This is a genomic window from Acidobacteriota bacterium, assembly GCA_026393755.1.
Taxonomy (GTDB): Bacteria; Acidobacteriota; Vicinamibacteria; order Vicinamibacterales; family JAKQTR01; genus JBAXOX01.
The window spans coordinates 288358-403700 of record JAPKZO010000028.1 but is presented as its reverse complement, the minus strand read 5'-3'; the positions used below and the strand labels follow the sequence as shown (position 1 = coordinate 403700).

Here is a 115343-nt window from a genome sequence, read left to right as displayed (position 1 = left end):
CATCGCGATTGCACCGGGCGCCTGGTCGTCGTCCATAACGGCATCATCGAGAACTACCTCGAACTCAAGCGCGAACTGCAGGCGCAGGGGCATCGCTTCGTCACCGAGACGGACACCGAGGTCGTGGCGCACCTGGTGGAACGGGAGATGTTGCCGGGAGGCACGCTGGAAGAGGCCGTCCGCCGCGCGCTGCAACACCTGCGCGGCATGTACGCGCTGGTGCTGCTCTCGGCCGACGATCCGGACAAGCTGGTCGCCGCCCGCAATGGCCCGCCGCTGGTGGTGGGCGTCGGTGCAGGCGAGTGCTTCATCGCGTCGGACATCCCGGCGATTCTCAACCACACGCGCGACGTCGTCTTCCTCGGCGACGGAGAAATGGCTGTCGCCACGCGCGCGGGGGTCACGTTCTCGGCGTTCGACGGCACGCCGCTCGTCCGCCCGACACAGCGCGTGCTCTGGGATCCCATCCAGGCGGAAAAGGCCGGCTACAAGCACTTCATGCTCAAGGAGATTTTCGAGCAGCCGACAGCCGCGCGCGACACGATGCTCGGACGGGTGTCGCTCGACTCGGGCCGCGTGTTCCTGAGCGAGATCCACCTCTCGGACCCGCAGTTGGCAAGCGTCCGCAAGGTCGTGCTCCTGGCGTGCGGCACATCGTGGCACGCCGCGCTTGTCGGCAAGTTCCTGATAGAAGAGCTCGCTCAACTGCCCGTCGACGTGGACTATGGGTCAGAGTATCGCTACCGCAGCCCGATCGTCGACGATCAGACGCTCGCTGTCGTGATTACGCAGTCGGGCGAGACGGCCGATACGCTGGCCGCGCTGCGCGAGGCGAAACGGAAGGGCGCGCGCAGCCTCGCAATCTGCAACGTCAGCGGGAGCATGGCCACCCGGGAATCGGATGGCACGATCTACACGCATGCGGGCCCTGAAATCGGCGTCGCGTCGACCAAGGCCTTTACCGCTCAACTGGTGGCGCTCCACCTGCTCGCGCTGAACCTGGCCCAGGCGCGCGGCTCCATCGGGCCCGACCAGGCGCGCCAGCACATCGAAGCGCTGCTGCGCCTTCCCACCCTGATTGAGCAGGCGCTGAAGGCCTCGGCGGCGGTTGAGGCGATTGCCAGACGATTCCAGCACAGCCACGACTTCCTCTACCTCGGCCGCGGGATCCACTATCCCATCGCACTCGAAGGCGCGTTGAAGCTGAAGGAGATCTCGTACATTCACGCCGAAGGCTACCCTGCCGGCGAGATGAAGCACGGCCCGATTGCCCTCATTGACGAAGACCTCCCCGTCGTCGCGCTTGCGCCCCGGGATCACGTCTTCGAAAAGATGCTGGGCAACATCCAGGAAGTGAAAGCCCGCGGGGGATCGATTATCGCGATCACCAACGACAGCGACGCTGGGCTGGCGGAAGTGCTTGACCCGAAAACCGACTCGGTAATCGTGCTGCCGACGACGCATACGTTGTTGTCACCGGTGTTGTTTGTGCTCCCGCTGCAATTGCTCGCCTACCACATGGCCGTGCGACGCGGCGCTGATGTTGACCAGCCGAGAAACCTGGCGAAGAGTGTGACTGTAGAGTGATGGATTTTCTGAATGCTCTCAATCCTGAACAACGCGAAGCGGTGCTCTATACGGATGGACCGCTGCTGATTCTGGCGGGCGCGGGTTCGGGCAAGACGCGCGTGATCGCGTACCGCGTGGCGTACCTTGTCGGCAGCGGCCTGGCCGAGGCCCACGAGGTGCTGGCGGTTACCTTCACCAACAAGGCCGCCGAAGAAATGCGGCAGCGCGTTGAGCTCCTCCTTGGCAGCGCCTACCGCGGCCTCTGGGTCTCGACGTTTCACGCGCTCTGCGCCCGCCTCCTTCGGCGCGAGGCCCCACACATCGGCCTCTCGCGCGACTTTGTGATCTACGACACCGTCGACCAGATGTCCGCCGTCAAGCGGGTGTTGAAGACGCTTCAGATCGACGAAGGCGTGATCCAGCCCCGCGCTGCGCTCTCGGCGATCAGCCGCGCGAAAAACGGCATGCAGTCCCCCTCCGCCATGGCGGCCGCAGGATCGGGCTATCGCGAAGAGCAGCTCGCGCGGGTCTACCTCGAGTACACGAAGGACCTCGACGCCAGCGGGGCCCTGGATTTCGACGATCTGCTCGTGCGCACAGTGGAGCTGTTCGAGAAGGCCGAGGCGGTGCGGCAGCATTACGCCCAACGCTTCCGTTTCGTGATGGTCGACGAATACCAGGACACCAACCGGCCTCAGTACCTGTTGATGCGGCGCTTTGCGGAGATCCACCGCAATCTGACGGTGGTGGGCGATCCCGATCAGTCGATCTACGCGTGGCGCGGCGCCGATATCCGCAACCTCCTCGATTTCGAGCACGATTTCCCGGAGGCGAAAGTCGTTCGCCTCGAACGCAACTACCGGTCCACCCAGGTGATTCTCGACGCGGCGTCAGCCGTCATCTCGAACAACCGCCATCGCAAGGAGAAGAGTCTCTGGACCGATCTGAAGGGCGGGGACCTCGTGGTCTACGCCCGCTGCGGTGACGAAGTCGAGGAGGCGGATTTCGTCGCGAAGACGGCGCGAGACACCCGCAGCGAGAACATCGATACGATGGTGGCGGTGCTGTACCGCACCAATGCGCAATCGCGCGTCGTGGAAGACGCTCTGCGCCGCGAGAACCTCGCCTACCGGATCATCGGCAGCGTCCGGTTCTACGAACGCAAAGAGGTGAAGGACGCGCTCGCCTACCTGAAACTCCTGCTGAATCCGCACGACGCGGTCAGCCTCAGACGTGTCATCAACGTGCCCGCGCGAGGCGTCGGCAAGGGCGTGATGGACAGCCTTGAGGCCGTCGCCAGAGACAGCGCGCGCGATGAACACCCCAGCCTCTGGACGGCCCTTGTCGGCGGACTCGACCAACGGCGCTTTTCAAACCGGGCGGCTGGGTCGCTTTCCGCGTTTCGAGACCTGATCGTCTCGCTCACCGACATGGCCAGCCGAGAGACGGTGTCCGTCACGATTGCCAAAGTGCTCGACCAGTCGGGATATCTGCAGGATCTGAAGGATGAACGGAGCGAGGAAGCGCAGGGACGGATCGAGAATCTCGCCGAACTGGTGTCGGCCGCGCGCGAATACGAGGCGCGCGAAGCCGAGCCGTCGCTCTCGGGCTTCGTGGATCGCCTCTCGCTGCTGTCGGAGGCCGACGAAAGCCAGGGCGCCGAAAACGCGCGCATTCTCCTTATGACGATGCACGCCGCGAAGGGGCTCGAGTTCGCGACCGTCATCATCACCGGCCTCGAGGAGGGGTTGTTCCCGCACTCGCGCGTCTCAGGCAGCGACGACGACCTCGAGGAGGAGCGCCGGCTGTGCTACGTCGCCATGACGCGCGCCGAGCGGCGCCTGTTCCTCACCAGCGCCAGCAGGCGCCGCGTGTTCGGCGAGTACCGGGCGACCGAACCTTCCCGCTTCATCGACGAAGTGCCGGCGGAGCTGGTGCAGCGCTACGACTTTGTGGGCTATGCGGGCTACAGCGCAGGCGCCCGCGGCAGCGGGTTTGGAAGCCGCGGCGGGTTTGGAAGCCGCGGCGGATTCCGTTCCAGCGATCGCGACGGCGGAGATCGCGGTGGCGGGTACGGCGGCCGCCGCCAACGCGAGCCCGAACCAACCTACGCGCCCGAGGACGAGGATCAGTCGCGATCGGCGTCGGGATTCCGCCTGGGACAACGCGTCAGGCATCCGCAGTTTGGCGTGGGCACCGTGACCGGCGTCGAAGACCACGTCGATGATGTAAAAGTCACGGTTCGCTTCGCGACGGTGGGATCAAAGCGCCTGCTGGCGAGCTTCGCGAAGCTGGAACGCGCTTAGAAAGCTGTAGGGGCACGGCATGCCGTGCCCCTACGGGATTGTCCTAGTTACCAATAGCAGGATTGTCCAAGCCGCCGATGGCGGGATTGTCCAATCTACCGTCTACTTCTTCCGCCTACTTCCCCGCTTCCTTCCGCCCGGTGATCACCCACTGGCCGACCTTGTCTTTCCCGTTGACGTTCTTCAGCGTCGCGCGCTGCATCGTGAAGACGTAGGTCTTCGTCACGGTCTCGCCTGTCGGGACCTTGACGCGGCCCTCAATGGTGACTTCCTTGGTCGTGATCTCGCCGTCGTACGCCGTTACGTCAACGGGGTTCCGCGAATCGGTGAGGCTGATCTCGACGAACGGCCGATTCTCGTTCCCCTGCTTTCGAACGGCCGACACCTTCTGCGACATCGCCTTCGCGTCGTCGCGCCACTTCGTCCAGGCTTTCTGAACCTCAAGGTCCTTGCCGCCCAGTTTCTGGTTCTTGGCCTCGGCCTTGAGCACCCGCTCGATCGCGGTGGTATTGGAGTCCTGGAACGCGTTCTTGCCCTTGGTAAACTCGGCCTCCGCCGCCACGGCCTTGCGAATCTCCTCGGCGCCCTCTCTCAGCGTCAGCGGCGCGGTCTGGGGCGGCCCCACCAACGTGATGCTGAACGACAGCATCTGGCCATCGACGGTCGGGCTGAACGCGACGGTTGCGATGTTGGAAAGCGTGAGGTTGTCGGCGATTCTGGACGACATGAAGTACTTGTTGAAGAGCGTCTGCTCGTCAACGCTTCCGCTGCACGCCGTCATCATTACGACAATGAACATCAGGACGGGGAAATTGAGGACCCGGAACGTGTTGGGCCGAGACATACTTGCCTCCTCTACTCCGCTAGTGGGTTGTCGTCTTCCTGTTCCGCCAGTCGCGCTACAGACACGACCCGGTCTTCAGACTCGATTTCGATCAGCCTGACGCCTTGCGTCGCCCGGCCAATCGCGCGAATACCACTGGTGGGCATCCGCAACACTTTGCCTTGCTGCGTGATGAGCATCAGCTCGTCTTCGCCCCGGACGTACGCAATCCCGACCACCCGGCCATTCCGGTCGGTGGTTTGGATCGAGATGATACCCACTCCGCCCCTCGATTGCACGCGGTATTCGTCGAGGGCCGTCCGTTTGCCATATCCGTTCTCGCACACGGTCATCACCGTGCCGGCGCCGTCTGCCAGAACCACCTTGATCGCGACGGCGTCATCGCCCTCCCGGAGGCTGATTCCGCGCACCCCGTAGGCGGTCCGGCCCATCGGCCGGACGTCGGTTTCGGGGAACCGGATGGCCATCCCGGCGCGCGTCCCGATGAAGATTTCACCGGTTCCGTCGGTCATTTGCACCGCAATCACGGCATCTTCGGCTTCGACCCCCATGGCAATGATGCCGCCGGCCCGCGGGTTCGAGAACGCCGACAGCGGGGTTTTCTTGACGCTGCCCCTGCGGGTGCCCATGAAGACAAACTTGTCCTCGTCCCAGGTCCTGACGGCCAGCAGCGCGGCAATCCGCTCCCCCTCGGCCATCGAGACCAGGTTCGGCAGCGCCTTGCCCTTGCCGTCCGGCCCGACATCGGGAATCTCGTAGACCCGCAGCCAGTACGCCCGGCCCCGGTCCGAAAAAATCATGATGTAGGCATGCGTCGAGGCGATGAAGAGGTGGTCGACGAAGTCCTCTTCGCGGAACCGCATTCCGATGCGGCCCTTGCCGCCCCGCCGCTGATTCCGGTAGCTGGTGATGGCGGTCCGCTTGATGTAGCCGGTGTTGGTGACCGTGATGGCCATGTCTTCTTCGGCAATCAGGTCTTCGACCCGGAACTCCCCCGTCTCGTCGCTGATCTGGGTGCGCCGGGCATCGCCGAACTTCGCCTGGATCGCGCGCAGCTCGCCGACGATGATGTTCATCAGCAGCGTCTCGCTGGCGAGAATCGCGCGCAGCCGCTCAATGGTCATCAGCACGGCGACCAGTTCGTCCTCGATCTTCTGGCGCTCCAGGCCGGTCAGGCGCTGGAGTTGCATGTCGAGAATGGCCTGCGCCTGGATCTGACTCAGCCCGAACGTCGACATCAGCCCCGCGCGCGCCTCGGCCGGTGCGCGCGAGTTGCGGATGAGCGTAATCACCGCGTCGAGGTGATCGAGCGCAATCTTGAGGCCTTCGAGGATGTGCGCGCGTCCTTCGGCCTTCCGAAGCTCGAACTCAATCCGCCGCCGCACGACCTCGCGCCTGAAGTCGATGAACAGGTCGAGCATTTCGACCAGGGGCAGCACGCGCGGGCGGCCGCCCACGATCGCGAGCGTGATGATCCCGAACGTCGACTGCAGCGCGGTATGCTTGTAGAGATTGTTCAGGACCACGTCGGCCATTTCGCCGCGCTTGAGTTCGATGACGATGCGCATGCCGTCACGATCGGACTCGTCGCGAAGATCCGAAATGCCTTCGAGGGCCTTGTCCCGCACCAGGTCGGCGATCTTCTCGATCAGCCTGGCCTTGTTCACCTGATACGGAATCTCCGAGACGACAATCGACTGCCGGTCGCCCTTCTTCGAGACTTCGATTTCCGTCTTGGCGCGGATGGTGATCGATCCGCGGCCGGTGCGGAACGCCAGTTCGATGCCCGCCCGCCCGACAATCTGGCCGCCGGTCGGGAAATCCGGCCCCAGCACGATGCGCCGGAGGCCGGCGTGCTTTTCGGCCGTCGTCGCCTCCCGATGCTCAATCAGCCAGACCACGCCGTCGACGATCTCGCGCAGGTTGTGCGGCGGGATGTTGGTGGCCATGCCGACCGCGATGCCCGACGACCCGTTGATGAGCAGGTTCGGAATGGGCGACGGCAGCACGGTGGGCTCGGTGGTCGTCTCGTCGTAGTTCGGGACGAAGTCGACGGTCTCCTTGTCGAGGTCGACCATCATCTCGTCGGCCAGCGCCTTGAGCCGCGCCTCCGTGTAGCGCATGGCCGCAGGCGGATCGCCGTCGACCGAGCCGAAGTTGCCCTGCCCGTCCACCAGCGGGTACCGCATATTGAAGCCCTGCGCCATCCGCACGATGGTGTCGTAGATGGCCGCGTCGCCATGGGGATGGAAGTTGCCCATGACTTCGCCGACGATCTTGGCGCACTTGCGGTAGGTGCGATTGGCCCCCAGCCCCATCAGGCGCATGCCGTACAGCGCGCGGCGGTGCGAGGGTTTCAGCCCGTCCCGGACGTCAGGCAGCGCGCGCCCGATGATCACGCTCATGGCGTAATCCAGGTACGAGCGCTTCATCTCGTCTTCGATCGCGACGGGGATTCGTGCGGCGGAGTCCATCAGATATCCAGGTTCTTCACGTCCAGCGCGTTGTCCTCGATGAACTTCCGGCGCGGCTCGACCTGATCGCCCATCAGCGTGGTGAACATCAGGTCCGCCTCCGTGTGATCCTCGGCGCGCACTTGCAGCAGTGTCCGCTTCTCAGGATCCATCGTTGTCGCCCAGAGCTGTTCCGGGTTCATCTCGCCAAGGCCCTTGTAGCGGTTGATGGCCACGCCGCGCTTGCCGGCCGCGAAGAAATGCTCGACCAGTTCGTCAAGGCTCGCCACGAACACGTCGGGGGGCTTTGCCTTCGCCCTCGCCTCGGGCTTCTGACCGGGCACGGCATGCCGTGCCCCTACGCCGGCAGTGTCGCCCTGTGGCTCTTGCTCGTCGCCCGCCCCTTCGTGCTTCTTACTTCTTGTTTCTTCCCCAGCGTCGGCGTCGGCGAAGGCGATGTCGGGGTCGGCCTCCGCCTCGGGCTCTGCGCCCAGGGAGATGACGGTGGCCGGCCACTTGAGATCCTTGATGTCGCGATACGTGGCGCAGAGCGATCGGAACTCGCTCGACATCACGAATTCCGCGCCCACCGCCATGCTTCGGGTGTAGGGTCCCGTCCGATCGTCAATCTCGATGCGGTACCGGTTGTGCTCCAGGTCGTGCCGGACGTGAACGACACGCTGGTCCGAGGCCAGTTGCCCGGCAAGATCGTCGACGGGCGCACGCTCGGCAAAGAACGCGCGATCCATCGCCGCCCGATCCAGCAGCACCTTCAACACGCCACGCGAAAAGCCGCGGCGCTCGGCCGCGAGCGTCTGCGCGCGGAACGCGATCAGGCGCTGGAGAAGTCTTTCCAACTCGGTGCCCGCCACGCCTGGGCCGTCTGAGCCAAACCGGACGGACCGGTTCTCCACAGCGCGGCGCACGAGAAAGTTGTCGAGCTCGCGCTCGTCCTTGATGTAGCTCTCGGCCTTGCCCCGCTTGACCCGGAAGAGCGGCGGCTGCGCAATGAAGATGTAGCCGCGGGCAATCATCTCCGGGAACTGCCGGTAGAAGAACGTCAGCAGCAGCGTGCGGATGTGGGATCCGTCCACGTCCGCGTCGGTCATGATGATGATGCGCTGGTACCGCAGTTTCTCGATGTCGAAATCCTCTTCGCCGATGCCGCAGCCGAGCGCCGCGATGAGGGTCCGGATTTCTTCGCTGCCCAGCATCTTGTCGAAGCGGGCTTTCTCGACGTTGAGGATCTTGCCCTTGAGCGGCAGAATCGCCTGGAAGCGGCGATCGCGGCCCTGCTTGGCCGATCCGCCGGCCGACTCTCCCTCGACCAGGTACAGTTCGCTCAGCGCCGGGTCCCGCTCCTGACAGTCGGCCAGCTTCCCCGGCAGCGCGCTGTTGTCGAGCGCGCCCTTGCGGCGCACCAGGTCCCGCGCCTTGCGGGCCGCGTCCCTGGCCCTGGCGGCATCAACCGCCTTGGTAATGATCCGCCGCGCAACCGCCGGGTTCTCGTCGAGGAACGCGCCGAGCAGATCGTTGACGATGGCCTCGACGATGCCCTTGACCTCGGTGTTGCCGAGCTTGGTCTTGGTCTGGCCTTCGAACTGCGGGTGCGGAATCTTCACGCTGATGACGGCGGTGAGCCCTTCGCGGATGTCGTCGCCGCTGATGCCCTCGCCGGCGTCCTTCGCAAGGTTGTTCTTCGCCGCGTAAAAGTTGATCGTCCGCGTGAGCGCCGCCCGGAATCCCGACAGGTGCGTGCCGCCCTCGTGCGTGTTGATGTTGTTGGCGAAGGAGTACAGCGTCTCCGAATAGGCGTCGTTCCACTGCAGCGCGATTTCGGCGATGATGCCGTCCTTGTCGCCGCGCATGTAGATCGGGGTCTCGTTGATCGCCACCTTGTTCGTGTTGAGGTGCGTGACGAACGAGACAATGCCGCCGTCGTACTTGAAGTCGTGCTGCTTGCCTTCGCGCTCGTCGGCGAGCGTGATGCGGACGCCGGGATTGAGAAACGCCAGCTCCCGCAGCCGCTGTGCCAGGGTGTCGAAGCTGAACTCGAGCGTCTCGAACACCTCGGAATCCGGCTTGAAGTGCACCTTCGTCCCGCGCCGGCGCGTTGTGCCCGCGGGCGCCAGATCGCTCGCAGGCTTTCCGCGCTCGTAGCGCTGCTGGTAGATCTGCTCGTTGCGCCAGATTTCCAGGTCGAGCGTTTCCGATAGCGCGTTGACCACCGACACGCCGACGCCGTGCAACCCGCCCGACACTTTGTAGCTGTCGTTGTCGAACTTTCCGCCCGCGTGCAGCACGGTCATCACGACTTCGGCGGCCGACTTGCCGCTTTCGTGCATGTCGACGGGGATGCCGCGGCCGTTGTCGATGACGGTAACCGAGTTGTCGTCGTGGACGGTGACGTTGACTTCGTCGCAGAACCCGGCGAGCGCTTCGTCGATGGCGTTGTCGACGACCTCGTACACCAGGTGGTGCAGGCCGGTCGGGCCCGTCGACCCGATGTACATCGCGGGGCGCTTGCGGACCGCGTCCAGGCCCTCGAGCACCTTGATCTTGTCGGCGGAGTAATCGTCAGCGTCCGCGCCTGCGGGACCGCTCAGGCCGCCCTCGTGCGACACCGTTGGCATCGCCTCGTCGCCCAGCCCTGAGCTTGGCGGCTGCGAGGCGACCGCTGATGTCGAAGGACCGCCCGCTGGAATGCCCGTCACCGCCGGAGTCGTCCCGGGAGTGGAACCCGGTTGCTGAACCTGCTCGTCGTGCGCCATCAAATCCTCATGGGCATCACGACATAGGTGTAGTCGTAGTCGGTCGTACCGACCGGGCGCATCACGGTCTGGCTGACTTCGTCCCGGAACTCAATCGCGATGACGTCGGTCTGCACAGCGTTGAGGAAGTCGATCACGTACTGCGCGTTGAAGGAAATCTGCATCGCCGGCCCGCCGTACTCGACGGCAAGCTGCTCGCGGGCTTCGCCCAGCTCGGGGCTGTGCGAGGCCACTTCCACGCGGCCCGATTCCAGCGAGAACTTGACCGCGCGCGAGCGCTCGTTCGACAACAGCGCGACCCGGCGAATCGCCGACGCGATCCGATCGCGTTCGAACTCGATGCGCTTGTCGTTGTTCTTCGGGATGACGCGCTCGTAGGCGGGAAACTGGCCGTCAATCATCCGCGACACCAGCAGGCGGCCGTCTACTTCAAAGAAAATGTGATTCTCGCTCTTGGCAAACGAGATGTCACCCTCCCCTTCCGACAGCAGCCGCCCCAGCTCGAGCAGGGTCTTCTTGGGAAGGATGGTCCGCGATTCCTCGGTCTTGGTGGCGTCCCCGTTGCGCGGCGCACTGACCAGCGCGAGGCGATGACCATCAGTGGCCACCAGCAGCATCCCGTCCGCGCGCAGCACGAACAGCGCGCCGTTCAGGAAGTACCGCGTGTCTTCTCCGGTGATGGCGAACTGCGTCTTCGCAACCATCTCGCGCAGCGGCACGCGGCCAACCATCGTGCTTTCGCCGGCGGCAATCTCCGGGAGCGTTGGAAAATCCTCGCGCGGAAGCGTCTGCATCTTCGATTCGTAGCGATCGGCCGCCACCTTGACGGCGCCGGTCTTGTCCTCTTCGATGCGGATGTCGGTCTCCGGCAGCTCTTTGACAATCTCGTAGAACTTCTTGGCCGGAAGCGTGAGGGATCCCGCCTTCGAAACCGAGGCGGGGCATTTCGATCGAAGCCCGACCTCGAGATCGGTGGCCGCCAGGCGCAGTTGGTCACCCTTGGCCTCCAACAACACGTTGGCCAGAATGGGGATGGTGTTCTTGCGCTCGACGATGCCCTGGAACAGTTGAAGTTCTTTCAGCAGGTCGGTCTTCCGGACAACGAGTTCCATGATGTCCAGTCCTTGGGGGAGCAGGTCAGTTCCGCCGGGTCTTTTCCCAATTCAAAAGAGAAGATTAAGAGAACAAGAGATTATACTGAAAAGAAAGCGTGTTGAAAAGCACAGAAATGGGCGCTAAATGATTGTCAAACAAGAACTTGGACGATACGATTCCTGTTGACTTTCGGTGTGGATCTCAAGCAGCGCAACCGTACCCTGTTGATGGTTTCGCCGGTCCACAGTTGCTCCACACGCCCACACAGGGGCTGGCTGTGGAAAAGCCCCGCAACGCCGTCCAACATCACCGCATCCCCTCGATCAGCTTGTTGATAACACTGTTGAAATCCCGGTCCTTCTGCCGGAGCGTTTCGATCTTGCGGATCGAATGGATCACCGTCGAATGGTGCTTTCCACCGAAGCCGCGGCCAATCTCCGGCAGCGACGCGGTCGTCAGCGCCTTGCAGAGATACATCGCGACCTGCCGCGGAAGCGCGATGGATTTCGAGTTGTTGCGCGATCGCAGATCCACCACCTTGAGCTGGTAGCGGTCGGCGACGGCCTTCTGGATCATGTCAATCGTCACCGCGCGGTCGTCGTGCCCGATGACGTTCTTCAAAACCTCCTGCGCCAGGCCGATCGTGATCTCGCGGCCCGACAGCGAGGCGAACGCCAGCAACCGGATCAGCGAGCCCTCGAGTTCACGGATATTCGACTTGATCTTTTCGGCAATGTAGAGGGCGACATTGTCGGGCAATGGGACGCTTTCGGCGTCTGCCTTCTTCTTGAGAATGGCGATCTTTGTCTCGAGATCGGGCGACTGGATGTCGGCAATCAGCCCCCACTCGAACCGTGAACGCAGGCGTTCTTCAAGCGACGCAATCTCGTTGGGCGGACAGTCGCTGCTGAGCACAATCTGCTTCTGCGAATCATAGAGCGAGTTGAACGTGTGGAAGAACTCGTTCTGCGTGCCTTCGCGGCCCGCCAGGAACTGGATGTCGTCGACCAGCAGCACGTCGACCGACCGATAGCGCTCGCGGAAGTTCAGCACACCATCGTTCTTCACGGCATTAATCATCTCGTTCATGAAGCGCTCGGTCGAGATGTACGTCAGCTTGTAGAGCGGGTTGTGCTTGAGCACGTAGTGCCCAATTGCGTGCATCAGGTGCGTCTTGCCGAGACCCACGCCCCCGTAAATGTAGAGCGGGTTATACGATCGCCCCGGCGCCTCCGCGACGGCACGGCAGGCGGCGTCGGCAAACTGATTCGATGGACCAACCACAAACGTGTCGAACAAGTACCGGGGGTTGAGGCCGACCGACGGGCTGCCTTCATAGGCGATGCCGCTGTAGCCGGACGAAACCTCCTCTTCTTCTTCGGGCGCGATGGGCGGGGCCGCTTCCGCCAGCAGCGACGAATCGGCGCGCAACTCCGTCGTAAACGAGATCGCCAGCATGGGCCGGTCGATCTCCCCTAGCGCTTCGTTGATCAGTCCCGAGTAGTGCTTCGTCAGCCAGTCGCGGAACAGCGGGTTTGGAACCCGGATCGTGACGGCATCGCCGACCAGGGACACGAAGGTCGTGGGCTTGAACCAGGTATAGAAGCTATGCCGGTTGATCTTCGTCTCGATGCGGGCGAGGATGTCGTCCCAGACGTTGTGGCTTTCCATTTCTCGGCCTTCTCGCGACTTTCGCCCCCGGGGAATCCTTCAGGAGTGGGTATTAACCGCCCAAGACCCCAAAAAACACGCGAAAACTCGGGCCGCACCAGCCTTTCGCCTTTCGGGTTTTCCACATGTTTTTCCACATCTGTTGAAAACTCCTCCGAGCGAGGCTCTGAAATGTACCACAGGCGGCCGCTTGAGACGACGGTTTTCGGGGTCAATTACTCCCGGAGTAATTGCCGGGGGGCTAATTAGGCCCGGAGTGATTAACCAGCTGCCGCGGCGCTTCGCGCCGCGTCCCCGAGGTTGACGCTGGGGCCAAGGCTCGATAGTATAAATGGTTCTGTCTTAGTGCTTCGACTCGCGACGACAATTGCGTAGGGTCGAGAGGCAATTACGCCCAGACGCTCGCTCAGCACTAAGTCCTGAGGGAATCAGTTCCCGGACTTATGAATCGAAGGACTTAGCGAATACAAGGTGCCAGCATGAAGCGCACGTTTCAACCCAACATTCGTCGTCGTAAACGCACACACGGCTTTCTCGTCCGGATGGCCACCAAAGACGGCCAGCAGGTGCTGAAGCGTCGTCGAGCCAAGGGACGCAAGAAGCTCACCGTTTCGTCCGAATAGAGCAGGAAACTGGCCCGCCGTGACGTCCGAGCCGTCCCGTGGACATCGCGCCGCGCCGCCCGCCCCGACCGGTCTTCCTCGGGCCGAGCGGGTGCGCCGCAGGCCGGAGTTTCTGGCCAACTACGAACGCGGGAGCCGCAGTTCGAGCCGTCTGATGACGGTCTTTGTGCTGGCCAACGGTGGCCCGGCGGCCCGACTGGGAATCGCCGCCACGCGGAAGCTGGGCAACGCGGTCCAGCGCAACCGCGCCAAGCGCCTCGTGCGAGAGGCCTTCAGGCGCCACAAGCCCCTCGCCGGGCTCGACGTCATCGTCATTCCCAAGCGGGAGATGCTCGTGGCTGATTACCGGGCCGTCGAGGCCGATTACTGCGCCATCCTGTTGCGACGCCGGCTTAAGATCCGTGAAGCGTAGCGTACCAGTCCGCATCGTTCTCGGCGTGATAAGGTCGTACAAACGGCTTGTTTCGCCGCTATTTACGGGTTCGTGTCGATATCTCCCCTCCTGCAGCGACTACATGGCAGAGGCCGTCGAGCGCCACGGTGCGATCGTTGGAATCTGCCTCGGCCTAGGCCGGCTGGGAAGGTGTCATCCTTTTGGCGGCTCCGGCCTTGATCCGGTACCCGAGGGGCTTCGCTGTACGCGCAGCCATTCGCAGCGAGAAGCCTGATCGGACTTATGGAAAAGCGCGTCATCGTTGCTGTCGTCCTGTCCTTCCTGGTGCTCTACGGCTACCAGACCATGTTCATGCCGAAGCCTCCGGCCCGGGTTGCGCAGTCCCAGGCGGCCTCCGGCCCGGGCACCTCCAGCACGCCGGCCGGTGGAAGCGGAAGAGGCCAGGCGGCGCCAGCGCAACCCACTGGCGTCGCCACTGCGCCATCGACGCCGGCCGGTCCGACCGCCGCTCAGGCGGCGTCCTCGACCAACGTCGACGTCGTTGTTGGCGACACCACCGCGCGCGATGTTCTCGTCGACACCGACACGATTCTTGCGGTCTTCACCAACCAGGGCGCGACGCTCAAGAGTTGGAGCCTGAAGCGCTATACAGACAAGGCCGGCAAGGCCGTTGATCTGGTGCCTCAATCTGTTCCGCGCAACGTTCGGCCGTTCTCAATCGACACCGGAAACGCGGCTGTTGACGATCGTCTGAACAGCGCGCTGTTCCGTGTTGATGGCGGCGGACCGACCACCGATCCGAAGACCGGCCACGTGCTTCTCGCGTTCGAGTATCAGGACGCGAGCGGTCTTCGCGCCCGCAAGACGTTTGCGATCAACCCCAAGCACTACACCGTCGAGGCCAGCGTTGCCCTGGCGTCCGGCGCCGACATCGCCAACCTTGCGTTCAAGATGGGCTTCGGATTGAGCAACCTCGGCGCGAGCGCAACGGGCCAGTACTCGAGGAAGCCGGCAGGAATTCTGTTCCGGGCTGGCAGCATCGAGCGTCACGACGCGAAGGCGATCGTCACGCAGCCTGCGTATGAAGGCGACGTGCGCTGGGGCGGCGTCGACGATCACTACTTCATGTCGGCGGCGCTGTTTGCCGGACCCGGCGCCCGCCTGGTGTACGAAGCGACGTCGGTGCCGAACGCCGATGGAAAGACGACAAGCGACTATGTCGCGTACACCGCCAAGCCGCCTGCGGGCGCGAACGCCACCCTCAGATTCTTCATCGGGCCGAAGCAGTTTGATCTGCTGCAGAGCATCGATCAGCAACTGGTCAAGGCGGTCGATTTCGGATGGTTTGCATTCATCGCCACGCCGCTGCTGGGCATGCTCAACGGGATCAACGGCTACCTGCACAACTACGGGTGGTCGATCATCGCGCTCACGTTCCTCATCAACCTGGTCATCTTCCCGTTGCGCCACAAGAGCGTGGTGTCGATGCGCAAGATGCAGGGCCTGCAGCCCGAGATCAAGGCCATTCAGGATCGCTACGGCAAGCTGAAGGCAACCGATCCCGAAAAGCAGAAGATGAACACGGAGCTGATGGAGCTCTACAAATCGCGCGGCGTGAATCCGGCCAGCGGCTGCCTGCCCATGCTGCTGACGATGCCCATCCTGTTTGCGTTTTACAACCTGCTGTCGCAGGCCATCGAGCTGCGCGGGGCGCCGTTTGCGCTCTGGATCACGGATCTCTCGCTGCAGGATCCACTGTTCGTGACGCCGGTCCTGATGGGCATCACGATGGTGGTCCAGCAGAAGATGACGCCGTCGACCGCGGACCCGGTGCAGCAGAAGATGTTCATGTTCATGCCGATCGTGTTCACCTTCATGTTCCTGTGGGCGCCGAGCGGCCTGGTGATCTACTGGTTCTTCAGCAACCTGCTCGCGATTCTGCAGCAGGTCATCACGAACCGGATCATTGGCCCTCCGGCGGTGCACATGATGCGGCCGGCGGCGGAGCGGCAGCTCAAGAAGGTTGGCGCAGGAAGAACAAACGGGGCGTCGTAACCATGTCTGATCCAAACACACGCATCGTTGAATTTGTGACCGCCGTGACGACGGCGATGGGATTGTCGCTCGCCGTGACGATCGAAGAAACGGCGGACGGTCCCCGGGTCAATCTGGAAGGTGACGGCAGCGACCTGTTGTTGCGGCGGCGCGGCGAAGCATTGAACGCGCTGCAACACATTGCGTCGAGCATTTTCCGCGACGACCTTCCGGAGGGGCAACGGCTGGCGGTTGACTGCCAGGGCTTCCAGCGGGACAAGGACGCCGAGTTGCGCAAGATGGCGATGTTCCTCGCCGAAAAGGCCGCGTTGAACGGCGAGCCGCAGGAAATGGGCCCGCTCAACCCGTACGAGCGCCGCATCGTGCACATGGCGATCGCCGAAACGCCAAACGCGACGTCCGAATCGATCGGCGATGCCTTCATGAAGACCGTCATCATCTCCGGCCGGCGGTAGGCCCGCCTGGGCGTAGGGGCGTGATTCATCGCGCCCGAGGCAGGAGAATCGTCATTCCGGCTTATGCCGGAATCCAGAGAGGTGCGGATCTTCTGCGTCAGCCTGTCAGTGTAGGATCGCGTTCCATACCGTGTTCTCCCCCACCGACACCATCGTCGCCATTGCGACGCCGAGCGGGCGCGGCGGCATCGGTGTCGTGCGCATCAGTGGAGCGCGGGCGGCAGATGTCGCCCGCGCCATTCTCACGACGCCGCACGAGCTCACGCCCCGCTACGCCACGCACACATTTGTCCGGCCGGGCCAGGTGCCGCCCACAGCAGTAGAAGGCGCGGGTGATGATGCGCGGCAGCGGCCCGAGAAGTGCGCGCGCTTGGACGCGGTGGTGCCGGAGAGGGCCGAGGCGCGTGACTTCCGCGCCGGACCGTCATTGTCTGGCGTGATGCCTTGTTCCGGAACGGCGCGGACCATCGACGAAGTTGTGGTCACGCTGTTTCCAGCGCCGCATTCGTACACGACAGAGGACGTCGTCGAAATCAGCGCGCACGGGAGCCCGGCCGTGTTGCGCGAGATTGTGCGCGCCGCGATCGGCGCGGGCGCGCGGCTGGCCGAACCCGGCGAATTCACGTTCCGCGCATACCTGGGGGGCCGCATCGACCTGGTGCAGGCCGAGGCGGTGGGCGATCTTGTGGATGCCGTGACGCCGCTGCAGGCGCGCGTGGCGTTCGACCAACTCGAAGGCACACTGACGCGATCGATCGCGGTGATGGACGCGGCGTTGTTCGACCTGGTCGCCAAGCTCGAAGCCTCGATTGATTTCCCAGACGAGGGTTACCACTTCGTTGCCCCGGCCACCGTGGCGGCGACGCTCAGAAAGGTTCGTGGCGGAATCGATCGATTGCTTGCCGGGGCGCGCACCGGCCGCGTAATCCGGGAGGGCCGCCAGATCGCGATCGTCGGCAAGCCCAACGTGGGAAAGTCGAGCCTCTTCAACTGGCTCCTTGGGGCGGAACGCGCGATCGTGACGGATGTTCCGGGGACGACCAGAGACCTGCTGCGGGAAACGATCGACTTCAACGGCGTGCGACTGAGCCTGGTGGACACGGCGGGAAGCCGTGACGTTCAGGATGAAATCGAGCGCGAGGGAGTGGCGCGAGCGCACAGGGCCCACGACGTCGCGGATCTGGTGTGTGTGGTGCTGGACGCCTCGCGGCCACTGGACGTCGATGACGAGGGGGTTCTCGCGCGAACAGCGAGGGTGCCGCGAGTGATCGTTGTCAACAAGATCGACCTCCCGCGTGCGTGGATCCTCGCAGCACTTCGCATCGAGGCGCTTGAGATCTCGCTCAAGACAGGCGCCGGACTCTCGGCGCTGCACGACGCCATCCAACAGGGCCTGGAGTTTACGGAGCCCCGCGTCGAAGAGCCCATGGTCACCAATCTCCGCCACGAATCGCTTCTTCACGACGCGCGCGAGTCCATCGCCCGCGCACTCGCCGGCCTTGATGACACGGTGTGCGCGCTGGCGGGGCTTGACCAAGTTGCGCCGCACCTCAACGAAGAACTGGTGCTTGCGGATCTTGCGGCAGCGAGACGCGCGTTTGACGAAGTCGTTGGGAAGCGGACGAGCGAAGATGTTCTGCGCGCGATCTTCGAGCGATTCTGTGTTGGCAAGTAGGCGGGCCCCCGGGGCGCCGTAGCCGTAGGCGAAGGCGGCCGTGCCCCTCCCGGCAAGGTGAACTCAGTAATGCCGTTGACTGTTGATGTGGCGGTGATCGGCGCCGGGCATGCGGGGATTGAGGCCGCGTGGGCCGCCGCACAAATGGGATGTTCGGTGGCGATCTGCACGATGTCGCGCGACACCATCGCGCGCATGTCATGCAATCCCGCGATTGGCGGCACGGCGAAGGGGCATCTGGTTCGTGAGGTTGACGCGCTCGGCGGGCTGATGGGACGGGCGATCGATGCGACAGGCATTCAGTTCAAGCTGCTCAATCGAAGCCGGGGTGCGGCGGCGTGGTCGCCGCGAGCCCTGGCGGACAAGGCCGCGTATGCGGCGTGGATGAGGGAGGCGCTTGAGGCGCACCCGAACATCTCCTGGGTCATCGGCATGGTCGAGGGAATCTCTGTCGAAGACGGCACTATTAGGTGTATTAACCTAAAACACGGCGTGTCGGTGCATTGCCGCGCGGCGATCGTCACGCCGGGGACGTTCTTGAATGGCCTGATTCATATAGGCCCCGAGCGAACAGTCTCCGGGCGAGCCGGAGAACCCGCGGCAACCGCCCTTGCTGAATCCCTCCGCGGGCTTGGCTTTCGGATGGGCCGGCTCAAGACCGGCACGCCCCCGCGTCTCGACCGGCGAAGCATCGATTTCGAGACGGGTGTCTCCAGCGGAGCGTTCCACGTGGAACATGGCGACGCCAGCCCGGTCCCGCTGTCCTTCATGACCGGCCAGATCGAGCAAACCCAAGTTCTCTGCCACAAGGTGTTCACAAACGAAGAAGTGCACAATCTTGTTCGAGAACACGTGGGGGAGTCCCCTCTCTACAACGGCCAGATTTCAGGCGTGGGGCCGCGCTACTGCCCATCACTGGAAGACAAGGTTCTTAAGTTCCCGCTTCGAGAACGCCACCAAGTCATCCTTGAGCCCGAAGGATTGGACGTCGACGAAATCTATCTCAGCGGGTTTTCAATGAGCCTGCCGCGCGACATCCAGCGGCGGATAGTCAACGCGATGCCTGGCCTGGAGGACGCCAGGGTGATTCGGCCGGCCTACGCCGTCGAGTATGACTTTGTCCAGCCGACAGAGCTCCGGCCCACGCTTGAAACAAAACGGGTGAGCGGCTTGTATCTGGCCGGCCAGATCAACGGAACATCCGGGTACGAAGAAGCCGCGGGGCAGGGGATTGTGGCCGGAATCAACGCAGCGCTCAAAGTGCGGCGATGCCCGGCCTTCACGCTTCGTCGGGATGAGGCCTACATCGGCATCATGATCGACGACCTGGTGACAAAGGGGTGCCTTGAACCCTACCGGATGTTCACGTCACGTGCCGAATACCGGTTGTTGCTTAGAGCCGACAACGCGGACCTGAGACTGACGCCTCACGGCCGGAGGATCGGCCTTGTTCCCGATGACCGCTGGGACAGGTTTGAAGGCCGCCGGATCAGGCTCGATCGAAACCTGACATCGATTTCGGCATCGACAGTCCGCCGCGAAGACGGCTCGCGCGTGGCAGCGCCACTGCGCCTCCGCCAGCCAGGCGTTTCACTGGAGTCGCTCTGGATGGACGGCGCGGTCGTTCTAGAAATCGACCCGGCGAGCCCGCACCACGACCTCGCGACAGCAGAAACGACGGTGAAATATGATGGCTATCTGAAGCGAGAGGCCGAAGCCGTCGATAAGAGTAAAGAAGAAGAAGGCCGCGCTATCCCAGCCGGGTTCCCGTATGAGAAAATACCAGGGTTGTCGCGGGAAGTTGTTCACCGACTCACCGAAATTGAGCCGCAGACGGTTGGGCAGGCCGCGCGTATTCCCGGCATCACGCCTGCAGCGATTGCCCTGGTGGTCGTCTTTCTGAAACGGCGGGCTCATGACGTCTCGAGAATTCTCGGATCGGCTGGCGAAACGCGCGCGTCGATCGGGCGTCACAATTAGCCCGCCGCTTGCCGAGGCGCTGACCGCTTATTACCGGCTGCTTGAGTTCTGGAATCAAAAGATCAACCTGACGGCCTTCTCGTTGGTCGATGCGCCAGACGAGGCCATCGATCGGCTCCTCATCGAACCGCTGATTGCCGCACGCGTCTTTCAGGGTCCGCACAGCCACGGACAACTCCATGCGCAACTCGGTCCGCATCCCCGCGTGCTCGATATCGGTTCCGGCGGCGGCTCCCCCGCCATCCCGTTGAAGCTTGCCGTTCCGGCGATGCATCTGTTGATGGTTGAATCGAAGACCCGGAAATCAGCCTTCCTCCGGGAAGCGATTCGTCACCTCGAACTCCGCGATACGACGGTCGAAACTGCGCGGGCAGAGGATCTGTTGACACGACCCGAACTGCACGAAGCTCAGGACGTGATTACCGTGAGGGCAGTGCGGATCGAGCAGAAGCTGCTCGCCAAACTCCAGGCGTTCCTTCGGCTCGGGGGACGCATCATGCTCTTTCGGAGCAACGTCGCGACCGAGGCGCCCCCGCTTGTCGTCCCGCCTCTCGCCTACGAAGCCACGTTCCACCTCGTTGAATCTCTTCGCAGTCGACTTGTCGTCCTGCGGAAGGTCCTGTAGAAACGATTGTTCCACGTGGAACATCCCGGCTGTTCTCCGACGAGCCAGGCTTCATTGGCCCCGGATAGTGTGGTATTCTCAACCCGGAAGAGAATCGCTCCGGGAGTAATTGTCTTGTTTTTCTGGTAAATGGTCTAATGGGAAGAATCCTCGCCGTCGCCAACCAGAAAGGCGGCGTCGGCAAGACCACAACGGCCATCAATCTCGGCGCGTCCCTCGCCCTCGCCGATCAGCGTGTCCTCCTTGTCGACGCCGACCCCCAGTGCAACCTCACCAGCGGCGTCGGTCTCAAGGGCCAGCGCTCAGCCGCCGGCAATATCTACGACGCCATGCTGGCCGACGCGGTGGACAGTCCCGCATCCTTCGTCCTGCCCACCAGCATCCCCGGCCTCTTCGCTATTCCCGCAGATCGCAACCTCGCAGGCGCCGAAATCGAACTTGTGCCGATGCTCGCTCGCGAATCCCGGCTCCGCCGAATCGTTCACCCGCTTCGTCACCAGTACGATTACATCCTGATCGACTGCCCGCCCTCGCTCGGCCTGTTGACCCTCAACGCCCTCGTCGCCTGCGACGCCGTGCTGATTCCCCTGCACTGCGAGTACTTCGCGCTCGAGGGTCTGGCCGATCTGGTCACCACGCTCAAACGCGTCCGGGCCGCACTCAACCCCGCCCTCGACATCGATGGTGTGGTCTTGACGATGTACGACGACCGGACGAATTTGGGACAGCAGGTTTCGCGCGACATACGCGAGTTCTTCAAGGAGAAGGTGTTCCACACGGTCATTCCACGCAACATCCGGCTCGGCGAAGCGCCCAGCCACGGGATGCCCGTGATTCTGTACGACGTCAAGTCGCGCGGGGCGGAGGCGTACGTCTCGCTTGCGCGGGAAATGCTGGCCCGCGGCGGACGCGCGCCGCACGCCATTGCAGCCACATAAAGCCACTCAGGAGGAGGAACCGGATTCAAGACCCGTTCTCGCGGCCACCACGCACGCCGCCCACGCAGGTTCTGAAACAGGAGGAGGAACCGGATTCAAGACCCGTTCTCGCGGCCACCACGCACGCCGCCCACGCAGGTCTTGAATCCGTCCCCAGTAAACATGGTAGAGAAACGACCCGCACTCGGCAGGGGACTCGGCGCACTGATCGGCGAGCCGCTTTCGTCGGCGGTGCCGGCCGCCGGCGCGCCGTTCGAAGTTGAGATCGATCAACTCTCGCCAAACCGGTACCAGCCGCGATCGCGCGCGGAAGAATCCGGCCTCGACGAACTGGCGCGATCCATCAAGGCCAGCGGCGTCATCCAGCCCGTCGTCGTGCGACGCGTGGAGGGCGCCTACCAGATCATCGCCGGCGAACGCCGGTGGCGCGCAGCACAACTGGCCGGCCTGACGACCATCCCGGTCGTCGTGCGCGACGTGCCCGACAACCACGATCGAAAGCTGCTCGAGTGGGCTCTCGTCGAGAATCTCCAGCGCGAAAACCTCAATCCCATTGAAGAAGCGCACGCGTATCGACGCTTGGCCGATGAGTTCCAGCTCACACAGGAAGGCATTGCGGCGGCCGTCGGCAAGGACCGATCTTCGGTGGCCAACTGCCTGCGCCTGCTCAAACTCCCGGCCGAGGTGCAGGAAGATGTGTCCGCCGGGCGGCTGAGCATGGGCCACGCGCGCGCCGTGCTCGCACTCGAGACAGAGTTGGCGCAGCGCACCCTCGCCCGCGATATCATCGCCCGCGGGTTGTCGGTGCGCGAGACCGAGCAGGTGGTCACGCGAACACTGACCGCGCCCGGCGGCAACGCGAAGACAGGAGCGACACCGCGCGCCGTCGATGTCCACACGCGAGCCGCGCAGGACAAGATGCGCATGACGCTCGGCACACGCGTGGATATCATTCGTCGGGGAAGAGGCGGCGCGATCCGGATCGCGTTCAAGAACGAGGACGAATTGCAGCGCCTGTATGAGGCGCTGACCAGGCGAGGATGATGATGGCAAAACGTCTGACCGAGATGGTGTCCTGCTCGGGTTGAGCGGGCAAACTCGCCGCTGGCGAGATCGCTCAGGTCCTGAGCGACATTCCCGCGCAGCACGATGACCGCATCCTGATCGACTTCCGGACTGCGGACGACGCCGGTGTGTACAAGTGGGGGAGCGGCCCGGCACTCGTGCAGACCGTGGACTTCTTCACACCGATCGTCGACGACCCCTACGCGTACGGCCAGATCGCCGCCGCCAACGCACTGAGCGATGTCTACGCGATGGGAGGGCACCCGCTGACCGCGCTCGCGATCGCCGGATTCCCGAAGAAGGACTTCGACAGCGCGATCATCCGCGCGATCTTCCTGGGCGGTTTCGACAAGCTCCGCGAGGCGGGCGTGGCGCTGCTTGGCGGGCACACGGTGCAGGATAACGAGATCAAGTTCGGCTACGCCGTCACCGGCGAGATTGATCCTGAGCGCGTGCTGTCGAACGCCGGCGCGAGACCCGGCGACGCGTTGTTCCTCACAAAGGCCATCGGCACCGGCGTCATCGGCACCGCGATCAAGGCGGGCCGCGCGGCCGAATCCGTCGTGTCGGCGGCGACCCGATCGATGGTGCAGCTCAATCGCGATGCCGCGGAGACGCTTCGCGCGCTGCCCGCGGGTTACGCCCACGCATGCACCGACATCACGGGCTTCGGCTTGATTGGGCACGCGAGCGAAGTGGCGGCCGCAAGCCATGTCACGATTCGCCTCAATGTGAACGCCGTGCCGCTTCTGGGCGGATCGCTGGCGATGGCCGCCGACAACCAGTCCGGCGGGATGCGCACCAACGTTGAGCATTTCGAGGCGCGCCTGCGGGTCGCCGGCGGGCTGGATCCGAATCGTGTCCTGTTGTTGTTCGATCCGCAGACTTCGGGCGGACTGCTGATTGCCGTCGCGCCCGAGCACGCCGCGCAGGTCGACAAGGCGCTCACCCGTGCGGGCGTCGTCGGGATGCGAATCGGGGACGTCCTACCGGAAGGGGACTGCCTGATCGAGGTCGTCTGATCGAGGCTGTCCGAGCCCGAGACGCGCTCAGGTGGCAAGCCCATCTCAATTCAGTACTATTGGCCATCCAGGCATGATATCTTTTCAGGTAGGCAAGTGATATCATCTCGCAAGATGCGATCGTCTGAATCGAAAACGGTGTCGGGGCGTTTCCTGCTGCGATTGCAGGCGCGGGTCCACGCGCGCCTCCAGAACGCGGCCCGAAACCGTGGCCTCTCGCTGAACGAGTATTGCTCCCGCCGATTGGGTGTTCCGGGACCCGCGTTGTTGATCGAAGACGGAGCAGGGGCCGCAGTCGATCGGTCGCTGGCGCTATTTTCAGAGCGGCTGGTCGGCGTCCTCGTCTTTGGCTCGTTCGCGCGAGGCGACGCGGCCGCCACATCGGACGTCGATCTCCTCGTCGTCGTCGACCGCTCGATTCCGCTCGCGCGAGCCCTGTACCGGGAATGGGATATTGATCCGCCCGCATGGGGGAGTCGGAGCATCGACCCGCATTTCGTACAGCTTCCTGCCGACGTCCGGGCCATGCCGGGAGCCTGGTGCGAAGCCGCCATCGACGGCGTCGTGCTATTTGAGCGTGATGGCGTGCTGACGCGCCACCTGGCCGCGGTGAGAGGCGACATCGCGACCGGCCGCCTGGTGCGGCGCTCCGTACATGGTCAGCCCTACTGGACGGTGGCCGCCTGATGCGAAACCGGGATCTCGCGACCGACCACGTGCGCCGGGCGGAAGCCAGACTGCGGGCGCTTGACGTGTTGTTCGACGCCGAGAGTTGGGCCGACGTTGTCCGCGAGTCGCAGGAGGTCGTAGAACTCGCGCTCAAGGGATTACTGCGGGCGGCGGGCGTTGAGCCGCCTCGCATCCACGACGTCGCCGACGTACTCGAGGCCGAACGCGACCGCATTCCAGAAGCGCTCCGATCGGACATTCCGCTGCTGGCCGCCGCGTCGCGCACGCTGAGGCGCGATCGGGAACTGGCTTTCTACGGAGCCGAGGATCTCACGCCATCGGATTTCTATCGCAAGTCTGATGCGACCGACGCTCGAGACTCCGCCCGCCTGGTGGTGAAGCTCGTGCGCCCGCACGTGCCGACCAACCTGTAACTGCTCCGGGTTCAGGCACCCCAGCCGCCGGCGGGGCAACGCCAAGTCACGCGTGCCGCGGACTCAGCCGTGCGGCTGAGCGCCAGACGTTCGAGCGCCGCAATGGAATCTCGCCGATTCTAACCACGCTATCCGACCCTGACCACTGGACCAGTCGTCCCGATCCCGTATACTATTCAGGTTTTGGCGTAAGACACACGTGTGCAGCCAATGGAGACGAAGGCGTGCTTCCCGACCTCTCTGTCCTCTGGGTGATCGCGGCCATTCTGCTGCTGGCGGTTGTGCTCAACCGCTGGCTGTTCAAGCCCGTTCTGCGCGTCATTGCCGAGCGCGAAACGGCTGTCCAGTCTGCGATGCAGATGGCAGAAGACGCAACCGCGAAAGCCAGGGCGGCAGGCGCCGAATTTGACGCGAAGTTGGGCGCGGCGCGGGCCGAGCTTTACAAGCAGCTGGACGAGCGCCGCAAGGCGGGCGACGCCTACCGCACCGAGTTGATGGCGAAGACGCGCGGCGAGGTCGACATGACGCTGGCCGATGCGCGAACCGAGCTCGACGCGCAGGTGGCTCAGGCCACGACGAAACTCGAACGGGACGCGGACCAGCTGGGACGCGAAATCGCAGATAAGGTGCTTGGGCGCACGAAGTAGGACCGTCTCCAGTACCGGGTTCGGATTTCCGGCCCGCTGCAGGGATAAGAACCACATGCACGAGCGGGCGCGAGACATCAGGATTATCGCCGTCTTCTTCGCAGCCTTTCTGATTGCGTTGGCCGGTGCGGCCGTCACCGAAGCCCAGCCCGCGCCTGCGACCACCCGCCAGACCGCAGAGCCGCTCGCCCAGGCGACGGCACCAGCCGAGCACGCGACGCAAGCACCAGCGACCGCAGCCGGCGCCCACGAGGCCGCCGCGTCCGAGGAGGCGGCAGCCGAACACGGCAGCCCGATCCTCGGCATGATCGCCAGGCTCTTCAATTTCGCGCTGCTGGCCGGTCTGCTGTTCTACGTGCTTCGCTCGCCGCTGGCGGTCTATCTGGCGAACCGCTCCACACAAATCCGCGAGCGCCTCGTCAAAGCCAGGGACCTGCGCGCCGGAGCCGCCCTCGAGCAGGCGGCCATCTCGCAGAAGATGCAATCACTGCCCGCCGAACTCGAGGCGCTCCGCAAAGCGGGCGCCGAGGAAGTGGCGGCTGAGGAAGCGCGTATCCGGCAAGCCGCCGAAACCGAGCGCGAACGACTGCTCGAGATGACGCGACGCGACGTCAGCGTGCAGCTCAAGCTCGCCGAGCGCGCGCTCATGAAGCGGGCCGGGGATCTCGCGGTGGAGGTCGCGTCAGAACGCGTCAAGGCGACCATCACCGAAACCGATCAACTCCGCCTCGTGGATCGATACCTTGTGCAGGTCGGGAAGTAGGAAATGACAGCACGAACAAGCGCGACACGATACGCCCGGGCACTGCTCGACGTGGCCCTTGCCGAAGCCGATCCGCAGGCGGTCGAACAGCAATTGGCCGGCGTCGTCGATTTGTTCCGCGGTCACGCCGACCTGTGGAAGGTGATGACCAATCCAGCCGTGCCGGTCACGCGGAAACAGGGCATCGTATCGGCGATGCTGCCGAAGCTCGAGCTGAGTCCCGTGCTCGACAAGTTGCTGAAGATGATGACGGGCCGCGATCGCATCGGGCTGTTGCCGGATCTGCTCGAGGCGTACCGCAGCCGGCTGATGGATCATCAGAAAGTGGTTCAAGCGCAGGTCACGTCGGCCGTGCCGTTGACGCCAGATCGCGTTCAGAAGCTGGAAGCCAGCCTCGGCGCGCTCACGGGCCGCAAGGTGCTGATGAAGACGGCGACCGATCCCGGGATGATGGGCGGCATCATCACGCGCATCGGCAGCACGGTGTACGACGGAAGCGTGCGGAGACAGTTGGAGAAGATGCGGGAGCGAATCGGGCAGTCCGCGTAGGGGCACGATTCATCGCGCCCGCACGGGACGGCACGACAGGAATTGCGTAGGGGCACGACATGTCGTGCCCGGACAGCAGCCAGCAGATACGACCATATGAACATCAAAGCCGAAGAGATCACCAAAGTCATCCGCGACCAGATTGGCAGCCAGTCCATCGACGTCGACATTTCCGAAGTCGGCAGCGTCGTTGTCGTGGGCGACGGGATTGCGCGCGTCCACGGCGTCGAGAACACGATGGCCGGCGAGATGCTCGAGTTCCCGCATGGCGTGTTCGGGATCGCACTCAACCTCGAAGAGGACAGCGTCGGCACCGTGCTGCTCGGCGAGTACCACACCATCAAGGAAGGCGACCCAGTCAAGCGGACCGGCCGCATCATTTCCGTGCCGGTGGGCGAGGAACTGGTGGGCCGCGTCGTGAACTCGCTTGGCCAGCCGGTCGACGGCAAGGGCCCCATCGCGACGCAGCAGTTCTCGCCCATCGAGCGCATCGCGCCCGGCGTCGTCGCCCGTCAGCCGGTGCGCGAACCGCTGCAGACCGGCCTCAAGGCGATTGACTCGATGGTGCCGATCGGACGCGGCCAGCGCGAGTTGATCATTGGCGATCGCCAGACAGGCAAGACGGCGATTGCGGTCGATACGATCATCAACCAGAAGGGCCAGGACGTCATCTGCCTCTACAACGCGATTGGCCAGAAGCAGTCGACCATCGCGCAAGTGGTCAAGACGCTCGAGGCCGCCGGGGCGATGGAGTACAGCATCATCGTTGCCGCCGCCGCGTCAGAGCCGGCCGCGATGCTCTACATCAGCCCGTACTCGGCCTGCTCGATGGGAGAGTATTTCCGCGACTGCGGCAAGCACGCACTCTGCATCTACGACGACCTCTCGAAACACGCGCAGGCGTACCGCGAGATCTCGCTCCTGCTGCGCCGCCCGCCAGGCCGCGAAGCGTACCCGGGCGACGTCTTCTACCTGCATTCCCGGCTGCTCGAACGCGCGGCCAAGTTGAACAAGGAGAACGGGGGCGGCTCGCTTACGGCGCTCCCAATTATCGAAACACAGGCCGGCGACTTGTCGGCGTACATCCCGACTAACGTCATCTCGATCACGGACGGCCAGATCTTCCTGGAGACCGACCTGTTCCACCAGGGCGTCCGCCCGGCCATCAACGTCGGCAACTCGGTGTCGCGCGTCGGCGGGGCCGCCCAGGTCAAGGCGATGCGCCAGGTGGCAGGCACCTTGCGCCTCGACATGGCGCAGTATCGGGAGTTGGCGTCGTTCGCCCAATTCGGCAGCGACCTCGACAAGCAGACGCAGGCGCAGTTGAATCGCGGCAAGCGACTCGTCGAGATCCTCAAGCAGCCGCAGTATGAGCCACTCGCCGTCGAGAAGCAGGTGCTGATGATCTTTGCGGGCACCAACGGCCACCTGGATCCGGTGGCGGTTGAGGACATCGGCGAGTACGAACAGGAACTGTTCCGTTTCTTCGACGCACGCAAGCCGGGCATCCTGCGCGCGATTGCCGAGAAGAAGCAGCTGGATGATGGGCTGAAGGCCGAGATCGGGGCGGCGCTCAAGGAATTCGGCGAGACGTTCGCCGCAGGGAAGAAGGCAGCGGTCGCCTGATGCCATCCCTGATTGACCTCCGCCGCCGGATCCGCGCCGTCAAGTCGACGCAGCAGATCACCAAGGCGATGAAGATGATCGCGGCATCGCGGCTGCGCAAATCGCAGGATCGCATCCTGAACGCGCGGCCGTTTTCCAACGAGATGCTGCGCGTGCTGCGCGGGCTGGCGACGCGCACCGATCCGTCAGTGCACCCGCTGCTCGCTGTGCGCGAAGAGAAGTCTGCGCTCATCATCATCATCACCGCCGACAAGGGCCTCTGCGGGAGCTTCAACACGAACATCCTCAAGGCCGCCAGCCACGTCCTGCTGGGCGATCCGTCGCGCAAGGTGACGCTGGGACTGGTGGGCCGGAAGGGCCGCGACTTCTTCCGGCGGCGCGACTATGCCGTGACGTACGAGCGGGTGAATCTGTTCCAGCGCCTCAACTTCGAGGACGCACGCGAAATCGCCGACCTGGCAGCCACGCAGTTCGTGGAGCTGAAAGTGGACGCGGTGTACCTGGTCTACAACGAGTTCAAGTCGGTCCTCCAGCAGCGCGTGGTGACAGAGCAGTTGCTGCCCATCCCGCGCGAACACCTGGATGACGAGTCGCCGGCCGCACGGGTGGATTACATCTACGAGCCCGACGAGAAGGCGCTGCTCGATCAACTGCTGCCGGCCTACGTGCGGACGCACGTGTGGCGCGCGCTGCTCGAATCGGGCGCAGCCGAGAATGCCGCGCGAATGACGGCGATGGACGCGGCCACAAAGAACGCGACGGACATGATGGACGGCCTGACGCTTTACATGAACAAAGTCCGGCAGGCAGCCATCACGCGGGAGATCATCGAGGTCGTGTCAGGCGCGCAGGCATTGTAGGGACGCAAGAAGAGTCGTTCGCGAGCAGATGAAGGCGGCGCAGGGGCACGGCATGCCGTGCCCGGACAGTTCAGGATTTTGTAGGGGCGGGCCCCCGCCTGCCCTGAGCAGGGTCGAAGGGTCCCCGCCCAAGAGGAACGTAGGGGCGCGATTCATCGCGCCCGTGAGGATGACGAACCGTATGAGCACAGTCGTAACCCAACGTGAAGGCCGCATCGTCCAGATCATCGGGCCGGTCGTGGATGTCGAGTTCCCAGGAGGCGATCTGCCTCCCATTTACAACGCGCTGCACATCAAGGCCGAAGTCGAAGATCGGAAGTTCGACATCATCGTCGAGGTCGAGCAGCACCTCGGTGAGGGGCGCGTCAGAACCGTCGCCATGAAGCCGACCGACGGCCTGCAGCGAGGCATGAAGGTTGTGGATACCGGGACGGCCATCACGATGCCGGTCGGATCCCAGACGCTTGGCCGCGTGCTGAACGTGCTCGGGGAGCCGGTCGATTTCCCAGACCAGCCGGTGCACTCGGCCGAACGCTGGCCGATTCACCGGTCGGCGCCGACGCTCGAAGAGCAGTCGACCGAACTGCAGATGTTCGAGACGGGGATCAAGGTCGTCGACCTGCTCGAGCCGTACCTGCGCGGCGGGAAGATCGGCCTGTTCGGCGGCGCGGGCGTCGGCAAGACGGTCATCATCATGGAACTCATCCACAACATCGCCATGCAGCACGGCGGTGTGTCGGTGTTCGCGGGCGTCGGCGAACGGACGCGCGAAGGCAACGACTTGTGGCTCGAGATGCAGGAAGGCGGCGTCATCAAGGCTGGCGTGCCCGAGGAATCCCGCGCGGCACTGGTCTACGGCCAGATGACCGAACCGCCCGGCGCGCGCCTTCGCGTAGCGCTGTCGGCGCTCACGGTGGCGGAGTACTTCCGCGACGCCGAAAACAAGGACGTGCTCCTCTTCATCGACAACATCTTCCGTTTCACACAGGCCGGCTCCGAAGTGTCGGCGCTGCTCGGCCGCATGCCGTCCGCCGTCGGCTACCAGCCCACGCTCGCCACCGAGATGGGCGAGCTGCAGGAGCGCATCACGTCGACCAAGAAGGGGTCGATTACGTCCGTGCAGGCCATCTACGTGCCGGCCGACGACTACACGGACCCCGCGCCGGCAACAACGTTCGCGCACTTGGACGCGACGACGAACCTCTCTCGGGCGATTGTCGAATTGGGGATTTACCCCGCAGTTGATCCGCTCGCGTCGACCTCGCGCATCCTCGATCCGCACGTGATCGGATGGGAACACTACAACGTGGCACGCCAGGTGAAGCAGGTGCTGCAGCGGTACAAGGACCTGCAGGACATCATCGCGATTCTCGGAATCGACGAACTGTCGGAGGACGACAAGCTGATCGTCGGCCGCGCGCGCAAGATCCAGCGGTTCCTGTCGCAGCCGTTCCACGTCGCCGAGCAGTTCACCGGACTCAAGGGCAAGTACGTGCCGGTGAAGGAGACAATCCGGGGCTTCAAGGAGATCGTTGACGGCAAGCACGACGGGCTGCCGGAGCAGGCGTTCTACCTGGTTGGCACCATCGAAGAGGCCGTCGCCAAGGCCGAGCAGATGAAGGCATCGTAGGGGCGCGATTGATTGCGCCCGGTCAGTTGCGGGATTTCGTAGGGGCACGGCATGCCGTGCCCGGACGGTTGCAGGATTCAGGATGGCTCTACCGCCGTATTTGACGCTCGAGATCGTGACGCCAGACCGCGCCATCGCCCACGAGGAAGTGGACGAGGTGCAGTTGCCTGGCACGGAAGGCTATCTCGGTATTCTGCCGGGCCACACGCCCCTGCTGACGGGCCTGAAGGTCGGCCAGATGTGGTACCGGAAGGGCACCGAGAAGCACTACCTGTCGATCGCGTTTGGATTCGCCGAGGTGTTGCCCGACCGGGTCCGGCTGCTGGCGCAATTCGCCGAACGCGCCGAAGAGATTGACCTGCGCCGCGCCGAGGAGGCAAAGCGCCGGGCCGAAGACCATCTCCAGGCGGCGCGAACCGGGGCATCGGATGTGGATATGGAGCGCGCGCGCGTCGCGTTGATGAAGGCGCTCAGCCGGCTCCAGGTGGCGACAAAGGCCCGAACCAGATTCTGATGCGTATTCTGTCCGCTGCCTCGACCGATCCCGGCCTTCGTCGCGATTCCAACGAAGACAGCTTCAGCCTGCGTCCAACGCTCGGCCTCTTTGTCGTGGCCGACGGCATGGGCGGCCACGCCGCTGGCGAGGTGGCGTCGCATGTGGCGGTCGATGCGATCGAGGCCTTTGTCGAGCACACGGCAGGGCAGGGCGAACAGGCGACGTGGCCATTCGGCTACAACGCGGCGCTCGGCGTCGACGGCAACCGGCTGTCGTCGGCATTCAGGCTCGCCAACCGGCAGATCCAGCAGCGGGCAGCCGATGACGCCGCGCTGCACGGGATGGCCACCACGGCGGTGGCCCTGCTGATCGCGCAACCGCCGGCCGCGTCCGGCGAAGCCCGGATCATCCGCGGGCTCGTGGCGCACGTGGGAGACAGCCGCGCGTACCTGTGGCACGAAGGGCGACTCGAACAGATCACGCGCGATCATTCGTGGGTCGAAGAGCAGATCGCCGCGGGCTCGATGACCACCGAGGACGCGCGACGGCATCCGTGGCGCAACCTGGTGACGCGCGCGCTGGCCGGCGCCGAGGACCCCGACGTCGAGATCACGCCGGTCGCGCTGCAGCCGGGAGATCGATTCCTGCTCTGCAGCGACGGCCTCTCGACGCCGGTGCCCGATTCGGCGATCGCAGCCATCATGGCGCGCGCGACCCCGGGCGAACCGGGCCCGCTGTGCGCGACGCTCATTGAAACCGCCATCGCCGCCGGCGGCCCCGACAACATCACAGTCGTCGTCGCGGAAGTGACAGCACAGTAGAATGTTCGGGTTGCGCCGGGCTCCAGCCCGGCATTTCAACCGATGCTGAAGAACCTCTCCAACCTGCTGAAGTATCGCCAGCTGGTCCAGAGCCTGGTGGCGCGCGAACTGAAAGCGCGCTACAGAGCCTCGGTGCTGGGATTCTTCTGGTCGTTCATCAATCCGCTGCTGCTGCTCCTCATCTACACATTCGTCTTCTCGTACGTCCTGCCGTCACGCCAGCCCGACATGTATCCGTACGCGCTCTTCCTGTTCTGCGGCATCCTTCCATGGACGTGGTTCTCCTCGTCTCTTCTGGAAGCGTCCAACGTCCTCATCGCCGGCGGGAACCTGATCAAGAAAGTCCTCTTCCCGGCCGAAGTGCTCCCCATCGTCACGGTGCTGGCGAACATGGTGCACTTCCTGCTGGGATTGCCGATCCTCGTGGTGTTCCTGATCTACTATCAGGCGCCGCTGCAGTGGTCGGAGATCGTATGGTTCCCGGTCGTTGTGCTGGTGCAGCTGGTGCTGACGCTCGGGTTGGCGCTCATCGTGTCGGCGCTCACCGTGCACTTTCGCGATGTCAAGGACATCCTGTCGAATCTGATGACGTTCTGGTTCTTCGCGACCCCCATCATCTACTCGATGAACGGCGCGCCACCCATCGGGAAGACGTTGCTGAATCTGAATCCGTTCACGCACCTCGCCGTCTCGTACCAGGAGATCCTGTTCTTCAAGGGCGACTTCGGCCACTGGAAGTGGTTGCTCGCGTTGGGCGGGGCGTCGCTGCTGCTGTTCTTCGTCGGCTACTTCGTGTTTGATCGGCTCAGGGATTCGTTCGCCGAAGAAGTATGAAACCCGCCATTGAGGTTGTCGACGTCCGGAAGACCTACCGGAAGTACTCGCGTCGCCGCAGCTTTGCCACGCTCAAGAGCGCGATCCTGTCCGGATCGATGGCGGGCGATCTGAATCCGGCCGAGACATTCAACGCGCTCAATGGCGTGTCGTTCGACGTGCCCGCCGGATCGACATTCGGCATCGTTGGCCGCAACGGATCGGGCAAGAGCACGATGCTGAAGCTGGTCGCCGGCATCACCAAGCCGACCTCCGGCCGCGTGTCCGTCGCCGGCCGCATCTCGGCGCTGATTGAGCTTGGCGCAGGCTTCCATCCCGAGATATCCGGCCGCGAGAACGTCTTCATCAACGGCATCATGCTCGGATTGTCGAAGCGCGAGATCACGCGCCGTTTCGACGAGATCGTCGAGTTTGCCGAGATGAAAGACTTTATTGACGCACCGGTCAAGACGTATTCATCCGGGATGTACGTCCGCCTCGGGTTTGCGGTCGCCATTCACGTGGATCCGGACGTGCTGCTGGTCGATGAGGTGCTGGCGGTCGGAGACGAGGCGTTTTCGCACCGGTGCCTCGACAAGTTCGCGGAGCTCCGCCGCCGAGGGAAGACAATTCTCCTGGTGACGCACCAGTTGACGCTGGTCGAGCGGTTCTGCGACACGGCACTGTGGCTCGACGAAGGGAAGTCGCGCGGGATTGGCGATCCGAGGCGCGTCGTTGCGGCATACATCACGGACGTCGGGCGTCAGGAAGAGACCCAGATTGCCGCCGCCGATGCCAAGGCGCAGGCCAGCGTGGAGCCCGCCGGCGAGAAGGGGCATGACCCCATTATTAAGGCCGCCGCAGCATGGCTGGAGAAGCCAGCCGAGACAGCTCCCGTCGAGCCGGCCGGACCGCAGGACATGTTCCAGGCCGGCGAGGGCCGATGGGGATCGCGCGAGGCCGAGATCACCGGCGTCCAACTCGTCGGCGAGGACGGCCAGCCCGCGCATGTGTTCCAGACCGGCGAGCGGGTCAATATCCGCATCGCGCTGCACGCCCCGCACGCCCTGACGGATTTTGTCGTCGGGATCGGCCTGTTCAACATCGACGGCGTGTGCTGTTTCGGCACCAACACTGATCAGGAGAAGTTCGAAGCCGAGCGGCTCGAAGGCGACGCCGAAGTCGCCTTTCAGATCGACGGACTCGATCTGGTCGCCGGCACCTACAAGCTCGACGTGGCGATCCATCGGCGCGACGGCTATCCCTACGACTACCATCGCCTGCTGTACAGCTTCCGCGTCACATCACCGGTACAGGACGTCGGGATCTATCGGCCGCGCCACTCGTGGAGCTTCAGCGGCGGCGTGCGCTTCACCCCGCCGGCGCCGGAGACAGAATTGTAATCATTCCGGGAGTGGCAATCAGATGTCTGTGATGACACAGGAGGCGGCCGCACGGTGGCGCCAGCACTTGGGGCGCCAGCAGAAGCGCGTGGTCTTCACCAACGGCGTGTTCGACATCCTCCACCCCGGACACGTGCGCTATCTGGCAGAGGCGCGCCGCCAGGGCGACGCGCTGATCGTCGCCATCAATTCCGACCGCTCGGTGCGCGCCATCAAGGGGCCGACGCGCCCGGTGAACCCCGAGGCGGAACGCGCGGAGGTCGTCGCCGCGCTGGCGTCGGTGGACGCGACGGTTGTGTTTGACGAGGACACGCCGCACGAAATCATCAGCCTGATTCAGCCCGACGTGCTCGTGAAGGGCGCCGATTGGGCTGCCGACCGAATCGTCGGCCGCGACATCGTCGAAGCTCGCGGCGGGGTGGTCATTCGCGTCAACGTCGAAGACGGCCATTCGACCACCGCAATTGTTGAAAAACTCCACAGCGCGAGCTAATCACTCCCGGAGTAATTAGCCTCCGCGCAATTACTCCGGGACTAATTACGAAATTGTAATTACTCCGGGAGTGATTATCTGAGCAGACGCCGCTCACTGCCGGCATGCGCCGGAGACGACCTTGTTGAGGACGTCGCCGACGCGCACCTGCTCGGTGATGTCCTCGTGGATGCCGTTGGGCGACCAGACGATCAGGGGGACGTGAAGTGGCTCTCCGGCGTGCCCGCGCCGCGATCCGTGGTCCGCGGTAATCACCACCGTCGTGCTCCGACCCGCCGAAGCCGTTTCCAGCGTGCGAAACGTCGAGTTGAGCGCGCGGTCCACTTCGTCGAGTTGATGCAGATAGCGCGCGCGCGTCTGTTCGAACGCCCGGAAGGACAGTGGCCCCGTGTCCTGCAGCCAGGGAACGTGCGGCACATTGAAATGAACCCACCTGAGAACCGGGTTCGCCGGAGGAGGCGCCGCTGCCAGAGCGGTGATGGACTCGAGCTCCGCCCGGTGCAGGCGCACCGCGAACGGCCGCTTCAGCAGACCGGTGGGCATCTGGAACGGCCAGATGTTCAGCACCGTTTCGAAGGGCGCGGCCAGGCTGAATCCGTCGTATGCCGTCGCCGCGTTGTACATGCTGTAGGACCGGCAACGCGTGGCCGTGACCCCGAGGCTCTCGCAGTACGGGAAGTACCAGCCCGCCACTTCCGTCTCCAGGCCGGCCGCCTGCGCCATCCCGAACAGCCCGACGGGGGGCGCCGAGTTGCGATCCTCCTTGCGCGTCGGAGATGCGGAAAGGTACGCGCCGATCGAGGTGTTAGTAGATGCTGTTGGTGCAGAGGCGCGATGGTAAACCTGCGCCGTTGCAATCCTGCCCGCCAGACTACTGAGCGTGACACGACCTCCCGAGAACACGGCGTCGTAGGCAAGTTCATCGAACAACAGCACGTAGACATTACCGCACCGGTCGCTCGCGCTCGCCCTGCCGGAGGAGCTCGCCGTATAGGCGATCGACCGAACGTCTTGATCGGGAATTGGAAGCGCGCGCAGGGCCTGAACGCCCGGCACAAGCAGAATCACGCCAAACGGCAGGATGGTTCGCAGCGTCCTGACGAGAAGCTTGGGTTTCACGATCCACAGAAGCGTCGCGACGATCAACCCGACAGCGAGGCCGCCGATCGCCACAAAACGGACCGTGTCGGTGCCCTCACCAAGAGCGGTCGCATTTCGACCCGTGATCGCAAGCAACGACAGAAGGCTCGGCACGGAAACCAGCAGAATCAACGCGGACTGCCGCCGCGGTTGTGGAATGCGGTGGAACCATCCCAATCCGACAGCGGCAACAATGGCGCACGCCGCCCACGCACATGCCAACTCGATCGTGTGAAGCGACGTCCACATCAGCAGCGGCGCATCAATGCTCCCGGCCGCCGCGATCGGCATGAAGAACGCTGTGGCAAGCCCCATCCCGCCGAGCGCCGACACCACGCGCTTGCCCATCAGCGGGCCCTGATCAGGTAGAGCACCCGCTCCGAAGAGGGAAGGGGCACAGTTTCAATCACGTCGTATAGAGGAAGCACGGACGACTCGAACGCTGCGCGATTCAGGCCGCGCACATCGAATCGCGAGGCCCATCCGCACGGCACTTGATCGGTATCCGGCACCAGCTCAAACAACACCGTCTTTCCCAGACGCGTAAAGTGCGCGAGTTGATGGCCGAGCGGCACGCCTCCCGGCACCGCGAGGTGGTGCGCCAATCCGAGGACCAGAAGCAGATCTGCGGGTCCACGCGCCGACAGGCTCAGAGTCTCCGCCTCCGCCCACCCTCCCGGCCCCGTCGGGCGCAACAGGTCCTGAACGAGCGGAAGAAAACGCGTCTCGCCGCGTTTGCGGGCAAGACAGTAGGCCTTTTCAACCGACGCGGCATCGGCGTCAAACCCGATCGCCAACGCGCCAGACTCGGCGGCCTCACGAGAAAAGTGCCCCGCCGCCATCCCGAAATCCCAGACGACCGCCGGCTTCAGTTGCGCCAGCACACGGCGAACAACAGCGAGCCGCGCCTCCCAGGCTTCCTCCGAATAGGTCGGCCGCTCGTCGCCGTAACGAGACCACTCCGTGTCGGGCGGAAGCCACGACAGCCCGTCAATCCCGCGCCGCAGGCTCTCGATGATCGCCATCTGCCGCGCAAGCCCCTGATTGCCCTCTTTGCCTTTGGGCGATTCAGCGAGAGGCCGCGCGCTCGAGTTCGCGCGCGAGTGCAGGTGCACGTGCCAGAGGGCCAGCGGCCGCAGCCACGATCGCCGAGGCAGAAGCTGCGCGGCGACCTCCAACGGGATCCCGTCTGCCTCCACGGCCGACCACCGCAACGCACGATCCATCCCGTAGGCCGCCAGCAGCAGCGGCGCGACAAAGTGTTTGCAGAACTGGAAATACGCGGGCCACGCGGCGGAGTCCGCGCGCACAAACGACAGCGTGTCGACGAGGACCGGCCGGCCATGATGGAACTGCACGTTGGCCGTTGGCGCGTCCTTAAGAATCATGCCGTGAGCAAGAGCCTCCGCCTGGGCGTCCAGCACGGTCAACGCCGCATCTTTGAGCTGCGAGAACGACCACTCGAACGCGTAACTGATGAAGGAAATCCGCTCGGGCTGAAGAACCTTCCAGCATCCGGGCAGTCCCCGTCCATCCGATGCCACTTCCTGATGGGGAATCAGCAGACCCCGTCCCACCAACTTGTCGTACAGCCCCGACGTGAGGAGTTGTTCGTAGTCCCGCCGGCCCGACTCGAAGACGCCGCGCAGCAGGACACCGTCAGACAGGAACACTCGTCCGGACGGGTCTCGAAATGAGGACGGGAGGACTTGCACGCCGCTCAAGGCTTTGGATTCGGCTCGGAAGGCCCAGCGAGGTCGCGATTCGACGATCTTCGTCTGCCGATCACCTCGCCGAGCCGGTGCCACCAGCGTCTCAGCGCAAATCCGAGCGCCAGCGCACCCGCGACCAACACCTGGTACGCCATGCTGCTGGCCCCCGGGTCGATATAGGCCCACGCAAGCCCGGGAACAGCCAGCACGAGCGAGACGGCAATGACGAGTAAGGTAGCCAAGCGCATGGTAAAAATTAGACAGACCCGCGGCCGGGAAGGTTAACGAATATCGCCGCGTCGCCTATGATAACCGCTTTGGGCCGATCTTGTCTTTCCCACCGACCGTCGGGATGACGGCCAAGACAATTACTCCCGGAGTAATTAGCCCCGCTGCAAGCACTCCCGGAGTAATTACAAAATCGTAATCACTCCGGGAGTAATTGGCTCCAACGCAATCACTCCGGGAGTGATTGACGCCCGCCTGCGGTACACTGAGAGGGCACCGCAGGCGTGGATGCCAGCGGCGTTGTCAGGGCCGTTCAGACGAATGCCGTCACTGAAGCTTCAAGAGTTGCTGCGGGGCGTCCTTGTGCGCGAAGGTTTCGCCTTTTCGGCGAAAGCGCCCACAACGACCGGCCCCGTTGCCATCCCCCCGGAATTTGAGGGGCCGTCGTCTGCAACCAAAGCGCCGCGGCTGACCAGTGCCGCCGCGCTCGAGATTAGCGGTCTTACCCCGGCCGCCAAAGCGCTCTGGGTCGCAGGCGCCGCCACCCGGGATCCCCAACACGAAGTAGTGATCTTCATCGTTCCCGCCGATCGCGACGTCGATCTGGCTGTCGCCGACATCCGCTTCTTTCTCGGAGGCCTGGAAGGCAGCTCAGCCGACGAACTCGATCGCGCCGTCCTGCCGTTTCCCTCACAGGAGGTGGATCCGTACCGCGGCCTCGCTCCGCACTTCCGCATCGCGTCAGCCCGTGCCCGCGCGCTCCACGCGCTGGCCACCGGCGTCGCGCGGGTCGTCGTCTCGTCAGCGACCGCGCTGCTGCCGCGCGTCAGCGCCCCGGCAGTGCTCACCGGGCTCGCACTCGATCTGCAGGCCGGCAACGACGTCGACACAACCGCGCTGGCCAGTCTGCTGGTTGATGCGGGCTTCACCCGCACAGACCCCGTCGACGAACACGGCGAGTTCTGCATTCGTGGCGGCGTGATCGATATCTTCCCGGCCGGCGACGACCAGCCCGCGCGCATCGAGCTTCTCGGCGACACTATCGAATCGATCCGGCGGTACGACCCGGGCTCGCAGCGCTCGGTGGGGGAGATCGCCCGCCTTCGCATCGTTCCGCTCCGCGAGCGCCCCGACGCGGGTCCAGATGGCGAGAACACTCACGTCTGCCTGGTCCCGTTCTTTGACTATCTGAGCGGCGCGACAAGGCGGCCAGTCTTCCTCGTCTCCGAGCGGGATGAGATTCGCGACCGCATCGAGCGATGGCTCGCACAGGTCACAGAGAGCTACAGCCAGACCAGGAACGCGCCCACCCCAGAACAACTGCTGATTTCGTGGCCCGACGTCGATGCGCATCTGGCCAACGCCACCAACCTCGCCGAACTAGGCCTCGGACCGTCGGACGGCCCGGCAGGCATTGCGTTCGCCTTCTCGTGTCACATCTCCTGCCAGCCAGCATTGTCCTTCTCCGGGCGTCTCGCCGACTGGATTGCCGAGATCCGCACCGCTCGCCAGCGCGGCGACACCGTGTTGTTCGTGGCCGCCACCCCGGGTCGCGCCGAGCGCATCGGGGAGGTGCTGGCCGACTACGAATTGCGCGCCGTGCAAATCGATCGCGCCGGAGACGCGTTTGCCGCAAGCGTGCTCGTCACCACCGGCGTGCTGTCGCGCGGATTCCGCCTGCCGGACGCCAACCTGCAGATTTTCGCCGAGACAGATCTCTTCGAGGAAGAGCACCGCGCCCAGGAACGCGTCCGCCGGTCCGCGACCAAGGCGTTCCTCTCCGACCTGCGCGACCTCAAGGTTGGCGATCTCGTCGTCCACGTCGACAACGGCATCGGCGAGTTCGTCGGCCTCAAGCAACTGAACGTCAGTTCCGGATTTGCCAGCGCCGGAACCGCCGCGGCCGCTGGCGCCGAGGAGTACCTCGAGCTTCGCTACGCCGGCGACGACAAGCTGTTCGTGCCCGTGTCGCGCCTGGATCTGATTCAGAAGTTCACCGGCGGATCGCGCCCGGCGCTCGATCGCCTCGGCGGGACGAGCTGGGAGAAGGCCAAGACGCGCGTCAAGAAGGCCATGCGCGACATGGCCGAGGAATTGCTCAAGCTGTACGCCTCGCGCAAGGCCATCACCGGGCACCTGTTCAGTCCCGACACGCACTGGCAGGAGGAGTTCGAGGGCGCGTTTCCGTACGTGCTGACGCCAGACCAGCAATCGGCCATCGAGGACATCAAGCGCGACATGGAATCGGCGACGCCCATGGATCGGCTCCTCTGCGGCGATGTCGGCTACGGCAAGACCGAAGTGGCGATGCGCGCCGCGTTCAAGGCCGTGATGGACGGCAAGCAGGTCGCCTTCCTCGCGCCCACCACCGTGCTCGCCTTCCAGCACATCAAGACGCTCGGCGAGCGCTTCGGCGGCTTCCCGGTTCGCATCGACATGGTCAGCCGCTTCCGGACGAAGCAGGAACAGAAGGCCTCGCTCGCCGATCTCGCCGAAGGCAAAGTGGACATCATCGTCGGCACGCACCGCCTGCTGTCGAAGGATGTCGTCTTCAAGGATCTGGGGCTCCTCGTCGTCGACGAGGAACAGCGCTTCGGCGTGTCGCACAAGGAGAAGATCAAGCAGCTCCGCAAGCGCGTGGACGTTTTGACGATGACCGCGACGCCCATTCCGCGGACGCTGAATATGTCGCTTGTCGGCATTCGCGACATGTCCATCATCGAGACGCCGCCCAAAGATCGCCTCGCGATCCAGACCAATGTCGTCAAGTTCGACCAGCAGGTGATTGCGCGGGCCATTCGCAGCGAACTGGCACGCGGCGGCCAGATCTATTTCGTGCACAACCGCGTGGAATCGATCTTCTCGATCGGGAATTTGCTGACGCGCCTCGTGCCAGAAGCCAGGGTCGTCGTCGGTCACGGCCAGATGGGCGAGCACCAACTCGAGAAGGCGATGATCGACTTCGTCGCCAGGCGCTTCGACATCCTGCTCGCGACGACGATTGTCGAAAACGGCCTCGACATCCCCAACGTCAACACGATCTTCATCAATCGCGCCGACCGCTACGGCCTGTCGCAGCTCTACCAGTTGCGGGGCCGCGTCGGCCGATCGGATCGTGCTGCGTACGCGTATCTGCTGGTGCCGCCAGAAATCTCCCTCTCGCCAGTGGCGAAGAAGCGGCTGGCGGCGATACGCGAGTTCAGCGACCTCGGCAGCGGTTTCCGGGTGGCGGCGCTCGACCTCGAGATTCGCGGTGCCGGCAATCTGCTGGGCGGCGAGCAGAGCGGCCACATCGAGGCCGTGGGCTTCGAGATGTACATGAAGCTGCTCGAGCAGGCCGTGCGCGAACTCAAGGGTGAGGAACTGGATGATGATGTGCGGGCGACGGTGAACCTGGGGATCGACATCCGAATCGAAGAGAGCTATGTGCCGGACATGGCTCAGCGACTGGTCGTGTATCGCAAGGTGGCCGCGGCGCGGAGCGAACAGGAAGTCGGCGAGATCATCGACGAAGCGCGCGATCGCTACGGACCACTGCCCGAATCGATGCTGAATCTCGCCGAGTACGGCCGCATTCGCGTGATGGCCGATCGGCTGGGGCTGGAATCAGTCGACAGGCACGGCGAGCACGTCGTGCTCAAGTTCCGCGACAGCGCCGGGTCGCGGGCGCCCGATCCCCAGCGCGTGCTCGGCCTTCTGTCGCGGCGCGCGGATCTCACGCTGCTGCCGCCCTCTTCTCTTCGGCTTGGCCTGGTGGGTCGCACCCGAGATTCGGCCGGCCGACCGGGGCATGGCGACCGGGGAGTCCCGCCGCGGACGGGCGCGACAGCGCCGAAGTCCTCCGCATACCCAACGGGGAGCGGCGGCGGGGATGTCGGGCGGCAAGCGCCATCCCAGGGCGGCAGACTACCTGGGCGGTGGCAGACCGCAGGCGGCAAGGCACTATCGCCGTCGTGGTGGACCGCCAGGGCGACGGCCAAATCGGTGGAGCCTGGATTCACGAAGCAGGAAATTCTGAAGCCGCCGAGCGAACAACCGCGCGCCGAGGGCGGCATCTTCGACCGGGTTGGGGGGCTCCTGCAGCAGTTACTGCAGTAACCAGCGGCCGCGCGGCGCTCTTGATCGTCTTATCTCACAGCACCAAGACAAGGGCAGCCGTGGCGCGTTGGCCCGCAGGCCGTCCCCGCTCACGCAACCCGGCAAAACGCACCTTACCGGACTCGTCGCCGGTCTGACGTTTGCGCTCTTCGCGCAACCCGTCCTGGCCGTCACGGTGTATTTTGCAGACTGACGCCCTTCGACGTCGCTCAGGACTTCGCTGTCGGCTTGGTTCGAGGGGCCGTCCTGCGGGCCAACGCGCCACGGCCAAGCGGAAACGACGCCGGTGATGAGAACGAACCCCGTCTGTGGCTGGAGCGGGTAGAATAGAAAGATGTTTATGAGCAAGTTGCAGGTCCTCGTCATTGGCACGGCTTTCGCTGCTCTTCCGCTGGCGACGCAGGCGCAGACAGTGGCCCCCCAGCAGCCGGCGCAACCGCCCGCTCAGGCCGCACCGGCCGCCGCGCCAGCGCCGCCGTCCATGCTGCTCGAGCAGATTCTCGTCAAGGTGAATGGCGACATCATCACCAAGACCGATCTCGAGGCGCGGCAGATCGACGCGATCCGACGCCGCGGCCAGCAACTCAACGACGATCAACTGAAAAAGGCCATCGCCGATCTGACGCCAGACATCCTCGTTGATGCCGTGGACGAGCTTCTGCTCCTGCAGCGCGGCAAGGAACTCGGCTACAAGGTGACCGAGGACGATTACAAACGGGTGCTCGACAACATCCGCAAGGAGAACAAGCTCGAGTCGGATGAGGCCTTCGCGGCTGCCCTCAAGCAGGAAGGGCTCGACATGACCGTGCTGCGCAAGAACCTCGAGCGGCAGCTCATCATCAACAGGGTGCAGCAGGTCGACGTGGCGGCCAAGCTCGGGCTGACCGAAGAAGAAGCGCGGCGTTACTACGACGAGCACAAGAGCGACTTTACGACGCCGGCGTCGATCACGCTTCGCGAAATCGTCGTGCTCGCGCCCACCGACGGCAAGAACGTCAGCGTCGCCACCGACGAGGAGACCCAGCGAAAAGCCGACGCCGTGCTCGCGCGCCTCAAGGCGGGGGAGGCCTTCGAGAAACTCGTCGCCGAAGTGTCCGAGTCGCCATCCAAGGCGAACGGCGGCCTGGTGGGTCCCATCCAGCCAGACGAACTGGCACCCGACATCAAGAAACTGGTCGACCCGCTCAAACCTGGCGACATGACCGCCGTGTATCGCACCCCGAAGGGCTACGGCATCCTGAAGCTCGAAACCGCGACCAAGGCCGACGTCAAGCCGTTCGATCAGGCGCGAGAAGATGTGAGCAACAAGGTGTTCGATGCGAAACGGCGGGCCGAGTTCGACAAGTACATCCGGCGTCTCCGCAGCGAAGGCATCATCGAGTGGAAGAACGAGGAGATGCAGAAGTTGTGGGTTGCGAAGACCTCCGCGCCGACCACGGAGTCGAAGAACCCCGGCGTGTCGTAAACCCGGAGCGCAACTTCACCCGTGTCGAAGGGCCAGCCCTGAGCGCAACTTCACCCGTGCCGAAGGGCCAGCCCTGAGCGCAACTTCATCCGTGTCGAAGGGCCAGCCCTGAGCGCAACTTCACCCGTGTCGAAGGGTAGACCATGTCCGTGAGCGACGACACCAGCGCGAGCGACATTCTGGTTCCCGACCTGGTCATCTCCGACCAATCCCCGTGGTACGCCATCTGGACGCGCAGCCGCGCCGAAAAGTCCGTCGTCGAGCAACTGGAGCGAAAGCACATCGAGGTCTTCCTGCCGACAATCCAGCGATGGAGCCGCTGGAAGGACCGCAAGAAGAAGGTCGACTGGCCGCTGTTCCCGGGCTACTGCTTCGCGCGCTTCGACAGGCGAGCGGCGCTCGATGTGCGAAAGTGCGTGGGCGTCGCGACGATCATCTCGTTTGATGGCGAACTGGCGCCGATTCCCAACGCCGAGATTGAGGCCATCCAGCGCGTCGTCTCATCCGATCTGCAATTCGATCCGTGTCCGCTCCTGCACGAAGGCGACCTCGTCGAGGTCATGCACGGCCCGCTCAAGGGTGTGACCGGACGCCTGATCCACAAGGGGCCAAAGACGATGCTCCTGGTCGCGATCACGATGATCAACCGCGGAGTCGAAGTTCGCCTCGACGCCGCCGACGTGCGGAAGTATTGACGGCTGGGCTGGTGCGGACCCGGCCGAGCGCCGTAGCCCGACGAAGCTCTTCGAGCGAAGTCGGGGCGAAGGCGGTGCTGCAAGGCGCCGTCTCGGCGAGGCGGTGGTTCTTCCGCGTCCCCGCTCACGCGAGCCGGCAAAACGCACCTTACCGGACTCGTCGCCGGCCTGACGTTTGCGCTTTTCGCGCAGCCCGTCCTGGCCGTCACGGTGCGTCTTGCAGACTGACGCTGTCGGCTCGGTTCGAGGGGCCGCTTCAGAAGCCAAACGCCCGCCGAGTAATCCCATGAACATTGGCCGCGTGTCGCTCTCTCCTCCGATGGGCATTGCGCCGATGGCGGGGATGACCGACAGCGCGTTTCGCCGGCTGGTCAAGCGCCAGGGCGGATGCGGGCTCGTGGTCTCCGAGATGGTGTCATCCGAGGCCATCGTTCGCGGCATCGATCGAACGCTCGAGTATCTCGAATACACCGAAGAAGAGCGCCCCATCGCCATTCAGATTTTCGGTGGCGATCCCCACGCCATGGCCGAGGCCGCCCGCATCATCGAATCGCGCGGAGCGGACATCGTCGACATCAACATGGGGTGTCCCGTCCCCAAGATCGCCAGGAGCGCCGCCGGTTGCAGCTTGATGCGCGAGCCCGCCCGCGCGGCCGCGATTGTCGCAGCCATGGTGGCGGCGGTGAAGATTCCCGTCACCGTCAAGATGCGCGCCGGGTGGAACGAGCGCGAGATCAACGCGGAAGAGATTGCGCGAAGGGTGGCGGATGCGGGCGCGGCGGGAATTGCCGTTCACGGGCGCACGGCCGCCCAGGCCTACACGGGGCATGCGGATTGGGATCTGATTCGGCGTGTGGCGGAGGCCGTGAGAATCCCCGTCTTCGGGTGCGGTGATCTGGTGGAACCGCACCACATTCTTGAACGGATGAAGCAGGCGAATGTGGCCGGCGTCCTCGTTGGGCGCGGGATCCTGCGCAATCCCTGGCTGTTCGCGCAGACGGCAGATCTGATGGCGGGTCGCCCCATTCGCGAGATCAGCGCCAGCGACCGCGGCCGCTTCCTCCTTGATTACATCGAGCTGCTCGCCGCCGAGAATCCAGATTCCGGCCGCTGGATCGTTAACAAGCTGCGTGCCCTCTGCGGCTGGTACACCAAGGGCTTCGAGGGCGGATCCAACCTGCGTGTGGCCGTCAATCACGCCGCGTCAGTCGCGGAACTGCGCGGTCTCATCGCGACGTTCTTCGGCGGGAGGTAATTACTCCCGGAGTGATTACGTACGGGCACGGCATGCCGTGCCCCTACAGCCGACAGACGAGAGAGGCGGTTTGCTTGGGCGGGACGCCAGCCGCTCCACAGACTAAAGCTCCGCCGCGATCCACCGATACGATTGTTGCGGAGGGAAATACGTGGAACGGAAAGCTATCTCGATCATGAAGGCATGCGAGTTGGTGGGAGTCAGCCGCCGGACGATCTACAACTGGATCACCGCAGGCAAAGTCGAATACGTTCGCACGGCCGGCGGGTCGATTCGCATCTTCGTCGATTCGCTCTGGCGCGACGCCGCCACCGATTCGTCTTCCTACCAGATGCCGTACAGCATCCCGTTTGAGGCGCTCAAGTGATTGAACACGCCGAACTGCGCGAGTTGTTCCACACGCTGAACAATCAGCTCGGCATCATTCTGTCTCACGCGGAATTGCTCGAGGCCAAGGTCAAGGAAGACGCCCCGCGCGCCCGCGCAACCCAGGTCGTCACCACCACGCTCGAAGCGTTGGCCACCACCCGCAAGATCAGACTCGCCCTCGAGGCCGCCTCGCCGAAAGCACTATAAGCCCTGAGCTCGGATTTCTGCAGCCGAAGGGCCTGCCCTGAGCGCAATTAAACTTGGCCGAAGGGTAAAGTTCCCCAGCCCCGCCAACCACAGCTGTCATTAATTTGACAGATCGCGACGTCCGTTCTGTCAACCCGATGACGAAACGGGCTGATCGGCCATTCTGTCTATTGTGTTCGCCTTTCCGGCCAACCCCGTGTAACCCCAAACATTGCAATAAGTTACGGGATTTGCCGTACGCGATCTTCACGCCATGGCGCAGCATTTCCCGTATGGCATCACCGTTGCGATAGGAGAGTGCGTTCCGCCTTCGTCCTGAGCCGCAGCGAAGGGCGCGGGTCGAAGGGCTTCGGCGTGACAGGGGGGAGATAGCGATGAACGGTCAGACACACCAGGTTGAGAATCACGACAGAGTCGTCAGGACGTTGCCGTTTGTTGAGTCGCTCGCGCGCCGGATGGCGGCGTCGATGCCACACTCGATCGACATCAGCGACCTCGTCCAGGACGGCGTGGTGGGTCTGATTGACGCAGCCTCCCGGTTCGACGAAGGCCGCGGCATCAAGTTCGAGACGTTCGCCGAGCGGCGCGTGCGGGGCGCGATGATTGACGCGCTTCGGCGCGAAGCCTGGCCGCGTGGCGTCCGCCGCGTCCGCCGCGAGCTCGAAGCCGCGCGCGAGGAACTGCGCATCACGATGGGCTGCGAGCCGTCGGTCGCGGATCTGGCCGCCAAGGTCGGCTCCGACGAAAAGCGCCTCAACCGCACCATCGTCCGCATCAACACGATTGAATCGACCTCACCGCACTCCAGCACCGATGGCGGCGATGACGTGAATTTGCCGGCCGCGCTGATGCCGTCTGAGCCCATGTCGCCCGCCAAAGCCTTCGAGACAGGCGAGACCCGCGACCGCGTGCGTGCCGCCATTGCGTCGTTGCCCTGGCGCGAGCGCAAGGTCGTCGGCATGTATTACTACGGCGATGTGACGATGAAGGATATCGGAGGCAGTATTGGGGTCAACGAATCGCGCGTGTCGCAGTTGCACACGCGGGCGATTCAGCGTCTGCGCGTTGCGCTCGGCTCCGAGGCCGATCCGAAGTCGGCGGGCAAAATTCTGCGCGAGGCCGTATGGGCTTTTCAGCAGAAGCCCAGGATGCTCAAGGCGCAACTGGCGACCGCGCCGACGCAGGTGGCCACCTCGCCCGAGCAGCGTAAGCAGATGGTGGCGACCTGGACGCGGATGCCGCTGGCTGTCGCGGCCGAGAAGCCGCGTGCCCGCGCCCGCGCCGCGCGGCGGTAGAACTAAACTTGTTTCTCCTCCCGGAACCGCGCGGAGAAGAAGATCCAGATGATCACCGCGAGTCCCACGAACATGAAGTAGACAACCGCGGCCACGAGCACGCGGCTGCCCGCCATTGACGATTCGCTGTTCACCGTGGCCGGCGTCGTGATTTCCACCAGCATCGTTGTCGGGTTCAGGTTCTGTTGCGACAGCGTGTCGTAGAATAGATTCACGTTGTCGATCGCCGCGAGCAGTTCCTCGAAGATCTTCGGATACCGCACCCGAAACACATCCAGAAACTGCTTCTGAACGGTCGGATTCGGCTTCTTCGACGCGCCTTCGAAAGCGGAAATCAGGTCCTGGTAGTACGCGACTTCCTTCTCGAACGCGACCAGTTCCATGCCGACAGCCGTCGACTTGTTGACCAGATCCTGGCGATAGAGCGTGTCGTCTCCCTTGGTCCCAAGCTCGATCAGGCGGTCGAAGAAGGAATCGCCCAACTGGGGAATCAGGGCCGGCGTGTTGCCCATTCCCCCCGAACCGGCTGCCCGCGCTGCTGTTCCCGCACTCTCCGCAGAAACACCTGGTCGCTGCGTGACATACGTGCGCAATCCGTCTGCGTAGACCGAGGTCTGGCGCTTTGCGGCATCGCGTTCCAGGTTGAGCGTGAACAACTGGTTCTTCAGGTACTGGATCGTGAGCGCCGCGTTCTTGGTGACGCCAATGCTGCGCACGAAACCAATCATCGGGTTGATTCGGAACCTGAGCAGGTCGTCCAGATTCGACTGAACATCCGTCAGGGCGAGGCGCTTGGGCCCAACCCGTAGGACACTTGCACCAGGTATTGCCTGGACCGCCGTCGCGGCTGTCTGGACTTTCTGGATCGCATTCCGAATCATGTCGAGGCTGACGATGTAGTCTTCGTCGTCCACCAGGTCCTGCCGCAAGATGTTCCGCGTAGGAATCGACACCCGATACTTCAGCGCACCCTTCTTCTGATCCGCGTCGGCGGCGTACGTGCTCAAGACATCAGACAGCGTCTTTTGTGCGAGCGCCGTCGGCATCTCTCGAAATCGCTCAGTGCGAACGAATATCAAGTCGAAGTCGGCGCTTGCCAGACCCTTGCTTCGCGCGTCAAAATCCCGCTCGATGCGCTGCCGATCCACAGGTGTCAACTTCGTGTCAGTGAGTTTCGCCCGGAATTCCTCCTCCAGCACCTCCAGGCGCCGGTTTGCTTGCCTCACAAACAGGGCGCTCTTGAAGTTCTCGAACTTCCCATACTGATCCAGGCCGTTGGTCTTGTACACCTGCTCGAGAATGGGAGTAGACGTGATGTCGGAGGGGCCGAACGGCGTGCCGTTTGGATACTGTCCCTTGTCGGCGCCATCGAACAGCAGGCGGAAACCGACTTGAGCGGTCTTCTGGTTCGGGTACCAGACATAGACGAAAGCAAGCCCAAGAAGAAAGACAGCCAGTGCGCCGCCGAACGCGAGGCCGATCGTTCGCTTCGAGTTCCACACCTTCACGATCATCGGCCAGAGCGAGATGCTCTCGTCGTCATAGTTCTCGCCGCCCGCGTCCGCCTGATTCCGTTCCTGTTCGCTCATGTATGCACCTGGCCCAAAGTGATGATGGAAAACCGGCCCAGTTTAGCACGGCTGGATTTCTGCGCACGCCAGCGTGGCACGTTCCAATGCGCGCGCATCAGTGGTTCCGGTGTAGGGGCACAGCATGCCGTGCCCGTCCCGTTATCTCCGTTCCGCAGCGATGTCGTCGCTTCGTGGAGAGGCCGCGGCTGGAAATGGCGTGTCCACCACGCCGTTTGGGCCCGCCGACAGAACCACTATCGGCGCTCCCGGTCCGTCGCCGACGGCAATCAGATAGTGATTTCCCCAGGGGTCGCGCGACTCGCTGTCAGACAGCGCTGGCCAGGGGAACATCCTCCCAGCCGACCAACCCAGACCCGGTGCGAAGGTGGGCGCGGCGCCAGGCCCTGTCAGCACGACCGGCCCGCCGCCGGCCGCCGCGATGGCTTCGTCGAGCGCGGCCCGATGCTCGCCCCCGAGCGCCGCGGCGATCCGCTCGACGTCATGGCGGGCTCGGTCGATGCGGCGCTCATTCACCTGCCGCGCGGCAAGCGGAGGCAGCACGAACGTCAGCAGCGCGATCGCCGCCATCGCCGCCGCCAGCTTTCGCCCGCTCACCGGCGCCCCCCGTCGACCCGACAATCACTCCGGGAGTAATTGTGCCAACGCGAATATCGTGCCAGCGTCGCGGGACGCAGCCTAATCACTCCGGGAGTGATTGTTACGTTCGCCACTTACCGTCCCCCCATCGCGAAGACCGTGCCCACCGTCCGCAGCACGATCCACAGGTCGAATAGCAACGACCGGTGCTTGATGTAATAGAGGTCGTACTCGAGCTTCAGCGCCGCGCCCTCTACCGAATCCCCGTAAGGCGTATTCACCTGGGCCCACCCCGTGAGGCCTGGCCGCACCATCAGCCGCGTGCGATAGAACGGGATCTGCCGCTCGAGCACCTCGGCGAACTCCGGTCGCTCGGGCCGCGGTCCCACGGTGCTCATGTCGCCGCGCAGAACGCTGAACACCTGCGGCAGTTCGTCCACGCGGGAGCGGCGCAGCCAGCGTCCCACGCGCGTCACGCGCGGGTCGCTCTTCGTGGCCCACTGCGGCCCCTCCGTTTCGGCCCCCTGCACCATCGTCCGGAACTTGAGGACGTCGAACGTCCGTCCGCCCGCCCCGAGCCGCCGCTGCCGGTAGAACACCGGCCGGCCCGAGTCCGCGACGATCAGCAGCGCGGCAATCGGCGCGGCGACAACCAGCACCATCAGTCCCGCGAGACCGCATAGGATGTCGATGATCCGCTTGGCAGCACGTGACGCATCGCGCGCGCGCACCCATTCCGGCAGTGATGTGAACATCCAGTCCGGCTCGAGGTCGGCGATGGGCACGCGCATCAGCACATGCTCATACTCCGTCGTCATTGGCACCACCTCGATGCCGCGTTCCTGCCAGCGAAGTAGCGCGGGCAGCAGTGCAGGCGCCAGCGCGGCGCGGGGCCCAATCACAATTTCCGCCACCCCGCGCGTGCGCACGAGCTCATCGAGCGCATCCTCTGTGGCGCCCGGATCGATCGACCCGACAATCTCTACATCCGGCGCATGCCCGCGGAGCAACTCCGCGAAACTGGCGGCTGCCGGCGCGCTGGCGATGACGAGAGCGCGGCGTCGAAACAACCCGCGCGACAACGCGTAGAGATAACAGAGCCGCCACCCGAGCGTCAGGAGCGCCGCCTCCCAGAGAAAATAGAGTGCGGGCAGGCGGGGCAGGACGGCGCGTGGCGCGTAGAAGTACGCCAGCAGGTACGCGGCCGCCACCGAGGCCGCGGCCACCAGCAGTGTTCGCCACGTGAGATTGAGCGACAGGCCCACGCGCAATTGGCGCGCCGGGGCCAGCAGCAATACCCAGACCGGCGCCAGGACGGCAAAGACCGCCCATTTCCAGACGAACGCCGCGTCGAACGCGAACCCGGTGGTCAGGCTCCAGATCCAGAGAGAGGCAACAACGGCCACGCACGCCGCCGCCACATCGCCGCCGAGCAGCAACAAGCGGTGTTCGGAGCGCTGAAGGCCGCGTCGTGGATCGGTGTTCATCGCGCCGGAGAATCGCCCTGAGAATCAGACAACCGCTCCTGGAGTGTTTGTGTATTCCAGGTACGTCCGAAGGCCTCAATCGAGTCGAGCGGCCACCGACGGATACTTGCCGCCGATTGTAGCCTGAATCAAGCGCGGCGCACGAAGATCGAAGCCCTTTGTTTCCTTCTGTTTCGGTTTCCGAAACGCAGTCACTCCTGGGGCTTGTGCAACCGGCCGGTCACCTCGCACACGAGACCAAAATCAGGATTCTGCTCGTAGACGTTGAGGAATGTGCGATCTTCGACGTAGACCGGAGGGCGTCCCTGCAAACATGCTACGACGAGACGCATCGTGTTGATCTGAGAAAGCCCTGGCCGCACCCACCCGCGACACGGCTCGGGCATGTGAATGAGGTTGAGGATATCTGATCGTTCATCGATAGCGGCATCGCTCCACGACTGGATCGGTCGTGACCAGTCGACGTCGAAGTCGCTCCCGTGATCCGACTGAAATACCACAATTGCTTCGGGATCCCGGTCGTGGATGGAATGAGCAAGCGCAAGAATCTCCGCATTCACGCACCGTATCGCGTTCCCGTAATATTCGCGTCGTCCGATCTGTTGACCGTCGGCTTCTCGATCGGCATCCGGAAGCACCGAACAGTCCGCACGGCGGTAAGGGGGATGGGGAGACATGTTGTGCGCGAATGCGAAAAAGGGCCGGCCCCGGCGAATCAGGCTATCCATGGAGGCTGACAGCGCGGCTATGGCGTCGGATGACATACTCGCGTGGCCAGACAGCATCCGAGCCATCTGCGGGATCTTCGTCGACGCCAGAAACGCCTGCGCGACTTGCCAGTAGGCACCAAGATCGCTGATGCCATTCAGACAGTTGATCTCCAAACGCGTTTGGCATGCAGTGTCCCTTGGGACAGCGAAAAAGAAGTCGTAGCCCGTGGCGCGCACCTCGCTGATAACCCGTGGTACGGCGCCATTTTCCAACGCGTTCGGGAACAAACCCGAACGATCCGAGAACCTTCCCGACTGCTCCGTGACCACGTAGTCCATCTGCAGGGTTGCCATGATCGACAAAAATGTCGTCACGTAGTTTGTCCGGGCGGAGTCCATGAGGTCGTAGCCCGTTCCGCGCATCTCTTCCAGAAATGGGCCGATGTCCGCCACCTGATTCCTCTTGAGCGACCCGCGACCGGCGTACCCGTCGACGATCACGTAGTAAACATTCCGACGCGTTCGAGCGTCGAAACCAGGCCGCGACGCGCCGACAGGGTCAGCCCACGACAAACTCGTGTCAACGGCTGCGGTGTGCGCGGTTGTGGCGATCCAGACCAGCCTCCCGGCCGGAATCGCAGCAGCGATGATTGCCAATATTGCAAACCAACTTCGCGCGGCTTCATGGCGCGACAAGCGCCACACCAGCGACAAGAGACTCACCGAGACGAGCAAGGAGACACAGAAGAAGATGACACGACTTGGAGTCGCAGCCAACAACCAGAGCCTGAACTCCCGTTGTGAAAAGACGAGGAAGACGCCGACAGTTCCAACAGTGAGCAACCGCCCAACCGCACAGCGGTTCTTGAATCCTGCCACGATCACAACGACAACAAGGCCGAGCAGCCACATCAGCCCGCACAGCGACAGGATAACCAGCCTCCCGGAGCTGGCGGCCCCTTGGAATTCCGCTGCGTTGTCCGCCAGAAACGCGAGACCGGGCGCGAGACACGCGAACGCATACCCGACGAAAGGCATCCTGTATTTGTCAATCATCACTGGAGGATCTCAACGACGCACAATTGCGGTGAACGCGACTCATCATGAGCCCGCACGAAACCCGGCACGGCGTCCGCCATTCAAACGACGAGCACGCGTGACGCAAACAAGCGTATCGTACGGACTTTACTGAGTCACGCGCGAGAAGGCTGTGTCGTTCCGCCAGACCCACGTAACGCTTCGGCTCCGGCAGGCCTTCGCGACCGCAGACAGCAACCCAAAGCGGACAGAATCACGCGACCGATTTCACAAAGTGTTGACTCCTCGGCCCGAGACGTTGCCCCACACGAACGCACTCATAGATCGCGCATGAACTGCCGTTGCCCAGACATGTGAGGATAAGATGGCATAAACGCATGCGCGCACTAATCACGGGAATCGGCGGATTTGTCGGCGGACACATGTCGACCCTGCTCCTGCGGGAGGGCTTCGAGGTGTGGGGTATCGACCGCCTGCCCGTCTTCGCTAGTGCGGCCAACGCCGCCGTCGCCAACCGCGTCACCGCGATTGAATTGGGCGACGTCTGCGACCCGGCCTTCACCGATCACGTCGTCAAGGCCGCGAGGCCCACGCACGTGTTTCACTTCGCGTGGGAGTTTGGCGATCGCGATCGAGCCAACGGCTCCACTGCGACCGACCGAAACGTGCTCGGTTTGACCGCGCTGCTGCAATCGATCGGCGCATCAGCCATGCGCACGCGGGTTCTCATCGCGAGTTCCAGTGCGGTTTACGGCGCGCCCGCTCGCCACCCCGAAGACGAAGGTTCCCAACCGAGATCGGCGACGGCCTGCGGGAGCGACCAGGGTCCCGCAACTCGTCAGCCGATTGACGAGAATGCCCCGTTGGAGCCCACCAACGCCTATGGAATCAGCAAGGCCGCAATCGAAACGGCGGCGGGTTCGTTCCGCAGTGTGAACGGGATGAACATCGTCGTCACAAGGACGTTCAATCTGATCGGACCGGGGATGCCGCCGCGGCTGTTCGCCGGTTCGCTCGCGGCGCAGATCGCGGCGGCGGAACGCGGTGCGCCATCGACGATCAAGGTCGGAAGACTCGACTCGAGTCGCGACTACGTCGATGTTCGCGATGCCGTGAGGGCGTACCTGGCGCTCGCCAGCCAGTCAACGACCGACGTTCGCGATGCCGTGCGAGCGTCCCCGGCCCAGGACAGCGCGCCAGACCAGCGTCTTTGGATATTCAACGTATGCACCGGCGCTTCCCATAGCTGCCGTGAGATAGCCGACGAGATGTTGGCTCTCGCCAGGGTGCCCGTGACCCTCGACCATGACGGTTCGCGCCTGCAATCAGGCGACATTGATTATCAACAGGGGTCCGCCACGCGGCTCCGGCAACTCACAGGATGGACGCCAACGATCGCATTTTCGACGTCGGTGCGCGATACACTGGACCACGCGCGGAAGCGCGGGGTCTGACGAGAGACAAGAATCGTCCCGCTGGCGGAAGCGGTGTCGGAATAGCAAGCCGGGATCCAGGTGGGCACACGGGTGGATTCCAGCGTTCGCCGGAATGGCGGAGAGAATTGCACAGGAGATAGTGAGGTATGAACTGGCTTGACAGGTCCGTTCTGGTCACAGGCGCCGGAGGCTTCATCGGCAGTCATCTGATCGAAGCACTGGCGGGTCGGGGCGCCAGGGTCCGTGCGTTTCTGCGCTACACCTCCCGCCCCGACAACGGATTGCTCCGATTTATCGATCCGGCGCTGCTCGAGAACGTGGAGATCATACGCGGCGATTTGCGCGACGGGGATGCCATACGGCTGGCATCGACAGGGGTCGACACCATCTTCCACCTCGGCGCGCTTATCGGGATCCCGTACTCCTACGTTCATCCCCGCGAAGTCGTCGACACCAATGTCATCGGCACATTCAATGTGCTCGAGGCGGCCCGGCGCTGCGATGTCCGGCGGCTGGTGCACACCTCCACCAGCGAAGTCTATGGAACCGCGCTCTCCGAGCGCATAGACGAAGGCCACCGCCTGCAAGGGCAATCGCCGTATTCGGCCAGCAAGATTGGCGCCGACAAACTCGTCGAAAGCTATGCGCGTTCGTTCGGCGTGTCTGCCATCACGATTCGGCCGTTCAACACGTATGGGCCGCGGCAATCGGCCAGGGCCATCGTGCCGACCATCATCACGCAGGCGCTGGCCGGGAAGGAGGTGCGCCTCGGTTCTCTTACACCGACACGCGATCTCACTTTCGTGCGCGACACCGTCGCGGGCTTCATTCTCGGCGCCGAGCAGGATGCCGCGGTCGGCCTCGAGATCAACCTGGGCACCGACCGCGAAGTCAGCATCGGTGAGCTTGCCCGCCAGATCGCGCGGCTCGTGGGCTCCGACATCGACGTTGTGCAGGACCCTGCTCGGCTCCGCCCCGAACGAAGCGAAGTGATGCGACTCCACGCCGACGCGTCGCTGGCCCACCGCGTGCTCGGCTGGCATCCGGCTGTTCAACTTGAGGCCGGCCTGGCCGAGACCGTCGAATGGGTAAGGCAGCACGCGGACCTGTACCGCGCCGGCACGTACGAAGTGTGAACCCTGAACGCGCTCAATCTGAGCACCGACATCTTCGACCGCTTGCGCGTTGTACGGCATCGGAGAAGAACAAACAGTGTTCAGCCCGACGGAGTCGAAGCGAAGATGACACTCGCGGAAGATAGGCTAGACGCTGTCGTCCTCGTTGGCGGCCGCGGGACTCGACTGGCTCCATACACGGCGAATCTGCCGAAACCGCTCGTGCCCATCGGCGGAATGCCCGTACTCGAGATCCTGGTGCACCGACTGCACGTCGGCGGCGTTGGGCGCATCGTGATGGCGGTCGGCCATCTGTCGTCGCTCATCACGGCCTACTTCGGCGACGGGGGCCGGTTTAAGGTCCCGATCGAGTACTCGCTCGAAGACACCCCGCTCGGCACAGCAGGCCCGCTTTCGCTCGTCCAGAATCTCACCGATCCCTTTCTGGTCGTCAACGGCGACCTGCTCACGGATCTGGATTTTCGAGTGATGATCAAGACGCACAACGCGTCTGGCGCGCTTGCGACGATTGGGCTGTTCGCGCGCTCGGAACAGATTGAGCTCGGCGTCATCGAAACCGACGACCAGGACCGCGTGACTGGTTATATCGAGAAGCCCACGTACCAGTACCGGGCCAGCATGGGTGCCTACGTGTTCGGGAGGGCGGCGCTGGCGTTTGTTCCGGCCGACACCAGATTCGACCTGCCGGATCTGATCCGCGCGCTAATTGCGGCCCGCAAGCACGTCGCCGGCTTCGAGCACAAGGGGTACTGGCTCGACATCGGCCGCCCCGAGGACTACACCCGTGCGCAGCAGGATTTCGAGCGAATGCGCGACCGACTGCTCGACGGACCGGGCAAGCAGCCATAGAATCGACGCGTGTGCAATGACAGGCGTAGCCGTTCCACCCGGAGACGGCGTCCCCGACCAGCATTTCATCCCGGGGGTACGTCACGGAAAACAGACGGAACGAGCGCACTGAGCGCCCGTATCATCGCCGCCACACTTGGTTAAGTGTTGACACAATACCGGGCGGAGATAGAATACACGCCTGCTGCCAACCGGGCCAGCCGCCGCGCCTTGGTCTCCGAACAGTATGTCTTCGGCTGTTCTGGTGGTGGCGTTCCCGGTCTGTCTTTCCAGCCGTGGGGGCTGCAGTGCGCTTGCTCTTGTAAGTGACAGGGCGAAGCTATGTCTACTGATGACACTCTCGGGCTAATCGGGCGTTCGAGTCCGATGCGCGATGTCCTCGAGCAAGTCGATCGAGTTGTCGACAACCCCAGGGGTGTCCTCGTGTACGGAGAACCCGGCACGGGTCGGGGCATAGTCGCCCGCGCCATCCACGCGAGACGCAATCCGCCCGGCGCCCCATTCGTGGCTGTCTACTGCGCCGGCGAAAACCACAGCGAAAACGAGAAGCGGCTCTTTGGAGGATCCGGCCCGGGCGACAGTCTTCAAGCCGTCGGCCGCGCGTGCGAGCCAATCTACCCGGGCTCCGCTCTTCATGACGCCATCGGCGGGACAATCTACTTCCGGAATCTTGAAGAACTGCCCGCAGGTGCGCAAGGCCGTCTGGCGCGACTCCTGAGAGACCGGGAGTGTCTGGTTGGTTCACGAGGTCCGAAGATTTCATACGATGTCAGGCCGATGGCAGCGGTCGACCCCGATGCTGAGGCAATGGTGAAGGATGGACGTCTCCGCGTCGATCTCTACCGTCGTTTCTCTGCGAACCAGATCAAGTTGCCGCCACTTAGGGAATGCCGCACGGAAATCCCTGCCCTCGCGGGGTTCCTGCTCGCCAACGCGTGCCACAAGATCGACATTCCGGCAAAGACCATTGACCCGGCCGCATGCTCTGTCCTTGCCGCCATGCCGTGGCGCGGCAATGTGCGCGAACTGATGGGTCTTGTCGAGACGCTGACCATCAAGGTCCTGGGCGGCACCATCGACTTGAACGCGCTTCTCGACAGCGTGCGACTTGAGGGCAGCCCCCTGATTTCCTGGAATCTGGGAATAAGCCTGCGCGACGCCCGCCAGCATTTCGAGCGTGATTACATCGCCGCCGTGGTCGCCCAGCACCAGGGCCGCGTTTCCGCCGCCGCGCGTGCGCTGGGCATCCAGCGGACAAATCTCTATAGAAAACTGCGGAATCTACACATCACGCCGGGGCGGGACAAGCAGCCGGGCCGCACACGCACGATGAACGGGTAGTTGCATGGTGTGCAATCGATACATTCTCCTCGCTAACCTTCCGCTGATTGCGATTGCGGCATTCGGGGCGTTCGCGCCGCGGTTCGGCTGGCTATTTTTGCAATACCGTTCCGAAGTTCTTCCCTAATCTCATGGCGGCACTCTTCCTGAAGCCGTTCGTCTCCCAGAAGCGCCTTGGCATTAGGAGCGTCTACCCGGTAACGTGAGCGTTGACACACAACTCGCAGGACGTTCGAACGCCGTGTTTCTCCCGAGAGGATCTCCAGACGTGATTGAGATTCCATTGCAGCAGCCCTGTTATGACGAAGCCGAAATCGCCTCTGCCGCCCGGGTGATTCGAGCGCAAGGAGGCATTGGCGGGGGACGCGTGTGCGCGGAGGTCGAAGCCGAGTTTCGCTGCGCGCTTCAGGTCGGACATGTATTCCTGACTACATCGGGAAGTCATGCCCTTGAGATTTCGATGATGGCGCTGGAAATCGGCGCAGGCGACGAAGTCATTCTCCCGAGCTTCACGTTTTCGTCGTGCGCCAACGCGATCGTGCTGAGGGGGGCGACTCCGGTTTTTGCCGACGTGCAACCCCGCTTGATGACACTGGATCCCCTAGACGTGGCCAGAAAAGTGACGGCACGAACACGCGCGATCATGCCGGTCCACTATTCCGGAATTGCGTGTGACATGGAGGCCCTCCAGAAGTTGTCCGAAGATTCCGGTGTGCCCTTGATCGAAGACGCAGCCCAGGCGGTCTTTGCGCGGTATCGTGAGCGCTTTCTTGGCACAATCGGTCAACTTGGGTGTCTCAGTTTCCATCACACAAAGAACCTCGGGTGTGGAGAAGGGGGCGCGCTGCTCACGAATGACGACACGCTGGCCGCGAAAGCTGAAATCATTCGCGAAAAAGGCACAAACCGCTCGGCCTTCCTGCGTGGACAGGTGGACAAATACACATGGGTTCGAGTTGGCAGCAGTTACGTGCTGTCCGACGTTCTGGCGGCAATTCTGCAACAACAACTCGCCAAACAATCGTGGATCAAATCGAAGCGAGCTGAACACTGGCTTTTCTACCGACACCGCTTTGACGAGTTGGAAAAGGCCGGGCTCATTGAGTTGCCCGAGACGCTTCCTGAGGTAACGCCGAACTATCATCTATTTGTGGTGTTCACCAAGAACGCGACGGCCCGCGACTTGGTAATTTCGAGGCTCCGTTCGGCTGGAATCGGTGCGACTTTTCACTATATTCCCCTGCATTCGTCTCCATTCGGAAGTACGCTCGGCGCTCCCCAGGAGCTACCAGTCACCGACGATTACGCAGCCCGGCTCATCAGGTTGCCTCTCTATCCGACGCTTTCCGACGCCGATCGGGCGCGCGTCGCTGATGCGTTCGTCGCCGCAGTAACGGAATACGCATGACGCCAAACCAGAACGCGCGGGTTGCGCTCGTTACAGGGGGCAGCGGACAATTGGGAACAGCGTTCTGCCGCGCCCTCCGACGCGGGAGTTACCGAGTCTATGGCGGCGATCTGGTCCGCCCCGTCGCTGGTGACTCGGAAGACATCGGCCATGTCCACCTGGATGTGCGCGATCCCATTTCTGTCGACGCAGGTGTCAGCGACGTGATTGCGCGGGAGGGCCGCCTTGACCTCCTCATCAACAACGCCGGGGTGGCCGTGTTTACCCCGTTCGATCAGCGGACCGTTGACGAGTACCGGTTCGTGTTCGACGTGAACGTCCTAGGCTCGATTCTCTGCACGAACGCGGCGGCAGGCGCGATGAAGCGCCAGTCTACGGGCGGGGTCATCGTGAATATCGCTTCCGTGTACGGCATTGTCAGCGGCGATCCGCGCATCTACACCGATTGTGCCCGGAGAACGTCAGAAGTCTACGCGGGTTCAAAGGCTGCGATCATTCAAATGACCCGCTACTGGGCGGTTCACCTTGCCCCGTTCAAGATACGGGTCAATAGTGTCAGCCCCGGCGGGGTCTACGCCGGCCAAGGAACCGATTTTGTCCAGCGGTACAGCGACAAGACACCATTGGGCAGGATGGGAGAAGCCGACGACATGGCGGGAGCCGTCGTCTACCTCGCGTCCGACGCAGCCGCTTACGTGACAGGCCAGAACCTCGTCGTCGACGGAGGGTTCACAATTTGGTGAGTCAGCACGTGTCGCTGGCGCTGCCGGTTTCAACACTGATCGACCGGGGCGATCCTTCGCTGGTGGGCACGCTTCTCAGGCTCGCACGTGTTCTCGAGGTTCGCGACCACAGCCAGACAATACAGAATCGGTCTCACCGCATCATCTATCATTCGGACGCGAGCATCGTCGTAGACTTCTCCGACGAGCAAGTGGCGCACCTTGCCCGAATCGTGGGTGAGTACTCGGATATTGAGATGGTCTCGTTTCATGTCGCGTCCTGTTACAACCGGCCGAAGCTTATCGATGGCAGATTCGTGCCGAGCGGGCGGAGACGGCGACGATTAGAGATGCTGGAGACCGCGTCAAAGAACCTCGCGCGGGTTGCCGGGATGCTGCCGGAAGGGACGAGCGTCGCGATTGAGAACAACAACTACTTTCCGACGGGCGCGTATGAAGACGTGTGCGATCCTCAATTTCTGACGGACCTGACGCGCGAGGGAAACCTCGGATTCGTGTTCGATTGGAGCCACGCTCAAATTAGCGCCGCGCATCTCGGCGTTCAAGTGAGCGATTACATCACGCAACTGCCACTCACCCGGACGGTGCAGGTTCACATTAGCGCGCCAAAGGAAACCGGCTCGGGCTGGGTCGATGCGCACAGCCTCCCGCCCATAGAGGATGTCGTCGCTGGCGCGCGATGGACAGCGCACGCGACAGGTCTACGTTACGTGACGCCGGAGTACTACCGAGACATTTCGGCGTTGATCAAGTTCTGCCGGTCGGTCGCGGCGAGCCACGCCTGGAACGTGGTTTAGCAGGGAGAGTGGTCGTCAGATGAGCGCGCGCCGAAGATGAGCGCAGACCGCGAGCGTTTGGGGTACCCGTGGGAGAACAGATTATGAACAGCATCAATGTGGCGGGAAGGAATATCTCGCGGACATCTCCGACATTCGTCGTTGCAGAGATTGGTTTGAATCACAACGGTGACGTGTCGATTGCCGAGCAATTGGTGGATCAGGCTGTCAAGTGCGGTGCCGACGCCGTCAAGTTCCAGACGTACCTGACCGAAAAACGCGTTCCGGTCACGCATCCGCTGCAGGGATTGCTCAAGGGCTGTGAACTCAATTTCGACGCGCACCAGCGCCTGAAGGCACTGGCCGATCGACTGGGCGTCGTGTTCTTTTCAACCCCGTTTGACATCGAAAGTGTCGCGCTGCTTCAAGCCCTGGACGTGCCGGTGTTCAAGGTGGCGTCGTTCGACATCAACCACCAAGAGTTGCTCCGCTGTATTGCGGCGACGAAGAAGCCCGTCTTCCTCTCTCGTGGCGCGTCCAACGAACAGGAGCTGTCCCGTGCAATTGGGACACTTACAGCTGAGGGAAGTCCAATCGCTCTGCTGCATTGTGTGTCCGCCTACCCGACGGCTCTGAATGACGCTAATCTGCTTGCGATCCACAGCCTGGCCCTGAAGTATGAATTCCCAGTGGGGTACTCCGACCACACCCTCGGTGTACGGGCGGCGACGTGGGCCGTGGCGGCCGGGGCGAGGCTGATCGAGAAACACTTCACATTGGATCGCAACATGGAGGGACCCGACCACGCGATGTCGGCAGACCCGATCGAGTTCAAGGCGCTCGTCCAGTCTATTCGCCAGGTCGAGCAAGCGCTCGGCGACGGCGCTCTATGTCCGGGTGCGGCGGAGGCTGGGATTGCACCGTTCCGGCGGTATTCCTCGTAAACAAATCCTGGAGGGCGGCATGTCTACGGAGTTTCGAACACCGAGCGACGACGGCGAATTCACGAGACGCATCCACGCCGTCATCCCGGGCGGGGCGCACACATATTCGCGGGGGGACGACCAACTTCCAGAGCTCGCACCACGCTGCTTCGTGCGTGCGAAGGGCGGACGGGCATGGGACCTGAACGGTCGCGAGTTCGTCGATTGGGGCATGGGCATCAACAACGTGCTGATCGGTCATGCCGAGAACGCCATTGACGAGGCTGCGTTCGAATCGGCGCAACGTGGGCAGGCACTGACCCGTCCTAGCATCGGGGAATTGCAGTTGGCCGAGACCCTGATCGCCGTGTTTCCCGGAATGGAAATGGCCAAGTTCGCGAAGAACGGCTCGGACGCCAACCTCGCGGCCATTCGATTGGCGCGGGCGATCACGGGCAAGAAACTCATTGCCTTCGATGCCGCCGCACCCTTTCTGGGCATTCACGACTGGTTCATCGGCTCGACGGTGATGAATGCCGGGGTGCCCGAGGCCGTCCAGCGATTGAGCGTGCCATTCCGGTTCAACGATTTCGAGAGCATGCGCGGGATGTTTGAGCTACACGGGGCCGACCTTGCGATCGTGGTGCTCGAAGTGTGCCGGGACATTAAGCCCGCTTCCGGCTTCCTGGAAGAACTGCGCACTCTCTGCGACAGGTTTGGAACACTTCTGCTTTTCGACGAAATCGTAACCGCTTTCAGGTATTCCCTCCGCGGGATGTACGCCGAATACGGAGTCATCCCCGACTTTCTGTCGCTGGGAAAAGGCATGGCCAACGGCTACGCGCTCAGCGCACTTCTGGGAAAGCGGGAGTGTATGATGCGCGCCGGATTGCATCACACCGCGGAACGCGTCTTCATCCTTTCGACTACAAATGGACCGGAGCAGAGCGCCCTTGGCGCGGCGTTGGCGACGATCGACTTCTACGGCGGCCACGACGTCATCGGTCAGATCCGGCACACCGGCGGGCGATTGACAGATATTGTTGACGCAGCGGCTCGAGAAGCCGGCATTGAAGGCCACGTCACAGCTCGAACCGATTACGCCTGTCGTCCTCTGCTCGTCGTCAGAGATGCGCGCCGGGAGGTGTCTGCCTCCTACAAGACATTGATGCAACAGGAACTCGCCCGACACGGTGTGTTTCTGCCATGGGTCTGCCCATGCTTCCGGCATACTCAACAGGATCTCGATCGGACCGAGGAAGCAATGGTGTCTGCCACGAGGGTGGTCGCGAACGCTCTCTCCGACGGGAGCGTCGAGAAGCACTTGGTGGGCTCCCCATCCAAACCCGTGTTCCGCCGGTACAACTAGAACTCCGCCCCGTGCTTGCCGGCACGAGCCATGCGTGTCGGTGTTTCCGGTCAAGCTGAAAGACGGCATGCCTTCCCGGCTTCGGCCGCAAGGCTGGCCGGTGCCAGACGAAGACAGTCGCGTCAACTTCGCTACGCGCACCCAGTTCCCCATTCTCGGTTCGTGTGTCGTTTGACAAGTCGCGAGGTCGTTCCAATATGCCGCGTAGCTCCCCCTCGACAATTGCCGTCCATCGGGAACTCGAAATGGCCGATGGCGAATCCGGCGAAGCCATTGTCGCGGAACTTCGTCGTAGAGGCTACCGCCTGATCGATGTGGCCCAGGGCAGTGTCAGCCCTGACGACGTCGATCTGCACCTGGTGCTGTGGAGCCAGGGCCGCAGCGAGCAACTGAGCCGGAACCCGCAACACGCCCCGGTTGTGTTTGTCGGCCCGTCCATTGCCGGAGTCCCCTGCGACGCCACGGTCGTCATCGGTCGCGCGCTCGCCACGGTCGACGCAGAGAAGGCCGCCGATGAAGTGCTCTCTTGGAAGAGGCTGCCGTGGGACACGCATTTCTTCTCACGATCGATCGGCACGGTCACGAGGCGCCGGATCACCCGCAAACTGGCATCGTTCATCGAAGCTGATTGTGAGAGAGCCGGGATTGAATGCCTGTACTATCTCGCCGATTGCCACGACCAGGAGAGCGTTATCGCAGCCGAAGCCCACGGGTTCACGTTTGTTGACATTCGTTTGACGTTTGAAACCGACCTGGACGCGGTACAACCACATTCGGACTTTGGCCACGTCCGTCTGAGTGTACCCACCGACATTGATCGCCTCAGTGCGATTGCGGGAAACAGCTATGCGGTGTCACGCTACTATTTCGACAAGCATTTTCCGGAGGCGATCTGCAAGCGATTCTATTCGGAATGGCTCGAGAAGAGTTGCCGCGGATACGCAAGCGCCGTGCTGGTGGCCACCGACCAGAACGAGCCCATGGGTTACGTCACCTGCCAGATTCGAGATAACGCGACAGGGGCGATCGAGCTCGTGGGTGTATCGGAACAAGCACGAGGACGCTCGTTCGGCAAGGCACTAGTCCAGGCCGCGTTGGACTGGTTTCGATCGCAGGGCATGAGGCGAGCAACGGTTGTCACGCAGGGCCGAAACCACGGCGCCCAGAGACTCTACCAACGGTGCGGATTCGTGACCGCCGAGACAGCCCTGTGGTACCACCGGTGGTTCCTATCGGCCGACGAGTGAGAGGGCTCGTGCAAACTTCGCTTCACCAGATCGTCGACAAATGAACGGGAACGCGACCGTTGGTGTCATCCAGGCCCGAATGGGTTCCACTCGGCTGCCTGGCAAGGTGCTCGCGCCGACAGACTGCGGGCCGCTCCTCTCATTGATGTTGGCGCGTGTTCGCCGAAGTCGTACGGTGCGCCGTTGGATTGTAGCGACCACGACCCAAGCCGCAGATGATGCCATCGTCGCACTGTGCGGCGAACAGGATACCGAGTGCTTCAGAGGATCGACCGATGACGTTCTCGATCGGTACTATCAAGCGACCAAGGACGTGGGCGCTGAGGTCGTCGTCCGATTGACGGCAGACTGCCCCCTGGTGGATCCAAACCTCATCGATAAGTGCGTCCAGACGTTGTCCGATCGACGACTGGACTTTGTCAGCACAACGGTTCCACCGCCAGGAACCTACCCCGAGGGAATGGACATCGAGGCGATGTCGTTCGAGGCCCTGGAGCGCTCATGGCACCGGGCCCAGTTGCCGTCGGAGCGCGAGCATGTAACTTTTCGTATCTGGAAAAACCCCACAGAGTACAACGTCGTCCGGCTCGACTCACCAACGGACCTGTCCTGGTTGCGATTGACGGTTGACTACCCGGAAGATCTGGAAGTGATCAGGCGCGTGGTCTCGGCATTCCGTGACACGATCTACACGCTGACGCTGGCCCAACTCGTGGAGTGGTTGGCAGCCAACCCCGGCGTCTGGCACATGAACGCCCATCATGAATTTGGGGTAGGTTGGAAGCCTGCGCTCGCAAAGGACGGGCAGGTGGGCCGGAAACCGTGACAACAAGTCCCGCCCCCCGCCCAGGCGCTGGTCGCTCCAGTCGCGTCACACCGACCCGGTTGTGACCGCCGATCAGGGAGTTCACGCGTCGTAACAACCACGTCGGCCTCCACCCGCCTGGTGAATCCCGCGCCAAGCCGCAACAAGAGCGGGCAAAGAGAAGATTCATCCGAATGACAGATCGCCGCTTGCCCGACAAGAACCTTTGATACCCCAGAACAACTGGCCTGTTCTGAACCACCAACCGACCAATAAGGATCTGTGTGAGGCGAGCGCCAGACGATGGCGGGCGCTGGAACACCACGCCGTTCCGCCCGGAGATCGCGTGGGGCCAAGGCCCCGGAATGGCAGTTCCCGGAATCCGGAGATCGTCGTGTGAGACACCTCATCACAACAGCAGACGAGCGTTGTTGGAAGTTCGATCGGCCCGTCCTGTTTCTGGGTGAATGGTGTCGACGGTATGACCGGAGATCGGTCTGGGAGCGCATGGACGCGGCTGTCGCCGAGCCATACGGCCTGGCAAGCGGACAGAAGATTCACGATCTCGCGTATGTTCAGGAGTTGTCCAATCAACTACTCGCGGAACTGGCGGAAACGCTCAACCGCCTCCATCAGACACGTCACAGCGTCCGTTTCTGGAACATTGCGCTCGGGCGTTGGCTTCAGCGATACGTGGCGGTCGCGTTCAACCGATACTTCACCCTGGAACAGACACTGGCGAATCACTCGGTTTCTTGCACCACGGTCCTGGACGCGAGCGCCTACCGTCTTGCCACCCCAGACTCATTGGCGTTCATTCGCGCATGTAATGACGACGTCTTCAACGGGGGCGTCTACGCCAGCATCTTGAACTTCTGGGGCACATTGACCATGGAACCGGCTGCCGGTGCCGGGAATGGGCCCGATGACGGCTCTCGAGCCGTGGTGTCGCGATCGGCCGAGCTCAGCGTCAGGCGTGTGGTGGCCGACCTCGTTGGTCGATTACTACGTGCTTTCAGTCGGGACGGCGATGCCTTCGTAATCAACACCTATCTCCCCAAGATCGAGGAGATGGCGCTGCAAGTCGCGTTGGGCCAGTGTCCGCAACTCTGGCAGCGGCCGATGGTCCGAACCATCGAACGCGATCCAGTTCGGCGAGAGCCGTTGCGTCTCGACCATGCGAGTCACCGCGGATTCGAGCGATACGTGAGGCTGCAACTGCCGGATATGATTCCAACCTGCTATCTCGAGGGGTACAGGGAACTGGAGCGCCACGCTCAATCTGTGGGTTGGCCCGCACGGCCAAAATTCATCCTGACGTCCAACAACTTCGACACGGACGAGGTGTTCAAGATCTGGACCGCCTCAAAGGTCGAAGAGGGAACCCCGTACTTCGCTGGCCAGCACGGAAATAACTACGGCACCCTTCTCGGGAGCCAGAAATGGCCCGAAAGAACGACCACCGACGGATTCTTCACCTGGGGATGGACCGACGACAACCCTCGCACCATCCCCGCATTCATCTTCAAGCGCGCTGGGCGTCAAGAACACGCTCGCCCGTCCCCGGCCGGCGGCTTGCTGCTCATTGAACTCCACGTCCCTGACCAGGTGGAGGTGTGGGACGCCGTGTTCGAGTTCGGGATCTACCAGGACGAGCAGTTTCGATTTGCGCGCGCGCTGCCTGCGGAGATCCGGGCAGCGCTGACCGTCCGCCTGCACGCAGAGCATCGGCACCAGGCGTGGTTCGATGAAGAACGGTGGCAGGCGCATGACGCGAACGTGCGCATCGACCAGGGAATGGAACCGATCAGCCGACTGATTGCGCACAGTCGCCTTGTAATCCACTCGTACGACTCGACCGGCCTGTTGGAAACACTCTCCGCGAACGTCCCGACGATCTGTTTCTGGCATGGAGGTCTGGATCATCTGCTTCCGAATGCGAAGGCGTACTACGAAGCACTCAGGTCCGGCGGCATCCTGGCGGACAGCCCCGAGCAGGCCGCCGAATGGGTGGCCCAGCGTTGGGATCGCGTCAGCGAGTGGTGGTCCAGCCGGACGGTGCAGGACGCACGCAGCACCTTCTGCCAGCAGTGGTGCCGATCGGAAGCGAGGCCGGTGCGCAGGATGAAACGACTGCTGACCGATGCCATCGGTTCGCGTGCGTCGGCTGGCAGCAGAACTGAAACAGCGGGCCGGGCGGGCTGATGGACACGGCAAAATCGTATCTTCCTAACTACCTGCGCACCTATCTATGGCAATGCCTGTCGATCGTGACGGGTTTTCTCTCGATGTTTGTCGTGGTTCCGAGATTGTCGTCGAACCACGCGATGTTTGGGATCTACAGCATTTGCGTGTCAGTCACGATTCTCGCGTCCTATGCCGACTTAGGCTTTCTGAGCGCGGGCTATCGATATGCCAGCCAGAGCTATGCCACCCACGACATGAAGCGCGAAGTGCAGGTGGTAGGGTTCGTCGCGTTCGTGCTGTCAGCCTTCGTCGCGCTGTATGCGCTGTTCGTCGCGTTTCTGGCGACGAACCCGACGCTGCTGATTGCCAACCTGTCGAGTTCCGACGAGGCGTCGGCCGCTTCGGCAATGCTCTGGACGTTGGCGGCGTTCTCTCCGGGGATAGTCTTGCAGCGAGTACTGCAGATCATCTACGGCGTGAGAATCGAAGCATATGTCGATCAGCGGATCAGCACCATCGGCAATCTCGCCAAGATCGCGTCTGTGTACCTCTTCGTCAGCCCCACGGGTTACAACATCGTCGGGTATTTCTTTTCCTGTCAAGTGATCACGCTGCTGTGCAGCCTCACGTCATTGGGGGTCGCGCGGGTCCGGTACCACTACGATTTCCATCTATTCGTTCGCTCGTTCAGGTTTTCCCCAGAGATCTTCAAAGACACCAGGCGGCTGGCGCTCAATTCGCTCTTCGCGACGTTTGCGTGGGTCCTCTACTACGAGCTTGATGCTGTGGTGATCGGAAAGACGCTGGGCCCAGACAGGTTGGCGCTGTATGCCGTCGCCTTCTCGCTGGCCACGTTCTTCAGAAGCCTCACGTCCATCATCTACGCTCCTTTCATGGCGAGAATCAATCACCTGGTTGCATTGCGAAGCGAAGACCGTCTTCGGGCATTGTATCGTCGCGTGATGGTGGTCACGGAGCCAGCCTCGTTGTTTCCCGTGATCAGTCTCGTGCTCCTCATGCGGCCGTTTGTCTTCTCGTGGGTCGGCGGCAACTATGCCGAATCAGTCGTCATCGCACAGATGCTCATTCTGATCTTCGCCGGCGCCTTCAGCTCGAACCCCGCGAGCTATCTCCTCGTGGCCCAGGAGCGCATCCGGGAGCTGTACATCGTGAACGCGGTGTCCCCCATCATCTTCTGGGCAGGGATCCTGATGACATGGCATGTCCTGGACATCGCGGCCTTCGGGCTCTTCAAGCTAGTGGGGGCCGTGCCCGTGCTGATCTGGAGTCTCGGGATTTCCATTCGATGCGTGAGCAGGGGCGGGAAGGAGTTCGTCCGGGAAGTGCTCGGTCCGGCGATCGTCCCGTGCCTGTTCCTGATTATCATCTTGTGGAATGTCGAGGGGTTCATGCCGATGGCAAAGAGCCAGATCAATGTCGCCATCGTTGTGGGCACTGGCGCGGCCGCCTCGAGTCTGGCGTTGCTCCTGTACTACTGGGGATCGAGGGAATTCAGAGAAGCCGTCGCCGATATCCTTAAGGTCAGTTTCTCGAGACCCAAGGTCGAAGCGGCCGCGGTATGACCGTGAACCAGCGCGAGAAACCTGCAGGACGTTCGCAGCGCGGATTCGAAAAAGCCAGCCACGTTGTTACGCCGATCTCATCGGCGAACGTGAGTGGCCGGCGCGTCCTCGTGACAGGGGCGCCGGGATTCATCGGGAGCCACCTCGTGCCCGCTCTCGTCGATGCCGGCGCCAGAGTCACGACGGCGTCGCTCGTTGCTGAGACCGAGGCCGGGGCCAGCCATGTCACGGTGGACCTCAGGGACGCCGGCGCATGTGATCGCCTGCTCGAGGCGCTCCAGCCGGAGTTCATCTATCATCTCGCGGCGTCACGCGATCGGACGGCGGACCTCGCGGCGTTGAGGAGCATCTCCGAGACCAACCTCTTCGTGACCGCGAATCTCTTCGGTGCCGCGTCGAACGTGAGCGCCCTTCGGACGATTGTCGTGCTCGGCACGGCCGAGGAATACGGCGACAATGTCCCGCCGTACACCGAAACCATAAGAGAGGCGCCCATCAGCATCTATTCGCTGTCGAAAGTGTTCTCGACCCACGTGGCGCAATTCATGAATCGGGTGCACCACGTTCCGTGCGTCGTGATCCGCCCCAGCGTGGTGTACGGACCTGGGCAGGCCAGGGACATGTTCCTGCCCGCGCTGATTGGCACGATCGCCGCGGGCCGGCCGTTCGAGATGACGCGGGGAGAGCAGACCAGGGACTTCATCTTCGTCTCCGATCTAATAGACGCATTGACGCGCGCCTCCGTGTGCCGGTCGGGCGAGTTGTTGAACATCTCGAGTGGTGTCCCGATCCGCATAGTCGATCTCGCGCTGAAGGTGGGCCGTCTGCTGGGGAGGGAAGACCTCATCCGCGTCGGAGCCCTGGATTACCGACCTGCAGACATGATGGACTATGCCGTCGACAGTACGCTGGCTCGCCAGACCCTCTCCTGGGCGCCGAGGGTGTCCATCGATGCTGGCCTCGCGATGACGGTTCCTGCCTATTCATAAGACGCCGTCTCGTGACGAAGCCCAGGCTGCACGTTCACTCCGACTGCCAGTTCTTCAGCGGTGCCGAGAACATGGTAGGCAACCTCGTGGGGAGTGACGCCTTGCGAGAGCAGTTCGACGTGAGTTTCAGTTACCGTTACACCCTCGAGTACGAGCGTGGGTTCCGCAGCCGAGTCTCCACACCGGTGCCGACGTTCCCGCTGAGACTCCGTGACACCGCCACGTTGATGGAGTTGACCGGAAGCCTGCCCAAAATCGTCGACAGGGGTTGGAAGTTGCTCCTGTTCCTTCTTCAGGTTCGCTACTTCTTTCTTCTCTGGAACACCGCGATTTTGTGGCGGTTCTTTCGCCGGGAGCGCGTCGATATTCTCCACGTGAACAACGGTGGTTACCCGGCAGCCTACTCCTGCAACGCTGCCGTGCTGGCAGCCAGGCTGGCCGGCATTCGCCGGATTGTCTACGTGGTGAACAACATCGCCCAACCGTACGCGTCACCCCTACGGTGGACGGACTATCCCATCGACCGGCTCGTCGCTGGCACGGTCACGGTATTCGTGACCGGTTCTGGTTTTGCCGCGGACGCCCTCAGGCGAGTGCTTCGGCTTCGTGTCGAGCAGGTCCGGACCATTCAGAACGGCATCGCTCCGCGACGGCTCCATGAAGATCGGGGAGCGGTGCTGGAGCGCCTTGGTCTGGCTCCCGACCGCACGTTGCTCGCGGTCATCGCGGTCATCGAACAACGCAAAGGGCACGCGGTTCTCATCGAGGCCATGCGCGTCATGCGAGGCCGACTAGATCCGTCCGAGATGCCGATGCTGCTCATCGAGGGCGTGGGTTCGAAGTTGGCGGAAGTGAAGGCTCTCATCCGGAAGCATGCGCTCGACGACTGCATTCACTGTCTCGGCTCCGAAGAACACGTCTTCGACCTAATGAACACGGTCGACGTGATCGTGTTGCCGTCTATTTCCCACGAGGATTTCCCGAATGTCATACTCGAGGCGATGAGTCTCGGAAAGTCCGTCGTGGCGAGCCGGATTGCCGGCGTGCCCGAACAGGTCACAGACATGGAGTCCGGGATTCTCATCAAACCGGGAGACGCAGGCGCGCTGGCCGAGGCACTCGTCCGCCTGGTCAGAAACCCAGGGCTGCGCCGCACTCTCGGCGATAATGGCCTTGAACGGTTCAAGGCGCACTTTCGCGAGGACCTGGCCGTGTCGCGATACATGGCGCTCTACGAGGAATTGTGCACGGGAGCGCTCCATGCGGTGCAGAATGTGGCGTGAGGAGCGAGATGTGCCCTTCTTCACGACCCCGGGGCGTATCCGGGTGCCGCTGTGGTCAACACGAAGACAGAACAAACTGCGGGTGGGGCGTTGAAAACTGTCATTCTCTGTGGCGGCTACGGCTCACGGATTCGCGACGTCGCCGACAACATTCCGAAGCCGATGATCCCGATCGGCCGCCAGCCGATTCTGTGGCACATCATGAAGTACTACGCCGGGTTCGGCTACAGGGACTTCGTGCTGTGCCTGGGCTATCAGGGCCAGGTCATCCGCGACTTCTTCCTGAACTACGAGGCGCACACGCAGGACGCGACGATCGTGCTCGGTCGCGGGGGTCAGGTGCAGTACCTGACCAACCACGATGAAGCCGATTGGCGAGTCACGCTGGCCGACACTGGTCAGGACGCGATGACAGGAGCGCGAGTGCGCAAGATCAAGAAGTACATCGCGAGCGACGAGGAGTTCTTGCTCACCTATGGTGATGGCCTGGGCGACATCGACATCGACAAGTTGGTGGCCTTTCACCGCGCGCACGGAAGGATCCTGACGATTACCGGGGTGCGTCCCCCAAGTCGGTTCGGCGAATTACGCGCGACAGACGATGGTGTGGTCGTGGAGTTCAACGAGAAGCCGCAGGCTACAGCCGGACGGATCTCAGGCGGGTTCTTCGTCTGCCGCCGTGAGTTCTTCGACTATCTCAACGAGCAGGAAGACCTGGTGCTGGAGCAGGAACCCATGGCTCGCCTGGTCGCCGATCGCCAGATGTGCGTCTTCGAGCACGACGGCTTCTGGCAGCCGATGGACACGAGCCGCGAATACCAGTTTCTCAACTCGCTCTATGCATCGGGGAATGCACCGTGGGTTCGATAGACATGAGGGACGTGCTGGCCTCGTTCTCGGGCAGACGGGTTCTCGTCACCGGCCACACAGGCTTCAAGGGCAGTTGGCTGGCATTCCTGTTGAAGGAGCTCGGCGCCGATGTCATGGGCTGCGCCCTGCCGCCCGAGCCACGCCCCAGCCATTTCGAGCTGCTTCACCTCGAAGACAGCATCCAGCATGTCGTGCTCGACATTCGTGACGCCCCCGCGATCCGGGCCGCGGTCCAGTCGTTTCAGCCCGAGTATGTGTTTCACCTGGCTGCTCAGGCGCTCGTGCGGAGATCGTACGAGGACCCCGTCACGACCTTCGGTACGAACGTCATGGGAGGGGTCAACCTGCTCGAGGCGGTGAGGCACTGCAACTCCGTGCGTTCGCTCGTCTTCATCACCTCGGACAAGTGTTACGAGAACGTCGAATGGGTGTGGGGGTATCGGGAGAACGATCGCCTCGGTGGGCACGATCCCTACAGCGCCTCGAAGGCCGCCGCCGAGGTGGCATTTTCCGCCTACGCGCGTTCCTTCCTGTCGTTACTGCCCAATCTGGGTGCGGCCACGGCTCGGGCAGGGAACGTGATCGGAGGGGGCGACTGGGCGGCGGACCGTATCGTGCCGGACTGCGTCAGGGCCGCAGGAATGGGCGTCCGGGTGCAACTACGCAATCCGCAGGCGACCCGTCCCTGGCAACACGTGCTGGAGCCCATCTCGGGTTACCTGCTGCTGGCCGCCCGGCTCCGCGACGAGCCCACGAGCTATGGCGGCTCCTGGAACTTCGGCCCGTCGAGCTCTGATGTCCGGACAGTCGAGGACGTGGCCGTCGCGGTTTCTCAAGCGCTCGGCCAGGAGCGCCCGGACACGACGCAGGCAGAACCTGGCCACCACGAGGCGCAACTGCTTCAACTCAACTGCGACAAGGCGCACCACCTGCTCGGCTGGCGGCCCAGGTGGAGCCCCGACAAGACGCTGGCTGCGACGGCCGGCTGGTACAAGGCGGTGCTGGGTGGCCAGGAGGCCAGGGCGGTCACGCTCGCACAGTTGCGCGACTACTTTCCGGAGTGGACATGATTGATGGAGTAGTCGTCACGCCGTTGCCTCAGTTCTTCGACGAGCGCGGAAGCATCATGCACATGCTGCGCGAGGACTCACCCGTCTTCTCCAGGTTTGGCGAGATCTACTTCTCGTGCACGCACCCGGGTGCGATCAAGGCCTGGCACCTGCACAAACGCATGACGCTCAATTACGCCGTCGTCTTTGGCGAGATCAAGTTCGTCCTGTACGACGATCGCCCGGACAGCCCGACCCGTGGATCGATTGACGAGTTCTTCCTCTCCCCGAGGAACTATCAGCTCATCACGGTTCCCCCGCTCATCTGGAACGGGTTCAAGGGCATCGCCAGTCACTCGACGATCGTCGCCAACTGTGCCACCTTGCCGCACGATCCTGATGAGCTCGAGCGCAGACCGCCGTTCGACCCGAGTATCCCGTACGACTGGGGCATCAAGCACAAATAGGTCTCGAGCGCTCGATCGGGCTGACAAGCGTCCACTCCGACCGGATTATGCGACTACTGGTGACCGGCGCGTCCGGCCTGATCGGCGGGAGGCTGATCAGGTTCCTTCTCGAGAGAGGCGGCGTGACGATTCGCGCGGCCAGCCGGATCGCGCGAGCCTGGCCGGCCGGGGTCGAAGGCTGTGTCGCTGACATCGGGCGGCCCGCAAGCCTGGCGGATGCATGTCGCGGGGTCGACGCCGTGATCAATCTCTCATCGATGTCTGAGCGGGCCTGTTGTCTGGACCCCGCCGAGGCGCTGCGGGTCAACGCGGGTGGGACACTGGCCCTGGCGTCAGCCGCTGCCGGCGCGGGCGTGACGCGATTTGTCCAACTGTCGACCTACAAGGTGTACGGCGACAACCCGAGCGGGTGCGTGACGGAGGAGACACCGCCCAAGCCCCGTTCGCACTACGCGATCACGCACCGAACAGCCGAGGACTACGCGCAATCCCAACACCCCAACTGCGTCGTCTTCCGCCTCGCGAACGGCTTCGGCGCGCCGGCCGGGCCCTCCGCGGACGGCTGGCAGATCATCGCGAATGAGCTTTGCAAGGAGACCGTCGTCCGGAGACAGATCACCATACGGAGTTCGGGGCTTGCATGGCGCAATTTTGTGCCCATGCCAGACATCGTCGGCGCGCTGCACGCCTCGATCACGAGTCTTGCGCCCGGGACATACAATCTCGGTGCATCTTCTTCCATGACCCTGCGGGATCTTGCTGCCCGCGTCGCGCGGGTGAGTGCCAACGCGCTGGGAATCCGCCCGGCTTTGACGTTTGGCCCCGTCGATCCTGGTGGCGCACCGGCCCCGCTGGACTACCGCACCGACAAACTCCTCGATGCGGGCTATGGCCTGATTGCCTCATTCGACGATGAGTTGCTGGCCACGCTCCTGGCTGCCAGCGCGACATTCAGACCGGACCGCAATGACTAAGCCGCCCCGCGTGTCGGTGTTGATGACGGTGCACAACGGCGCCCCGTATATCCGGGAGGCGATCGACAGCATCGTCAAGCAGACCTTTGAGGACTGGGAGTTGATCATTGTCGAGAACGGTTCGACGGATGATTCGCCAGCCATCGTGGCGTCCTACACAGATCCTCGGATTCGCACGACCTGGTTGACGAAGGACGCCGGGCGGACAGCAGCATTGAGGCTGGCATTTGATCTGGTCCGGGGGACGTATATCGCAGTGCTGGATGCCGACGATCGCTCGCACGCTGCGAGGCTCGCCAGACAAGTCGCGCTACTGGATGAACAGCCTGACGTCGTTCTGGTCGGCACCTGGGCGCACCATATCGACGAAGTCGGACACTTCGTTGACCGGTGGACAGTGCCAACCGAGCCGAAAGCCCTCTATGAGTGGTTCGGGTGGGGAAACCCGATCGTCCACTCCTCGGCAATGTACCGGGCGGCAGTGGCTTCGGCCGTCGGGGGGTACCCCATGGAATGTCCGTATGCCCAGGACCTGGCACTGTGGTTACGCATTCTGCGCCACGGCCGGGTGGCCGTGATTGGCGAGTACCTGTGCGACCGGCGCGTGTCATCGGCGAGCTTAACGGGCAAATCGCAGTTTCGGGTCGATGTGGCGCGTGACACGCTGGCGCTTCTCCGCTATGCCCGGGAGCACCTGACGCTCGGGAGAGAGAGCCTGCGACGGAATCGGGAACGGACGGCGATTACCTCGGTGAAGTATGGCTTCGCCTTGTGGCAGGAACGCCAGTTGCTGGGGGCCTGTCTGGCAATCGGGCACGGGCTATTCGCCGATCCGATGGCACTGCTCCGGCAGAGCGGCCTCTCAAGGCACTGAGTGCGATGACCAAGAAGCCGAACAGATGGTGGACGCCCTCACTGTCGTGGCTCCTGCTCCTCGTGTTGATATTCCAGACATCGCTCCTGCCCGACATCCTTGGGTTGCGTGGAACCGCTCGCGTCGCGAACGCGATTGCCTTGAGTGCGTTCCTGATCATGATCCTGGGAGCAAATTACCGAAGGGTCTCTGAGTCGGTGTTCTTCTTCTTCTTGCTCCCCGCTGGTCTTGTTCTGTTGGGCTACGCCATCAACATTCTCCGAAGCCTGGACTCTCAGGCCCTCGGTCGTCTGGGCATGCTGCTCCCGTGGTGTGCAGCCTTGTCGGTACCCTTCATGCCGTCGTACAGCCTCGCGGCGTCGTGGCTGGTCTTCTATCGTTTCATGTTGATCTCCTCAGTGATCTCCTGTGTGGAGTACTGGGCCGTGTTTACCGGGCACCTGGCGACGAAACCGATTGAGACGGTCTACGGCAGCTTCAACACGGGAATATTCACGACTTACCTTAGAACGCCGGACGGCAGCCCGCACTTCAGGATGCACGGCGTATTTCCCGAGCCAGGTACGTTGGCGATGTGGTTGTTGCCTGCGATTGTTTACGCCCTCGTGTTCCGGAAACGCTTTGGGCTGGTGGTTCTTCCGATCGCCTTTTTTCTGTCTTACTCGCTCGGCGGGTTTGCCAGTGCCGCGGTAATGGCGGGCTCCTTCACACTGTGGTGGACGCGGCGCTGGCTCGTCCGCGGGCTGATCCTGGCGGTTATCGCCGTGGGGGTCGTCACCCTGTTCGGTAACTTCTTCGTCCGCAGCTACGACGCCAAGGCGGAATCGGCGACCGTGCGGGAAGAGAATGCCATTCGGTTCTGGAAGACGTTAGGACACCAGATCATGACTCGCCCGCTCGGAACCCCCCTGGTGGGGGCCTCCCTTTCGGCAATTGGAACAGTCGACAGCGATTACTTGGGATCCGATTTCGCGCCGTATACAGCCCTTGTTCTAGGCGGCGTGGGCGCCATGATCGGCTACAGCGTCATAATCTTGGTCGCACTGCTCACCTCGTTGAAGTACCTGGCCAAACCGCGCCCAGACCGCCTCATGGCCTGTGTATTCATCAGCCTGCCGCCGCTCATCATGTTCGTGTTTCAGCGCGTCACGGTTTTCGATTCTCCCCTGTTCGCGTTCCTTGTCGCAGCCCCCCTTATCGCAGCCATTCGGGGCGATTGGGTCGTAGCACCGCGTCAAGTCACACAATCGTACCGAGATCTCCGCGAACAACGAAACACAGAGCGACTCTCGGGGCGTGCTGACTCTTGAGTGACCACCCCCCCCGTTCCCGACGCCGTTCCCAGCGCACACAGAGGCCAGAGTGAGCCAGGATTCCCCGCAGAAATGGGTAGATCGGCTCATTCCGTTAGCGGCCATCGCGTTCCTGTTCCTTCTGGGCGAATCCGCCGCGCGTGTCGCGATTTGGTGGCAGTACGGCAGCGCCAACCATGCGAACCAGGAACAACTCAACTATGCGCCGTTTCTGATCACGGCGGGCGACGAGGCGACATACGCCTACCGACCTCGACGAGAAGGTGTTCCTCGAGTCCTCTGGTGCGGCTCCTCTACCGCACAGCAATTCACGCGCGAGGAACTCGAGGCCGCGTTTGAGCGATTATTCGGTCGCAAGGTCGAGGTGCTCAATCTTTCACAGGGGGGCTACAACTCGAGTCAGGAACTTGTCCAGTTGAGCCTTTACGGAATGCAACTTCAACCGGATCTAATTGTCACCCTTGATGGGATTAACGACATCATCGGAGTCACAAAGACCGGAAAACCAGGCATTCCATACCTCAACATCGCTATCGAGCAGGCACTTACCAACCCAACCACTTTCTGGGTGACACGGTTACTCGCCACTTCACAGTTGGTCAATACTGCGCGGAAGATCGCCGAGCGCCGGCGCGAAGTGGCAGTTGGACTTGACCACGCGTTGATCGACAGCACTGTCGCGCTGTACCGCTCGAACATCACCAAGATTTCACTCCTTGCCAGGGGGATTGGCGCACGACACGTTGCGGTCCTGCAACCGTATCTTTACCTTCGTCAGGGCCCTCCAACGGCCGAACAATCGGTGTCGAAGAACTGGGCCTATCGTAAGCAGTTCATGCCAGGGGCCATGAAGCAACTGAACGGCGCCCTCGAGTCAGTCCAGTGGCCGGACAACGCCAGCTACATCAACGGGTTGACAGCGTTTGATGAAAGTGCCGGCATAATCTGTTTTCGTGACGAAGCACACCTGGAGCCCGAGGGTCGCCGGATCTTGCTTCAACGCATCGTGCATGAACTCGCGCGCCGAGGAGGAAACGAAGCGACTTCCGGTGCCGACCCTGTGTTTCTGCCGGACGTGCCGCGATGACTTTTGTTTCGCTGCCGTTCATTCTCTTCCTCTGCGTGGTCTTCGCGGCGTACTGGACAGCAAATAGACGATCTGTCGGCTCACGGAACGCCGTCCTCATAGTCGCGAACCTCGCCTTTTACGGTTCGTGGAACCCCCAACTCGTTCCGCTGCTGCTTCTGACAATATCGATCGACTACGCCATCGGCCTGAAGATCTCGTCGGCCGAGTCTGAAGCCACGAAAGGAAGATGGCTTGCCGGAGCCTTGCTCCTGAGCCTCCTGCCACTGGCCTATCTCAAGTACTCGACATTCCTCGTTGTTTCGTTGACGGATCTTTGGGAACCATTCGGCGCACAAATGGCTCCTTGGGCGTACCGCGCCATTCTGCCCGTTGGAATCAGCTTCTACACGTTCGCGAAGATGAGCTATCTGGTTGACGTCTACCGAGGGACAATCCCGGCCGAAAGGAACTTCCCGAGATTTGTCGCGTACCTGTCTTGTTTTCCGGTCATGCTCGCCGGGCCGATTGAGCGCGGCACAACGTTGCTGCCCCAACTCAAACGCCGCGCCGAAGTAAACGACGAGGCTTTGAGCGACGGAGTAAGACAATTCCTCTGGGGAGCCCTCAAGAAGGTGGTCGTAGCCGACAATCTCGCATTGATTGTGGACCGCATCTACACCCAGCAGAGCCTGGCGGGCGGTGGGGAACTGGCGATCGGAACGCTGTTCTTCAGCATCCAGATCTATTGTGATTTTTCCGGTTACTCGGATATGGCCATGGGGATAGGTCGACTTCTAGGGATCGAACTCACGCGCAATTTCGCGTATCCGTATTTCTCACGCGACATAGGAGAGTTCTGACGTCGGTGGCACATCTCCCTCTCGTCATGGTTCCGTGATTATGTCTTCTTCCCTTTGGGAGCAAACTACCGTGGCACCCTCCGGTGGTGTCTGAATATCCTCCTTACGTTTGCTGCTTGCGGACTGTGGCATGGGCCCAAATGGACGTTTGTGGCGTGGGGCGTGCTTGTTGGGTTGTATTTCTTCCCACTCATAGCGCGTCCGCCGGGGAAGCGCTCTCGAATCGTCGCGCGAGGAAGACGATGGCCGACACTGCGAGAGATGACGCAAATGGCCTTCACGTTTACGCTTGTTACGTTTGCGTGGGTCTTCTTCCGTGCCGGAAGCGTGAGCAGCGCGTTTGCGTACGTTGGAGCAATGACCTCACGGTCGTGGACGAAATACCCGTTGCTATCTGCGTTTTCACAAGAGCGACACATTGGCATCGCGATGGTCACAGCGGTTGCGATGGCGATAGTCGTGTTTATGGTGGAGTGGTTTCAACGTGACCGCCCGCACGGCCTGTCGATCGAGTGGACGCCGCCTTGGCTGCAATGGTCGGTGTGCTACGCCGTTATCGCTTTGCTGATAACGTGCGCTCCGGAAGAGGCGGTGAAGTTTCTCTATGCTGACTTCTGACGTTGCTCAATGTCGTGGGGAACCTTGCCGGAACCTACTCTCGCGCCTTCGACGTCCGCATAGCCACGGTTCGGCCCATCAACACCCAAGATCCGCACACGTCGGCCCGCGGCATCACCAAAGCGATCTTCACGCAGCCACTCTCGCTGGATCACGTCGCAGGTGGCCCGCCGTCGTCGTGGTATCGCGTGTTGTAGGTGAACGGTGAGGGGAAGTAGATTGCTGATGCCAACGAACGTCAGTCTGGTGATGCTCCCCGCGTGGGGGATCACCGACATTCCTTTGACGCTCGCCTCCCTGGTGAGCTATCTGCGCAGCAAGGGCGTGTCGGTGAGCGTCTTCGACTTCAATGTCGAACTGTACCATCTGCTGTCTCGGTACCGGCACATGTGGGACCTCTCCCACGGTCTCGAGGCCTGGGAGCGGAGCAATTTCGTCGATACGTTCTGGCGAGACAACCAAGCCGTGCTGTCGAGCCTGATAGACGACGTCCTCGAGACGAAGGCCAGGACGGTCGGGTTCTCACTGTTCTGCTCCAATCGGTTGCTGACCGAGCGATTCGCTGCGGCACTCAAGCAAAAGGCGCCCGAAGTCCGGATCGCCTTCGGCGGGCCTGAAGTAGCTTACTTGGGTGACGTCGAGGCATACGGAGAACGGTTTCCCTGGATCGACCACTTCGTCCTGGGTGACGGAGAGGAAGCGCTCACGCGTATCGCGCGCGGTGAGGAGACGCGGCGCATCGTCAATGCCCGCGAGAAGCCTATCAGGCTCGACTCGCTACCTCTGCTCGATTTCTCAGATTTCGACTTCGAGCTCTACCGGGACCCGCATGCTTTCCCCATGTACTCGAGCCGGGGCTGCCCGAACGCCTGCATCTACTGCACAGAACGGACCTTTCTCGGCCGGTACCGCACTCGTTCGGCCGAGCGGATCTTCGAGGACGTCAGGACGCAGAAGGAGCGCTACGGGTCGCTTGAGATGTTCCGGTTTCAGGAATCGACGAGCAACGGTAACGTCCGCGTGTTAGAGCGCTTCTGCGACCTCATGATTGAAGCCAACCTCGGTCTGAAGTGGGCGGTTAACAACGGGATGATCCGCCCCGAGATGGACGCGCGGTTGCTGGCAAAGCTACGCGCTGCCGGATGCGTATTCTTCGACTATGGACTCGAGACCCCGGTCGCAAGTGTGCTGGAGAGCGCCGGGAAGACCCTCGCCCGCGGTGCGGACTTTGAACGGATCATCCGCGACACGCATGACGCAGGCATCGAAGTGGCTATCTGCACGATGTTCGGCCTGCCTGGCGAGACCGACGAGGACTTCCAGGCGCAGATGGACTTCCTGAGGCGCAACCACAGCTATATTTCCGTCATTGCGCCGAGTCTGTGGTTCTGCTACTTCCCCGAGGGGTCGGAGGGATGCAAGAACCCCGAGAAGCACGGGCTTGACCTCGATCTCGGCTCACTCTGGTGGTCAACGGCCGATGGCACCAACACATACCCCATGCGCATGGAGCGTTTCGTACGCTACACCGACCTGATGCAGGAACTCGGCGTGCAATGCATCTTCGGCTACCCGGTCCTGCCGGACCGTCTTGCCCTGCTGAAGGAGTACTACGACGAACTCGTGAGACGGGGGCGAATGAAGGATTTCGAAGCCGCGCAGCGGATGACAGAGGCGCAAAGGATGGAGCCAAGACCTGCTCCTGGAGGCCACATGCTGCGGAACTTACTGAAGAAGGCGATCTACAAGGTTGCACCGGCCGCCATCAAAGGAGCGATCCACGAAAAGGCGCGTGTGCGAGTCCTCGAGAAGCGGCTGAACCGCATGCTCGACACGCGCACACCGCCCGAGAGCGCCGTTGCCGCGCAGCCGGCCGTCCCCGACCGCCGCGCGCACTGATCGCTTGACCGCCGGCGCGCACAGGTGGACTACCCGGCTTGGCGGACGACGATCCTCGGAGAACCGCCCACCAGCCGCTCCATCTGTCGTCGTCCGGCGACTCGCCGAGGGATTCCGTTCCTGATGACTGAAAAACATGAAGTACGCGACTTCTGGGATGCCGCCTCGTGCGGAGAGCTCTATGCGGTCGGATCCGACCCGCGCGAGCGACTGGCGCAGCACGCCCGGGCACGATATCAACTCGAACCGTACATCGCTGACTTTGCGCAGTTCGAGAGCAGTAAAGACCAGGACGTCCTGGAAATTGGCGTTGGCATGGGCGCTGATCATCTGCGGCTGGCCGAAGCTCATCCAAAATGCCTCGTCGGCGTCGATCTCACGCCTCGTGCAGTTGCATACACGAGAGAGAGACTGCAACTATTCGGCCAACAGCCTCGTGTGCTTGTCGGCGACGCAGAGTGCCTTCCGTTTCCTGACAGATCGTTCGACCTGGTCTACTCGTGGGGCTGCCTCCACCACTCCCCGGATACCGGACGAGCGGTATCGGAAGTCTACCGAGTTCTCCGCACGGGCGGCCGCTGTCGAATCATGATCTACCACTCGGCCTCTCCGGTTGGATGGCTTCTGTGGCTGCGTTATGCGCTTCTCAGAGGACGCGTGCTGATGACGCTGCGAGACGTGTATGGGATGTACCTTGAGAGCCCTGGGACCAAGGCGTTCTCCCGATCTGAGGCGCGGTCGCTCTTTCGAGAGTTCTCTGCCGTCAGGATCAGCGTCAAGCTCTCATTCGGCGATCTCCTGCTGGGCGACGTTGGCCAACGCCATCGAAGCGTGGCCCTCGCGGTTCTAAAAAAGCTCTGGCCACGATGGATGCTCAGGCAATTTGATGGCGTTGTCGGACTGCAACTGTTGATAGAAGGAATCAAGTAGCCGACGCGATTGCGGATACTGAACGAGAAGAGTTCACCTGTGCGCGTGGGACCGACCCGGGTTCTCTACGTCTCGCCGTGCCTACCCCCACCCGGGGGGATTGCCAGCCTCATGGACATTCTCAGCCGAAGGGGCCTGCCAGGCGACTTCCGCGTCGAGGTTGTGAACACCAGCGCTCCAGGCCGGAAGATGCATGCCGCGACTTCCTTCAGCGCAAGAGAACTGCGCAGGAACACCGGCATCTTGGCGAAACTGGCGAAAGCGCTGTTGGTCTTCCGGCCGGACATCGTGCATATCAACTGTAGTTTGGCGCGTACTGGCATCGTTCGCGACTGGACGTGCGCAGCTGCTGCGCACGTTGGCCGCGCGAGGGTGCTGACCCATTACCACGGCAGCATTGCGCAGTTCGTGAAGGAACCGGGCATCCACGTCAATCTGCTACACCGCCTGATGGTCAGGTCGCAAGTGAACATCGTCAGCAATACCCCCGACCTGGAGTACGTGCATCGGACCAGTCCCGCGAGAGATGGGGCGTTCTATTTGCCGAACTATGTGGACGCCGAGCAGTTCTTTCCGTCCAGGCCAGTGCCGAACCCGGCCGATCGCGCGCGACGGCAAGGGATCTATGTTGGCGCCTTGACACAGCAAAAGGGGGCGCTTGATGTCGTGGAAGTGGCACGCCGGCGGCCCGACATCGATTTCACTCTCGTCAGTGCGTCGGTCGTTGATTCGTTCAAACCCGCAATGGAGTCCCTGCCGCAGAACGTGACGCTGCGGGTCAACTTGACGAATGACGAATTGACACAGGCGCTGCGCGAAAGCACGTTCTTCATCTTCCTTTCTTACCACGAGGGTTTTCCGCTCGCGGTCACGGAGGCGATGTGCTCGGGGTTGCCAGTGATCGCTACGAACGTCGGATCGGTGCCTGAGATGATCGATGAAGGAAAAGGGGGGGAACTCTGTTCACCTGGCGACGTTGATGGCGCGCTCGCCGCGCTCGACAGGTTCGTGGCCGCAGGGCGCTTCCGCGACATGGGGGAGCACAACCGCCGCAAGGCCCTCGCTCATTTCACGTTTGACGTCGTGGGGCCAAGACTGGTGGAGATCTACAACGCACTTCTGGATTGAACCGCCGCCTGAACGGACACCCCATCCCGACCAGCGGCTTCGTGGCTCCACTCTCCCATCAATGCAACGCGGTGGAGAGCCACCGTCACGGCCAACGTGAGCCAAAAGAGAACGCCGAGCTTCGAGCCCAAAGGGATGGCGTCCGTGATGCCGAACACGAAATAGGCAATCAGGCCAGCACCGAGGCCGCCAGCCATGACCCGGTACACCCGATCCTCGGAATGGCGGTAGACCATCACGAGCAGCACAAGCGAGACAATGCAGAGCGACACGTAGGCGACAAGACCCGGGATCCCGAGATCAAGCGCCGCCTGCAGGAAGTTGTCGTGGGCGTGAGCCACGTCGGCGTTTGGAAATGCCGGTGGAGAGGACAAGGGGTACCGAACCGGCATCACCTTTCGAAATGTGTTCATCCCCAGCCCGGTCAACGGAGAATCCCTGATGCCATCAAGGGCTTTGGACCAGAGTCCGACTCGAATCGAGACGCTGTCCAGCAGGCTCGCTCCCGCCTTGCTGAACGTCTGACTGTCAAGAACGTTCCGCGGCGACGGCAGCGTCATAGCGAGGGCCAGTGCAGCGCCAGAGACCGCTGCCACCATTCGAGTCCGGCGGCCGTACCACATCAGAAAGGCGACAGTCGCGACGGCCAGTCCAGCCCAGGCACCGCGGGAACGCATGGAGAGCAGCGTGCCCAATGTCAGGCCCAGGAGGGCGATCTGAAGAACTACGAGCGACACGCCAGCCGAGTCGCTGCTGGGCCGTGGCCGCATCCACCGATGCGAGCCCGCGGCGAGCAAGGCGATCTGTAAGGGCACGAACAGCGTCAGGCAGCCGGCCACCGGGTTAGGGTGAACCTCGGCACCACCCAGGCGGAGGACAAGGCGCCGCAACCAGGGCCACGACGCCATGCTGAAGTTATCGGGCGCGGCAAGCAGTCCGATCACGGCCAGGCAGGCGCCGGCGATCAGAAAGACCGCCGTGCCAGCCTTCAGTCGCCACGGCATGGTCATCCATCGCGTGATCGCCCAGAACAGCAGCGCGCCGAGAACCACCCCCGAGACCTTGCCCAAGCTCCCTTGTACGCTCGATGTTGCACCCAGGCTGATGCCGACCATGGCGAGCAGGAGCCACAGCGCCGAATTGACGGGCGTGTGGGGAATGAACCGACCGCTGGTGGTCTTCGCACTCAACCATATGACTGGAACGGCCGCTAGTGCCGTGAGGCGTCCCGGAGTCGGGAAGAGCAGCAGTGGCGCGATTGCGATAATCAGGGGCAGTTCGGCTGCGGCGACGAATCGAACAAGACGAGAATGGCTCATGACTCCCTGGACCACGATAGCACCAGTTCCCGGGATCGCGTGATGTGCCTCTATCAGGCGTCGGACGCGCACCGATACGGACGGGATCTGTGATCAACGGATGGCATCTGGCGTTCAACGCCGGGTGGGTCTTCGGCGCCTCGATCATTGTGGCGGCCTCGTCCTATCACCTCTGGCTCGCCCGTGAACGCGGACTCGGACTGCACCATGTGGTAGAGACGTCCTCGTGGCGTCGGTACTGTGCCCTTGGCCTTGCGCTCATCGGCATAGGTTGGGCCGGTTCGGCGACGACGGTGGACGAACCGGTTCGTGACAGAAGCGCCACGGCCGGCCAGTTGGAGTTTCCTCGAGGTGTGGCGGTGGACGCTGCCGGAAACGTCTACATCGCAGACACGACACATAACCGCGTCAGAAAAGTGGCGCCGAACGGCGTCACGACGACGGTGGCCGGAACCGGTCAGTGGGGTTATGGCGGCGACGGCGGACAGGCGACGCAAGCGAGTTTATACGGACCCTGGGGGCTGGCCGTAGACGCGGCCGGGAATCTCTACATAGCCGATTACGTCAATGACCGCATTCGCAAAGTCTGGGTCGCGACGGGCGTGATTACGACGGTGGCCGGCGGCGGCAGCGAGTCTCGTGATGGCGGCCAGGCGACCCGTGCGCGGCTGAACGCTCCTTATGCGGTGGCGGTAGACGGCGCCGGGAACCTGTACATAGCGGACGCCGATATCCAGCGCGTTCGCCGGGTGTCGGCTGCGACGGGCGCGATCACGACCATCGTGGTTGGTGGCACCGGCGGAGTCAACGATGACAGCCTGCAACTGGACGCGGCAGCCGGCGTGGCGGTCGACCCGGAAGGAAACTTGTACCTGGCCGATCACTGGCGGCATCGTATCCGGAAGATATCAGCGGCGACGGGAATGATGACGATCGTCGCCGGGAGCGGTCCGATGGGCATTGGCAATGGAGGCTTCACCGGCAACGGCGGGCCGGCTGTGCAGGCGCGGTTGAACAGGCCCGCGGGTGTGGCCGCGGACACAGCCGGGAACCTGTATGTCGTCGATGCCGCCAATGAGCGCGTCCGGAAGATATCGGCCGATGGGATCATCACGAGCGTGGTCGGATTCGGTCGCGAGACGGGCGACGGAGGACTGGCGACCAACGCCGCACTACCTCTTCCCGCGATGGTTACGGTCGACCCGGCCGGCAATCTCTATGTTCTCGACATCAGCAACCACCGCGTGCGAAAAGTGTCGACGGCCACGGGTGTAATCGCGACCGTCGCGAGATAGAGTCGTGAATTGTTCGGGCGCGCCGGTCGTAACGGAGAGTGAGCATGTGCGGTGTGTGTGGATTCGTCGGCGACTACTCGAGCGCCCGGCTCGATCGGATGATGGCCGTCATCGAGCACCGGGGCCCCGACGACCACGGGAGATTCTGGACTCCTATCCGCAACGGGGCCCAGGCGGTAGGGTTGGGGTCACGCCGCCTCTCTATCCTCGATCTGTCCGCCGCTGCGCGCATGCCCATCACCACGGATGACGGGTCGCTGACGATTGTCTTCAACGGCGAGATCTACAACTACCGCGCACTCCGGGACCACCTCGAGGGCAAGGGTCATCGATTCCGGACGCACAGCGACACCGAGGCGGTCCTGTATCTCTACCAGGAGTACGGACCAGAGAGTGTCAAGCGGCTCAATGGAATGTTTGCGATCGCCATCTGGGACTCCCGGCGCGAGGAGTTGTTTCTGGCGCGCGATCACTTCGGGATCAAGCCGCTCTACTACACCGAGCGCGGGAGAGGACTCAGTTTCGCATCGGAAGTCAAAGCGCTGACTCAACTTCCAGATGTTCCGGCGGAACTCGATATCGCAGCGCTCCATCAGTACCTGACATTCCTGTGGGTGCCCGATCCGGCGACCGCGTTCAAGGGTGTGGAGAAGTTGCCAGCCGGTCATTGGGCGCGGTGGAAGCACGGCTGTCTGCACGTAGAACAGTTCTGGGATCTCACGTTTCCAGAACGTGGCCACGCGTTTCCCGGACGCCACGAAGACCTCGCCAGGGAAGTGAATCGACGATTCCTGCAGGCCGCCCGGGCGCAGTTGCAGAGCGACGTGCCGGTCGGTGCCTTTCTCAGTGCAGGGATGGATTCGACCGCCATCGTCGCAGCGGTCGCTGACCAGGGGAGCGCACCGCTGCGAACATTCACTATCGCGTTTCCCGACCGTCACCGGGTTGGCGAAACCACGCTGGACGATACGAAGGTGGCCGCTCGGACCGCCAAACACTTCGGCTGCGAGCATACCGAGATTCTCGTCGAACCCGACGTCGTCAGCCTGCTTCCGAAACTGGTCTGGCACATGGACGAACCCGTCGCCGACCCCGCGGCGATCACGGCGTTTATGGTGTGTCGGGAGGCGCATCGTGACGTCAAGGTCCTGCTCTCCGGCATTGGAGGGGACGAAGTCTTTGCCGGTTATCGCCGTCACGTCGGTCACTACCTCGCCGAGCGATATCGTCGCCTTCCCGCGTCACTACGGAGGCGCGTGATCGAACCATCGATACTGGCCCTGCCGTCGCTGCGCGGAACGCCCCTGAAAGGCTGGGTGAGACTGGCGAAGAAACTGGCCCGCAGCGGTTCGCTGTCACCGGAAGACGGTTTCATCACGCACTTCGTCTACCTGTCTGACGAACAGAAGCGCGGCCTCTACTCGCCCGACGTGCGCGAAGCCACTCGAGATCTCGACGCGTGGCATCAACACCGTCGCCATTTCAAGAACATCGCACACGCGGACTTCTTGAATCAGATGCTCTATCTCGAAACCAAGACGTTCATGGTCAGTTTGAACCTCACCTACAACGACAAGATGAGCATGGCCTCATCAGTGGAAGTGCGGGTACCCTTTCTGGATTGGGAATTTGTCGACTGGTGTTCGTGGAACATCGCGCCCGAATTCAAACTGAGAGATGGGACGACCAAATGGATTCTACGGGAGGCCATGGCGAACACGATTCCCACGGAGGTCTTCGCTCAGAAGAAGGCCGGATTTGGCGCACCGCACGATGTGTGGCTGGCTCACGAACTGCGCGAGATGGTGGATGACGTGCTGTCGGAACGGTCCGTCCGCCAACGCGGCCTGTTTGAACCGAAGGCCGTGCGGAATCTTGTGAATCGACATCGGAAGGGCGACGCGGACCTGTCGCTTCCGATCTGGTCTTTGCTCACGCTCGAACTCTGGCACCGACAATTCGTGGACGGCAAGACATCATGAAACAACTGGTGCAGGACATCAGCACCGGCAAAGCGCTGGTCATCGACGCGCCGGCACCGCTTCCCGATCCGGGACAGGTGCTGATCGAGGTCGCCGCGTCGGTCGTGTCGCCGGGTACCGAGCGGTCACTGGTCAGCTTCGGCGAGAAGAACCTCGTTTCGAAGGCGCTGGCGCGCCCGGATCTGGTCCGCCAGGTGCTGGCGAAAGTCAGTCGCGACGGGCTGATCAATACGATGAGCGCCGTGCAGCAGCAACTCGCCGAACCGCTGGCCCTTGGCTACGCCGTAAGCGGTATCGTCAGAGAAGTCGGTTGTGACGTCACTGAATTCAAACCGGGGGATCGCGTCGCGGCGGCGGGCGGCGGGTACGCGGTCCACGCCGAGGCCGTGGTCGTGCCCGAGAACCTCGTAGTCGCCATTCCCGACGCTCTCGATTACGAATCGGCCGCCTTCGCGACGATCGGCGCCATCGCGCTTCAGGGCATCCGATTGAGCGAGGTGGCACTCGGTGAGGCCGTTGGCGTGATCGGTCTCGGACTCCTCGGCCTGCTGACTATCCAACAGCTCAAAGCCGCCGGTTGCCAGGTGTTCTGTGTCGATCCCAAACCCGAGCGCGCGCAACTGGCAGGCGAAATCGGCGCGACGGCCGCCGGCACGACGCCCGAGGAGTTCATCCAGTTCTGCGAGACGGGGACCAACGGCCGCGGCGTCGATGCGGTCCTCATTACGGCCGATACCAGCAGCAGCGCCCCGGTGGCGCTGGCGGCGCAGGTGGCACGCGACCGCGCACGAGTGATCGTCGTGGGGGCAGTGGGACTCGCAATTCCGCGAAAGCCCTATTTCGAAAAGGAGCTGATATTCCGCGTCTCTCGGTCGTACGGTCCGGGTCGCTACGACTCCAGCTACGAGGAGAAGGGGCAGGACTACCCGATTGGGTACGTGCGATGGACCGAGCGACGCAACATGGAAGCGGTCGTCGCACTTCTTGCCGACGGCAGGATAGATCCCCGGCCGCTCGTGACCCACCGTATTCCCATCGAAGAAGGCGCGCGGGCCTACGACGTCATCACGGGTCGCACCAAGGAACCGTCCCTCGGCGTGCTGCTGACCTACCCCGGGTTCGGCCGCAGCGATAGGGCTACTGTTCGCAGGATCGATGTCTCCGCCGGCGCCAGTTCCGGTGCGGCGACCGGTCGGGTGAGAGTCGGGCTGATTGGCGCAGGCCTGTTCGCGAAGGGGGTGCTCCTGCCCGTCATCAAGAAGGACGCGCGCACTGAGTTCGTGGCGGTGTGTTCAGCCTCTGGTAAGTCCTCTCGTCTGACGGCGGACCGGTTCCACTTCAGGTATTGCTGCACCGACTGGAAGGCCATCACGAACGACGCGAACGTCAACACTGTCGTGATTGCGACGCGCCATCATCTGCATGCCGAGCAAACCACGGCCGCCTTGCAGGCGGGAAAGCACGTGTTCGTTGAGAAGCCACTCTGCGTGAGCGCGGAGGAGCTCGATGCCATTGGCCGCGTCTACCGCGACGTCGTCGCTCGACGCGCCGCCCCCGTCCTCATGGTGGGCCTTAATCGCCGATTCGCGCCTATGGCGGTGGCTCTTCGCCAGTTCATGAAGAACGTGGCGGAACCGCTGGCGATTCACTATCGCGTCAATGGAGGCCGAATCCCGCTCAGTCATTGGACTCAGGACCCGGCCCAGGGAGGGGGCCGCGTCGTTGGAGAGATGGTTCACTTCATCGATTGGGCCATCTGGATGGCCGACGATCAGCCTACCCACGTGTATGCCAGGGCGACCGCCAATGGTGGCATCTACAACAATGACAACGTCGCGCTGACGCTGCGTTTTCGAAGAGGATCCGTCGCCCAGGTGCTGTACCTCGCGAACGGCGGCCGGGCGTTGGGCAAGGAGCGTATCGAAGTGCACGGCGGCGGGAAGAGCGCCGTGCTGGACGATTTCGGCAGGCTGGAGCTTGCCGGAGGATCGAGCCGCAGACGGGAGCGCGCGTACCTCAAGCGCGACAAAGGCCACGCTGCAGGCTGGAGAGGTTTCGCCGACGCGGTCGCCAATGGTGGCCCCTCTCCGATTCCTTTCGACCAGATTGAGGTCACCATGCGGGCGGTATTCGCCACGCTTCAGAGCATCCAGCAGAAGCGCGAAATCGAGTTGTTGCCTTAGGCCCCCGAGCATGCACGTTCTTCACGTCGTTGGCGCCCGCCCGAATTTCATGAAGGCCGCACCCGTGTACCGCGGGCTGGAGAGGCTGGCCGTCCGTCAAACGCTGGTACACACCGGACAGCACTACGACGATCGAATGTGCACCGTGTTCTTCGATGAGCTTGGCCTCCCGAAACCGGACGTCGATTTGGGTGTCGGATCGGGAACCCACGCCCTCCAGACAGCCGCCGTGATGGAGCGGTTCGAACCGGTCGTGCTGGGCACCCAACCGACCTGGGTGGTTGTGTATGGCGACGTGAATTCGACCGTTGCCGCAGCGCTCGTCTGCTCCAAGCTCGGTATTCGTGTAGCGCACGTGGAGGCGGGACTCCGATCGTGGGATCGAACCATGCCCGAGGAGATCAACCGCCTGGTCACCGACCAACTGGCCGATCTCTTGCTGACGCACTCTCCGGAGTGCGAAGACAATCTGGCTCGAGAGGGAGTAGACCGCAGCAAGGTCAAATTCGTCGGAAACACGATGATCGACACACTGGTCCGGCTCCTCCCAAAGGCCGTGGTGTCATGGCCAGATCTCCGCCGGTCTCTTGGTCTTGAGGACTATGCCCTGGTCACGTTGCATCGACCATCCAACGTCGACAGCCCCGATCGGCTCGCCCTGATCATGGCGGCGCTCGAACAGATCAGTCATTCGATTCGCGTCGTCTTTCCGGTGCACCCCCGGACAAGGGCGCAACTGAACGCACAGGACCTGATCCCGCCAGTGCAAGTCACGCTGTTGGAACCTCAGGGTTACCTGGCTTTCTTGTCGCTCCAGGCTCACGCGCGTGTGGTCATCACCGACTCGGGAGGCGTGCAGGAGGAGACGACCTATCTCGAAGTCCCGTGTCTCACGCTGCGTGCCAACACGGAGCGGCCCGTGACAATCGCAGAAGGAACAAACCGGCTGCTGCGCGACGATCCGGCCTCGATCGTCCCCGCGGTGGCCTCGGTCCTCAACGACTGGAAGCCGAACGGCCGAAGACCCGCGTTGTGGGACGGCCACGCCGGTGACCGAATCGCGGGGTTGCTCGCGGTGAAGTGATACGAGCCCTCCGTTCAATCTGGTACGCACATCCTCGAAGAACGGGACGGCAAGGCGGCTGAACTGATTGAATGCGACTGCTGCTGAACTACTGGCACACGCTTCGATACCTGAAGCCCGTCCAGTTCTACGGGCGGATGCAGTTATGCGTGGTTAGACCGCGTGTCGACCTGCGGGCAGCCCCGCCGTTGCGTATGCTGTGCGGCCGTGACTGGGTGACCCCGGCGCATCGCAGCCCGAACTTGCTTGGACCCGAGCGCTTCTGCTTCTTGAACGAGACGCACGATCTGGCTGACCATGGCTGGGATGACCCGGCGCTGGAGAAACTCTGGCTGTACAACCTCCACTACTTCGGCGACCTCAACGCGTCAGGTGCGAGTGCACGATCGAAGTGGCATCGGGCCCTGTTGGTGCGTTGGGTGCTGGAGAATCCTCCGACTGTAGGCACGGGATGGGAATCGTATCCTACCTCCCTACGGATCGTGAACTGGATCAAATGGGCGCTGAACGGCAACGTGCTGCCTTCGGAGTGCGTCCAGAGTCTCGCGGTGCAGGTTCGCTGGCTTTCCCGACGGTTGGAGTTTCATCTTCTGGGGAACCACCTGTTTTCCAATGCCAAGGCGTTGGTTTTTGCCGGGTTGTTCTTTGATGGGCCCGAGGCAGATGCGTGGTTGGCAAGGGGTGTGTGCATCCTGGAGAAGGAGGTTCGAGAGCAGATCCTGTCTGACGGCGGCCAATTCGAACGCAGCACGATGTATCACGCATTGGCGCTGGAAGACATTTTGGACTTGTGTAATGTGACCACTGTGTTCACGGAGGCGATCCCCGCGCGCTGGCACGCGGCGCTTGCGGACTGGAGGGAGAGGGTCGACCCTATGCGCGATTGGCTCGCGGTGATGTCCCATCCTGACTGCGAGATCAGTTACTTCAATGATTCGGCCATGGGCATAGCGCCCGCCTCAAGTGAGCTTCAGCGGTATGCAGCAGACTTGGGGCGCTCAAGTCGACCTGCCCCACGCCGGGGTATCACGCATCTTGCAGCCAGTGGATACATCCGGGTTGAGCAGGGCGGGGCTGTGGCAATGCTCGATGTTGGGAGGATTGGCCCGGATTACATTCCAGGTCACGCGCACGCTGACACGCTTTCTTTCGAGTTGTCTCTCTTTGGACAGCGAGTCTTTGTCAATTCGGGCACTTCTTGCTATGGGCAGAGCGCTGAGCGATCGCGGCAGCGCGGGACGTCGGCGCACAACACGGTCGTCGTGGATGGTCAGGATTCCTCGGAGATGTGGGCCGGTTTTCGCGTCGCGCGGCGGGCGCGGCCAGTGGGGCTCGAGATAGAGACTGACGGGAACATTGCGGTGCGCTGTGCGCACGACGGCTACCGGCGTTTGCCTGGCAAGGTAGATCATCTGCGGCACTGGTCGTTCCGAGAGAACACGCTGGAAGTTGACGATCGCATTGTCGGAAGCTGTGAACACGCCGAAGCGCGGTTTCATCTGCATCCGTCTATCAGGCTCGCTAAACAATGTGTGACTTCCAGTGGAAGTGCAGAGACGACATTGCTGCTGCCCCAGGGCCAACGCGTCCGCCTTCACGTTGAAGGCGGCAGACTGAGAGAGGAGGCCGCCAGTTGGCACCCGGAGTTCGGTCGTAGCGAGCCTAGCGTATGTCTGGTTGTAGAGCTCACTTGTGCGATGCTTCGCACCAGCCTTGGATGGGAAAGATCGAGTTGAAGTTCCTGTTACTCAGCTTCTATTTTCCGCCCGACATAAGTGCGGGGTCCTTTCGGGCGACGGCACTCGTCGATTCGCTTCGCAAGCTTGCACCCGATGGTTCTCGGGTAGACGTGATCACGACGCTACCCAACCGATATTCTTCATTTGCGGCCGAGGCACCGTTGATGGAAGAGCACGGGAACGTGCGGATCTTCCGTATCGCCGTGCCGAAGCACCAAAGTGGCATGCTGGACCAGTCGATGGCATTCTACACATTCTTCCGTAGGGCCGTTAGACTGGCGGCGGTCCAAAGATACGATATCGTCATTGCGACGTCCTCACGACTGATGACGGCCTTCTTGGGAGCTTGGATCGCGCGGCGGAAGGCCGCGAAGCTCTATCTCGACATTCGGGACATCTTCGTCTACATGGTCAGGGACATGCTGCCGCGCGGCATTGCGTGGGCCATTGCACCGGTCTTTTCAGTGGTGGAGAAGTGGACGATCCGACGCGCCGAGAAGGTTAACCTGGTCTCGGCAGGTTTCTCGGAATATTTCAGTTCTCGATATCCACACCAGCGATTCTCTTTCTTTACGAATGGCATCGACGACGAGTTTCTGGAAGTTGCGCCAACCAGCGCTCTCGCGCTCGGCCAGGCGACCGAGGGTCAGCCGCTCCGAGTGCTTTACGCCGGCAATGTAGGAGAGAGTCAGGGGTTGCACGCGGTTGTGCCTCAACTTGCCAAGTCGATGGGATCCCGCATTCAGTTCAGGATTATCGGAGACGGGGGCCGCAAGCACGTACTTGAGGACGCCCTGAAAGCACTCGGTGTGACGAACGTGGAGCTGCTCCCGCCCATGAACCGTGAACACCTCCTCACGGCCTACCGTGCAGCGGATATCTTGTTCCTGCACTTGAACGACCGCGACGCCTTTACACGAGTGCTACCTTCGAAGATCTTTGAGTATGCTGCCTCGGGTAAACCAATTTGGGCTGGCGTGTCTGGTTACGCCGAGAAGTTTCTCAAGACACAAGTCAGCAACTCGGCCGTCTTTCATCCGTGTGACATACAAGGCGCAGTGCGAGCGTTCGATACATTGCGCATACAGGACATTCCCCGAAACGAGTTTGTGGCTGAGTACGCCCGAACGAATGTCACCCGCAAGCTGGCAGCGGACATAATTGCCGTGGCCGGCAGCAGCGATCGATGATGTCGAGGCTCCAGAATTGATTTAGTGCCTGTCAGCGATCTCTCACGACACACGGCCACGCCACGACTGCCGATCCCGGACACTTCACATCTTCATGCCCTACAATAGCCTCACCCAAAGACACGGCCGAACACTAGAGATCGCCTGCATTGTTCTGGACGCACTATTGATCGTCGGGTGCTTCTATATATCCGCATCAATGCACGGCTTCCCTTGGGATCGGCGCATCAGCCTGATCGCCGCCACGTCCGTGCTTCTCTTCTACTATTTCGCAAGGGACAACAAACTCTACAAGTCGTGGCGCACGTCCTCTGTCTGGGCGGAAAGCAGGACAGTAATCAGCTCATGGTCCGTGGTATTCCTGCTGGCCACTGCACTCATTCTCTTTCTGAGAGTGACGGGTGGATCCGGTCGTCGCCTTCTTGCAACGTGGTACCTGTCTGGCGCAGCGGGGCTTCTCTTGTGGCGAGTGGCCGTACGCATCTCACAGCGGCGTTTTCGCAGGAAAGGCCGAGACTCGAGGGCCGTTGCCATAGCTGGCGCTGGCATCCTAGGTACTACGGTTGCACGCTCGATTCTGAACAACCCCTGGACCGGATTGTCAATCTATGGTCTCTATGATGATTTTGTGCAACAGGAAACGGTTCCAGAGTCCAACATTCAGATCCGGGGAAACCTCGACGACCTGGTCGACACCGCAAGGCGCGGGCTCTTGGACTACGTCTACATCGCCCTACCGATCAGGGCGGAAGAGAGAATCCTTACCCTCGTTGGCGATTTGGCTGGTACACACGTTGCCATCAACCTGATCCCGGATCGATTGATGCGCGACTTTATCGACACAAAGGTAATCAATCTGGATGGCATCCCAACCGTCAGTGTTGTCGCCAATCCCCTGATGGGCACAGGTCGCCGGGGTGAGAGGTTGTCGCATCGAATCAAGAGATCTATTGATGTAGTTTCCTCGCTGTTGCTCCTACTATTATGTCTGCCTCTTATACTGACATGTTCCTGTCTGCTCCTCATATTCGAGGGGAGGCCCATACTCTATCGGTCAGAACGCTATGTGTCCGCAAACCAGAAGATCTTCACTTACAAATTTCGGTCCATGATCAAGAACGCAACCGATCCTAAGCATAGATTGAAAGAACGCTTTATGCGGGACGGATTCCTGGATATTCCACTGGACTGCGAGGTCTATACGCCTTTGGGAAGAGTGCTTGAGAAGACGCAAATCGTGGAATTGCTTCAACTGCTCAATGTGCTGTTTGATGGGATTAGCTTGGTCGGCAACAGACCACTTCCTCTCGAGAATCTTGCTCTGTTGAAGAGACACAAAGGATGGGAAAGAAGATTCGATTCGCCGGCAGGAATTACGGGGATAACCCAGGTGGTTGGAAAACTGAGTCTAACTCCTCAGGAGCGGCTGGAACTGGAAGGTCTGTATTCTGAAGTGTATGTGAGAGGCAAAACGCTAAGGTGTGATTGTGCGATTGCTTATTACACCATTCGATTGATGTTATGGGGGAAAGGCGCTCCAAAGGAGAAGGCGTTTGCTCTAATGAAGAGGTGTTTAGAGCGTCAGTAGCGTTCTGATCGTATCTTGGGGGAGGAATGGTCCTTGTAACAGGTGCGACCGGTGCTGTCGGGCCGTATGTTGTGGCTGAGTTATGTGGGCTGGGCTACAGAGTCCGTTCGTTGTCTTGCTGGTCCGTACCTTCAGGGGGCGCATCCGATGGCGTTGATGCTCGGATCGGCGATGTGACCGATCCGGCCGCGGTTCAGGCCGCGATGGCTGACGTGGAGTCGGTTATTCATATGGCCGCCTTGGTGCCGAGTGCCAGCTCGACGGGTGAATCGGCGGAAGAATACCGGAGGGTTAACGTCGATGGCACTGCGGCGGTCGTGGACGCGGCGATTAGAGCTGGCGTTAGACGGATAGTGTTCTTTAGTACGATTAATGTGTACGGAAGTACCGGCGGGAGCACTGCAGACGAACTGACCACTCCGCACCCCGATTCGCTCTATGGACTAACCAAGCGCGCCGCGGAGCAAATTGTGCTGTCTGCGCTGGATGGCCGTGGTCAGCCTATGGGCGTGGTGTTGCGCGTCGCGGCGGTGTATGGTTCAAGGGTTGCGGGAAATTACCGACGGCTTCTCCTTGCATTGGCAAGGAACCGATTTGTTCCGATAGGCCAGGGAGAAAACCGCCGCACCTTGATCTATGTCAAGGACGTGGCGAGCGCCGCGGTTCTCTGCATGACACATCCAGATGCCTCCGGGGGCATCTTCAATGTGACCGATGGCGAGATCCACAGCATGAAGGAAATCTTGTGTGGGATGTGCGACGCGCTCGGGCGGGCGCGGCCAAAGATCTCATTCCCCATCGGGCCGGTTCGGGCTGTTGCTGCCACGATCGAAGATCTGGCAAGACTCGTCGGGCTTCACGCACCCGTGTCACGTGCCGCATTAGACAAATATACCGAAGATATCGCAGTAGGTGGGCAACGAATTCATTCTGTTCTGGGGTTTACACCCCGATATGACATGGCATCTGGCTGGCGAGAAGCAGTAAGGGAAATGAGGGCGAGAGGAGAAGTGTGATTCCTGGCAATCTGTCAGAGCTTGCAAATTCGGCTTCTGGTAACAGGACCTCGGGGAGACGCTCGAAACCAATTGCTGTTCTGTTTGCCTGCCACAGCCGGCCTCGACGATCGATACTTCGCGGAGAAGGGGACGACCTGCGCCCTCATCTGCGGCGAGCGACAACGACGAAGCCAGAACGTGAGCTTGTCGCGGTTCGGTAGGCGATTCCTCCGGAGTACACTGAGCATCCCATGAGCGATCGAAAAGGCATCATCCTGGCTGGCGGGGCGGGGACGCGCTTGTATCCGGTGACGCAGGCGGTGTCGAAGCAGCTCCTGCCGATCTACGACAAGCCGATGATCTACTACCCGCTGACCACGCTGATGCTGGCGGGGATCCGGGACGTGCTGGTCATCTCGACGCCGCAGGACACGCCGCGATTCCAGCACCTGCTGGGTGACGGCCGGCAGTGGGGCATCAACCTGGAGTATGCGGTGCAGCAATCTCCGGGCGGGCTGGCGCAGGCGTTCATCATCGGCCGCACCTTCGTGGATGGCGCACCATCCGCGCTCGTGCTCGGCGACAACATCTTCTACGGCGACAACCTGCAGACGCTGCTGGCGCGCGTGGTGGGCCAGACACGAGGGGCGACGGTGTTCGCCTACCACGTTGACGATCCGGAACGATACGGCGTCGTTGCCTTCGACGAACAGCGCAGAGCCACCTCGATCGAGGAGAAGCCGAAGGAACCGAAATCAAGTTACGCAGTGACGGGGCTGTACTTCTACGACGACCAGGTGACGGACATGGCGGCCTCGCTCAAGGCGTCGGCGCGCGGCGAACTGGAAATCACGGACCTGAACCGGCTCTACCTCGAGCGCGGGCAACTCACGGTCGAACGCATGGGACGCGGCTACGCGTGGCTCGACACGGGCACGCACGAATCAATGCTCGAAGCGAGCCTCTTCATCCAGACAATCGAACGCCGGCAGGGTTTGAAAATAGCCTGCCCGGAGGAAATCGCGTACCGGCTCGGCTACATTGACGCCGAACAGTTGGCGACGCTGGCGCACGACCTCGGCAAGAGCGACTACGGGCGGTATCTCGCGCGGCTGTTGACAGAATAGAGGCAAAAGCCCCAGCCAAACCCGAACCTCTCTGGATGCCGGCCTGCCACCCCAACGCGGCTGCCGCGTCGGGGGACCCGGCCTTCCGCCTCCGCCCAGACTTCGCCGCGAAGAGCTTCGCTGAGGTCTCGCCGAAGCGCCGCGCGCGGAGGCGGATCGGGCTACGGCGAGACAAGTCGCCGGCATGACGATTCACCCTCAGGGCCGCCCGACCGCGCTCATCGCGGGGGCGGCCGTTTTTCGGTACGCCAGGCACCGCGGTTCAACTGGAGGCACTGTGATCGTCAGCGGGAGTGCTTATCAGCCGGTCCAAACACAGTCTGTCAAACATGACGTGCGAGAAACATAAGAAATGTGTGCGTTCGCGATGGCCGGAATAAGTGGTCGCGAGTGACCGGCACAACACGGTTCTTAGTGTGTTTGCAAGAATAGTCTTGACTATGTTAGTAATCAACAAATAATAGTCACCATGGAGCAGCGACAGCCGTACCTCCGCATCTGGAGCGCACTCGCTTCGGAAAAGGCCATGGTCTTCATCTCGGGGCCTCGCCAGTCCGGCAAGACCACCTTGGCGGGACTCATCGCCGGCCAGTTCCGGAACCACCTCTACTGCAATTGGGACATTCCGAGTCATCAGTCGCAACTGATCGACAACCCCACATTCTTCACCGGGATCCCGAGACACGACGCCTCACGTCCACTGATTGTGTTCGACGAGATCCATAAGTATCGAAACTGGAAGAACTACCTCAAGGGCGCCTACGACGAGTGTCGATCCGATTACCAGTTCCTCGTGACAGGAAGCGGGCGGCTGGACCTGTACCAACGCGGTGGCGATTCGCTGGCCGGCAGGTACCTCCAGTTTCAGCTCTGGCCGCTGACGATCGGAGAGTTGGGCAACGCGAACCGCGAGATGGACGCGTTTCTCCGCGACCCGCTCCTCGTCTCGCTCGACCGCCAGGAGGAGCTGTCAGCAATTTGGGACCGGCTGGAAACACTCAGCGGATTCCCGGAACCGTACCTGAACGGACGTGTGGCGTCGTACCGGCGCTGGTCCGCAACCTATAGCCAGGGCATCGTCCGCGAGGACATCCGCGACATGACGGGGATTCGCTCGGTCAGCGACGTCGAGACGCTGTTCAATCTGCTGCCGTCAAAGGTCGGCAACCCGCTGTCGCTGCCCTCGCTGGCGCGCGACCTGAAACTGGCGTATACCACCGTGCAGAGTTGGCTGAGCGTCATGGAGCGCTTCTATCTGACCTTCGCTCTGACCACCTGGACCGAACGCATCGCGCGCGCCATCCAGAAGGAGCGCAAGGTCTACCTGTTTGATGTGCCGCGCGTAAAGGACCCGGCCGCCCGCTTCGAAAATCAAGTGGCCCTCGAATTGTGGCGGGCTGTCAGTTGCTGGAATGCGATGGGAGCCGGCGACTTCGCGGTGCACTTCATCAGGAACAAAGAGCATCAGGAGGTGGACTTCCTGGTGACCAACAATCGCGAACCGGTGTTGCTGGCGGAAGCCAAGCTCGCCGACGAGCGCCCGACTGAACCATTGCTGAAGATGCAGCGAGCCCTGAGAGTTCCCGCGGTGCAGCTCGTGCGGAACGCACGCACGTTCAAGACATACACCAACGACTCGCTCCCGGTCGTCGTCGCCCCGGCCAGTTGCTGGCTGGCCGCGCTGCCGATGTAGATGGTGAGACGAGCGGCTTCGCTCCTTGAGCGGTGAGACGCCTGTGTTTCGCGTCCCGGATGCCTGTCACCCGGTCAACTCCCCAACGTCCGACCAGGGCAACACCTCGGCGATCTCGCGCGACTGCCTGGCCTCGCCCCCGTAGACGAGCACGGGCTTCGCCGCGCGCTCCCCCGCCAGCCGGTGCCACTTCGCGAGCCCGTCGAACCAGTCAGAGGCGATCGTCATCCCGGACTTGACCTCGATGGGAAGCAGAACGCCTGCCTGATCCGCGATGATGTCCACCTCGGCGCCCGTGTTGTCCCTCCAGAAGAACAGGTTGTCGCTCCTGGCCAGATTGTGCCTGCCCTTGAGCAACTCCGACACGACCCAGTTCTCGAACAGGACGCCCCGCATGCGGTGCGTCCCCAACTGGTCCACCTTCTCAATGCCGAGGAGCCTCGCGGCCAGGCCGGTATCGTGGAAGTACAGCTTGGGCGTCTTGACCAGCCGCTTGCGGAAGTTCTCGTGGTGCGGGCGCAGCCTGTAGATGATGAACCCGGTCTCCAGGATCGCGAGCCACGCCTTCACCGTCTTCTGGTCCACGCCGCAGTCCGACCCGATCCTTGTCATGTTCACGAGTTGGCCGATGCTGTCGGCCAACAGCCGCATGAACCGCAGGAACCGATCCCTGTCGTGGACATTGACCAGTTGCCGCATGTCCCGCTCGACATACGTGTCGATGTAGGCGTTGTACCATTTCTCCGGGGACGCGTGGCCATCGTGGACAGGCGGATAGCCGCCTGCGAAGAGAAGGGCGTCGACGCTCTCGGGCCGAACGCCGCCGTCGGTCAGCTCGCGCAGACTGAACGGAAGCAGGTGCAGCACTCCCACGCGGCCGGCGAGCGACTGCGAGATTTTCTCCATAAGACCCAAATGCTGCGATCCGGTGAGCACAAAGTGCCCGCGCTCTTGAGACTGGTCGACTATCCCTTGCAGGTACGAGAGAAGCTCCGGGCAGCGCTGTACCTCGTCCAGGACGGCGCCGCTCGCAAACTGCCGCAAGAACCGGCGGGGATCGCGCAGGGCGAACTCCCGCGTGTCCGGATTCTCGAGGCTCGCGTAAGGCTTGTCGGAGAAGACATGACGGACAAGCGTCGTCTTACCGGACTGGCGCGGCCCGGTTACGGCCAGGACCTTGAACTGATTGGCCATATCGACCAGGGTCGCTTCCGCGGTTCTGGGAATGTACATAAACGCACCCATTGCTTTACTAATACGGAATTGTTTTCCGTTTTTGTAAGACGATTCAGTTTACCACTCTCGGGGTGTTTGGACACCGAACGGAAATCACTCCCGGAGTGATTACGGTTTCGTAATTACTCCCGGAGTAATTGCGCGGGACCCAATTACTCCGGGAGTGCTTGTGCCACCGCGGATCTCGTGCCAAGGCCCGCCCGCGGACGGACTGACGCCGGAAGCCCCGCATCACCACGCCGGCATCGTCGTCTGCACCCAGGGCACTGTGTTCTCCGCCAGGCTGAGCGGATTGACCGGGCGATCACCACGTCCGGCACCCTGGCGGGCCAACTGATACGCGTGCATCGACCGGCATCCTGATTCCCTCGTCGGCGGGAGCGCCGACGCACGGCCTCGGCAAGAGCGATTACGGGCGGTACCTGGGGCGGCTGCTGGCGGATACCCCGAAGGCAGCAAGCCCGCACCTCTCTGGATCCCGTAGGCCACCCCAACGCGGCTGCCGCGTCGGGGGCCCCGGGCGTTCCGCCTTCGCCCCCACGCTCGCGCCGAGGGGCTACGGCGAGACAAGCCGCCGGGATGACAATTCACCCTCATGGCCGCCTGACCGCACACACCGCGGGGGCGGCCGTTCGACGTACGCTGCGCATTTCCTCGCTACGCCGCTCGAAAAGCAGACCAGTACGCCACGCGAACAATATTGCGCCTGGTTCACCCATATGCAATACTGTTGGCGTGTTTGAGCGCCGCTTCTGGCATCGCCGCCTGGCCCAGGCATGGGACCGACGCTCCATCATCTGGCTGATGGGCGTCCGCCGAGCCGGCAAGTCGGTTCTTGCACAGTCACTGCCCAGCGCGGACTACTACGACTGCGAATTGCCCCGCACCCGAGCCCGGCTCGCCGACCCCGAGGCCTTCCTCCAGTCCTCCCGCGGCCGCCTCGTCATCCTCGACGAAATCCACCGCCTGCCCGATCCCACGGAACTTCTAAAGATCGCCGCCGACCACTTTCCCGACGTCCGGATTCTGGCCACCGGCTCCTCAACGCTGGGCGCTTCGGCCCGGTTTCGCGACACACTCGCGGGCCGCAAGGAGGAAGTGTGGCTGACCCCGATGGTGATGGCGGACCTCGCAGATTTCGGGGCGACCGACATCCAGCACCGACTGCTGCGAGGGGGCCTCCCGCCCTTCTTCACGAGCGCCACGCTGCCGGAAGGCGAATACCAGGAGTGGCTCGACGCCTTCTGGGCGCGCGACATTCAAGAACTCTTCCGCCTGGAACGCCAGCACGCCTTCAAGCGGCTGGTCGAATTGCTGATGATCCGGAGCGGCGGCATCTTCGACGCCACCAGCTTCGCACGCGAGTGCGAGATCAGTCGCACCACGGTCAGCAACTACGTGGCGGTGCTCGAAGCCACGTTCGTCGTCCACCTGGTCCGGCCCTTTGCGGGCAGCGCCCGAGCCGAAATCGTGTCCGCGCCGAAGGCCTACGGGTTCGACACGGGGTTCATCTGCCACGAGAGGGGATGGACGAGCCTGCGCCGCGACGACCTGGGCACGCTGTGGGAGCACCTGGTCCTCAATGAGCTGCAGGCCCACATCGGCCGCGCGCCGATCCGATACTGGCAAACCAAACACGGCACAGAAGTGGACTTCGTGATCGCGCACCGCGGCCAGCCGCCCGTGGCGATTGAATGCAAGTGGTCGGCAAGCGAGTTCGACCCGGCCGCGATGAAGATCTTCCGCACTGCCTACCCCGAGGGGCCATCGTTCGTCGTGACCGCCGATCTCTCCGGCATGTATCCCTACACGCGGACGTACGGATCGCTCACCGTCACGTTCATCTCGCTCGACGACCTCATCGCCCACGTCACCAAGGGGAGTCAATTACTCCGGGAGTAATTGAATAGATAATCCCCGCAGTTATGATAACATGATTACACATCATGACGTCATAGAGGTGCCGCGATGATCCGCACACAGATTCAACTGACCCAGGAACAAGCCACGCTACTGAAGCGCATGGCCTCCGCGTCGGGTCGATCGATGGCCGATCTGGTTCGAGAGGGCGTCGATCAGTTGCTCCGGGACCATGCGGGGCTGAGTCGAGCCGAACGGATGACCCGCGCCGCCTGCGTGTTCGGCAGGTTCGCATCGGGGACGCATGACCTGTCGAGCCGCCACGACGACCACTTTGCCGACGCGGCCAACCAACGCCCATGACCACATTCGTTGATACTTCAGCGCTGCTGGCCCTGCTGGATGGTGGCGATGACAACCACACGGCGGCGGTCGCCGCCTGGCAGTCTCTGGCCGCGCAGTCGGCCCGGCTCGTAACGACCAACTACGTGCTTGTCGAAACAACCGCGGTGGCCCAACGCCGACTCGGCATCGACGCGGTTCGCGCACTGGTGGGCAACCTCGTCCCCTTGCTGGACGTCGCGTTCGTGGATGAAGCGACGCACGCTGCCGCGGTGGCCGCGCTGCTTGCCACGGGTCTGCGCCACCTCAGCCTGGTGGACTGCGCCAGTTTCGAAGTGATGCGGCGAGCGGGTGTGACGACTGCCTTTGCGTACGATCGGCACTTCGGCGATCAAGGATTCGGCGCGGCGCGATAAGGGAAGTAGCCAGCGTGGGCGGACGTTTTCGTGTATGGTGATCGCATGCCACCGCGATTCGCCTACTGGACCATTATCCTCGACGGCACGGCCACGTCGTTCCGCGCGCGCGAGCAGGCTGAATTGCTGCCGACCTTCAACCAGCTAAAGAAGAAGAACCCGGGCGCCATCATGAAGTGGTTCTCGGGCGGGACGCTGTGGGATTCGCCGGAACAGGCGAGCGAAAAGCGGCGGCTGGAGCGGGAGCGACTCTACAACGAGGCCCGGGCCCGCGAAGATCGCGCACGCGAACAGCGGGTGCGAGACGAACGACCGCGCGACCAGCGCGCCCCGTTGGATCGCCCGGGATCGGGCCCCGCGGATCGCAAGCCGCGAACCGAGCCCCGGCCCAGATCAACGGCGCCAGGAACGGGTGCGCCGCGACGATCCAAGAGTTGGCGCCCGGGCGGCGAACACCGCGACCCCAAGGACAAGTACAAGCTGCCGCCGGGCGAGGCGCGCAAGCGGTGGAAGAAGCGCAATCTGGGGCCGGGCAAGCCGAAAAGCTAATTATTCCCGGAGCGATTACGCCGGCTCAATCACTCCGGGAGTAATTGTCTCGCCGGCATGATGATGGGTGGTCATCGGCAGGACGCTGTCAGTCGAAGCCTGTCGGAGGATCGCCGCCGCCAGCGTCGCCTCCGCCGCCACCCCCGCCCATTTCCTCTTCCATCGCCTGCTCGATGTCGCCGCCGACATCCTCGCCCATCTCGCGCCCCATCTTCTTCATGAACCTCGCGACACTCTGCGGGTCGTTCTCGTCGAGGCCGGCGAGCGCGGAGGGGTCGGCCAGCGACTCCATGCGCGCCTCCTCGGACTTGGGCGAGGAGAACCGCGACCAGAGCCGCTCGATATCGGCGCTGCCGCAGTGGGCGCAGCGCACGTCAACCTCGTGCGCGCGGATCAACACCAACGCGGACATCTTCCTGTGACAGACTCGGCATTGGTATTCGTAGATTGGCATGATCAGCCCTGAATCTCTCCGATCAATCACTCCCGGAGTAATTACAAAACTGTAATCACTCCCGGAGTAATTGACTCCGGCCTAATCACTCCCGGAGTAATTACAAAACGCTAATCACTCCGGGAGTAATTAGCTCTCAACTCCGCCCCGCTCGGTCCGCTCCAGCCGCTTCAGCTTCTCGACGAGCGTGGTGCGCTTCAGGTTGAGCAACCTGGCGGCGGCGCCCTTGTTCCCGCCGGTCTTCTCGATCGCCCGCGCGATCACGTCGCGCTCGAGTCTGTCGATATATCCAGGCAGATCAAATCCCGCGTCGGGAAGAGCAACCTCGATCGGCGCAATCGAGGCGCCAGCCGCCTGGATAGCCGGCGGCAGATCGCGCACCTCAATGATGCGGCGGCCCCCGCACAGGGCGACTGCCCGCTCGAGCGCGTTCTCGAGTTCGCGCACGTTGCCCGGCCACGAGTGGGACATCAGGTGGCGAAGCGCGTCCTGGGAGATGCCCAACGCGGGCGGCTCACTGCCACTGGCCTGCAGATCCCGCTCCCGCGCCAGGCCGGCGCCGAAGCGCTGGAGAAAATGCTGCGCGAGCAGCGGGATGTCGTCCTTGCGATCGCGCAGTGGCGGCATCTGCACGGGGATAACGTTGAGCCGGTAGAACAGGTCCTCGCGAAACGCGCCCTCGGCCACCATCTTCGCGAGGTCGTTGTTGGTGGCGGCGATGATGCGCACGTCAACCTTGATGACGCCGGTATCGCCGAGCCGCTGCACCTCGCGCCCCTGGAGCACGCGCAGCAGCTTCATCTGCAGCGCGGGCGTCATCGTGCCGACCTCGTCCAGGAAGAGCGTCCCGCGGTTGGCTTCCTCGAACCGGCCGGCGCGCGTCGCAACGGCGCCGGTGAACGCGCCGCGCACATGACCGAAGAGTTCCGCTTCGAGCAGCGTCTCGGGAATCGCGCCGCAGCTGATGGCCACGAATCGCTGCGCCCGCCGCGGACTGTTGTGATGAATCGCGCGCGCGACCAGTTCCTTGCCGGTGCCGGTCTCGCCGCCGACGAGAATCGTGCTGCTGGTCTGCGCCACGGTTTCGAGCAGCGCGAACAGCTCGCGCATCACGCGGCTCTTGCCGATGATGCCCTCGAACCGATAGCGCTCCTCGAGCTGGCGCCGCAGATACGCGTTCTCCGCGCGCAGGCGCCGCTGCTCGAGCGCGGTGTCGATGATGTGAAGCAGTTCGTCGAATTGAAAGGGCTTCTGAATGAAGTCGGTGGCGCCGCGCTTGATGGCCTCGACCGCGTCCTTCACCGTGCCGAAGCCGGTGATGATGATGCCGATGATGTCGGGATAGAGCGCGCGGGCTTCGTCCAGCACGCACGTGCCGTCGACGGCGCTGCCGAGCCGAAGGTCGGTGAGGATGATGTCGAACGCGAACTCCGCGAGACGCGCGATGGCCTCCTCGCCCGAACCGGCCTGCTCCACGTGAAAGCCGCGGTCGGTCAACTGCTCGGCGACGGCCTCGCGCAGCGCCGCTTCATCTTCGACCAGCAGAATGTGCTTTTCGGCCATCGCGTCAAGATGTTGACACAGAAGACAGAGGCAGTCAGCCCGATAATCACCCCCGGAGTAATTAGCCCCGCTCTAATCACTCCCGGAGTAATTAGCCCGCCCGCAATTATGGAGTAGACTAAGACCAGACCAGACCTGGTTTGATGTGAGGATCTATGACTGTCAATACCATTTCGGACGCCAAAGCTCACTTTTCCGCCCTCATCGCACGCGTTCAGCAAGGGGAAGAGATCATCATCAAGAAAGGCGGAAGGCCGGTGGCGATCATCCAACCCTATGCTGAACAGGTTTCGGAACGCAAACCGGGTGCCTTGCGCGGCAGGATCACCATGGCGCCTGACTTTGACGAACTGCCCGCAGACATCGCCCGGGCCCTGGGTATGGAAGACTGACATGAAGCTGCTTCTCGATACCCACGGGGTGATCTGGTGGCTGGCCGATGATCCCAACTTGACCGACAAACAGCGCAGGGCCATCCAGGACAGGCGCAACACGTGCTATGTCAGTGCCGCCACCGTGTGGGAAATCAGCATCAAGCAGGCCCTGGGCAAACTGGTCATCGATTCCGATTATCTGGACCGGCTTCGTTCCGAAGGCTTCGTGGAGTTGCCCGTATCCTGGAAGCACTCACAGGCCGCGCAGAACTTGCCGCCTCACCACCGTGATCCCTTCGACCGATTGCTTGTGGCCCAGGCGCGAATGGAAGGCATGTGCCTGGTGAGCGGCGATGAGATCGTCAGGAAATACGATCTCACCGTCATCTGACGAGCTTCACCCGCGGCTCCGTAACCCGCGCAATCGCGGCACGAGTGTCGGCTGGCTTCATGCGGAGCCGTCGCGCCTTCGAGAAGAACTGCCAACCGCATGCCAATCACGAGACGACGACGATCGCGAGGACGACGACGGTAGCATCGTCGGGGCGGCGGGTTCAAGCGGCGCCCTGCAATTACTCCCGGAGTAATTAGCCCCCGCGCAATCACTCCGGGAGTAATTACAAAACTGTAATCACTCCGGGAGTAATTGGCCCGCCCGGCGGGGGATCTGGGTCCACGGCACGACGCGGGCGTGGTGAGTGAGAGTCGATTCGATATTGCGTGGAATCACGCCAAAAACATGCTGCCAGCGGTACTAATTGTCAAACATACTGTCAATTAGCGCATCCATCAACGGGTCGGTTCGATTCTCGTAGGCGGACAATCACTCCGGGGCGGATCCTCGTGATCCTCGGTTGCTCCGGCAAGGCGCATGGCGGCAGTTTCGAGCTCTCGGGCAAACGCTTCGAGGTCTCCCAGGTCGGACTCGAGCACATGGAAGATCTCTTCCGGCGTCACCTCGTCGTAATAGTGGGTGAGGCGATTGCGGAAGCCGGCAATCTGGACCAGCCGAGAGGCAAGCGCTTCGTCGACCACCAGTTGTCGTTCGCGCGCCAGGCGGGCGACGTCGCGATACTCCAGGCCTCCCAGGCCATGGCCCTTCGCCAGCAGATGCCGCGCCGCGTCAAACAGCGCTTCGATCGCCCGACGCAGAAACGATTCCGCCGCAGCGGGGTTCCGGCGATCGCCGGCGAACACCTCGGCCCCCATCGCCTTCAGGGTTTCAAGATCGGCTTGATGGCGACGGGCCAGGGCCAACCGGTCGGCCACGATCTTGAGGTTGACGCGGCCAGGCGTCATGATGTCGACACTCCGAAACGATCGTGTTCGATCGCGCGCTGGAGGGGCAGCAACTCCGCAGCCTTCCGCATCACCACCAATTCGTAGAGATCGGCCTGGTCCACGTCCGCGGCAAATATGCGTTCACCATCGATGGCTGCGAACTGGAAAAGCGCATCCACGCGTTGCAGCGGCACCAGGTCGATTCGCAGCGGCGCGCACGCGTCCTCGAGGGCCACCTGGAGAAGCGGGAGCGCGGCCACGTCGGCGTCGCGCCCAAGAAACACGACGCCGACATCCATGTCCGATCCCGCGGGATCGACGGCTCCGCCGGCAAGCGCATGAATCCCGTCTGATACCCGGGAGCCGAACAGGTAGACGGCCAACACGCCGTGAGCGCGGCACTGCTTCTCCAGCGTTGACAGCCTGCCCATGTGATCTCTCCGCTCCGCGTCCGTGTGAACCTGCGACCGCTTTGCGCTATTGTGCACCCGCAGCACCCCTGACGCCAACAGGCCCCAGGACATCGCGCCGGGTCGGTGTGAAGCTGCCTACCTGGATTCCCGGCTGCCCTGACCGGAGTCCAACGCCGCGATTCCCGTGAGCGTGACGGGGCGCTGGTTCGGAAACTCTGCGATGATCGTCGCTGCTCGCGCACCAATCTTCTTGCGGCGCTCAGGACTGAGCTGCTTTCGGATGCGGTCGAGGTTCGTCATGATCTTCATCAATTCCTCCCTCGGCTTGTTCACGGCTGACCGCCATTGGTCAGTCGCGCGCCTTCGAGAAGAACTGCCAACCCGATGCCAACTTCGAGACGACGACGACCGCGAGGACGACGACGGTAGCATCGTCCTGGCGGCGGGTTCAAACGGCGTCCCGTAATCACTCCGGGAGTGATTGATACTGTGATGTATTAGGATTGTCAAAAGCCTGTTCATGCGCTATATTGCAATCCATGTTGACCAGGCAAGCGGCTATTGATCTTACAGCGTGGCGGGATCGGCCAACCCGCAAGCCGCTGATCCTGCGAGGCGCGAGGCAAGTAGGAAAAACCCATCTCGTCGAGCATTGGGGTCGCTCGGTGTTTGACGGGGTCGTCACGGTCGACCTCGAGCGCGAGCGCCACCTGCACCCCGTGTTCGACCAATCGGATCCAGCGAAACTCCTGCAGGAACTGTCCCTTCTCAAGCGACAGCGTCTGGTGCCGGGCAGTCATCTTCTCTTCCTCGATGAGATTCAGGCCTGTCCCCGCGCGTTGGCGACGCTGCGGTATTTCGCCGAGCTTGTGCCGGACCTCCACGTCATCGCCGCCGGGTCGCTGCTCGATTTCGCCTTGCACGACTTCGCGCACTCGATGCCGGTCGGCCGTGTCGAGTACCACTTTCTGTATCCTCTGTCGTTCGAGGAGTTCGTTCGCGCGAGCGAAGGCGACGCGTTGGCTGATGTGGTCGCCGCCTTTCACGTTGGCGACACCATCGCCGAGGCGGTGGCCGCGAGGCTCGAAGACACGCTGCGACACTACCTGCTGGTGGGCGGCATGCCGGCTGTCGTCAACGCCTACGTCGAACGCGCGCCCCTGATCGACGTCCAGCGACTCCAGTACTCCATCATCGCGACGCTGCAGGATGACTTCGCGAAGTACGGCACGCGGGGTCAACAGGATCTGCTGCAGCGCACCTATCGCCATGTCGCGCAGAACGTCGGTCACAAGCTCAAGTACGTCAACATCGCCCCTGACCGTCGTGCCGCGGAGGTGCGCGCCGCGCTCGACCTGCTTGCACGGAGCCGGACCGTTCACCTTGTGCGTCACACGTCGGCGAACGGGATTCCGCTGGGCGCCGAGGCGAGCGACAAGCACTTCAAGACGCTGTTGATGGACGTGGGGCTGGTGAATCAGGTGTGCGGATTGGGTCTGGTTCCGGCCGGTGGGGTGCTCACCGTCAACGAGGGCGCGCTCGCCGAGCAACTCGCGGGTCAGGAACTGCTGGTGTCGGGATTGCCGTTTCAGGACGCGCCGCTCTTCTACTGGCATCGAGAGGCGCGGAACGCCAACGCCGAGGTGGACTACGTCATCAGCGAGGGAGCCGACGTGCTGCCGATCGAGGTCAAGGCCGCGCGGGGAGGTGCGTTGCGGTCGGTGTTCCAGTTCCTCGGCGAGAAGAAGCGCTCGAAGGCGATCCGGCTGTACATGGGAAAACCCGGCATCGAGGTGTTGACGATGCCGGGCGATCGGTCGGCGCCGGTGGAGATCCTGTCGCTGCCGCTTTATCTCGCGGGCCAGGTGAGGCGATTAGCGGCGGAGTTCTGCGTGCGAGACCGTAGCTCAAGAAGCGAAGTCGTGCTACAGCGGGACAATTCGGCGGAATGACGGAAGGCGGCCCGATCACGCGGGAGCAATTAGCCCGCCCGCAATTACTCCGGGAGTGATTGATGCCGCGCCGCCGCCCTCGTGGCATCCTTCGCGCTGGAGGCGCGATTCGCCGACCGAATCCTATCCAACCGAGCACAGCGGGCGGGGGGAACTTCGTGATCCTCGGTTCCTCCGGCAGTTCAGTTCGCGTCGTTTTCAGACTGGAGGCCCTTCATGACCGCCGCGCATTCGTCGCGCAGCACGGGCACGTCGCGGTCCGCTATCGCCCAGACCAAGGCGTCGTCCACCGTCGGATACTCGTGCGTGAGCTGGTTGCGAAAGTCGACGATGCGACGGGCGCCCGTGATTGCAGCGAAGACATCCGGGGCAGCATGGGACAGTGCCAGGATGGCCTCGCCGATGATAATGAACTCGCGCTCCACCGACGAGCGTACCAGGCGGTTACCCTTGTACGCGTCGAGATCAAGACCCAGCAACGCCGCCGTAATCGCCTCGCACGAGTCGACGATGTCGGATAGATAGGCGCGTCGGTCACGCGGCATAGAGGGCCTGTTTCGTTCGTTTGATGTCGGCTGCGATGTAGCGGTTCTTGACGGCGTCCGCCATCACCAGATCAACCTCGCCACCAAGGATGCTTCTGAGGTCATCGAGCAGATCGAAGTAGGCATCGACGCGAGCGTGGGGATCCATCGGGCCGAACTCGACCAGGAGGTCGATGTCGCTCTCGCGCGGGCGGAAGTCGCCGCCGACCGCGGATCCAAATGCGTCGAGGCGCAGCACGCCATGCCGCGCGCATGCCGCCGCAATCGGTTCACGTTGGCTCTCGAGAAACGCCGTCATGTTGCACCTCCCAGTATACGGATTCGAGCGGCCGGACGCGCACCTCGTAGACCGGGAAAGTGTAGTGCAGAACGCGAGCGCTCCGGTCAATCTGGGGCCCGGCCGGGGCCCGGCGAGCTCCGCGACGGCTTCGACGAGACGGGCGTCGGGAGGGAAATCACTCCGGGAGCAATTAGCCCGCCCGCAATTACTCCGGGAGTAATTGGCCCGCCCGCACTTACTCCGGGACCGCGGTCGATTTCAACTTCCTGCGTTCGTCGAGCAGAAAGGCCCTGAGCAGTCGCTCGGCTCTCATGACGTGCAGAATCAAGACCGTGTCGCCCTCGACGCGGTAGAAGATCCGGCACGGCGGCACAACCACTTCGCGATAGAGGGTCCGGAGCAGTTCCGGCGGCCGCTTGCCCGACGTCGGGAATCGCGCCAATTGACTGACGCGTTTGAACACGCGCTCAACAAGCGAACCGGCTGCCACCGGGTTATCGAGCGCGATGTATTCAGCGACGGCATCGAGATCGTCGAGTGCCGGTTCGGCCCAGATCAGGCGAGCCACTTCTGCAGTCTCCGCCTGGCTGCCGCTGGAGTACGCGTCCGACCCTCCACGATCGCGCGTTCCCCGCGGGCGATGCCTTCGAGCAGGCGCATACGCTCCTGCATCAACTCAAACACCGACACGTCGACCAGATACGCGGATGGAATCCCATGCTCGGTGATCAGAACAGGATCTTTCGATTCGCGCATTGTTGCCAGGATTCGCGTCGCGTGCCGCTTGAGGGTGGTGACGAGTTCGGTCTTCATGATGTGGTACTATAGTGATACTCGTCGGCTTCCCGCAAGCCGTGTCCAGCGTCTCTCGAGACCGTCACACGCTGATGCGCGCCAACCCTCTGTCAATTCGCCTCGCCAAATCGGTGGTATTCATCAATTCCTCCTTCGGCATGTCGACAGCTGACCGCAATTGCTCAGCCACGCGCCTTCGGGAAGAACTGCCAACTGGATGCCAACTTCGAGACGACGACGACCGCGAGGACGACGACGGTAGCATCGTCGTGCCGGCAGGTTCAAGCAGCGCCCTGCAATTACTCCGGGAGTAATTGGCCCGCCCGGCGGGGGATCTGGGTCCACGGCACGACGCGGGCGTGATCGGAACAGGGAACGGTTCGAAGAGACTCAGGGCTCAACCGCCCACGGGCGTTCCCAGGGGCGGAGCGGCCGCTGCCGCGCGATCAGGGGCAGGCAGATGCGCTGGAGTTCGAGCACGTGGCGAACCTTCTCGCGAAGCGGAAGGCCGCGCTGCTCCTCGTGATGCTGGGCCTTCGCGCGCCGGAGCGTGACCAGCAGTTCCTCGGAGGGCCTTTGTCGCGGGCGGCTTGGCACGGTCACGGCTCAGGGCTCCAGTCGGTATCGAGCAAGCAGATCATCGAGGAGCGTCACATCAACCGAGGCCGACTCCCGCAGCGCCGCCGCACGTTCGCGTCGCTTGAGCGTGCGAGCCCCCGGCTCCAGATAGAGCGCAATCAGGTACTCTGGCCTGACCACACGAACCGGCACCCCCTCGTACTCAAGCGCTGCCGCCCGCTCGATGGCCTCATCGGCCAGCGGGCTGTGCGCCGGCAGGAACTGCACCGGCACCTGCTCGACGAGGACGTGCTCGGCGTGCGCCGGGTAGCCCTGTGCGGCGGTCCATTGATAGATTGGATCCAGGCTCACAATCGGCGACGCGCTCTCGGGGAGGAAGACCAGCACGTCGAGGTCGAAGGTGGGAATCGGCTCGCTCCAGAACACCACCGCCATGGCACCCGCGACGGCGTACTCCTCGATGACGCCGGCGTCCTTCATCTGGTTGAGTGCCCGGAGCGCGCCCGCAAACGATGCCATTGCCCGACATTCTAGCAGGCCTCTGGTCGAACGACGACGCTAGCATCGTCGGGGGGGGGGGCAAGCGGCGCCCCGCAATCACTCCCGGAGTAATTACAAAACTGTAATCACTCCGGGAGTAATTGGCCCGCCCGCAATTACTCCGGGAGTGGTTGTCGCTGTTCCTTCACCCGTCCGGCCCCGAACTCGACCACCCGCGCAGCCAGTAGTAGGCTCTTGCGAGATGCTCGTAGCTTGCCCAGTCGCTCAGCTGAAGCGCGGAGAAGTTGGGACGAAGTTGTTGCAGTATTCCCTTCGGGGACTCGAGGAAGAAGGGCGACGGCGACGGCAGCGGATCCAGTCCGAGCTGGCGGAAGGTCGCCACCGCCCGTGGCATGTGATTCGCCTCTGTGACGAGGACAAAGCGCCGGACTCCTCGCGCGCGCAGGAGTTCTGCCACGAAGAGGCCCTGCTCCCTGGTTGTCCGCGAGCGCGACTCGGTTTCGATGTACTGCTCCGGGACGCCCAGCGTCACGAGCGCGTTCCGCAGTATCTCCCCCGGCGTGGGCCCTGGCTGTCCGCCGTCAACCATTCCGCCCGACGCGACGACCGCCGGGTGTCCCAGCAGACGGAAAACGCGTGCAGCTTCGAGCGCGTTCAGCGCGGTGGCCTTTCCCATTTCCGCCACCGCCTGTCCGTTGGCCGAATAGACACTGCTGCTCACGCTCAGCACGACCACCGTGTCGGCACCACCCGCCTGCTCCCTGGTCTGGATCGGCGAGAACTCACGCACCAACGGCCCGGCAAGCATGTTGGCGCCGAACGGCGTACTCAGGAATCCGTACAGGAGCAGCAGCAGCAACAACCAGCGGCGTGCCCATCGCTGCAGCGCTTGCGGGCCGAACAGCAGAGCCACTCCCGCCACGAGCCCAAACACCAGGAACGGAATGGAGCCGGGGATGAGGAGCGACTTGACGATGTTGGCAAACTGGGTCATTGTGCGACCACTGATCCGGGTCTGGCAGCCCGGGGTGAAGAGCGGATAATCACTCCGGGAGTGATTGCCGGCCCTGCCAGCTTGCGCTCAGTGTGCGTGGTTTCGTCAACCTCGTCAATCACCGGCGACCCCCAAGGCAGCCGACCCCGCAGCCAATCCCGCGCGCAAGAACGCAGATCGCCAGGAAGTCAGGGATGGCAGCAGCGGAGAAGTCGGCCCTCTCAGGCAAAGGACATCAACCATGGAACCCAGAGTGATGCTGATAACCGGCGCGCGCAAGGGCATAGGCCGGTATCTTGCGGAGTATTACTCCACCCAGGGATATCACGTCGTCGGCTGCAGCCGGCAGGATAGCGACTTTGCGCACGCGAACTATGAGCATTCGTGTCTGGACGTCGCCGACGAAGGACGCGCGCAAGATCTCTTTTCCGCCATACGGACCAACCATGGCCGGCTGGATGTTCTTCTGAATGTGGCGGGGATAGCGGCCATGAACCACATCCTGACCACCCCAACCTCCTCGTTGCACAAGATTCTGGACACCAATGTCGTTGGCACGTTTCTCTTTTGCCGCGAGGGCGCCAGGCTCATGCAGAAGCGCCGCTATGGTCGCATTGTCAACTTCACGACCGTGGCCGTGCCTCTCAAGTTGGCAGGAGAGTCGGCGTATGCCGCCTCGAAGGCCGCTGTCCTGACCTTGACCCAGGTGATGGCCAAAGAGCTTGCTGATTTCGGCATCACCGCCAACGCCGTCGGCCCGAATCCCATCTCGACCGACTTGATTGCTGCCGTCCCCAAACCCAAGCTGGACGCGCTCGTCAATATGCAGGCCGTGAAGCGTCTTGGCGCACTTGAAGATGTCTCGAACGTCGTTGATTTCTTCATCAAGCCCGAAAGCGGCATGATCACCGGCCAGGTCATCTACCTGGGAGGAATTCAGTAACCTGGCGCCCCCGAGGGAGTCTCATGATCGAGTTCCTGCTGGATGTCTTCAACGAAAACAAGAGTGATGACGCCATCATCTGGCGCGACCGGCCATTCACGTATGGCTGGCTCGCGGATCGCGTCTCGGCGTGGCAGGCGTCTCTGGACAAGGAACAGGTGCAGGCGGGAAGCGTTGTCATCCTCGAAGCGGATTTTTCGCCCAACGCTGTCGCCCTCTTCCTCGCGCTCATCGAGCGCCGTTGCACGCTCGTCCCTCTGACCAAATCGGTTGAGTCGAAGAAGGATGAGTTCATCGAGATTGCCGAAGGCGAAGTGCGGGTCGCGATAGACGAGGCAGATCACGTGACCTTCGCGTGGATCCCGCGCAAAGCAACCCACCAGCTGTATTCCGTGCTGCGGGCGCGGAACCACCCGGGGCTGATCCTCTTCTCGTCCGGCTCGACAGGGAAGAGCAAGGCCGCCTTGCACGACCTGACGGGAATCCTGGAGAAGTTCAAGATTCGCCGCAATAAACAGCGCACCATCACGTTCCTGCTGTACGACCACATTGGCGGCGTCAACACCTTGCTCTATACGCTCTCCAATGGCGGATGCGTCATCACCGTGCAGGAGCGCTCGCCGGAGAAGGTGCTCGAAGCCGTGCAGAAGCACAAAGCGGCACTGCTGCCGACCTCCCCGACGTTCATCAACATGATTCTGTTCAGCGAGGCATACAAACAGTACGACCTGTCCACGCTGAAGACCGTGACGTATGGAACCGAGCCGATGCCCGAGACGACGCTTGCCCGTTTCCATCAACTGTTCCCGCATATCACGCTGCTGCAGACATATGGCCTGAGCGAAGTCGGCATCCTGCGGTCGAAGTCGAAGAGCTCCGATTCGCTGTGGGTCAAGATCGGCGGCGAGGGGTTCGCGACGCGTGTGGTGGACGGCATCCTGCACATCAAGGCGCAGTCGGCGATGCTCGGATATCTGAACGCCCCCAGCCCGTTCAGCGAAGACGGATGGTTCATCACTGGTGACGAAGTGTTGGTCGACGGCGAGTACTTCCGCATTCTGGGTCGCCGTTCCGAGCTCATCAACGTCGGGGGCGAGAAGGTGTATCCGGCCGAAGTGGGATCGGTCGTTCAGGAAGTGGAGAACGTCGCCGAAGTGACCGTATATGGCGAGAAGAACCCCATTACGGGCAGCATCGTATGCGCGGATGTGGGCCTGACCAACCCCGAAGACCCAAAGACCGCCGCGGCGCGCATCAAGAAGCACTGCCGCGAACGCCTGGCGTCCTTCAAGGTGCCGATGAAGGTCAATATTGTGCACGAAGAGATGCA

Annotated in this window: 104 protein-coding genes and 1 pseudogene (2 of these 105 only partly in view); 79 read left to right on the top strand and 26 right to left on the bottom strand. The window is 62.7% G+C overall.

Features of this window, described 5'->3' with window-relative positions; translation table 11 throughout:
* Window positions 1-1587: the 3' portion of a glutamine--fructose-6-phosphate transaminase (isomerizing) gene (glmS, locus tag NTV05_12220; GenBank protein ID MCX6545161.1), read on the top strand. The gene continues 261 nt to the left of window position 1, outside the view; only the last 1587 of its 1848 coding nucleotides appear in the window; its start codon lies beyond the left edge, outside the window; it ends in the stop codon at window positions 1585-1587.
* On the top strand, window positions 1587-3875 hold the full coding sequence (locus tag NTV05_12215) for a UvrD-helicase domain-containing protein (protein ID MCX6545160.1): 2289 nt from the start codon (window positions 1587-1589) through the stop codon (window positions 3873-3875). Before glmS ends, NTV05_12215 begins: the two co-directional genes overlap by 1 nt.
* Before the next feature lie 115 nt (window positions 3876-3990).
* Here NTV05_12215 and NTV05_12210 read toward each other — a convergent pair whose 3' ends face one another.
* From NTV05_12210 to dnaA, 5 genes are all read right to left on the bottom strand, one after another.
* Window positions 3991-4719, bottom strand: coding sequence for a hypothetical protein (locus NTV05_12210; GenBank protein ID MCX6545159.1), 729 nt, complete (start codon window positions 4717-4719; stop codon window positions 3991-3993).
* A gap of 11 nt (window positions 4720-4730) precedes the next feature.
* On the bottom strand, window positions 4731-7193 hold the full coding sequence (gene gyrA, locus NTV05_12205; protein MCX6545158.1) for a DNA gyrase subunit A: 2463 nt from the start codon (window positions 7191-7193) through the stop codon (window positions 4731-4733).
* The gene (gene gyrB, locus NTV05_12200; GenBank protein MCX6545157.1) at window positions 7193-9943 is read right to left on the bottom strand and encodes a DNA topoisomerase (ATP-hydrolyzing) subunit B; all 2751 of its coding nucleotides are present in this window, start codon (window positions 9941-9943) and stop codon (window positions 7193-7195) included. The genes gyrA and gyrB overlap by 1 nt, the downstream gene beginning before the upstream one ends.
* Window positions 9943-11055, bottom strand: coding sequence for a DNA polymerase III subunit beta (dnaN, locus tag NTV05_12195; protein MCX6545156.1), 1113 nt, complete (start codon window positions 11053-11055; stop codon window positions 9943-9945). The genes gyrB and dnaN overlap by 1 nt, the downstream gene beginning before the upstream one ends.
* 289 nt (window positions 11056-11344) lie before the next feature.
* Entirely contained in the window at window positions 11345-12709 is a 1365-nt protein-coding gene (dnaA, locus tag NTV05_12190) for a chromosomal replication initiator protein DnaA (protein MCX6545155.1), read from the bottom strand.
* A 479-nt stretch (window positions 12710-13188) separates the two neighbouring features.
* Between dnaA and rpmH the strand changes: the two genes are divergently transcribed.
* From rpmH to rfaE2, 24 genes and pseudogenes are all read left to right on the top strand, one after another.
* A complete protein-coding gene (gene rpmH, locus NTV05_12185; GenBank protein ID MCX6545154.1) occupies window positions 13189-13332 on the top strand; it encodes a 50S ribosomal protein L34 in 144 nt (47 codons plus the stop codon).
* A gap of 19 nt (window positions 13333-13351) precedes the next feature.
* Window positions 13352-13744, top strand: a complete 393-nt coding sequence (gene rnpA, locus NTV05_12180; GenBank protein ID MCX6545153.1) for a ribonuclease P protein component — start codon at window positions 13352-13354, stop codon at window positions 13742-13744.
* Window positions 13734-14000: a membrane protein insertion efficiency factor YidD gene (gene yidD, locus NTV05_12175; protein MCX6545152.1), complete on the top strand. Its 267-nt coding sequence runs from the start codon at window positions 13734-13736 to the stop codon at window positions 13998-14000. The genes rnpA and yidD overlap by 11 nt, the downstream gene beginning before the upstream one ends.
* Before the next feature lie 8 nt (window positions 14001-14008).
* The gene (yidC, locus tag NTV05_12170; protein MCX6545151.1) at window positions 14009-15781 is read left to right on the top strand and encodes a membrane protein insertase YidC; all 1773 of its coding nucleotides are present in this window, start codon (window positions 14009-14011) and stop codon (window positions 15779-15781) included.
* A 74-nt stretch (window positions 15782-15855) separates the two neighbouring features.
* On the top strand, window positions 15856-16236 hold the full coding sequence (locus NTV05_12165; GenBank protein MCX6545150.1) for a hypothetical protein: 381 nt from the start codon (window positions 15856-15858) through the stop codon (window positions 16234-16236).
* Between the two features lie 130 nt (window positions 16237-16366).
* The gene (gene mnmE, locus NTV05_12160) at window positions 16367-17911 is read left to right on the top strand and encodes a tRNA uridine-5-carboxymethylaminomethyl(34) synthesis GTPase MnmE (protein MCX6545149.1); all 1545 of its coding nucleotides are present in this window, start codon (window positions 16367-16369) and stop codon (window positions 17909-17911) included.
* 69 nt (window positions 17912-17980) lie between these two features.
* A complete protein-coding gene (gene mnmG / locus NTV05_12155; GenBank protein ID MCX6545148.1) occupies window positions 17981-19891 on the top strand; it encodes a tRNA uridine-5-carboxymethylaminomethyl(34) synthesis enzyme MnmG in 1911 nt (636 codons plus the stop codon).
* Window positions 19827-20516, top strand: coding sequence for a class I SAM-dependent methyltransferase (locus NTV05_12150; protein ID MCX6545147.1), 690 nt, complete (start codon window positions 19827-19829; stop codon window positions 20514-20516). The genes mnmG and NTV05_12150 overlap by 65 nt, the downstream gene beginning before the upstream one ends.
* A 137-nt stretch (window positions 20517-20653) precedes the next feature.
* Window positions 20654-21454 carry a ParA family protein gene (locus NTV05_12145; protein ID MCX6545146.1) on the top strand — a complete coding sequence of 267 codons (801 nt, stop codon included), beginning with the start codon at window positions 20654-20656 and terminating at the stop codon, window positions 21452-21454.
* Window positions 21455-21616: 162 nt separating this feature from the next.
* Entirely contained in the window at window positions 21617-22498 is an 882-nt protein-coding gene (locus NTV05_12140) for a ParB/RepB/Spo0J family partition protein (protein MCX6545145.1), read from the top strand.
* Window positions 22499-22560: 62 nt separating this feature from the next.
* Window positions 22561-23541, top strand: a pseudogene (gene selD, locus NTV05_12135) (selenide, water dikinase SelD).
* Window positions 23542-23655: 114 nt separating this feature from the next.
* Window positions 23656-24228 carry a nucleotidyltransferase domain-containing protein gene (locus tag NTV05_12130; protein MCX6545144.1) on the top strand — a complete coding sequence of 191 codons (573 nt, stop codon included), beginning with the start codon at window positions 23656-23658 and terminating at the stop codon, window positions 24226-24228.
* On the top strand, window positions 24228-24644 hold the full coding sequence (locus NTV05_12125; protein MCX6545143.1) for a HEPN domain-containing protein: 417 nt from the start codon (window positions 24228-24230) through the stop codon (window positions 24642-24644). Before NTV05_12130 ends, NTV05_12125 begins: the two co-directional genes overlap by 1 nt.
* A 224-nt stretch (window positions 24645-24868) precedes the next feature.
* Window positions 24869-25291, top strand: coding sequence for an ATP synthase F0 subunit B (locus NTV05_12120; GenBank protein ID MCX6545142.1), 423 nt, complete (start codon window positions 24869-24871; stop codon window positions 25289-25291).
* Window positions 25292-25346: 55 nt separating this feature from the next.
* Window positions 25347-26054: a hypothetical protein gene (locus tag NTV05_12115; GenBank protein ID MCX6545141.1), complete on the top strand. Its 708-nt coding sequence runs from the start codon at window positions 25347-25349 to the stop codon at window positions 26052-26054.
* Between the two features lie 3 nt (window positions 26055-26057).
* Window positions 26058-26603, top strand: a complete 546-nt coding sequence (gene atpH / locus NTV05_12110) for an ATP synthase F1 subunit delta (GenBank protein ID MCX6545140.1) — start codon at window positions 26058-26060, stop codon at window positions 26601-26603.
* A gap of 96 nt (window positions 26604-26699) precedes the next feature.
* Window positions 26700-28229: a F0F1 ATP synthase subunit alpha gene (gene atpA, locus NTV05_12105; protein MCX6545139.1), complete on the top strand. Its 1530-nt coding sequence runs from the start codon at window positions 26700-26702 to the stop codon at window positions 28227-28229.
* A complete protein-coding gene (atpG, locus tag NTV05_12100; protein MCX6545138.1) occupies window positions 28229-29089 on the top strand; it encodes an ATP synthase F1 subunit gamma in 861 nt (286 codons plus the stop codon). Before atpA ends, atpG begins: the two co-directional genes overlap by 1 nt.
* Window positions 29090-29270: 181 nt before the next feature.
* A complete protein-coding gene (atpD, locus tag NTV05_12095) occupies window positions 29271-30719 on the top strand; it encodes a F0F1 ATP synthase subunit beta (GenBank protein MCX6545137.1) in 1449 nt (482 codons plus the stop codon).
* An 82-nt stretch (window positions 30720-30801) separates the two neighbouring features.
* Window positions 30802-31233, top strand: coding sequence for a F0F1 ATP synthase subunit epsilon (locus NTV05_12090; protein MCX6545136.1), 432 nt, complete (start codon window positions 30802-30804; stop codon window positions 31231-31233).
* Window positions 31233-32036 (top strand): protein phosphatase 2C domain-containing protein, encoded by an 804-nt coding sequence (locus NTV05_12085; GenBank protein ID MCX6545135.1) that lies wholly within the window; start codon window positions 31233-31235, stop codon window positions 32034-32036. The genes NTV05_12090 and NTV05_12085 overlap by 1 nt, the downstream gene beginning before the upstream one ends.
* 42 nt (window positions 32037-32078) lie before the next feature.
* Window positions 32079-32870, top strand: coding sequence for an ABC transporter permease (locus NTV05_12080; protein MCX6545134.1), 792 nt, complete (start codon window positions 32079-32081; stop codon window positions 32868-32870).
* Window positions 32867-34252, top strand: coding sequence for an ABC transporter ATP-binding protein (locus NTV05_12075; protein MCX6545133.1), 1386 nt, complete (start codon window positions 32867-32869; stop codon window positions 34250-34252). Before NTV05_12080 ends, NTV05_12075 begins: the two co-directional genes overlap by 4 nt.
* A gap of 31 nt (window positions 34253-34283) precedes the next feature.
* Entirely contained in the window at window positions 34284-34745 is a 462-nt protein-coding gene (gene rfaE2, locus NTV05_12070) for a D-glycero-beta-D-manno-heptose 1-phosphate adenylyltransferase (GenBank protein ID MCX6545132.1), read from the top strand.
* Between the two features lie 93 nt (window positions 34746-34838).
* On the opposite strand, the gene NTV05_12065 is transcribed toward rfaE2, so the two are convergent.
* Genes NTV05_12065 through NTV05_12055 form a run of 3 tightly spaced genes read right to left on the bottom strand, consistent with a single transcriptional unit; the run spans window position 34839 to window position 37845 of the window.
* Window positions 34839-36233: a sulfatase-like hydrolase/transferase gene (locus NTV05_12065; GenBank protein MCX6545131.1), complete on the bottom strand. Its 1395-nt coding sequence runs from the start codon at window positions 36231-36233 to the stop codon at window positions 34839-34841.
* Window positions 36233-37558, bottom strand: a complete 1326-nt coding sequence (locus NTV05_12060; GenBank protein ID MCX6545130.1) for an SAM-dependent methyltransferase — start codon at window positions 37556-37558, stop codon at window positions 36233-36235. The genes NTV05_12065 and NTV05_12060 overlap by 1 nt, the downstream gene beginning before the upstream one ends.
* Window positions 37559-37605: 47 nt before the next feature.
* Window positions 37606-37845 carry a hypothetical protein gene (locus NTV05_12055; protein ID MCX6545129.1) on the bottom strand — a complete coding sequence of 80 codons (240 nt, stop codon included), beginning with the start codon at window positions 37843-37845 and terminating at the stop codon, window positions 37606-37608.
* 301 nt (window positions 37846-38146) lie between these two features.
* On the opposite strand from NTV05_12055, the gene mfd reads away from it, so the two are divergent.
* From mfd to NTV05_12020, 7 genes are all read left to right on the top strand, one after another.
* Window positions 38147-41923: a transcription-repair coupling factor gene (gene mfd / locus NTV05_12050; protein ID MCX6545128.1), complete on the top strand. Its 3777-nt coding sequence runs from the start codon at window positions 38147-38149 to the stop codon at window positions 41921-41923.
* 340 nt (window positions 41924-42263) lie between these two features.
* On the top strand, window positions 42264-43388 hold the full coding sequence (locus NTV05_12045) for a peptidyl-prolyl cis-trans isomerase (GenBank protein ID MCX6545127.1): 1125 nt from the start codon (window positions 42264-42266) through the stop codon (window positions 43386-43388).
* Between the two features lie 143 nt (window positions 43389-43531).
* Window positions 43532-44083 (top strand): UpxY family transcription antiterminator, encoded by a 552-nt coding sequence (locus NTV05_12040; protein ID MCX6545126.1) that lies wholly within the window; start codon window positions 43532-43534, stop codon window positions 44081-44083.
* A 286-nt stretch (window positions 44084-44369) separates the two neighbouring features.
* On the top strand, window positions 44370-45338 hold the full coding sequence (gene dusB, locus NTV05_12035; GenBank protein ID MCX6545125.1) for a tRNA dihydrouridine synthase DusB: 969 nt from the start codon (window positions 44370-44372) through the stop codon (window positions 45336-45338).
* A 151-nt stretch (window positions 45339-45489) separates the two neighbouring features.
* Window positions 45490-45705: a helix-turn-helix domain-containing protein gene (locus tag NTV05_12030; protein MCX6545124.1), complete on the top strand. Its 216-nt coding sequence runs from the start codon at window positions 45490-45492 to the stop codon at window positions 45703-45705.
* Window positions 45702-45914 carry a hypothetical protein gene (locus tag NTV05_12025; protein ID MCX6545123.1) on the top strand — a complete coding sequence of 71 codons (213 nt, stop codon included), beginning with the start codon at window positions 45702-45704 and terminating at the stop codon, window positions 45912-45914. Before NTV05_12030 ends, NTV05_12025 begins: the two co-directional genes overlap by 4 nt.
* Window positions 45915-46288: 374 nt before the next feature.
* Window positions 46289-47209, top strand: coding sequence for a sigma-70 family RNA polymerase sigma factor (locus NTV05_12020; protein MCX6545122.1), 921 nt, complete (start codon window positions 46289-46291; stop codon window positions 47207-47209).
* A 2-nt stretch (window positions 47210-47211) separates the two neighbouring features.
* Here the strand turns inward: NTV05_12020 and NTV05_12015 are convergent, their stop codons facing one another.
* The 4 genes from NTV05_12015 to NTV05_12000 form a co-directional block, all read right to left on the bottom strand.
* Window positions 47212-48798, bottom strand: a complete 1587-nt coding sequence (locus NTV05_12015; GenBank protein MCX6545121.1) for a hypothetical protein — start codon at window positions 48796-48798, stop codon at window positions 47212-47214.
* A 141-nt stretch (window positions 48799-48939) separates the two neighbouring features.
* Window positions 48940-49395 (bottom strand): hypothetical protein, encoded by a 456-nt coding sequence (locus NTV05_12010; GenBank protein ID MCX6545120.1) that lies wholly within the window; start codon window positions 49393-49395, stop codon window positions 48940-48942.
* A gap of 116 nt (window positions 49396-49511) precedes the next feature.
* Window positions 49512-50864: an exopolysaccharide biosynthesis polyprenyl glycosylphosphotransferase gene (locus tag NTV05_12005; GenBank protein MCX6545119.1), complete on the bottom strand. Its 1353-nt coding sequence runs from the start codon at window positions 50862-50864 to the stop codon at window positions 49512-49514.
* Between the two features lie 191 nt (window positions 50865-51055).
* Window positions 51056-52486: a sulfatase-like hydrolase/transferase gene (locus NTV05_12000; protein ID MCX6545118.1), complete on the bottom strand. Its 1431-nt coding sequence runs from the start codon at window positions 52484-52486 to the stop codon at window positions 51056-51058.
* Between the two features lie 503 nt (window positions 52487-52989).
* On the opposite strand from NTV05_12000, the gene NTV05_11995 reads away from it, so the two are divergent.
* The 27 genes from NTV05_11995 (at window position 52990) to NTV05_11865 (ending at window position 82738) form a co-directional block, all read left to right on the top strand.
* Complete coding sequence (locus NTV05_11995; protein ID MCX6545117.1) at window positions 52990-54066, top strand: GDP-mannose 4,6-dehydratase; 1077 nt, start codon at window positions 52990-52992, stop codon at window positions 54064-54066.
* 128 nt (window positions 54067-54194) lie between these two features.
* The gene (locus tag NTV05_11990) at window positions 54195-55184 is read left to right on the top strand and encodes a GDP-mannose 4,6-dehydratase (GenBank protein MCX6545116.1); all 990 of its coding nucleotides are present in this window, start codon (window positions 54195-54197) and stop codon (window positions 55182-55184) included.
* Between the two features lie 105 nt (window positions 55185-55289).
* Window positions 55290-56033 carry a sugar phosphate nucleotidyltransferase gene (locus NTV05_11985; protein MCX6545115.1) on the top strand — a complete coding sequence of 248 codons (744 nt, stop codon included), beginning with the start codon at window positions 55290-55292 and terminating at the stop codon, window positions 56031-56033.
* Between the two features lie 321 nt (window positions 56034-56354).
* Window positions 56355-57374 (top strand): sigma 54-interacting transcriptional regulator, encoded by a 1020-nt coding sequence (locus tag NTV05_11980; protein ID MCX6545114.1) that lies wholly within the window; start codon window positions 56355-56357, stop codon window positions 57372-57374.
* Between the two features lie 268 nt (window positions 57375-57642).
* Window positions 57643-58782 carry a dTDP-4-amino-4,6-dideoxygalactose transaminase gene (rffA, locus tag NTV05_11975; GenBank protein MCX6545113.1) on the top strand — a complete coding sequence of 380 codons (1140 nt, stop codon included), beginning with the start codon at window positions 57643-57645 and terminating at the stop codon, window positions 58780-58782.
* Window positions 58779-59525 (top strand): SDR family oxidoreductase, encoded by a 747-nt coding sequence (locus NTV05_11970; protein ID MCX6545112.1) that lies wholly within the window; start codon window positions 58779-58781, stop codon window positions 59523-59525. The genes rffA and NTV05_11970 overlap by 4 nt, the downstream gene beginning before the upstream one ends.
* Window positions 59522-60322 (top strand): DUF692 family protein, encoded by an 801-nt coding sequence (locus NTV05_11965; GenBank protein MCX6545111.1) that lies wholly within the window; start codon window positions 59522-59524, stop codon window positions 60320-60322. The genes NTV05_11970 and NTV05_11965 overlap by 4 nt, the downstream gene beginning before the upstream one ends.
* 83 nt (window positions 60323-60405) lie before the next feature.
* Complete coding sequence (locus tag NTV05_11960) at window positions 60406-61245, top strand: N-acetylneuraminate synthase family protein (protein ID MCX6545110.1); 840 nt, start codon at window positions 60406-60408, stop codon at window positions 61243-61245.
* Window positions 61217-62593 (top strand): aminotransferase class III-fold pyridoxal phosphate-dependent enzyme, encoded by a 1377-nt coding sequence (locus tag NTV05_11955; protein ID MCX6545109.1) that lies wholly within the window; start codon window positions 61217-61219, stop codon window positions 62591-62593. Before NTV05_11960 ends, NTV05_11955 begins: the two co-directional genes overlap by 29 nt.
* 197 nt (window positions 62594-62790) lie before the next feature.
* Window positions 62791-63840: a GNAT family N-acetyltransferase gene (locus tag NTV05_11950; GenBank protein ID MCX6545108.1), complete on the top strand. Its 1050-nt coding sequence runs from the start codon at window positions 62791-62793 to the stop codon at window positions 63838-63840.
* Between the two features lie 40 nt (window positions 63841-63880).
* Entirely contained in the window at window positions 63881-64666 is a 786-nt protein-coding gene (locus NTV05_11945; GenBank protein MCX6545107.1) for a glycosyltransferase family protein, read from the top strand.
* A 375-nt stretch (window positions 64667-65041) separates the two neighbouring features.
* The gene (locus NTV05_11940; GenBank protein MCX6545106.1) at window positions 65042-66850 is read left to right on the top strand and encodes an LIC12162 family protein; all 1809 of its coding nucleotides are present in this window, start codon (window positions 65042-65044) and stop codon (window positions 66848-66850) included.
* Entirely contained in the window at window positions 66850-68415 is a 1566-nt protein-coding gene (locus tag NTV05_11935) for a lipopolysaccharide biosynthesis protein (GenBank protein ID MCX6545105.1), read from the top strand. Before NTV05_11940 ends, NTV05_11935 begins: the two co-directional genes overlap by 1 nt.
* A complete protein-coding gene (locus NTV05_11930) occupies window positions 68412-69404 on the top strand; it encodes an NAD-dependent epimerase/dehydratase family protein (GenBank protein MCX6545104.1) in 993 nt (330 codons plus the stop codon). Before NTV05_11935 ends, NTV05_11930 begins: the two co-directional genes overlap by 4 nt.
* A gap of 11 nt (window positions 69405-69415) precedes the next feature.
* Complete coding sequence (locus tag NTV05_11925; GenBank protein ID MCX6545103.1) at window positions 69416-70687, top strand: glycosyltransferase family 4 protein; 1272 nt, start codon at window positions 69416-69418, stop codon at window positions 70685-70687.
* A gap of 90 nt (window positions 70688-70777) precedes the next feature.
* Window positions 70778-71557: a glucose-1-phosphate cytidylyltransferase gene (locus NTV05_11920; protein MCX6545102.1), complete on the top strand. Its 780-nt coding sequence runs from the start codon at window positions 70778-70780 to the stop codon at window positions 71555-71557.
* Between the two features lie 2 nt (window positions 71558-71559).
* Window positions 71560-72627, top strand: coding sequence for a CDP-glucose 4,6-dehydratase (gene rfbG / locus NTV05_11915; GenBank protein MCX6545101.1), 1068 nt, complete (start codon window positions 71560-71562; stop codon window positions 72625-72627).
* Window positions 72624-73073, top strand: a complete 450-nt coding sequence (locus NTV05_11910) for a dTDP-4-dehydrorhamnose 3,5-epimerase family protein (protein MCX6545100.1) — start codon at window positions 72624-72626, stop codon at window positions 73071-73073. The genes rfbG and NTV05_11910 overlap by 4 nt, the downstream gene beginning before the upstream one ends.
* A gap of 47 nt (window positions 73074-73120) precedes the next feature.
* Window positions 73121-74047 carry an SDR family oxidoreductase gene (locus NTV05_11905; protein MCX6545099.1) on the top strand — a complete coding sequence of 309 codons (927 nt, stop codon included), beginning with the start codon at window positions 73121-73123 and terminating at the stop codon, window positions 74045-74047.
* Window positions 74040-74921: a glycosyltransferase gene (locus tag NTV05_11900; GenBank protein MCX6545098.1), complete on the top strand. Its 882-nt coding sequence runs from the start codon at window positions 74040-74042 to the stop codon at window positions 74919-74921. The genes NTV05_11905 and NTV05_11900 overlap by 8 nt, the downstream gene beginning before the upstream one ends.
* A 5-nt stretch (window positions 74922-74926) precedes the next feature.
* A complete protein-coding gene (locus tag NTV05_11895) occupies window positions 74927-76231 on the top strand; it encodes a hypothetical protein (protein MCX6545097.1) in 1305 nt (434 codons plus the stop codon).
* 52 nt (window positions 76232-76283) lie between these two features.
* The gene (locus tag NTV05_11890; GenBank protein MCX6545096.1) at window positions 76284-77321 is read left to right on the top strand and encodes an SGNH/GDSL hydrolase family protein; all 1038 of its coding nucleotides are present in this window, start codon (window positions 76284-76286) and stop codon (window positions 77319-77321) included.
* 35 nt (window positions 77322-77356) lie between these two features.
* Window positions 77357-78163, top strand: a complete 807-nt coding sequence (locus NTV05_11885; GenBank protein MCX6545095.1) for a hypothetical protein — start codon at window positions 77357-77359, stop codon at window positions 78161-78163.
* Window positions 78164-78433: 270 nt separating this feature from the next.
* Window positions 78434-78781, top strand: coding sequence for a hypothetical protein (locus tag NTV05_11880; GenBank protein ID MCX6545094.1), 348 nt, complete (start codon window positions 78434-78436; stop codon window positions 78779-78781).
* A gap of 225 nt (window positions 78782-79006) precedes the next feature.
* Window positions 79007-80680, top strand: a complete 1674-nt coding sequence (locus NTV05_11875; protein MCX6545093.1) for a radical SAM protein — start codon at window positions 79007-79009, stop codon at window positions 80678-80680.
* A gap of 123 nt (window positions 80681-80803) precedes the next feature.
* Window positions 80804-81610 (top strand): class I SAM-dependent methyltransferase, encoded by an 807-nt coding sequence (locus NTV05_11870; GenBank protein MCX6545092.1) that lies wholly within the window; start codon window positions 80804-80806, stop codon window positions 81608-81610.
* Between the two features lie 111 nt (window positions 81611-81721).
* On the top strand, window positions 81722-82738 hold the full coding sequence (locus NTV05_11865; GenBank protein ID MCX6545091.1) for a glycosyltransferase family 4 protein: 1017 nt from the start codon (window positions 81722-81724) through the stop codon (window positions 82736-82738).
* Here the strand turns inward: NTV05_11865 and NTV05_11860 are convergent.
* Window positions 82717-84057 carry an O-antigen ligase family protein gene (locus tag NTV05_11860; GenBank protein MCX6545090.1) on the bottom strand — a complete coding sequence of 447 codons (1341 nt, stop codon included), beginning with the start codon at window positions 84055-84057 and terminating at the stop codon, window positions 82717-82719. The two genes, NTV05_11865 and NTV05_11860, sit on opposite strands and share 22 nt — an antisense overlap.
* Before the next feature lie 89 nt (window positions 84058-84146).
* Between NTV05_11860 and NTV05_11855 the strand changes: the two genes are divergently transcribed.
* From NTV05_11855 to NTV05_11810, 10 genes are all read left to right on the top strand, one after another.
* Window positions 84147-85352, top strand: a complete 1206-nt coding sequence (locus NTV05_11855) for a hypothetical protein (GenBank protein ID MCX6545089.1) — start codon at window positions 84147-84149, stop codon at window positions 85350-85352.
* A gap of 44 nt (window positions 85353-85396) precedes the next feature.
* Window positions 85397-87334, top strand: coding sequence for an asparagine synthase (glutamine-hydrolyzing) (gene asnB / locus NTV05_11850; protein MCX6545088.1), 1938 nt, complete (start codon window positions 85397-85399; stop codon window positions 87332-87334).
* Complete coding sequence (locus tag NTV05_11845) at window positions 87331-89517, top strand: bi-domain-containing oxidoreductase (protein ID MCX6545087.1); 2187 nt, start codon at window positions 87331-87333, stop codon at window positions 89515-89517. The genes asnB and NTV05_11845 overlap by 4 nt, the downstream gene beginning before the upstream one ends.
* A 10-nt stretch (window positions 89518-89527) precedes the next feature.
* Window positions 89528-90601: a UDP-N-acetylglucosamine 2-epimerase (non-hydrolyzing) gene (wecB, locus tag NTV05_11840; protein ID MCX6545086.1), complete on the top strand. Its 1074-nt coding sequence runs from the start codon at window positions 89528-89530 to the stop codon at window positions 90599-90601.
* A gap of 71 nt (window positions 90602-90672) precedes the next feature.
* On the top strand, window positions 90673-92337 hold the full coding sequence (locus NTV05_11835; protein MCX6545085.1) for an alginate lyase family protein: 1665 nt from the start codon (window positions 90673-90675) through the stop codon (window positions 92335-92337).
* Window positions 92319-93530: a glycosyltransferase family 4 protein gene (locus tag NTV05_11830; protein ID MCX6545084.1), complete on the top strand. Its 1212-nt coding sequence runs from the start codon at window positions 92319-92321 to the stop codon at window positions 93528-93530. Before NTV05_11835 ends, NTV05_11830 begins: the two co-directional genes overlap by 19 nt.
* A gap of 94 nt (window positions 93531-93624) precedes the next feature.
* The gene (locus tag NTV05_11825; protein ID MCX6545083.1) at window positions 93625-95118 is read left to right on the top strand and encodes a sugar transferase; all 1494 of its coding nucleotides are present in this window, start codon (window positions 93625-93627) and stop codon (window positions 95116-95118) included.
* Between the two features lie 26 nt (window positions 95119-95144).
* Entirely contained in the window at window positions 95145-96134 is a 990-nt protein-coding gene (locus NTV05_11820; GenBank protein MCX6545082.1) for an NAD-dependent epimerase/dehydratase family protein, read from the top strand.
* Between the two features lie 233 nt (window positions 96135-96367).
* The gene (rfbA, locus tag NTV05_11815; protein MCX6545081.1) at window positions 96368-97243 is read left to right on the top strand and encodes a glucose-1-phosphate thymidylyltransferase RfbA; all 876 of its coding nucleotides are present in this window, start codon (window positions 96368-96370) and stop codon (window positions 97241-97243) included.
* 469 nt (window positions 97244-97712) lie between these two features.
* A complete protein-coding gene (locus tag NTV05_11810) occupies window positions 97713-98936 on the top strand; it encodes an ATP-binding protein (GenBank protein MCX6545080.1) in 1224 nt (407 codons plus the stop codon).
* A gap of 66 nt (window positions 98937-99002) precedes the next feature.
* Here the strand turns inward: NTV05_11810 and NTV05_11805 are convergent, their stop codons facing one another.
* Window positions 99003-100169 carry an ATP-binding protein gene (locus NTV05_11805; GenBank protein ID MCX6545079.1) on the bottom strand — a complete coding sequence of 389 codons (1167 nt, stop codon included), beginning with the start codon at window positions 100167-100169 and terminating at the stop codon, window positions 99003-99005.
* A 738-nt stretch (window positions 100170-100907) separates the two neighbouring features.
* Here NTV05_11805 and NTV05_11800 point away from each other — a divergent pair.
* The 4 genes from NTV05_11800 (at window position 100908) to NTV05_11785 (ending at window position 103339) form a co-directional block, all read left to right on the top strand.
* Complete coding sequence (locus tag NTV05_11800; protein MCX6545078.1) at window positions 100908-102074, top strand: ATP-binding protein; 1167 nt, start codon at window positions 100908-100910, stop codon at window positions 102072-102074.
* A 66-nt stretch (window positions 102075-102140) separates the two neighbouring features.
* A complete protein-coding gene (locus NTV05_11795) occupies window positions 102141-102395 on the top strand; it encodes a ribbon-helix-helix protein, CopG family (protein ID MCX6545077.1) in 255 nt (84 codons plus the stop codon).
* Complete coding sequence (locus tag NTV05_11790) at window positions 102392-102790, top strand: PIN domain-containing protein (protein MCX6545076.1); 399 nt, start codon at window positions 102392-102394, stop codon at window positions 102788-102790. Before NTV05_11795 ends, NTV05_11790 begins: the two co-directional genes overlap by 4 nt.
* A 45-nt stretch (window positions 102791-102835) precedes the next feature.
* Window positions 102836-103339: a hypothetical protein gene (locus NTV05_11785; protein ID MCX6545075.1), complete on the top strand. Its 504-nt coding sequence runs from the start codon at window positions 102836-102838 to the stop codon at window positions 103337-103339.
* 88 nt (window positions 103340-103427) lie between these two features.
* Here the strand turns inward: NTV05_11785 and NTV05_11780 are convergent, their stop codons facing one another.
* A complete protein-coding gene (locus NTV05_11780) occupies window positions 103428-103793 on the bottom strand; it encodes a zinc ribbon domain-containing protein (GenBank protein MCX6545074.1) in 366 nt (121 codons plus the stop codon).
* 129 nt (window positions 103794-103922) lie between these two features.
* Window positions 103923-105356 carry a sigma-54 dependent transcriptional regulator gene (locus tag NTV05_11775; GenBank protein MCX6545073.1) on the bottom strand — a complete coding sequence of 478 codons (1434 nt, stop codon included), beginning with the start codon at window positions 105354-105356 and terminating at the stop codon, window positions 103923-103925.
* Between the two features lie 155 nt (window positions 105357-105511).
* Here NTV05_11775 and NTV05_11770 point away from each other — a divergent pair, with 155 nt between their 5' ends.
* Window positions 105512-105748 carry a type II toxin-antitoxin system prevent-host-death family antitoxin gene (locus tag NTV05_11770; protein MCX6545072.1) on the top strand — a complete coding sequence of 79 codons (237 nt, stop codon included), beginning with the start codon at window positions 105512-105514 and terminating at the stop codon, window positions 105746-105748.
* Window position 105749: 1 nt separating this feature from the next.
* On the top strand, window positions 105750-106121 hold the full coding sequence (locus tag NTV05_11765; GenBank protein MCX6545071.1) for a type II toxin-antitoxin system VapC family toxin: 372 nt from the start codon (window positions 105750-105752) through the stop codon (window positions 106119-106121).
* Between the two features lie 398 nt (window positions 106122-106519).
* On the opposite strand, the gene NTV05_11760 is transcribed toward NTV05_11765, so the two are convergent.
* The 3 genes from NTV05_11760 to NTV05_11750 all read right to left on the bottom strand — a co-directional run bounded on the left by NTV05_11760 (window position 106520) and on the right by NTV05_11750 (window position 107733).
* Window positions 106520-107029 carry a DUF86 domain-containing protein gene (locus NTV05_11760; protein MCX6545070.1) on the bottom strand — a complete coding sequence of 170 codons (510 nt, stop codon included), beginning with the start codon at window positions 107027-107029 and terminating at the stop codon, window positions 106520-106522.
* Window positions 107026-107442, bottom strand: coding sequence for a nucleotidyltransferase domain-containing protein (locus tag NTV05_11755; protein ID MCX6545069.1), 417 nt, complete (start codon window positions 107440-107442; stop codon window positions 107026-107028). Before NTV05_11755 ends, NTV05_11760 begins: the two co-directional genes overlap by 4 nt.
* A 117-nt stretch (window positions 107443-107559) precedes the next feature.
* The gene (locus tag NTV05_11750) at window positions 107560-107733 is read right to left on the bottom strand and encodes a hypothetical protein (GenBank protein ID MCX6545068.1); all 174 of its coding nucleotides are present in this window, start codon (window positions 107731-107733) and stop codon (window positions 107560-107562) included.
* A gap of 230 nt (window positions 107734-107963) precedes the next feature.
* On the opposite strand from NTV05_11750, the gene NTV05_11745 reads away from it, so the two are divergent.
* Complete coding sequence (locus NTV05_11745) at window positions 107964-109376, top strand: ATP-binding protein (protein ID MCX6545067.1); 1413 nt, start codon at window positions 107964-107966, stop codon at window positions 109374-109376.
* A 182-nt stretch (window positions 109377-109558) separates the two neighbouring features.
* Here the strand turns inward: NTV05_11745 and NTV05_11740 are convergent, their stop codons facing one another.
* The 7 genes from NTV05_11740 to NTV05_11710 form a co-directional block, all read right to left on the bottom strand.
* Window positions 109559-109921 (bottom strand): DUF86 domain-containing protein, encoded by a 363-nt coding sequence (locus NTV05_11740; GenBank protein MCX6545066.1) that lies wholly within the window; start codon window positions 109919-109921, stop codon window positions 109559-109561.
* A complete protein-coding gene (locus NTV05_11735) occupies window positions 109911-110219 on the bottom strand; it encodes a nucleotidyltransferase domain-containing protein (protein ID MCX6545065.1) in 309 nt (102 codons plus the stop codon). The genes NTV05_11740 and NTV05_11735 overlap by 11 nt, the downstream gene beginning before the upstream one ends.
* 217 nt (window positions 110220-110436) lie before the next feature.
* Window positions 110437-110769 carry a type II toxin-antitoxin system RelE/ParE family toxin gene (locus tag NTV05_11730; GenBank protein ID MCX6545064.1) on the bottom strand — a complete coding sequence of 111 codons (333 nt, stop codon included), beginning with the start codon at window positions 110767-110769 and terminating at the stop codon, window positions 110437-110439.
* Window positions 110757-111014 (bottom strand): type II toxin-antitoxin system Phd/YefM family antitoxin, encoded by a 258-nt coding sequence (locus tag NTV05_11725; GenBank protein ID MCX6545063.1) that lies wholly within the window; start codon window positions 111012-111014, stop codon window positions 110757-110759. The genes NTV05_11730 and NTV05_11725 overlap by 13 nt, the downstream gene beginning before the upstream one ends.
* Before the next feature lie 372 nt (window positions 111015-111386).
* Window positions 111387-111599, bottom strand: coding sequence for a hypothetical protein (locus NTV05_11720; protein ID MCX6545062.1), 213 nt, complete (start codon window positions 111597-111599; stop codon window positions 111387-111389).
* Window positions 111600-111602: 3 nt separating this feature from the next.
* A complete protein-coding gene (locus NTV05_11715; GenBank protein MCX6545061.1) occupies window positions 111603-112094 on the bottom strand; it encodes a hypothetical protein in 492 nt (163 codons plus the stop codon).
* A 166-nt stretch (window positions 112095-112260) separates the two neighbouring features.
* Window positions 112261-113070 carry a YdcF family protein gene (locus NTV05_11710; protein MCX6545060.1) on the bottom strand — a complete coding sequence of 270 codons (810 nt, stop codon included), beginning with the start codon at window positions 113068-113070 and terminating at the stop codon, window positions 112261-112263.
* A gap of 241 nt (window positions 113071-113311) precedes the next feature.
* On the opposite strand from NTV05_11710, the gene NTV05_11705 reads away from it, so the two are divergent.
* Together NTV05_11705 and NTV05_11700 are read left to right on the top strand one after the other, a co-directional pair.
* Entirely contained in the window at window positions 113312-114013 is a 702-nt protein-coding gene (locus NTV05_11705) for an SDR family NAD(P)-dependent oxidoreductase (GenBank protein MCX6545059.1), read from the top strand.
* A 23-nt stretch (window positions 114014-114036) separates the two neighbouring features.
* A protein-coding gene (locus NTV05_11700) for a fatty acid--CoA ligase family protein (protein ID MCX6545058.1) crosses the window boundary here: on the top strand, window positions 114037-115343 show its 5' portion. The gene runs 46 nt beyond the window's last position; the window shows 1307 of its 1353 coding nt (coding positions 1-1307); it begins with the start codon at window positions 114037-114039; the stop codon falls past the right edge of the window.

Bases quoted from the DNA above. Each gene is read 5' to 3' on its own strand.
- NTV05_11710 (MCX6545060.1), bottom strand. From the start codon at position 113,070: ATGACCCAGTTTGCCAACATCGTCAAGTCGCTCCTCATCCCCGGCTCC.
- NTV05_12130 (MCX6545144.1), top strand. From the start codon at position 23,656: ATGCGATCGTCTGAATCGAAAACGGTGTCGGGGCGTTTCCTGCTGCGA.
- NTV05_11845 (MCX6545087.1), top strand. From the start codon at position 87,331: ATGAAACAACTGGTGCAGGACATCAGCACCGGCAAAGCGCTGGTCATC.
- NTV05_11870 (MCX6545092.1), top strand. From the start codon at position 80,804: ATGACTGAAAAACATGAAGTACGCGACTTCTGGGATGCCGCCTCGTGC.
- NTV05_12005 (MCX6545119.1), bottom strand. From the start codon at position 50,864: ATGAACACCGATCCACGACGCGGCCTTCAGCGCTCCGAACACCGCTTG.
- NTV05_12210 (MCX6545159.1), bottom strand. From the start codon at position 4,719: ATGTCTCGGCCCAACACGTTCCGGGTCCTCAATTTCCCCGTCCTGATG.
- NTV05_12000 (MCX6545118.1), bottom strand. From the start codon at position 52,486: ATGTGGCTGCTCGGCCTTGTTGTCGTTGTGATCGTGGCAGGATTCAAG.
- NTV05_12045 (MCX6545127.1), top strand. From the start codon at position 42,264: ATGAGCAAGTTGCAGGTCCTCGTCATTGGCACGGCTTTCGCTGCTCTT.
- NTV05_12040 (MCX6545126.1), top strand. From the start codon at position 43,532: ATGTCCGTGAGCGACGACACCAGCGCGAGCGACATTCTGGTTCCCGAC.
- asnB (MCX6545088.1), top strand. From the start codon at position 85,397: ATGTGCGGTGTGTGTGGATTCGTCGGCGACTACTCGAGCGCCCGGCTC.
- NTV05_12125 (MCX6545143.1), top strand. From the start codon at position 24,228: ATGCGAAACCGGGATCTCGCGACCGACCACGTGCGCCGGGCGGAAGCC.
- dnaN (MCX6545156.1), bottom strand. From the start codon at position 11,055: ATGGAACTCGTTGTCCGGAAGACCGACCTGCTGAAAGAACTTCAACTG.
- rfaE2 (MCX6545132.1), top strand. From the start codon at position 34,284: ATGACACAGGAGGCGGCCGCACGGTGGCGCCAGCACTTGGGGCGCCAG.
- NTV05_11995 (MCX6545117.1), top strand. From the start codon at position 52,990: ATGCGCGCACTAATCACGGGAATCGGCGGATTTGTCGGCGGACACATG.
- mfd (MCX6545128.1), top strand. From the start codon at position 38,147: ATGCCGTCACTGAAGCTTCAAGAGTTGCTGCGGGGCGTCCTTGTGCGC.
- NTV05_11930 (MCX6545104.1), top strand. From the start codon at position 68,412: ATGACCGTGAACCAGCGCGAGAAACCTGCAGGACGTTCGCAGCGCGGA.
- NTV05_11980 (MCX6545114.1), top strand. From the start codon at position 56,355: ATGTCTACTGATGACACTCTCGGGCTAATCGGGCGTTCGAGTCCGATG.
- NTV05_11805 (MCX6545079.1), bottom strand. From the start codon at position 100,169: ATGTACATTCCCAGAACCGCGGAAGCGACCCTGGTCGATATGGCCAAT.
- NTV05_11810 (MCX6545080.1), top strand. From the start codon at position 97,713: ATGGAGCAGCGACAGCCGTACCTCCGCATCTGGAGCGCACTCGCTTCG.
- atpH (MCX6545140.1), top strand. From the start codon at position 26,058: ATGACAGCACGAACAAGCGCGACACGATACGCCCGGGCACTGCTCGAC.
- rfbA (MCX6545081.1), top strand. From the start codon at position 96,368: ATGAGCGATCGAAAAGGCATCATCCTGGCTGGCGGGGCGGGGACGCGC.
- NTV05_11760 (MCX6545070.1), bottom strand. From the start codon at position 107,029: ATGACGCCTGGCCGCGTCAACCTCAAGATCGTGGCCGACCGGTTGGCC.
- NTV05_11895 (MCX6545097.1), top strand. From the start codon at position 74,927: ATGACCAAGAAGCCGAACAGATGGTGGACGCCCTCACTGTCGTGGCTC.
- NTV05_12015 (MCX6545121.1), bottom strand. From the start codon at position 48,798: ATGAGCGAACAGGAACGGAATCAGGCGGACGCGGGCGGCGAGAACTAT.
- wecB (MCX6545086.1), top strand. From the start codon at position 89,528: ATGCACGTTCTTCACGTCGTTGGCGCCCGCCCGAATTTCATGAAGGCC.
- atpG (MCX6545138.1), top strand. From the start codon at position 28,229: ATGCCATCCCTGATTGACCTCCGCCGCCGGATCCGCGCCGTCAAGTCG.
- NTV05_11830 (MCX6545084.1), top strand. From the start codon at position 92,319: ATGGGAAAGATCGAGTTGAAGTTCCTGTTACTCAGCTTCTATTTTCCG.
- gyrB (MCX6545157.1), bottom strand. From the start codon at position 9,943: ATGGCGCACGACGAGCAGGTTCAGCAACCGGGTTCCACTCCCGGGACG.
- NTV05_12075 (MCX6545133.1), top strand. From the start codon at position 32,867: ATGAAACCCGCCATTGAGGTTGTCGACGTCCGGAAGACCTACCGGAAG.
- NTV05_12150 (MCX6545147.1), top strand. From the start codon at position 19,827: ATGACGTCTCGAGAATTCTCGGATCGGCTGGCGAAACGCGCGCGTCGA.
- mnmG (MCX6545148.1), top strand. From the start codon at position 17,981: ATGCCGTTGACTGTTGATGTGGCGGTGATCGGCGCCGGGCATGCGGGG.
- NTV05_11750 (MCX6545068.1), bottom strand. From the start codon at position 107,733: ATGAAGATCATGACGAACCTCGACCGCATCCGAAAGCAGCTCAGTCCT.
- NTV05_11785 (MCX6545075.1), top strand. From the start codon at position 102,836: ATGCCACCGCGATTCGCCTACTGGACCATTATCCTCGACGGCACGGCC.
- NTV05_11780 (MCX6545074.1), bottom strand. From the start codon at position 103,793: ATGCCAATCTACGAATACCAATGCCGAGTCTGTCACAGGAAGATGTCC.
- NTV05_12065 (MCX6545131.1), bottom strand. From the start codon at position 36,233: ATGGGCAAGCGCGTGGTGTCGGCGCTCGGCGGGATGGGGCTTGCCACA.
- NTV05_11935 (MCX6545105.1), top strand. From the start codon at position 66,850: ATGGACACGGCAAAATCGTATCTTCCTAACTACCTGCGCACCTATCTA.
- NTV05_11795 (MCX6545077.1), top strand. From the start codon at position 102,141: ATGATCCGCACACAGATTCAACTGACCCAGGAACAAGCCACGCTACTG.
- yidC (MCX6545151.1), top strand. From the start codon at position 14,009: ATGGAAAAGCGCGTCATCGTTGCTGTCGTCCTGTCCTTCCTGGTGCTC.
- NTV05_11775 (MCX6545073.1), bottom strand. From the start codon at position 105,356: ATGGCCGAAAAGCACATTCTGCTGGTCGAAGATGAAGCGGCGCTGCGC.
- rfbG (MCX6545101.1), top strand. From the start codon at position 71,560: ATGAGGGACGTGCTGGCCTCGTTCTCGGGCAGACGGGTTCTCGTCACC.
- NTV05_12140 (MCX6545145.1), top strand. From the start codon at position 21,617: ATGGTAGAGAAACGACCCGCACTCGGCAGGGGACTCGGCGCACTGATC.
- NTV05_11705 (MCX6545059.1), top strand. From the start codon at position 113,312: ATGGAACCCAGAGTGATGCTGATAACCGGCGCGCGCAAGGGCATAGGC.
- NTV05_11985 (MCX6545115.1), top strand. From the start codon at position 55,290: ATGACACTCGCGGAAGATAGGCTAGACGCTGTCGTCCTCGTTGGCGGC.
- NTV05_12085 (MCX6545135.1), top strand. From the start codon at position 31,233: ATGCGTATTCTGTCCGCTGCCTCGACCGATCCCGGCCTTCGTCGCGAT.
- NTV05_11835 (MCX6545085.1), top strand. From the start codon at position 90,673: ATGCGACTGCTGCTGAACTACTGGCACACGCTTCGATACCTGAAGCCC.
- NTV05_11765 (MCX6545071.1), top strand. From the start codon at position 105,750: ATGAAGCTGCTTCTCGATACCCACGGGGTGATCTGGTGGCTGGCCGAT.
- NTV05_11865 (MCX6545091.1), top strand. From the start codon at position 81,722: ATGGACATTCTCAGCCGAAGGGGCCTGCCAGGCGACTTCCGCGTCGAG.
- NTV05_12020 (MCX6545122.1), top strand. From the start codon at position 46,289: ATGAACGGTCAGACACACCAGGTTGAGAATCACGACAGAGTCGTCAGG.
- NTV05_11745 (MCX6545067.1), top strand. From the start codon at position 107,964: ATGTTGACCAGGCAAGCGGCTATTGATCTTACAGCGTGGCGGGATCGG.
- NTV05_11950 (MCX6545108.1), top strand. From the start codon at position 62,791: ATGCCGCGTAGCTCCCCCTCGACAATTGCCGTCCATCGGGAACTCGAA.
- NTV05_12055 (MCX6545129.1), bottom strand. From the start codon at position 37,845: ATGCGCTTGGCTACCTTACTCGTCATTGCCGTCTCGCTCGTGCTGGCT.
- NTV05_11770 (MCX6545072.1), top strand. From the start codon at position 105,512: ATGACTGTCAATACCATTTCGGACGCCAAAGCTCACTTTTCCGCCCTC.
- NTV05_11755 (MCX6545069.1), bottom strand. From the start codon at position 107,442: ATGGGCAGGCTGTCAACGCTGGAGAAGCAGTGCCGCGCTCACGGCGTG.
- NTV05_11725 (MCX6545063.1), bottom strand. From the start codon at position 111,014: ATGAAGACCGAACTCGTCACCACCCTCAAGCGGCACGCGACGCGAATC.
- atpA (MCX6545139.1), top strand. From the start codon at position 26,700: ATGAACATCAAAGCCGAAGAGATCACCAAAGTCATCCGCGACCAGATT.
- NTV05_11825 (MCX6545083.1), top strand. From the start codon at position 93,625: ATGCCCTACAATAGCCTCACCCAAAGACACGGCCGAACACTAGAGATC.
- NTV05_11875 (MCX6545093.1), top strand. From the start codon at position 79,007: ATGCCAACGAACGTCAGTCTGGTGATGCTCCCCGCGTGGGGGATCACC.
- NTV05_11735 (MCX6545065.1), bottom strand. From the start codon at position 110,219: ATGACGGCGTTTCTCGAGAGCCAACGTGAACCGATTGCGGCGGCATGC.
- NTV05_11910 (MCX6545100.1), top strand. From the start codon at position 72,624: ATGATTGATGGAGTAGTCGTCACGCCGTTGCCTCAGTTCTTCGACGAG.
- NTV05_11860 (MCX6545090.1), bottom strand. From the start codon at position 84,057: ATGAGCCATTCTCGTCTTGTTCGATTCGTCGCCGCAGCCGAACTGCCC.
- NTV05_11820 (MCX6545082.1), top strand. From the start codon at position 95,145: ATGGTCCTTGTAACAGGTGCGACCGGTGCTGTCGGGCCGTATGTTGTG.
- NTV05_11945 (MCX6545107.1), top strand. From the start codon at position 63,881: ATGAACGGGAACGCGACCGTTGGTGTCATCCAGGCCCGAATGGGTTCC.
- NTV05_11970 (MCX6545112.1), top strand. From the start codon at position 58,779: ATGACGCCAAACCAGAACGCGCGGGTTGCGCTCGTTACAGGGGGCAGC.
- atpD (MCX6545137.1), top strand. From the start codon at position 29,271: ATGAGCACAGTCGTAACCCAACGTGAAGGCCGCATCGTCCAGATCATC.
- NTV05_11990 (MCX6545116.1), top strand. From the start codon at position 54,195: ATGAACTGGCTTGACAGGTCCGTTCTGGTCACAGGCGCCGGAGGCTTC.
- rpmH (MCX6545154.1), top strand. From the start codon at position 13,189: ATGAAGCGCACGTTTCAACCCAACATTCGTCGTCGTAAACGCACACAC.
- NTV05_11905 (MCX6545099.1), top strand. From the start codon at position 73,121: ATGCGACTACTGGTGACCGGCGCGTCCGGCCTGATCGGCGGGAGGCTG.
- NTV05_11880 (MCX6545094.1), top strand. From the start codon at position 78,434: ATGGCCTTCACGTTTACGCTTGTTACGTTTGCGTGGGTCTTCTTCCGT.
- NTV05_12145 (MCX6545146.1), top strand. From the start codon at position 20,654: ATGGGAAGAATCCTCGCCGTCGCCAACCAGAAAGGCGGCGTCGGCAAG.
- gyrA (MCX6545158.1), bottom strand. From the start codon at position 7,193: ATGGACTCCGCCGCACGAATCCCCGTCGCGATCGAAGACGAGATGAAG.
- dnaA (MCX6545155.1), bottom strand. From the start codon at position 12,709: ATGGAAAGCCACAACGTCTGGGACGACATCCTCGCCCGCATCGAGACG.
- NTV05_11740 (MCX6545066.1), bottom strand. From the start codon at position 109,921: ATGCCGCGTGACCGACGCGCCTATCTATCCGACATCGTCGACTCGTGC.
- NTV05_12080 (MCX6545134.1), top strand. From the start codon at position 32,079: ATGCTGAAGAACCTCTCCAACCTGCTGAAGTATCGCCAGCTGGTCCAG.
- NTV05_11960 (MCX6545110.1), top strand. From the start codon at position 60,406: ATGAACAGCATCAATGTGGCGGGAAGGAATATCTCGCGGACATCTCCG.
- NTV05_12215 (MCX6545160.1), top strand. From the start codon at position 1,587: ATGGATTTTCTGAATGCTCTCAATCCTGAACAACGCGAAGCGGTGCTC.
- dusB (MCX6545125.1), top strand. From the start codon at position 44,370: ATGAACATTGGCCGCGTGTCGCTCTCTCCTCCGATGGGCATTGCGCCG.
- NTV05_11790 (MCX6545076.1), top strand. From the start codon at position 102,392: ATGACCACATTCGTTGATACTTCAGCGCTGCTGGCCCTGCTGGATGGT.
- NTV05_12090 (MCX6545136.1), top strand. From the start codon at position 30,802: ATGGCTCTACCGCCGTATTTGACGCTCGAGATCGTGACGCCAGACCGC.
- NTV05_11715 (MCX6545061.1), bottom strand. From the start codon at position 112,094: ATGGCATCGTTTGCGGGCGCGCTCCGGGCACTCAACCAGATGAAGGAC.
- NTV05_11900 (MCX6545098.1), top strand. From the start codon at position 74,040: ATGACTAAGCCGCCCCGCGTGTCGGTGTTGATGACGGTGCACAACGGC.
- NTV05_12115 (MCX6545141.1), top strand. From the start codon at position 25,347: ATGCACGAGCGGGCGCGAGACATCAGGATTATCGCCGTCTTCTTCGCA.